The organism is Bacillus sp. JNUCC-21, assembly GCF_041222765.1.
Taxonomy (GTDB): Bacteria; Bacillota; Bacilli; order Bacillales; family Bacillaceae; genus Bacillus; species Bacillus velezensis.
On the sequence record NZ_CP166019.1, the window covers coordinates 3641819 to 3757161 of the forward strand.

Annotated in this window: 112 protein-coding genes and 3 pseudogenes (2 of these 115 running past the window's edge); 35 read left to right on the forward strand and 80 right to left on the reverse strand. The window is 45.5% G+C overall.

Annotated features, from left to right (window positions below; translation table 11 throughout):
* The 25 genes from ftsE to degS form a co-directional block, all read right to left on the reverse strand.
* A protein-coding gene (gene ftsE, locus JNUCC21_RS18485; protein ID WP_007407465.1) for a cell division ATP-binding protein FtsE crosses the window boundary here: on the reverse strand, nucleotides 1-120 show its beginning. 567 nt of this gene lie to the left of the window's left edge; the window shows 120 of its 687 coding nt (coding positions 1-120); the start codon lies at nucleotides 118-120; its stop codon lies beyond the left edge, outside the window.
* 218 nt (nucleotides 121-338) lie between these two features.
* On the reverse strand, nucleotides 339-680 hold the full coding sequence (gene cccB / locus JNUCC21_RS18490; protein WP_003151417.1) for a cytochrome c551: 342 nt from the start codon (nucleotides 678-680) through the stop codon (nucleotides 339-341).
* Between the two features lie 35 nt (nucleotides 681-715).
* Entirely contained in the window at nucleotides 716-1564 is an 849-nt protein-coding gene (locus tag JNUCC21_RS18495; RefSeq protein WP_150941461.1) for a YitT family protein, read from the reverse strand.
* Nucleotides 1565-1733: 169 nt separating this feature from the next.
* Nucleotides 1734-2835, reverse strand: a protein-coding gene (prfB, locus tag JNUCC21_RS18500) for a peptide chain release factor 2 (protein ID WP_098081803.1) whose coding sequence is annotated in 2 segments (ribosomal slippage) — nucleotides 1734-2762 and nucleotides 2764-2835 — 1101 coding nt in all. Because the reading frame shifts where the segments join, the coding sequence is not laid out codon by codon here.
* 74 nt (nucleotides 2836-2909) lie between these two features.
* Entirely contained in the window at nucleotides 2910-5435 is a 2526-nt protein-coding gene (gene secA, locus JNUCC21_RS18505; RefSeq protein ID WP_007407469.1) for a preprotein translocase subunit SecA, read from the reverse strand.
* 166 nt (nucleotides 5436-5601) lie between these two features.
* Entirely contained in the window at nucleotides 5602-6168 is a 567-nt protein-coding gene (gene hpf, locus JNUCC21_RS18510) for a ribosome hibernation-promoting factor, HPF/YfiA family (protein WP_003151413.1), read from the reverse strand.
* A 194-nt stretch (nucleotides 6169-6362) separates the two neighbouring features.
* Complete coding sequence (locus JNUCC21_RS18515) at nucleotides 6363-6740, reverse strand: hypothetical protein (protein ID WP_003151412.1); 378 nt, start codon at nucleotides 6738-6740, stop codon at nucleotides 6363-6365.
* A gap of 9 nt (nucleotides 6741-6749) precedes the next feature.
* Entirely contained in the window at nucleotides 6750-7094 is a 345-nt protein-coding gene (gene fliT / locus JNUCC21_RS18520; RefSeq protein ID WP_007407472.1) for a flagella biosynthesis regulatory protein FliT, read from the reverse strand.
* Nucleotides 7094-7495, reverse strand: coding sequence for a flagellar export chaperone FliS (gene fliS, locus JNUCC21_RS18525; RefSeq protein WP_003151407.1), 402 nt, complete (start codon nucleotides 7493-7495; stop codon nucleotides 7094-7096). The genes fliT and fliS overlap by 1 nt, the downstream gene beginning before the upstream one ends.
* A 19-nt stretch (nucleotides 7496-7514) precedes the next feature.
* Complete coding sequence (locus tag JNUCC21_RS18530) at nucleotides 7515-9062, reverse strand: flagellar hook-associated protein 2 (protein ID WP_150941462.1); 1548 nt, start codon at nucleotides 9060-9062, stop codon at nucleotides 7515-7517.
* Between the two features lie 250 nt (nucleotides 9063-9312).
* Nucleotides 9313-10143: a flagellin Hag gene (gene hag / locus JNUCC21_RS18535; RefSeq protein WP_007614094.1), complete on the reverse strand. Its 831-nt coding sequence runs from the start codon at nucleotides 10141-10143 to the stop codon at nucleotides 9313-9315.
* A gap of 143 nt (nucleotides 10144-10286) precedes the next feature.
* The gene (gene csrA, locus JNUCC21_RS18540; RefSeq protein WP_003151402.1) at nucleotides 10287-10511 is read right to left on the reverse strand and encodes a carbon storage regulator CsrA; all 225 of its coding nucleotides are present in this window, start codon (nucleotides 10509-10511) and stop codon (nucleotides 10287-10289) included.
* Entirely contained in the window at nucleotides 10505-10936 is a 432-nt protein-coding gene (gene fliW, locus JNUCC21_RS18545) for a flagellar assembly protein FliW (protein ID WP_007407475.1), read from the reverse strand. Before fliW ends, csrA begins: the two co-directional genes overlap by 7 nt.
* A 29-nt stretch (nucleotides 10937-10965) precedes the next feature.
* The gene (locus tag JNUCC21_RS18550; RefSeq protein WP_072589626.1) at nucleotides 10966-11535 is read right to left on the reverse strand and encodes a DUF6470 family protein; all 570 of its coding nucleotides are present in this window, start codon (nucleotides 11533-11535) and stop codon (nucleotides 10966-10968) included.
* A gap of 90 nt (nucleotides 11536-11625) precedes the next feature.
* Nucleotides 11626-12543 (reverse strand): flagellar hook-associated protein FlgL, encoded by a 918-nt coding sequence (gene flgL, locus JNUCC21_RS18555; protein ID WP_007407477.1) that lies wholly within the window; start codon nucleotides 12541-12543, stop codon nucleotides 11626-11628.
* Between the two features lie 11 nt (nucleotides 12544-12554).
* Nucleotides 12555-14072: a flagellar hook-associated protein FlgK gene (gene flgK, locus JNUCC21_RS18560; protein ID WP_025285351.1), complete on the reverse strand. Its 1518-nt coding sequence runs from the start codon at nucleotides 14070-14072 to the stop codon at nucleotides 12555-12557.
* A 15-nt stretch (nucleotides 14073-14087) separates the two neighbouring features.
* A complete protein-coding gene (locus JNUCC21_RS18565) occupies nucleotides 14088-14570 on the reverse strand; it encodes a flagellar protein FlgN (protein WP_003151394.1) in 483 nt (160 codons plus the stop codon).
* A 14-nt stretch (nucleotides 14571-14584) separates the two neighbouring features.
* Nucleotides 14585-14851, reverse strand: a complete 267-nt coding sequence (gene flgM / locus JNUCC21_RS18570) for a flagellar biosynthesis anti-sigma factor FlgM (protein WP_003151393.1) — start codon at nucleotides 14849-14851, stop codon at nucleotides 14585-14587.
* 69 nt (nucleotides 14852-14920) lie between these two features.
* Nucleotides 14921-15340 (reverse strand): TIGR03826 family flagellar region protein, encoded by a 420-nt coding sequence (locus tag JNUCC21_RS18575; protein WP_012118571.1) that lies wholly within the window; start codon nucleotides 15338-15340, stop codon nucleotides 14921-14923.
* A gap of 73 nt (nucleotides 15341-15413) precedes the next feature.
* Nucleotides 15414-16103: a phosphoribosyltransferase family protein gene (locus JNUCC21_RS18580; RefSeq protein ID WP_199022660.1), complete on the reverse strand. Its 690-nt coding sequence runs from the start codon at nucleotides 16101-16103 to the stop codon at nucleotides 15414-15416.
* A 5-nt stretch (nucleotides 16104-16108) separates the two neighbouring features.
* Nucleotides 16109-16393 (reverse strand): late competence development ComFB family protein, encoded by a 285-nt coding sequence (locus JNUCC21_RS18585; RefSeq protein WP_007407481.1) that lies wholly within the window; start codon nucleotides 16391-16393, stop codon nucleotides 16109-16111.
* A gap of 57 nt (nucleotides 16394-16450) precedes the next feature.
* Nucleotides 16451-17836: a DEAD/DEAH box helicase gene (locus JNUCC21_RS18590; RefSeq protein WP_150941463.1), complete on the reverse strand. Its 1386-nt coding sequence runs from the start codon at nucleotides 17834-17836 to the stop codon at nucleotides 16451-16453.
* Between the two features lie 108 nt (nucleotides 17837-17944).
* The gene (locus JNUCC21_RS18595; protein ID WP_003151387.1) at nucleotides 17945-18793 is read right to left on the reverse strand and encodes a DegV family protein; all 849 of its coding nucleotides are present in this window, start codon (nucleotides 18791-18793) and stop codon (nucleotides 17945-17947) included.
* Between the two features lie 97 nt (nucleotides 18794-18890).
* Nucleotides 18891-19580, reverse strand: a complete 690-nt coding sequence (degU, locus tag JNUCC21_RS18600) for a two-component system response regulator DegU (protein WP_369878394.1) — start codon at nucleotides 19578-19580, stop codon at nucleotides 18891-18893.
* A 76-nt stretch (nucleotides 19581-19656) separates the two neighbouring features.
* On the reverse strand, nucleotides 19657-20820 hold the full coding sequence (gene degS, locus JNUCC21_RS18605; RefSeq protein ID WP_007407484.1) for a two-component sensor histidine kinase DegS: 1164 nt from the start codon (nucleotides 20818-20820) through the stop codon (nucleotides 19657-19659).
* A 222-nt stretch (nucleotides 20821-21042) separates the two neighbouring features.
* On the opposite strand from degS, the gene JNUCC21_RS18610 reads away from it, so the two are divergent.
* Together JNUCC21_RS18610 and JNUCC21_RS18615 are read left to right on the forward strand one after the other, a co-directional pair.
* Nucleotides 21043-21690: a YigZ family protein gene (locus JNUCC21_RS18610; protein ID WP_007407485.1), complete on the forward strand. Its 648-nt coding sequence runs from the start codon at nucleotides 21043-21045 to the stop codon at nucleotides 21688-21690.
* Nucleotides 21691-21694: 4 nt separating this feature from the next.
* Nucleotides 21695-22915, forward strand: coding sequence for an LCP family protein (locus tag JNUCC21_RS18615; RefSeq protein WP_012118574.1), 1221 nt, complete (start codon nucleotides 21695-21697; stop codon nucleotides 22913-22915).
* A 98-nt stretch (nucleotides 22916-23013) separates the two neighbouring features.
* Here the strand turns inward: JNUCC21_RS18615 and JNUCC21_RS18620 are convergent, their stop codons facing one another.
* From JNUCC21_RS18620 to JNUCC21_RS18675, 12 genes are all read right to left on the reverse strand, one after another.
* A complete protein-coding gene (locus JNUCC21_RS18620; RefSeq protein WP_003151382.1) occupies nucleotides 23014-24090 on the reverse strand; it encodes a glycosyltransferase family 4 protein in 1077 nt (358 codons plus the stop codon).
* Nucleotides 24091-24222: 132 nt separating this feature from the next.
* The gene (locus JNUCC21_RS18625) at nucleotides 24223-25419 is read right to left on the reverse strand and encodes a glycosyltransferase (protein WP_072589628.1); all 1197 of its coding nucleotides are present in this window, start codon (nucleotides 25417-25419) and stop codon (nucleotides 24223-24225) included.
* Between the two features lie 19 nt (nucleotides 25420-25438).
* Nucleotides 25439-26197: a glycosyltransferase family 2 protein gene (locus JNUCC21_RS18630; protein WP_369878395.1), complete on the reverse strand. Its 759-nt coding sequence runs from the start codon at nucleotides 26195-26197 to the stop codon at nucleotides 25439-25441.
* Between the two features lie 23 nt (nucleotides 26198-26220).
* Nucleotides 26221-26901: a TuaF gene (locus JNUCC21_RS18635; protein ID WP_007407488.1), complete on the reverse strand. Its 681-nt coding sequence runs from the start codon at nucleotides 26899-26901 to the stop codon at nucleotides 26221-26223.
* On the reverse strand, nucleotides 26898-28385 hold the full coding sequence (locus JNUCC21_RS18640; protein WP_032869544.1) for an O-antigen ligase: 1488 nt from the start codon (nucleotides 28383-28385) through the stop codon (nucleotides 26898-26900). The genes JNUCC21_RS18635 and JNUCC21_RS18640 overlap by 4 nt, the downstream gene beginning before the upstream one ends.
* A 66-nt stretch (nucleotides 28386-28451) precedes the next feature.
* Nucleotides 28452-29792, reverse strand: coding sequence for a UDP-glucose/GDP-mannose dehydrogenase family protein (locus JNUCC21_RS18645; RefSeq protein WP_032867088.1), 1341 nt, complete (start codon nucleotides 29790-29792; stop codon nucleotides 28452-28454).
* A 4-nt stretch (nucleotides 29793-29796) separates the two neighbouring features.
* Entirely contained in the window at nucleotides 29797-30993 is a 1197-nt protein-coding gene (locus JNUCC21_RS18650) for a glycosyltransferase family 4 protein (RefSeq protein WP_369878396.1), read from the reverse strand.
* Nucleotides 30990-32438 (reverse strand): MOP flippase family protein, encoded by a 1449-nt coding sequence (locus JNUCC21_RS18655; RefSeq protein ID WP_060562488.1) that lies wholly within the window; start codon nucleotides 32436-32438, stop codon nucleotides 30990-30992. The genes JNUCC21_RS18650 and JNUCC21_RS18655 overlap by 4 nt, the downstream gene beginning before the upstream one ends.
* A 36-nt stretch (nucleotides 32439-32474) precedes the next feature.
* Entirely contained in the window at nucleotides 32475-33134 is a 660-nt protein-coding gene (locus JNUCC21_RS18660; RefSeq protein ID WP_003151373.1) for an exopolysaccharide biosynthesis polyprenyl glycosylphosphotransferase, read from the reverse strand.
* Nucleotides 33135-33373: 239 nt separating this feature from the next.
* Nucleotides 33374-34864 (reverse strand): N-acetylmuramoyl-L-alanine amidase, encoded by a 1491-nt coding sequence (locus JNUCC21_RS18665; protein ID WP_015240695.1) that lies wholly within the window; start codon nucleotides 34862-34864, stop codon nucleotides 33374-33376.
* Between the two features lie 25 nt (nucleotides 34865-34889).
* Nucleotides 34890-37007 (reverse strand): SpoIID/LytB domain-containing protein, encoded by a 2118-nt coding sequence (locus JNUCC21_RS18670; RefSeq protein ID WP_025285362.1) that lies wholly within the window; start codon nucleotides 37005-37007, stop codon nucleotides 34890-34892.
* A 22-nt stretch (nucleotides 37008-37029) separates the two neighbouring features.
* Nucleotides 37030-37332: a membrane protein gene (locus tag JNUCC21_RS18675; RefSeq protein ID WP_017418804.1), complete on the reverse strand. Its 303-nt coding sequence runs from the start codon at nucleotides 37330-37332 to the stop codon at nucleotides 37030-37032.
* 176 nt (nucleotides 37333-37508) lie between these two features.
* Here JNUCC21_RS18675 and JNUCC21_RS18680 point away from each other — a divergent pair, with 176 nt between their 5' ends.
* Nucleotides 37509-38429 carry a LytR family transcriptional regulator gene (locus JNUCC21_RS18680; RefSeq protein ID WP_025285363.1) on the forward strand — a complete coding sequence of 307 codons (921 nt, stop codon included), beginning with the start codon at nucleotides 37509-37511 and terminating at the stop codon, nucleotides 38427-38429.
* A gap of 51 nt (nucleotides 38430-38480) precedes the next feature.
* Here the strand turns inward: JNUCC21_RS18680 and wecB are convergent, their stop codons facing one another.
* A complete protein-coding gene (gene wecB, locus JNUCC21_RS18685) occupies nucleotides 38481-39620 on the reverse strand; it encodes a non-hydrolyzing UDP-N-acetylglucosamine 2-epimerase (RefSeq protein WP_015240699.1) in 1140 nt (379 codons plus the stop codon).
* A gap of 277 nt (nucleotides 39621-39897) precedes the next feature.
* Here wecB and galU point away from each other — a divergent pair, with 277 nt between their 5' ends.
* Nucleotides 39898-40776: a UTP--glucose-1-phosphate uridylyltransferase GalU gene (galU, locus tag JNUCC21_RS18690; RefSeq protein ID WP_015240700.1), complete on the forward strand. Its 879-nt coding sequence runs from the start codon at nucleotides 39898-39900 to the stop codon at nucleotides 40774-40776.
* A gap of 33 nt (nucleotides 40777-40809) precedes the next feature.
* On the opposite strand, the gene tagH is transcribed toward galU, so the two are convergent.
* From tagH to tagD, 5 genes are all read right to left on the reverse strand, one after another.
* The gene (gene tagH, locus JNUCC21_RS18695) at nucleotides 40810-42363 is read right to left on the reverse strand and encodes a teichoic acids export ABC transporter ATP-binding subunit TagH (protein WP_025285364.1); all 1554 of its coding nucleotides are present in this window, start codon (nucleotides 42361-42363) and stop codon (nucleotides 40810-40812) included.
* A 19-nt stretch (nucleotides 42364-42382) separates the two neighbouring features.
* A complete protein-coding gene (gene tagG / locus JNUCC21_RS18700; RefSeq protein WP_015240701.1) occupies nucleotides 42383-43210 on the reverse strand; it encodes a teichoic acids export ABC transporter permease subunit TagG in 828 nt (275 codons plus the stop codon).
* 154 nt (nucleotides 43211-43364) lie between these two features.
* Nucleotides 43365-45533: a CDP-glycerol glycerophosphotransferase family protein gene (locus tag JNUCC21_RS18705; protein ID WP_015240702.1), complete on the reverse strand. Its 2169-nt coding sequence runs from the start codon at nucleotides 45531-45533 to the stop codon at nucleotides 43365-43367.
* A 49-nt stretch (nucleotides 45534-45582) separates the two neighbouring features.
* Nucleotides 45583-47601 (reverse strand): alpha-glucosyltransferase N-terminal domain-containing protein, encoded by a 2019-nt coding sequence (locus JNUCC21_RS18710; protein ID WP_015240703.1) that lies wholly within the window; start codon nucleotides 47599-47601, stop codon nucleotides 45583-45585.
* Between the two features lie 162 nt (nucleotides 47602-47763).
* Nucleotides 47764-48153 carry a glycerol-3-phosphate cytidylyltransferase gene (gene tagD, locus JNUCC21_RS18715; RefSeq protein ID WP_003151361.1) on the reverse strand — a complete coding sequence of 130 codons (390 nt, stop codon included), beginning with the start codon at nucleotides 48151-48153 and terminating at the stop codon, nucleotides 47764-47766.
* 343 nt (nucleotides 48154-48496) lie between these two features.
* On the opposite strand from tagD, the gene JNUCC21_RS18720 reads away from it, so the two are divergent.
* Complete coding sequence (locus JNUCC21_RS18720; protein WP_072589636.1) at nucleotides 48497-49267, forward strand: WecB/TagA/CpsF family glycosyltransferase; 771 nt, start codon at nucleotides 48497-48499, stop codon at nucleotides 49265-49267.
* 32 nt (nucleotides 49268-49299) lie between these two features.
* Nucleotides 49300-50466, forward strand: coding sequence for a CDP-glycerol glycerophosphotransferase family protein (locus tag JNUCC21_RS18725; RefSeq protein ID WP_072589637.1), 1167 nt, complete (start codon nucleotides 49300-49302; stop codon nucleotides 50464-50466).
* A gap of 61 nt (nucleotides 50467-50527) precedes the next feature.
* Here the strand turns inward: JNUCC21_RS18725 and JNUCC21_RS18730 are convergent, their stop codons facing one another.
* Nucleotides 50528-53173, reverse strand: coding sequence for an N-acetylglucosaminidase (locus tag JNUCC21_RS18730; RefSeq protein ID WP_369878397.1), 2646 nt, complete (start codon nucleotides 53171-53173; stop codon nucleotides 50528-50530).
* 140 nt (nucleotides 53174-53313) lie between these two features.
* Entirely contained in the window at nucleotides 53314-54264 is a 951-nt protein-coding gene (gene manA / locus JNUCC21_RS18735) for a mannose-6-phosphate isomerase, class I (protein WP_369878398.1), read from the reverse strand.
* Nucleotides 54265-54483: 219 nt separating this feature from the next.
* Between manA and JNUCC21_RS18740 the strand changes: the two genes are divergently transcribed.
* The 3 genes from JNUCC21_RS18740 to JNUCC21_RS18750 are packed head-to-tail and all read left to right on the forward strand — an operon-like array spanning nucleotide 54484 to nucleotide 58174.
* Complete coding sequence (locus JNUCC21_RS18740) at nucleotides 54484-55935, forward strand: spore germination protein (RefSeq protein WP_060562481.1); 1452 nt, start codon at nucleotides 54484-54486, stop codon at nucleotides 55933-55935.
* Nucleotides 55936-55940: 5 nt separating this feature from the next.
* Entirely contained in the window at nucleotides 55941-57047 is a 1107-nt protein-coding gene (locus JNUCC21_RS18745; protein WP_098081820.1) for a GerAB/ArcD/ProY family transporter, read from the forward strand.
* The gene (locus tag JNUCC21_RS18750) at nucleotides 57044-58174 is read left to right on the forward strand and encodes a Ger(x)C family spore germination protein (RefSeq protein WP_020956435.1); all 1131 of its coding nucleotides are present in this window, start codon (nucleotides 57044-57046) and stop codon (nucleotides 58172-58174) included. Before JNUCC21_RS18745 ends, JNUCC21_RS18750 begins: the two co-directional genes overlap by 4 nt.
* Before the next feature lie 3 nt (nucleotides 58175-58177).
* Here JNUCC21_RS18750 and JNUCC21_RS18755 read toward each other — a convergent pair whose 3' ends face one another.
* Entirely contained in the window at nucleotides 58178-59590 is a 1413-nt protein-coding gene (locus tag JNUCC21_RS18755) for a bifunctional glycosyltransferase family 2 protein/class I SAM-dependent methyltransferase (protein ID WP_079891059.1), read from the reverse strand.
* 92 nt (nucleotides 59591-59682) lie between these two features.
* Nucleotides 59683-61059, reverse strand: a complete 1377-nt coding sequence (locus tag JNUCC21_RS18760) for a sugar porter family MFS transporter (RefSeq protein WP_025285372.1) — start codon at nucleotides 61057-61059, stop codon at nucleotides 59683-59685.
* Nucleotides 61060-61363: 304 nt separating this feature from the next.
* Between JNUCC21_RS18760 and JNUCC21_RS18765 the strand changes: the two genes are divergently transcribed.
* The 3 genes from JNUCC21_RS18765 to JNUCC21_RS18775 all read left to right on the forward strand — a co-directional run bounded on the left by JNUCC21_RS18765 (nucleotide 61364) and on the right by JNUCC21_RS18775 (nucleotide 64194).
* Nucleotides 61364-62350: an LCP family protein gene (locus JNUCC21_RS18765; protein ID WP_072589640.1), complete on the forward strand. Its 987-nt coding sequence runs from the start codon at nucleotides 61364-61366 to the stop codon at nucleotides 62348-62350.
* A gap of 155 nt (nucleotides 62351-62505) precedes the next feature.
* Nucleotides 62506-63363 carry a Cof-type HAD-IIB family hydrolase gene (locus JNUCC21_RS18770; protein WP_025285373.1) on the forward strand — a complete coding sequence of 286 codons (858 nt, stop codon included), beginning with the start codon at nucleotides 62506-62508 and terminating at the stop codon, nucleotides 63361-63363.
* A 105-nt stretch (nucleotides 63364-63468) separates the two neighbouring features.
* A complete protein-coding gene (locus tag JNUCC21_RS18775) occupies nucleotides 63469-64194 on the forward strand; it encodes a hypothetical protein (RefSeq protein ID WP_369878399.1) in 726 nt (241 codons plus the stop codon).
* A 38-nt stretch (nucleotides 64195-64232) separates the two neighbouring features.
* Here JNUCC21_RS18775 and JNUCC21_RS18780 read toward each other — a convergent pair whose 3' ends face one another.
* The 5 genes from JNUCC21_RS18780 to pgsB form a co-directional block, all read right to left on the reverse strand.
* On the reverse strand, nucleotides 64233-65468 hold the full coding sequence (locus JNUCC21_RS18780; RefSeq protein WP_015240713.1) for a C40 family peptidase: 1236 nt from the start codon (nucleotides 65466-65468) through the stop codon (nucleotides 64233-64235).
* Between the two features lie 150 nt (nucleotides 65469-65618).
* Nucleotides 65619-65780 (reverse strand): hypothetical protein, encoded by a 162-nt coding sequence (locus JNUCC21_RS18785; protein ID WP_003151344.1) that lies wholly within the window; start codon nucleotides 65778-65780, stop codon nucleotides 65619-65621.
* A 7-nt stretch (nucleotides 65781-65787) separates the two neighbouring features.
* The gene (locus JNUCC21_RS18790) at nucleotides 65788-66936 is read right to left on the reverse strand and encodes a CapA family protein (RefSeq protein WP_015240714.1); all 1149 of its coding nucleotides are present in this window, start codon (nucleotides 66934-66936) and stop codon (nucleotides 65788-65790) included.
* An 18-nt stretch (nucleotides 66937-66954) separates the two neighbouring features.
* The gene (gene pgsC / locus JNUCC21_RS18795; RefSeq protein WP_003151340.1) at nucleotides 66955-67404 is read right to left on the reverse strand and encodes a poly-gamma-glutamate biosynthesis protein PgsC; all 450 of its coding nucleotides are present in this window, start codon (nucleotides 67402-67404) and stop codon (nucleotides 66955-66957) included.
* A 14-nt stretch (nucleotides 67405-67418) separates the two neighbouring features.
* Nucleotides 67419-68600, reverse strand: coding sequence for a poly-gamma-glutamate synthase PgsB (gene pgsB / locus JNUCC21_RS18800; protein ID WP_003151337.1), 1182 nt, complete (start codon nucleotides 68598-68600; stop codon nucleotides 67419-67421).
* A 731-nt stretch (nucleotides 68601-69331) separates the two neighbouring features.
* On the opposite strand from pgsB, the gene JNUCC21_RS18805 reads away from it, so the two are divergent.
* The 10 genes from JNUCC21_RS18805 (at nucleotide 69332) to JNUCC21_RS18850 (ending at nucleotide 79350) form a co-directional block, all read left to right on the forward strand.
* Nucleotides 69332-70801, forward strand: coding sequence for a spore germination protein (locus JNUCC21_RS18805; protein WP_369878400.1), 1470 nt, complete (start codon nucleotides 69332-69334; stop codon nucleotides 70799-70801).
* Nucleotides 70791-71882 carry an endospore germination permease gene (locus JNUCC21_RS18810; protein ID WP_369878401.1) on the forward strand — a complete coding sequence of 364 codons (1092 nt, stop codon included), beginning with the start codon at nucleotides 70791-70793 and terminating at the stop codon, nucleotides 71880-71882. The genes JNUCC21_RS18805 and JNUCC21_RS18810 overlap by 11 nt, the downstream gene beginning before the upstream one ends.
* On the forward strand, nucleotides 71872-73005 hold the full coding sequence (locus JNUCC21_RS18815; protein WP_072589643.1) for a Ger(x)C family spore germination protein: 1134 nt from the start codon (nucleotides 71872-71874) through the stop codon (nucleotides 73003-73005). Before JNUCC21_RS18810 ends, JNUCC21_RS18815 begins: the two co-directional genes overlap by 11 nt.
* A 93-nt stretch (nucleotides 73006-73098) precedes the next feature.
* Entirely contained in the window at nucleotides 73099-74088 is a 990-nt protein-coding gene (locus tag JNUCC21_RS18820; protein WP_150941474.1) for a LacI family DNA-binding transcriptional regulator, read from the forward strand.
* Nucleotides 74081-74962, forward strand: coding sequence for a ribokinase (rbsK, locus tag JNUCC21_RS18825; RefSeq protein WP_369878402.1), 882 nt, complete (start codon nucleotides 74081-74083; stop codon nucleotides 74960-74962). The genes JNUCC21_RS18820 and rbsK overlap by 8 nt, the downstream gene beginning before the upstream one ends.
* A complete protein-coding gene (gene rbsD, locus JNUCC21_RS18830; RefSeq protein WP_007407521.1) occupies nucleotides 74959-75354 on the forward strand; it encodes a D-ribose pyranase in 396 nt (131 codons plus the stop codon). The genes rbsK and rbsD overlap by 4 nt, the downstream gene beginning before the upstream one ends.
* 16 nt (nucleotides 75355-75370) lie before the next feature.
* Nucleotides 75371-76864, forward strand: a complete 1494-nt coding sequence (locus tag JNUCC21_RS18835) for a sugar ABC transporter ATP-binding protein (protein WP_369878403.1) — start codon at nucleotides 75371-75373, stop codon at nucleotides 76862-76864.
* Entirely contained in the window at nucleotides 76854-77825 is a 972-nt protein-coding gene (rbsC, locus tag JNUCC21_RS18840) for a ribose ABC transporter permease RbsC (RefSeq protein ID WP_015240722.1), read from the forward strand. The genes JNUCC21_RS18835 and rbsC overlap by 11 nt, the downstream gene beginning before the upstream one ends.
* Nucleotides 77826-77838: 13 nt before the next feature.
* Nucleotides 77839-78756, forward strand: a complete 918-nt coding sequence (gene rbsB / locus JNUCC21_RS18845) for a ribose ABC transporter substrate-binding protein RbsB (RefSeq protein WP_064108210.1) — start codon at nucleotides 77839-77841, stop codon at nucleotides 78754-78756.
* Between the two features lie 60 nt (nucleotides 78757-78816).
* Nucleotides 78817-79350, forward strand: coding sequence for an SH3 domain-containing protein (locus tag JNUCC21_RS18850; protein ID WP_059367678.1), 534 nt, complete (start codon nucleotides 78817-78819; stop codon nucleotides 79348-79350).
* A gap of 124 nt (nucleotides 79351-79474) precedes the next feature.
* Here JNUCC21_RS18850 and JNUCC21_RS18855 read toward each other — a convergent pair whose 3' ends face one another.
* From JNUCC21_RS18855 to alsS, 3 genes are all read right to left on the reverse strand, one after another.
* Entirely contained in the window at nucleotides 79475-79999 is a 525-nt protein-coding gene (locus JNUCC21_RS18855; RefSeq protein ID WP_059367677.1) for an NAD(P)H-dependent oxidoreductase, read from the reverse strand.
* Between the two features lie 102 nt (nucleotides 80000-80101).
* Nucleotides 80102-80869 (reverse strand): acetolactate decarboxylase, encoded by a 768-nt coding sequence (budA, locus tag JNUCC21_RS18860; RefSeq protein ID WP_003151318.1) that lies wholly within the window; start codon nucleotides 80867-80869, stop codon nucleotides 80102-80104.
* Nucleotides 80870-80929: 60 nt separating this feature from the next.
* Nucleotides 80930-82645: an acetolactate synthase AlsS gene (alsS, locus tag JNUCC21_RS18865; RefSeq protein ID WP_150941476.1), complete on the reverse strand. Its 1716-nt coding sequence runs from the start codon at nucleotides 82643-82645 to the stop codon at nucleotides 80930-80932.
* Between the two features lie 156 nt (nucleotides 82646-82801).
* Here alsS and alsR point away from each other — a divergent pair, with 156 nt between their 5' ends.
* The gene (alsR, locus tag JNUCC21_RS18870) at nucleotides 82802-83710 is read left to right on the forward strand and encodes an acetoin biosynthesis transcriptional regulator AlsR (protein WP_007407528.1); all 909 of its coding nucleotides are present in this window, start codon (nucleotides 82802-82804) and stop codon (nucleotides 83708-83710) included.
* 194 nt (nucleotides 83711-83904) lie between these two features.
* A complete protein-coding gene (locus tag JNUCC21_RS18875) occupies nucleotides 83905-85236 on the forward strand; it encodes an arsenic transporter (RefSeq protein WP_025285383.1) in 1332 nt (443 codons plus the stop codon).
* A 48-nt stretch (nucleotides 85237-85284) separates the two neighbouring features.
* On the opposite strand, the gene JNUCC21_RS18880 is transcribed toward JNUCC21_RS18875, so the two are convergent.
* The 3 genes from JNUCC21_RS18880 to JNUCC21_RS18890 form a co-directional block, all read right to left on the reverse strand.
* Entirely contained in the window at nucleotides 85285-85959 is a 675-nt protein-coding gene (locus JNUCC21_RS18880; RefSeq protein WP_007407530.1) for a hypothetical protein, read from the reverse strand.
* Between the two features lie 41 nt (nucleotides 85960-86000).
* Nucleotides 86001-86894, reverse strand: a complete 894-nt coding sequence (locus tag JNUCC21_RS18885; RefSeq protein WP_015240724.1) for a hypothetical protein — start codon at nucleotides 86892-86894, stop codon at nucleotides 86001-86003.
* Between the two features lie 122 nt (nucleotides 86895-87016).
* On the reverse strand, nucleotides 87017-88111 hold the full coding sequence (locus JNUCC21_RS18890) for a CotH kinase family protein (protein WP_025285385.1): 1095 nt from the start codon (nucleotides 88109-88111) through the stop codon (nucleotides 87017-87019).
* Between the two features lie 140 nt (nucleotides 88112-88251).
* Here JNUCC21_RS18890 and cotG point away from each other — a divergent pair, with 140 nt between their 5' ends.
* From cotG to JNUCC21_RS18905, 3 genes and pseudogenes are all read left to right on the forward strand, one after another.
* The gene (gene cotG / locus JNUCC21_RS18895; protein WP_194266089.1) at nucleotides 88252-88782 is read left to right on the forward strand and encodes a spore coat protein CotG; all 531 of its coding nucleotides are present in this window, start codon (nucleotides 88252-88254) and stop codon (nucleotides 88780-88782) included.
* A 156-nt stretch (nucleotides 88783-88938) separates the two neighbouring features.
* On the forward strand, nucleotides 88939-89559 hold the full coding sequence (locus JNUCC21_RS18900; protein ID WP_012118614.1) for a flavin reductase family protein: 621 nt from the start codon (nucleotides 88939-88941) through the stop codon (nucleotides 89557-89559).
* 164 nt (nucleotides 89560-89723) lie between these two features.
* Nucleotides 89724-90017, forward strand: a pseudogene (locus tag JNUCC21_RS18905) (hypothetical protein); the annotation flags it as partial.
* Between the two features lie 10 nt (nucleotides 90018-90027).
* Here JNUCC21_RS18905 and ggt read toward each other — a convergent pair.
* The gene (gene ggt / locus JNUCC21_RS18910) at nucleotides 90028-91605 is read right to left on the reverse strand and encodes a gamma-glutamyltransferase (RefSeq protein ID WP_072589648.1); all 1578 of its coding nucleotides are present in this window, start codon (nucleotides 91603-91605) and stop codon (nucleotides 90028-90030) included.
* 206 nt (nucleotides 91606-91811) lie between these two features.
* Here ggt and JNUCC21_RS18915 point away from each other — a divergent pair, with 206 nt between their 5' ends.
* Genes JNUCC21_RS18915 through chrA form a run of 3 tightly spaced genes read left to right on the forward strand, consistent with a single transcriptional unit; the run spans nucleotide 91812 to nucleotide 93425 of the window.
* A complete protein-coding gene (locus JNUCC21_RS18915) occupies nucleotides 91812-92288 on the forward strand; it encodes an Lrp/AsnC family transcriptional regulator (protein ID WP_007407537.1) in 477 nt (158 codons plus the stop codon).
* Between the two features lie 13 nt (nucleotides 92289-92301).
* Nucleotides 92302-92892 carry a chromate efflux transporter subunit ChrB gene (gene chrB / locus JNUCC21_RS18920; protein ID WP_369878404.1) on the forward strand — a complete coding sequence of 197 codons (591 nt, stop codon included), beginning with the start codon at nucleotides 92302-92304 and terminating at the stop codon, nucleotides 92890-92892.
* Nucleotides 92889-93425, forward strand: a complete 537-nt coding sequence (gene chrA, locus JNUCC21_RS18925) for a chromate resistance efflux protein ChrA (RefSeq protein WP_015240730.1) — start codon at nucleotides 92889-92891, stop codon at nucleotides 93423-93425. Before chrB ends, chrA begins: the two co-directional genes overlap by 4 nt.
* Before the next feature lie 157 nt (nucleotides 93426-93582).
* On the opposite strand, the pseudogene JNUCC21_RS18930 reads toward chrA, so the two are convergent.
* The 5 genes and pseudogenes from JNUCC21_RS18930 to JNUCC21_RS18950 form a co-directional block, all read right to left on the reverse strand.
* Nucleotides 93583-94129, reverse strand: a pseudogene (locus JNUCC21_RS18930) (endonuclease V).
* 38 nt (nucleotides 94130-94167) lie between these two features.
* Nucleotides 94168-94668: a hypothetical protein gene (locus tag JNUCC21_RS18935; protein ID WP_060562463.1), complete on the reverse strand. Its 501-nt coding sequence runs from the start codon at nucleotides 94666-94668 to the stop codon at nucleotides 94168-94170.
* A gap of 191 nt (nucleotides 94669-94859) precedes the next feature.
* Nucleotides 94860-95297, reverse strand: coding sequence for an SMI1/KNR4 family protein (locus JNUCC21_RS18940; protein ID WP_065180286.1), 438 nt, complete (start codon nucleotides 95295-95297; stop codon nucleotides 94860-94862).
* A gap of 118 nt (nucleotides 95298-95415) precedes the next feature.
* Nucleotides 95416-95958: a T6SS immunity protein Tdi1 domain-containing protein gene (locus tag JNUCC21_RS18945; protein ID WP_047936265.1), complete on the reverse strand. Its 543-nt coding sequence runs from the start codon at nucleotides 95956-95958 to the stop codon at nucleotides 95416-95418.
* Nucleotides 95959-95976: 18 nt separating this feature from the next.
* Nucleotides 95977-96582 (reverse strand): polymorphic toxin type 15 domain-containing protein, encoded by a 606-nt coding sequence (locus JNUCC21_RS18950; protein ID WP_223255044.1) that lies wholly within the window; start codon nucleotides 96580-96582, stop codon nucleotides 95977-95979.
* Between JNUCC21_RS18950 and JNUCC21_RS18955 the strand changes: the two are divergent.
* Nucleotides 96574-97185, forward strand: a pseudogene (locus JNUCC21_RS18955) (IS3 family transposase); the annotation flags it as partial. The gene JNUCC21_RS18950 and the pseudogene JNUCC21_RS18955 sit on opposite strands and share 9 nt — an antisense overlap.
* Before the next feature lie 63 nt (nucleotides 97186-97248).
* Here JNUCC21_RS18955 and JNUCC21_RS18960 read toward each other — a convergent pair.
* The 10 genes from JNUCC21_RS18960 to JNUCC21_RS19005 all read right to left on the reverse strand — a co-directional run bounded on the left by JNUCC21_RS18960 (nucleotide 97249) and on the right by JNUCC21_RS19005 (nucleotide 105478).
* A complete protein-coding gene (locus JNUCC21_RS18960; RefSeq protein WP_043020921.1) occupies nucleotides 97249-97758 on the reverse strand; it encodes a hypothetical protein in 510 nt (169 codons plus the stop codon).
* A gap of 20 nt (nucleotides 97759-97778) precedes the next feature.
* A complete protein-coding gene (locus JNUCC21_RS18965; protein ID WP_150941477.1) occupies nucleotides 97779-99515 on the reverse strand; it encodes a ribonuclease YeeF family protein in 1737 nt (578 codons plus the stop codon).
* Nucleotides 99516-99534: 19 nt separating this feature from the next.
* A complete protein-coding gene (locus tag JNUCC21_RS18970) occupies nucleotides 99535-99795 on the reverse strand; it encodes a YwqI/YxiC family protein (RefSeq protein ID WP_007407543.1) in 261 nt (86 codons plus the stop codon).
* A complete protein-coding gene (locus tag JNUCC21_RS18975; protein ID WP_072589651.1) occupies nucleotides 99795-100229 on the reverse strand; it encodes a DUF5082 family protein in 435 nt (144 codons plus the stop codon). Before JNUCC21_RS18975 ends, JNUCC21_RS18970 begins: the two co-directional genes overlap by 1 nt.
* 280 nt (nucleotides 100230-100509) lie before the next feature.
* Nucleotides 100510-101298, reverse strand: coding sequence for a YwqG family protein (locus tag JNUCC21_RS18980; protein WP_069006832.1), 789 nt, complete (start codon nucleotides 101296-101298; stop codon nucleotides 100510-100512).
* Between the two features lie 63 nt (nucleotides 101299-101361).
* Nucleotides 101362-102687, reverse strand: coding sequence for a UDP-glucose/GDP-mannose dehydrogenase family protein (locus JNUCC21_RS18985; RefSeq protein ID WP_122504233.1), 1326 nt, complete (start codon nucleotides 102685-102687; stop codon nucleotides 101362-101364).
* Between the two features lie 199 nt (nucleotides 102688-102886).
* Entirely contained in the window at nucleotides 102887-103651 is a 765-nt protein-coding gene (locus tag JNUCC21_RS18990; protein ID WP_369878405.1) for a tyrosine-protein phosphatase, read from the reverse strand.
* A gap of 45 nt (nucleotides 103652-103696) precedes the next feature.
* Entirely contained in the window at nucleotides 103697-104386 is a 690-nt protein-coding gene (locus tag JNUCC21_RS18995) for a CpsD/CapB family tyrosine-protein kinase (RefSeq protein ID WP_007614272.1), read from the reverse strand.
* Nucleotides 104373-105119: a YveK family protein gene (locus JNUCC21_RS19000; RefSeq protein ID WP_007407552.1), complete on the reverse strand. Its 747-nt coding sequence runs from the start codon at nucleotides 105117-105119 to the stop codon at nucleotides 104373-104375. Before JNUCC21_RS19000 ends, JNUCC21_RS18995 begins: the two co-directional genes overlap by 14 nt.
* 215 nt (nucleotides 105120-105334) lie before the next feature.
* A complete protein-coding gene (locus JNUCC21_RS19005; RefSeq protein WP_003151259.1) occupies nucleotides 105335-105478 on the reverse strand; it encodes a hypothetical protein in 144 nt (47 codons plus the stop codon).
* A 203-nt stretch (nucleotides 105479-105681) separates the two neighbouring features.
* Here JNUCC21_RS19005 and JNUCC21_RS19010 point away from each other — a divergent pair, with 203 nt between their 5' ends.
* Together JNUCC21_RS19010 and JNUCC21_RS19015 are read left to right on the forward strand one after the other, a co-directional pair.
* Nucleotides 105682-107292 (forward strand): SWIM zinc finger family protein, encoded by a 1611-nt coding sequence (locus JNUCC21_RS19010; RefSeq protein ID WP_015240739.1) that lies wholly within the window; start codon nucleotides 105682-105684, stop codon nucleotides 107290-107292.
* Nucleotides 107279-110053 (forward strand): DEAD/DEAH box helicase, encoded by a 2775-nt coding sequence (locus JNUCC21_RS19015; protein ID WP_369878406.1) that lies wholly within the window; start codon nucleotides 107279-107281, stop codon nucleotides 110051-110053. Before JNUCC21_RS19010 ends, JNUCC21_RS19015 begins: the two co-directional genes overlap by 14 nt.
* Before the next feature lie 112 nt (nucleotides 110054-110165).
* Here JNUCC21_RS19015 and JNUCC21_RS19020 read toward each other — a convergent pair whose 3' ends face one another.
* The 4 genes from JNUCC21_RS19020 to JNUCC21_RS19035 form a co-directional block, all read right to left on the reverse strand.
* Nucleotides 110166-111023 carry a Cof-type HAD-IIB family hydrolase gene (locus JNUCC21_RS19020; RefSeq protein WP_094031350.1) on the reverse strand — a complete coding sequence of 286 codons (858 nt, stop codon included), beginning with the start codon at nucleotides 111021-111023 and terminating at the stop codon, nucleotides 110166-110168.
* Nucleotides 111020-111802 carry a DeoR/GlpR family DNA-binding transcription regulator gene (locus JNUCC21_RS19025; RefSeq protein ID WP_003151250.1) on the reverse strand — a complete coding sequence of 261 codons (783 nt, stop codon included), beginning with the start codon at nucleotides 111800-111802 and terminating at the stop codon, nucleotides 111020-111022. Before JNUCC21_RS19025 ends, JNUCC21_RS19020 begins: the two co-directional genes overlap by 4 nt.
* Before the next feature lie 208 nt (nucleotides 111803-112010).
* Nucleotides 112011-112352 carry a single-stranded DNA-binding protein gene (locus JNUCC21_RS19030; RefSeq protein WP_007407557.1) on the reverse strand — a complete coding sequence of 114 codons (342 nt, stop codon included), beginning with the start codon at nucleotides 112350-112352 and terminating at the stop codon, nucleotides 112011-112013.
* A gap of 97 nt (nucleotides 112353-112449) precedes the next feature.
* The gene (locus JNUCC21_RS19035) at nucleotides 112450-112803 is read right to left on the reverse strand and encodes a hypothetical protein (RefSeq protein WP_003151247.1); all 354 of its coding nucleotides are present in this window, start codon (nucleotides 112801-112803) and stop codon (nucleotides 112450-112452) included.
* Nucleotides 112804-112975: 172 nt separating this feature from the next.
* On the opposite strand from JNUCC21_RS19035, the gene JNUCC21_RS19040 reads away from it, so the two are divergent.
* Nucleotides 112976-113386: a YwpF-like family protein gene (locus JNUCC21_RS19040; RefSeq protein ID WP_012118638.1), complete on the forward strand. Its 411-nt coding sequence runs from the start codon at nucleotides 112976-112978 to the stop codon at nucleotides 113384-113386.
* A 47-nt stretch (nucleotides 113387-113433) separates the two neighbouring features.
* Here the strand turns inward: JNUCC21_RS19040 and mscL are convergent, their stop codons facing one another.
* Nucleotides 113434-113829 carry a large conductance mechanosensitive channel protein MscL gene (gene mscL, locus JNUCC21_RS19045; protein ID WP_003151243.1) on the reverse strand — a complete coding sequence of 132 codons (396 nt, stop codon included), beginning with the start codon at nucleotides 113827-113829 and terminating at the stop codon, nucleotides 113434-113436.
* 56 nt (nucleotides 113830-113885) lie between these two features.
* Nucleotides 113886-114311, reverse strand: a complete 426-nt coding sequence (fabZ, locus tag JNUCC21_RS19050; protein WP_003151242.1) for a 3-hydroxyacyl-ACP dehydratase FabZ — start codon at nucleotides 114309-114311, stop codon at nucleotides 113886-113888.
* A 195-nt stretch (nucleotides 114312-114506) separates the two neighbouring features.
* On the opposite strand from fabZ, the gene JNUCC21_RS19055 reads away from it, so the two are divergent.
* Nucleotides 114507-115343: the 5' portion of a tetratricopeptide repeat protein gene (locus JNUCC21_RS19055; RefSeq protein WP_369878408.1), read on the forward strand. 228 nt of this gene lie beyond the right edge of the window; only the first 837 of its 1065 coding nucleotides appear in the window; its start codon is at nucleotides 114507-114509; its stop codon lies off the right edge, out of view.

Genomic DNA, 115343 nt, shown 5'->3' on the forward strand with positions numbered 1-115343 from the left:
ACCGGCTCCGCTCGGTCCTACGACATATACAAATTCTCCGGGATGAATCATGACTGACAGCCCGTTAATCGCTTTTACACCGTTCGGATAGGATTTATATACTTCTTTCATCTCTATCATGAAATCACCTAATCTTTTAATTATGTCTTGCAGCCATAGAGTTCGCAAACGTACAGCGGTTTATGGCCGATTCGTCAGGAAACAGATAAAAAATCTGAAAGTTCCTTTTCCTCAGTACACTTCATTATACGTCAAATTTAGACATATTACTATTACAGTTTCTTTTCATTCCCAGACCGTGAAAAAACCTTGCCCCTATAACAGGCAAGGTTTTTCTGTTATTTTTTCTGTGACAGCCATTTTGCGATCTTCGCGGCTTCCTCATCATTTACAAGATGGCTTGGCATATTGCCGCGTCCGTTTTTAATGATGCTTTCAATTTTAGCTTCATCATACTTCCCGCCGACTTCCTGTAAATTCGGGCCTCCGCCGCCTTCTAAGTCTTTTCCGTGACAGCCGATACAGCTTTGCTGATAAAGCTCTTCTCCTGCTGACGCAGAAGCTTTTGATCCGCCTGAGCTGTCAGAGCTTTCTTTTTTCGATTCATTGGATCCGCCGCATGCCGCCAGCAGGACGGACATGGTCAGAACCAGCGCCAGCAGCGCCCATTTTGATTTCATATGTAAGATGCACCCCTTCGCTATTATAACCCCGTTTACGCGCGTTTGAAACCCTCGCCGAGCACCTCGCTTGCGTCTGCGACAATGACAAAGGCCGACTCATCAATTTGTTTGACGATTTGTTTCAGTTTTGTGAATTCGGTCTGGCCGACGACACACATTAAGATCGGCCGGTCATGTTCCGTATACCCGCCGACTGCGGAAATCTTCGTCACGCCCCTGTCGATTTCTTTCAACACAGCCGATCTGACGGCTTCTTCATGCTGCGTAATGATTAAAGCCATTTTGGAGCGGTTGAACCCGACCTGCACGACATCAATCGTTTTGCTTGAAATAAATACCCCGAGCATCGCATACAGTCCCTGCTCCACTCCGAAAACGAGCATCGCACTCAGCACAATTAATCCGTCCATGATGGCGAGGCACGTTCCCAGCGACAGCCCCGTGTATTTGTGAATGATCTGGCCCGCCAGAGCCGTTCCCCCCGTGGAGCCTTTGCCGAGATACACGATGCCGATTCCCGTTCCGATCCCGACGCCTCCGAAAATCGCCGCCAGCAGTTCATGGGTCGTCGCGGCAGGCAGATCTCTTGTTAAATAGACAGCGAGCGGCAGAACGATGGAACCGACCAGTGTCTTCATTCCGAACTTCCCGCCGAGAATGATCACTCCGGCGATAAACAAAGGGATGTTAATAATCCACTGCACGTAAGCCGGTTCAAAACCAAACGTTTCTAAAATGGTGCTGATCCCGCTTACTCCCCCCGCTGCTATACGGTTCGGCAGCAAAAATACGTTAAACACGATCCCCGTAATCGCCGCGCCGATCATGATGTATATATAATCTTTGATCAGACGGAGCGGCTTATTGTGATTCACATCCATGCAAAATCCTCCGTTCTCCGATTTTCTCTCGATAGCATTTTAAGTCTTCCCGGCTTAGAAGTAAATAACAGCCAAATACCGTATTAATTTGCTAAAGCGCTGTTGTGAAAAATGGAAAAAGAGAACGGATAAAAAAACACACCTTGCCAAAGGCAGGTGTGTTCCCGGATTACGACAGTTTAGAACGTAAATAGGCGTCAATGAAGATATCGATATCTCCGTCCATAACCGCCTGCACGTTCCCCATTTCCGTATTGGTGCGGTGATCTTTCACCATGGAGTACGGATGGAAGACGTACGAGCGGATTTGGCTGCCCCAGCCGATTTCTTTCTGTTCGCCGCGGATTTCGTCAAGCTCCGCCTGCTGTTCTTCAATTCTGCGCTGATACAGCTTCGCTTTGAGCATTTTCATCGCCCGGTCGCGGTTTTTGATTTGTGAACGTTCCGTCTGGCACGTTACGACTACATTTGTCGGCAAGTGGGTGATCCGAACGGCTGAATCAGTCGTATTGACGTGCTGTCCGCCGGCACCGCTCGCCCGGTACGTATCAACTTTAATATCTTCGGTACGAATTTCAATGTCGATTTCTTCATTGAATTCAGGCATGACTTCACAAGACACGAATGACGTGTGGCGGCGTCCTGATGAATCAAATGGAGAAATCCGCACGAGACGGTGTACGCCTTTTTCCGCTTTTAAGTAGCCGTATGCATTGTGGCCTTTAATAAGCAGTGTGACTGACTTAATTCCTGCTTCATCTCCCGGGAGATAATCAAGCGTTTCAACTTTGAAACCGCGTCTTTCCGCCCAGCGGGTATACATTCTGAGCAGCATGGAACCCCAGTCCTGGGATTCCGTACCGCCGGCCCCCGGATGAAGTTCTAAAATCGCGTTATTTTTGTCGTATGGTTCACTGAGCAGCAGCTGAAGCTCAAATTCATTCAATTCCTTCGTTAATGACTTCAGCTCTTTCTCAAGCTCTTGCTGAAGGTCCTGGTCAGGTTCTTCTTTTAAAAGATCATGTGTCATTTGCAGCTCTTCGTGAGACTCGCTCAGCTGATGATAGGAGTTCACGTATTCTTTCAGACCGTTCGCTTCATTGATGACGGTTTGGGCCTTCTGCTGGTCATTCCAGAATTCCGGTTCCGCCATCTTTTCATCTAATTCTGCAATGCGGGCTTCCTTTGATTCGAGGTCAAAGAGACCCCCTGAAGTCCGCTAAACGAGAAGCCATATTTTCGAGCTCTGCCCTGATTTCTGATAATTCCATTCCATTCACCTCATTAAAAGATCCGGGGCGCCATAAGACGCAGACCCGGTCATGTTCGCTTCATACAGTCGAGACTATTCTGTCCGGCCGCAGCAATTTTTATATTTTTTTCCGCTGCCGCAATGGCAAGGCGCGTTGCGTCCGATATCCACAACTTTTCGCACCGGCGCTTTTTTCGCTTGTTTGGCCTCATCGCCGTCCTGCGGCTGATGAGCCGTCGTTTGGCCCTGAACAACTTCTTCGCGTTCCAGATTGCTTTCAATCTCGGCCTTCATGACGAATTTCGCAACTTCGTCCTCAATGGACTCAATCATGTGCTCAAACATGGCGAAGCCTTCCATTTGATATTCACGCAGCGGATTTGTCTGCGCATAAGCGCGGAGGTGAATCCCTTGACGCAGCTGATCCATCGCATCAATATGATCCATCCATTTTGAATCAACGGCACGCAATACGATGACTTTTTCAAATTCACGCATCTGCTCTGTGCCGAAATTCTCTTCTTTTTCATTATATTTTGTCATGATGCGGTCCATGATCATCTCATGCATTTCATCCGGTTCTTTTCCGAAGATATCGCTCTTTTCAAGTGCGCCTTCATCAAGATACGTTGAATTCACCAGCTCCACGAGGCCGTCAAGATTCCATTCTTCCGGAAGCTCCTCTTTCGGCGTATAAGCGGCAATCGCACGCTCCAGAGAAGACTTGATCATGCCTTCCACAATGTCACGCAGGTTTTCAGAGTCAATGACTTCAAAACGCTGCTTGTAAATGACTTCGCGCTGCTGACGGAGCACGTCGTCATATTGAAGAAGCTGTTTACGTGAATCAAAGTTGTTTCCTTCGACACGTTTTTGAGATGATTCCACGGCGCGTGACACCATTTTGCTCTGAATCGGCGTGGAGTCATCCATACCGAACCGGTCAAGCATCGCCATCGTCCGTTCAGCTCCGAAACGGCGCATCAATTCATCTTCCATTGAAAGATAAAATTGTGTGATGCCCGGGTCTCCCTGACGTCCTGAACGTCCGCGGAGCTGATTGTCAATCCGGCGGGATTCGTGGCGTTCCGTACCGACGACTGCAAGGCCGCCAAGCTCTTTTACGCCTTCGCCGAGTTTAATGTCGGTTCCGCGTCCCGCCATGTTGGTCGCAATCGTGACAGCGCCTTTTTGTCCCGCTTCTTCAATAATCTGAGCTTCACGCTCATGGTTTTTGGCATTCAGCACCTGATGCGGAATCCCTTTGTTTTTCAGAAGTTTAGAAATCAATTCAGACGTTTCAACGGCAACCGTACCGACAAGAACCGGCTGTCCGGTCATGTAGCGCTGGGCGACATCCTCCGCCACCGCCTTGAATTTCCCTTCCATTGAGCGGTAGATCAAGTCCGGACGGTCGTCACGGATGACCGGCTGGTTGGTCGGGATGGATACAACCTGCATGTTATAAATATTGCGGAATTCTTCCTCTTCCGTTTTTGCGGTACCGGTCATACCGGCCAGCTTTTCGTACATACGGAAATAGTTTTGGAACGTAATCGTCGCCAATGTCATGCTTTCATTTTGAATCTCCAGGCCTTCTTTCGCCTCAATTGCCTGGTGAAGACCTTCGCTGTAGCGGCGTCCTTTCATCAGACGGCCGGTGAAGGAATCAACGATGACGACCTGGCCGTCCTCAACAACATAATCCACGTCTTTCTGCATCGCAGCATGGGCTTTTAAAGCCTGGTTGATATGGTGGTTCAAGGCCACGTTTTTGACATCAAACAGGTTGTCGATGCCGAACGTTTTTTCAGCCTTCGTCATTCCTTCTTCCGTCAGCTGAACGCCCTTCGTTTTGACGTCATACGTATAATCCTGATCTTTCTTGAGTGTGCGGACAAACGCATTTGCCTGCACGTACAGTTTTGTGGACTTCTGAGCTTGTCCGGAAATAATCAATGGCGTTCTCGCTTCATCGACTAAAATTGAATCGACTTCATCAATAACGGCAAAATGAAGCGGGCGCTGCACCATCTGTTCTTTATAGAGCACCATGTTGTCACGCAAATAATCAAAGCCGAGTTCATTGTTCGTTGAATACGTGATATCGGCTGCGTAAGCTTCGCGTTTTTCGTCTTTTGACATCGAATTCAGGTTCAGGCCGACTGTAAGCCCGAGAAACGCAAAAATCTCTCCCATTTGCTGGGCATCACGGCTCGCCAGATATTCGTTGACCGTTACGACGTGAACGCCTTTTCCCGTCAACGCATTTAAATACACGGGAAGCGTGGACGTCAGCGTTTTCCCTTCCCCTGTTTTCATTTCGGAGATGTTCCCTTCATGAAGGGCGATGCCCCCCATCAGCTGTACTTTAAACGGGAACATGCCGGTTACGCGGCGGGAAGCTTCACGAACGACGGCAAACGCTTCGACAAGAAGGTCATCCGTCGTTTCTCCTTTTTCAAGGCGCTCTTTAAATTCTGCCGTTTTATGTTTAAGCGCCTCGTCAGAGAGATTTTCATAATCTCCTCTTACGGCATCAATGTCATTTGCTATTTTTTCGTATTTGTTCAGCGCACGTTTGGTCGGATCAAACATTTTATTTAAAATCCCAAGCATCTATAACGCTCCTCTATGTTCACATGCAGAATTTGCATGGAATAAATGATAATTTTCTGTCCATGTATACCTCTCATTATCATAACATACCTTTTGCCATTTCCAAAGAATTTGCAGATAAAGATAGAGAAAAACCTTCCGCGCGTTCACGGAAGGCTGGATGGGTTTATTCAGTCGGTTCAATTAATCCGTATTTGCCGTCATTTCTGCGGTAAACGACGTTTGTGAGATTCGTCTCCGCGTTGGTGAATACGAAGAAATTATGTCCGAGCATATTCATTTGGAGAATCGCTTCTTCATTATCCATCGGTTTTAAATTAAAACGCTTTTGACGGACAATTTCCGGGCTGTCATCTTCAATTTCGTCCTGAACCGCTACGCCCGTATCAGCAGCGCTGCCGTTCTCGAAATAATGTTTCGGAAGACCCTGCTCGCGGAATTTTCGGTTGACTTTTGTTTTGTGCTTTCGGATTTGACGTTCCAGCTTGTTTGTTGCGAGATCAATTGCATTGTACATATCCTCGTTATGCACTTCAGAACGAAGCGCCAGATCAGTCATCGGAATGGTGACTTCAACTTTGGATTCCTTATCATTATAGAATTTTAAGTTGACGTTCACATCGGCATTGACGCTCTGCTCGAAATATCGCTCCAGCTTGCCGATTTTTCTCTCCACATGATCCTTTAACGCAGGTGTAACCTCAATGTTTTCTCCTCTGATATTGTAGTTCATCAAAGAACGCCTCCCTTTATCTAAGGATATGTAACTATTTCTCTTTTACCCCTTCTGATCCCTGCTGAAACGTTAAAATAATGTGTAAATTCGGTGAACGATGGCGAATGGTGTCGGTTTTATCCGGCAGCTTCCGCCAGGATTATAAGTATATGCGGAGGACGCAGGCAAAAGACCTGCCGCTTGCAGCAGGTCTAGTGAAGAACATACGGTTTGATGCAGTCGTGCGTCTGCTCCATCCATAGCTTATAATGCGGCAGAAAGATGGTTTTTAAAAACTCCTGAAAAGGGGCGGACGGGAAATCATAATCATTTAACATGCTGAAATCCTGAAAGATCTCGTCAAATGAGCGGATCGCCGTCTCCACGCATCGGCACTCAATGATAGACAGCAGAAGCGCATGAGAGGAATCGAGATGAAAAAAAGCCTGAATCAAATCATTGTAAATCCGCTCGCCCTCCGTCTTAAAAAAATCATCCTGCGTGTCCAACAGGTAGCAAAGCCCCTCATCAATCGTAAAAAGAAGCTGGTAATAGGCTGACACCAAATGGTAATCGTTCAAACTTCTCAAAACACTCACCTATTTGCGTTTGTCGTAATAACGGCCGTCACTTGTCGTTTGATGATACGGATTGAAATACGTATTATGGTAGATTCGTTTTTTCTTAAGCGTTTTTATTTCATTTCGGATACCATCCTGAATCCGTTTCACTTCGCCGGTAATCAGACGGTCCATCGCGGCCACCTGCTGAAGCAGCGTTTTTTCTTCTTCGGAAAAAGGCGGCTTTATGCCCGCAAGCATCTCCTCCCTTTTCTCCGTAAATGCCGTAACGCTGCTGATAAGACCGTCGCTTTCCGGGGCGTCCTTCAGTGCGGCGTACATGTTCTTCGTTTCGTTATACAAAGAAAAGACATTGCTGTTCATCAGGCAAGGCCGCCCGCGCCATGGCTGTTTTTCCGTTCACTCTGCATGGCCTGCTTCCACGTGTCGCGAAATTCAGTAACGAGTTTTTCCGCTTCATCTAAAAATTCTCCGTTATTCTGCACGTTCGCGTCGATCAGCCGGCGGCGGATGTAATCATAAATGGATGACATCTGTTCAGAAATCTCAATCTCCCGGTTTAACGTGATGCTGAGCTCTTGAATGATGTTTTGCGCCTTTACGATATTTTCATTTTTGGCTTCAAGGTTGTTTTGCTTCATCGCCTGCCTGGCCAGCTTAATGAATCGCAGGCAGCCGTTATAAAGCATAAGAGTCAGCTCTTCCGGAGCGGCTGTAAAGACGGATGTCTGCTGATAAGCAGCAAAAGGATTATTTATTGCCATTTTTATAAAACCTCCAAGGTTATGATGTTGAAGATCCTAACATTGACGTGAGATATGAAGATTGGCTGTTCAATTTCTCCAATGCCGTATCCAGTGCGCTGAACTTTTTATAATATCTCGATTCGATGTCATCCAGCTTCGTTTTCATATTGGAAATATTTGTTTCTATTTCATTCAAACTTTTTCCGATGGCAAAGCTGGATGATACCGAGCTTTCTGTACCCGCCTGTTTTGAAATTTGAGTCTGCATTTTGTTTAATGTGTCTTTTAATCTCCGGGCAATCCCCTGCTCCTCCGGGTTTTTGATAGTCTTACCGGTTGAGCTGTCTGTAATCGTACTTGTACTGTCTGCATTAAACAGCTTAGCCACGAGAGAGGGGTTCTCGGTAATTTTCTGTTTCAGTTTCGCTTCGTCTTTAATGACAAGCTTTCCAAACTTTCCTTGATCCTCATAACTAGACGTCTCTATACCGAAATCGGCAAGCTGATATTTTTTTCCGTCAATCGTAACCGTTGAGTACAGATCAAGCCGCATTTCAGCCAAACCGTTCTGCAGCGTGCTGTCGCTCCGTAATAACCCGCTTTTGGCCTTTGCCTCCCACTGCTCAATCTGCTTATCGGTCATCGCTTCTCTTTGTTCATCGGTTAGCGGCTTATAATCGCGGTATTTTGATTCTGTTACCTTCTCGTTTGCACTTTTAATTAACGTATTGTATTTATCAACGAAATCTTTAATGTTGTCAAAAATGCCGTCCGTATCAGTCGTGCTGTTAATCGTAACCGTTTTATTGCTGTCCGTCACGCTGTTCAGCGTGTATTTGATGCCGTTGATCGTAAAGTTATTTGACGTTTTTGTCATTTCAAGCCCGTTGAACGTAAACTTCGCGTTTTTCCCTTCGGCATTGGCCGTCAGTTCATTTGTTGCATCATCAACGGCAAAACCGAGCTGATCTTTCAGAAAGCTTTTGGTTGCGTCATCACCTGCGGCAAGGGTAAATCCTTCCCCCGTTTTATTGGAAGTGAACGCAATCGTGTCCACATAATCCGTGCCGTTGGAAATTTTCTCTTTTAAAGCCGTCACTCCGAGACCCGAGCTGTTCAGTTTGGAAATGACATCGTCAATCGTATCGGTTGCGGCGATCGTGACGTTTACCTCAGTCGGCTTCGTTTCACCCGGATTTGTGACATTGAATTTCAATGTTTGGCTCTGACCTGAAGTGAAATTGATGGTCCCTGATGATTTATATGTCGTCGAAGTGGCCAGCTGCTGTACAGACATACTCGTTGAAATATTCTGCTCAGCACTGACGGCCACCGCGCTGACACTGGAATCCGAACTTGTTACTGTTTTTTTATTCCAGTTTGTGGACATCAGCATATTATTAAATGTCGTAGAATACATGTCGGCAATCTGGGTATTCACTTCCCGATAAGCATCGCGCTTCCATTCAAGCGTCTGCTTTTGCTGGTTTAATTTATTAAGCGGCTGCTTTTCGGCATCCATCATTTTTTTCACCAGAGAATCTACATCAAGACCGGAATTAAGGCCTGTGATTCTTGTGACCATATGTACCCTCTCCTTTTCGGCGTTTAGTCGTAGACGGCTCTATGACAACAGTGAGTTTCCGACTGTTTATCATATCACAGCTCCATAAATGTATGATCTTATTCTTATATCGGTCATATTAAAAGGTTTTCAATAATTTAACTGCAAAATATAATGTTTCATTTTGTCAATAGGGTTCTTTGGCTTGCTGAAGGGGGAGATAGCTGAAGAAATAAAAAAAAGACCCTGGAGAACCAGGATCTTTCCGTCATTAACCTTTCAGCAATTGAAGAACTTGCTGAGGCTGTTGGTTAGCTTGCGCAAGCATAGCTTGAGAAGCCTGAGTAAGGATGTTGTTTTTCGTGTACTCCATCATCTCAGAAGCCATGTCTACGTCACGGATACGTGATTCAGCAGAAGTCAGGTTCTCAGAAGAAGTACCAAGGTTGTTGATTGTGTGCTCTAAACGGTTTTGAACCGCACCAAGTTTAGCGCGCTCGCTTGAAACTGTGTCGATAGCTGTTTTGATTGTTGTAAGAGCAGTAGATGCTGCATCTGCGGAAGTAGAGATATCAATTCCTGCAGTAGCAGTCCCAACAGCAAGACTTTCAGAATCCATTTTATTAATTGAAAGTTTCATAGTTTGACCTTCATTGGCACCGATTTGGAAAGTCAGGTCAGTTGCTGTACCATCAAGTAATTTCTTTGTGTTGAATTCTGTGTCTGTAGAAATTCTAGTTACTTCAGAAGAAAGCTGATCCATTTCTTTTTGTAACTCAGCACGGTCAGAAGTAGTGTTCGTGTCGTTAGCCGCTTGTGTAGCAAGCTCGCTCATACGCTGAAGAATGCTGTGAGTTTCGTTTAATGCACCCTCAGCCGTTTGGATAAGAGAGATTCCGTCTTGAGCGTTTTTAGAAGCCATGTCTAAACCGCGGATTTGGGAACGCATTTTTTCAGAGATCGCAAGACCCGCAGCGTCATCACCAGCGCGGTTGATGCGAAGACCTGAAGATAATTTTTCCATGTTTTTTGCAGCAGAGTTTGAACCTGCATTCAGCTGACGGCTAGTGTTAAGAGCCGCGATATTGTGGTTGATTCTCATTTTGTATTTCCTCCCTGAATTGTTTTTCGCACGTCCTTGTGCATTTGCGCAGCGTCATTCTGAAGAAAATTTTTCCTCTCATTGGCTACACTATATATATCGGATGGCCGTTTCTATTGTTTATATTGAAAATAAAAAAATCCTCACTTTTTTTGTGAGGATAAGTTAAGTAATAAATCAGTATTAAAAGATACAGCTCTGTTGTTCTCTTCCAGGATCGACAAGTAGATTTCTTTCCTGTGAATATCTACGTGCTGAGGCGCTTCAATTCCCAGCTTCACTTGTTCTCCTTCGATGGCGATCACCTTTATTTCAATATCCGGCCCGATCTGAATGGACTCATTCACTTTTCTTGAGAGAACTAGCATGATCCTCCTCCTATCAGATGTTTTGTTTCATAGGAAGCATCATGTAAAATGATTTGTTTCGCCTTCATTTCCTTTTTATTGACGATAATCGGCGCTTTTAAATTGGCGGTCGTGTTTTCAAAAGGCTCTTCCAGCGTTAAAATCGCCATCACTTCGACGTCCTCTATATCTTCAATATGCAAAAGTTCAAGCGTCGCATGGTCAATGTCAAATTCGTACCCTTTAAAGAAAATAAACGGACTGGCGACAATAAAGGCGATGTGCTCCTGTTTGACAGACTGCAGCGCCAAAAACGGTGAATCTTCCGACAAAGGAAGAACAACAAATTGAGTCTCGTCATTAAATCCCGGCAGGCCGTTTTCAAATGAGATAATCTGCCCTTCGTCTATTCTGATTTCTCCGTGATATTTTGTTTTAATTATCATGCTTCACAATCCTTTACCACTTTCATCTTTTATTCTGCGTTGCCATCGTCAACCGAAATCGTCACCTTAGGGTCTTGCATCATATCAATCTGAACTTTCCCCGGCGTATAATTCCATACAGGTTTATTGACGGCTGCTTCAATTGAAGGTTTGCGGGCTTCAATATCAATCGTAAGCTTTGAAGGAATGCAGTCAATGTCGACGAGAAACTGCGCAGGCAGAAAGTCGCTGAATTCGCCGAATGGATCGGGCGGTCTGACATCTGCTGCCTGCCGGGCCATCACATTGCCCGTTTTCTTTTCGATAGCCGCCATTTCCTTCCCTTCCCTGACTGTTTTTGCGATAAACTCGCTGCAGGCTTCCGCACCTTTCTGGGCGGCTTCAGCGTTCAGCTTTTCAAATGATTTGAGATTCAAGTTCTCCCACGCCCTCGTCTGGTCAATCGTCAGTTTGGCCGGCGTGCTTTCAATGTTCAGCTCTGCCGGCGGCTGCTCGATTTCCAGGTCAGCGGGCAGCTGTTCCATCTCGATTTCTTCCTTTTGAAAGGTTATACCGATTTTAGCAGGCACACTGTCAATAATCAATCTCGGCATCTGCACAGAGACCCCTCCTATTTATAATATTTTAGTAAAAAAAGCGATCTCCCTGGTGTGAGTCGCTTTTTTATATACTGAAGACGGTCAGTTATATTATTTCAGAAAGTCAATCAGTGACGGCTGAATGATATTCGCATTCACTGACAGCGCTGCTCTATGAACCGTCTGTTGAGATAAATAATCAACAATTACATCTTCCATTTCTACATCTTCATTATCGGACAATACTTTTTCAGCGGTTGCCGCTTGTGATTCCAATCTTGTCTGAATGAGTTCCAACCGGTTTGTGCGTGCGCCGATATTGGATTTTTCAGCATTCATTTTATCAGTAAAACCGTCAATATCTGACAGAATTTGATCTGAATCTGCTTCGGACAGCGTGCCTTTGCTTAAAGAGGCTTCTAAGGAGTTAAGAAATTCAAAAACATTATCTCCATTTTGTGCGACGCCTCCGAAAGCTGAGTTTGGATCAGAATTCACTTTCAACACTGCTCCGTTCGAGATGTTGATGTTAACATCCGAAGCACCTGTATAATTCTCATAGTTGTACGTATATGTGCCGTCGGCATTTTCAGTGATCGGCGGGACGTCTGAATTTGTTCCGTTAAACAGATAACGTCCGTTTACCTGAGTATTCGCGACAGAAACGAGCTGCTTTTTCAGCTGGCCGATTTCTGTACCGATTGCTTTCAATTCTGTTTCACCGTTCGAATCACTTTTCGCCTGAACCATCAAGTCCCGGATTTTCCCCATAATATCCGTTTCCGAGTTTACGCTTGATTCCGAGTTTTCCAGCCATGTAAAGCCTTGCGAAACATTCCGCTGATACTGGTTTACCTGCGCAAGCTGAGTACGGTACTGCATTCCCTTCATTGCAACGACCGGATCATCAGAAGCTTTCGTGATTTTTTTCCCCGTAGACACTTGCTGCTGAAGCCGATCGAGCTTGTCATAACTTGAGCCGATAAATCGAAGAGAATTTTTTGCGATCATCCCTTGAGTTACTCTCATTTACTTATCTCCTATCTTCCTCCGGTGCCCATACCGTTAATAATTTTATCGAATATTTCATCCTGCATCGTTATAATCCGCGCAGCCGCATTATAAGCGTGCTGAAACTGAATCATATTTGTCATTTCTTCATCTAAAGACACTGCACTGACTGATTGTCTCCGTTCATCGGCTGAAAGAGTGTTGCTTTCAGAGTTGTTCATAAGATTGGCCGCTTTTTGTGAATTAACGCCCAGCTTTCCGATAAGGGATTCATAAAAGTCATTAATTGTAGTGGTTTCACCGTTAATAGTCAGCTTGCTGTTCTGTACGGCTGCAAGATTTGTCGCGTTTGTGCCGTCACTTTTTTCTCCGTTTAACGACGCTGCGATATTATCAGTAGACGCAAGGATTTTGTCACTGACTTTTATTTTCGCTGCCGCACCTTTTGCCGGCACCGCTTCACCACCGCTGAAATCAAAAAATGCTGCACCCTGTTCGCCTGTATAGGTCTTCCCTTTTTCATGAACTGCATTAAACGCGTCAGCAAAGGACAGCGCCATATTGTCAAGAGCCGTCAGCATTTCAGGATAAAGACCTTTTTCTTCTCCGTTTGACATATAGCCGTATGATTCAATAAGACCTAAAAGTGAGCCTTTTCCGGTAAATGCATCCGCATTCACCGTACTGCTGCCCACTGACACACTCGACACGAGGCCGCTGTCCTTGTCGTAGTTGATTTTCATTTCTGAAACTGTTTTTGTTTTACCGTCGAGCAGCGTACCGAGAGAATTGTTGTTCCCGTTCAGCAATTCGACGTTAACCGTGCCCTCAGCAGTCGCCAAGGCATGTCCGCCCGACTTATTATATGAAACTTTTATATTTGCCATAGAAGATAATTGATCAATCAATCTGTCTCTTTGGTCATACAAATCATTAGGGAGCATACCGCTCGGCTCAACTGCCGCTATTTGATTGTTAAGGTCATTCAGCTGATTGAGAATGGAATTGACCTGATCCGCTGTGTTATCCAGGTTCTTTTTAATATCACCCTGAATGTTAGTCAAAGAGGTAGATATATAGTTAAAACTTTCGGCAAGAGATTTCCCCTGCTCCTGCAAAACTGAGCGCGCTCCCGTATTTTCCGGATTCGTCGCCAGATCCTGAAGGGCATTCCAAAACGAACTGAGCGATCCGTTTAATCCGTTATCGTCAAGCTCTTTCATGACGCCTTCCATTTGTGACAATGAATTGGAACGGGCTGTATAGTACCCTAATTTTGTATTTTCAGTTCTGTACTGATAGTCTAAAAAACTGTCTCTGACGCGCTCAACTGAACCGGCTTTTACTCCTGTTCCGATTTGGCCGGCCGTCAGATCACTGTTTTTTGATACTGCGGGATAAGGGCTTGTCGATTGTAATGTGACGCGCTGCCTCGTATATCCTTCTGTATTTGCATTTGCAACGTTATTTGAAACTGTGCTCAATGCAGTCTGCTGCGCACTCAATGCACGCCTTGCTGTTTCCAGCCCCATAAAAGTCGATGGCATTGAAAATCCTCCGTTCTAAGCTTTTGAATCGAATAATGTCAAACGGCTGACAGGCTTGCGCGCCGCTTGCGGCTCTTTATAATTCATATTCTCTTTTTCACCCGGCATGATCATATCGAATGCCCCGGAGATGAATTGTAAAGCCTGAATCGTGAGCTGTTTGTTCATCTCATTCACTTCTTTCAGACGGTCAAGAAGCGCAGACAAAGAGTGAAATAACCCTTCAAGCTCCTGTTTTTCACTGCCCGAAGTTCTGGAGATGCATGCAGCAATTGTATTGTCCTCACCGCGGCTGAGAAACTGAGAAGTTAACCTGATTCGTTCTTCCTCAGTCTGCCCGATTGCCTGAATATACTTTTGCTCTTTGGTCAATATGTTGGAGAGCTCTTTTGTTTTACCTGCTTTCAGCGCTTCCGTTTTCTCCTCAGACAGCGTGAGCAGATGTTCATGCAGTGCGCAAAGTCGCTTCAGTTGATCAATAATTGGCTTTGCTGACATTGGCTTTCTCCTTTTTATTGCTTTTTATAGAAATTTACTATGTTTTCAGCGATGCTGTTTGAATCTATTTTATATGTTCCGCTCTCTATATCCGCTTTAAGCTGAGCGATTTTTTCCTGACGTGTTTTAGTGACCGCATCTGACGCATTTTGAAGCTCTTTTGCATGAGAAGAAATTTCCACTTTGTCCTTCGGCTTTGCAGCCTCTTTTTGTACGGCTTGCTTTTCGTAATTTTTTTGGTATGGATTAACGGATTGTGTTCCGTACTGATTGATTTTCATAGGATTCCTCTCGCTTTCTGTTCGCAGTCTAATTCTTTTATCGACTGCGTTATCAGTTAGTTTAGGGAATCAGGTGTTTTTGGTATTATAGGCATAGTATGTGTCTTTTGTACTGTTTTTCTCTTCGAATTCAGCGGCTGTTTTTTGGTTCATATGGTCTAATTGCGACTCAATATCTGTCTGACAGGACTTGCAAAATTTCCCCGTCCTGATTGGATTTCCGCACCTTTCGCAAGGATATGCCAAATTCGGAAGCTGGCTGATCTGAATCCTTTTTTGTTTGATAAACTTGAGGATCAGCTCTTCATCCACACCTGTTTCCTCAGTGATCTGCTGCATCGTCGACTGTCTGTTGATCTGCTTTCTCAAAAATTTATAGACGGTTTCAAATGCTTTTTCTTCTTCTTTAATACATGCCTGGCACACGGTCTGCAGGTTCGTTTTAAAAAATAAAGCATTGCATTTTGGACAATTCGCCAATTCACCCATCGTATTAACTCCTATTCCTTCTTTAATCTGCCTTATATTTCTATCAATTATATCGGCAGAAAAAAAGAATGATTTAGCTCCTGATTAAAGTAAAAGAGGAGACCGATGACGCTTTGCCCGCTGTCAGCAGGACTTCGGCGGCTTGGTGAAGTGTGGCGCCCGTCGTATAAATATCATCTATTAAAATGACGTTCATACCTTCGGCGGAGTTTTCGGCTGCTGAAAACTTTTTTTCTGCAGACAGCCTGTCTGTTTTGCTCTTTTTGGATTGTTTTTCGTTGTTCAGTCGGATGAGGGGGGAAATGACGGGCATTCCGAGCAGAGAGGCCAGCAGCTCGGATTGATTGAATCCGCGTTCCGCCAGCCGTTCGCCGCTCAGCGGAATAGGGATGAGAGTATGTGTATTTGATGGATATGCCGCTTTAAAGCCGGCAGCAAAGTCACGTTCAAATGCTTGAATGATTTTCGCATCACCCCTGAATTTAAAACGGGCCAATGAGTCCTTCATCGCATCATTATACAAATATACCGAACGGTTTCGCCGCAGCAAAAAGCGCTTTTCCGTTTTTGATTCCCGGGCCGCACAATCAGCGCATTTTTCATTTGACTCCTGAGGCCTCCCGCATATACTGCATACGGGGCCTTCAATTTTTTCGAATTGGCTGCTGCATATGCTGCATACCTCTTGCTCGGGCGCCAGAGAAAACAGAGATCTCCAAGTCAATGAACTTGAAATTGGTGAGTCACACAATAAACAATTCAGAGATATTACGCTCCTTCCCGAGTTTCACAGAACTCGCTTGGATTAACCGAAACAATCGCCGCTGATTCAGCCAGAATGACAAGCAGCGCCGTATTTTTCTGTTTATCAACTATCTCTGCTTTTGCATAAGCAACTTTCTTTTTATCTGTAACATATGCCGGCTCAGCCCGGTTTAATGAAAGTGCCAGTACATCATTTTTGCATACCCGGCATGTGCATTTCATATGAAGCTGAGACATATGGCGGTCGAGAAGTTCCTTTAATACGATTTCTTTTGAATTGACAAGCATGCTGACAGCTCCTCATAGGAAAGTATGAGTATACTGTATCACGTTTTCTGAAATTAACTAGTCCAACAATTTACTTTTTTGTGCCAATTTGTTCATATGTTCTATATGTTTTTTTGCTTTTTTCATTCCGTTTGTAATTCCGAAATGAAACATGACGACATCACCGCTGAAATGTTTATAATGCCTTCCCGTTCTGCCCGCGATCTGTACGAGCGCGCTCTCAGTAAAGATAGGTGCTTCTGCGCCGAGGACACATGTCTGAACTTTGGGCACGGTAACCCCTCTTTCTAAAATCGTAGTCGTTACCAGCAGGTCAAGCCGGCCGTCTCTGAACCGTTTCACTTTATCCTTTCTGAATGTGTCTTCCGCATGAACGCCTTCTGCCCTTACATTTAATTTCTGAAAATAATCCGTTGTCTTTTTCAATACATGTACAGACGGAACGAATAAGAAAACCGGCAGCTGTGATTGAAGTTTTTGGCGGACCCAATCGGTTACAGAGCGCGGCAGTTTTCCTTTCTGAAGCTTCTTCTTCCAATTGCCGCACCACAAAAAACGCGGCTCCGGGAGGGGTTTCCGATGATATCTGGCCGGTATGCGGACGCTTTTCAGTAAACCGGCTTCAGCCTTCTTTTTTAATGTGTCTGAAGGAGTTGCCGTTACATAAACAAGGGCGCTGTTTTTCTTCCTCGCTTTATCAACAGCGAATCTTAATGTCTCATCGGCTGAAAAAGGAAACGCATCTACTTCATCTATTATCATGACATCAAAAATGTCTCGGTAGCGCATCAGCTGGTGAGCGGTTGAAATCATTAACGGAGTCAGACGGCCTTTGTCCTCGCTGCCGCCGTACAAAGCAGAAACTTCGACTTTCTCAAATGCTTTTTTCAGTCTCGGCAGCAGTTCAAGTACGACATCTGTACGCGGAGTCGCGACACAGACGCGCAAACCGTGATTCAGCGCAAACTCGATACCCGGAAACAGCATCTCTGTTTTCCCCGATCCGCAAACCGCCCATACTAACAGCTCTTGTCTCTCTTTTATCGCATCTGTAAGCGCGGCGGCCGCCCGCTTCTGTCCGTCTGTCAGTGTTCCTTCCCAAGAAAGCTTTACAGGCTCCCAGCTGTTTTCATGGGCTTGATTCCAAGAATATAATGATGTCAGTTCATCAGCCCTTCCCATCATGACACAGGCACGGCAATAGGTAATCTTCCTTTTGGCAGAGGGCGCCCAAAATGCCGCAAAGCTGGCTTGATCAGACTGACCGCATCGTTGGCAGACGTAACGGTTTTTCCGGCGGATGATTGACGGCTCGTCCGTTATATATTCTTTTTCTGTAAAACGCTTGATGCGCTGATCTGAAAACGGTATCTCAGATCTCAATAAATGCCGGCCGTAAAAGAAATCCCGCACCTCTGAAAATTCTGAAGCACCTTCGGACATCTCCCTGCCTCCTTTCTGCTCAAAGTATGCCTTGTCGGGAACCCACTTGTCGAATTGCGAAAATTAAAAAATAAAAAAATCTCCGCCCTTGAAAACGGAGATTTTCACTTAGTTTTTAAAGCACCAGCCGATTCCGATGGCGCCTTCGCCCAAATGGGTTCCGATCACGGCACCGAAATAGCTGTTATAGAATTCGACATGAGGATATTTACCGCTTAACTCCTGTATAATATCCGCCGCTTCTTCTTCCCTGTTTGCATGGATGACAGCGGCCCGCATCGGGATTCCTTTACTTGCATCCTCCCCAAACAGCTCAAAAATTCTCGAAATCGCTTTTTTGCGTGTCCGAATCTTCTCAAAAGGAACAATTACCTTATTGTCAAAATGAAGAATAGGCTTTACCTTTAACAGACCGCCGATAAAAGCCTGAGCACTGCTTAGACGCCCGCCCCGCTGAAGGTGTGATAAATCGTCCACCATAAAATACGCACGGACTGTTTTTTTCATTTCTTCCAGCTCTTTTATAATCTCTTCCGGTGAGTCAACACCGTCTTTAATGAGCTGTGCTGCCTTTAATGCATAAAAACCTTGTGCCAAACAGCTGATCTCTGAATCAAAGGGATAAACTTTAATATGATCAACCATAGTGTTTGCCGAGGCGGCGCTGTTATATGTTCCGCTGATTCCGCTGGACAAATGTATGCTTATGACTGCATCATATGTTTTGCCCAGTTCTTCGTACAATGCGATTAATTCACCGAAAGAAGGCTGAGACGTAGTCGGCAGCTCATCATGATTTTTTACTTCTTTATAAAAACTTCTCCAGTCGAGTTCTGTTTCTTCGCGGAATGTTTTTTCACCGAAAACCACTTGGAGAGGAATCATATGAATATGATGTTCTTCTCTCATCTCTTTCGGAATATATGCTGTACTGTCTGTTACAACTGCAATCTTCATCACTTTACCTGCCTTATTAAGTACTTAATAAGTATTTTAATAGATATGCAGCTGTAAAAAAAGACTTGCCATAACAGGCAAGTCTTCTCACACATGACTAACGCATCTCTACCCAGCCGTTTTTAATGGCCACGACAACGGCTTGTGTCCGGTCATTAACGTTCATTTTCTGCAAAATATTACTCACGTGGTTTTTCACTGTTTTCTCACTGATAAACAATGATTCACCGATTCCGCGGTTGCTTTCTCCGTCTGCAAGCATTTGCAGCACTTCACATTCCCGTCTCGTTAATATATGTAATGGTCTCCGGATTTCCGGGTAAACCTCATGCTGAGGATGAGCAGAAACTCCGCTTGTCGCAAGACGGCGGAATTCGTTGACAAGATTGTGGGTTACTTTCGGGTGAAGGTAAGAACCGCCCTCGGCTACCACTTTCACTGCTTCGATTAAAGTATCTGCGTCCATCTCTTTCAGGAGATAGCCTCTTGCACCTGTTTTTAAAGCATGAGTCACATAGTTTTCATCATCATGGATGGAGAGGATAATCACCTTAGATTCAGGGTACAGCTCAACAAGCTGTTTAGTAGCCTCTACTCCATTTACATTCGGCATATTGATGTCCATTATGACAACATCGGGATGATAATGCTCGACGATTCGAGCCGCCTCATCTCCATCGTCACCTTCTGCTACCACTTCAAAGGTAGGTTCAAAATCCAATATTCTTTTTACACCCTCACGGAATAGTTGATGGTCGTCGATAATAACAATATTTACTTTAGTCACACGCTACGCCTCCTTATCCTATTGTTCTATATACGCCGCTGTTCGGTCAATATGTCTTTTGGCTCTATTTAACAAATTATAGGCCGAGAGATAACGGAACCTTAATCATGATAAATGTCCCAAGACCTATTTTAGAGTCTATCGTTATCGTTCCTTCAAGCAGATCTACTCTTTCTTTCATTCCCAGCAAGCCGAATGACTTGTTTTTCTTTTGTTTAGCATCCTTAATATCAAAGCCTTTTCCGTTGTCCTTAATGATGAGAACGACAAAATCAGCGGTTACTTCCACTTTTACTGTAATTTCCTCTGATTCTGAATGCTTGAGTGCATTTGTGACGGCTTCCTGAGCGAGACGGAAAAGCGCCACTTCAAATTGCGGGGCAAGCCTTTGGTTCTCCGTGTCTCCGATACACTGAAAATGTATTTTCACCTTTCCGTTGTATTCTTCAGTTGTATAAAGATATTTTCTCAGTGTCGGAATCAGCCCGAGATCGTCCAATGCCATCGGTCTTAAATCATATATAATCCTCCTGACTTCGTAAAGGGCATTCCGCACATTCTGCCGCAGATTTCTGATTTCCTGAAATCCGTCCTCCGTGCCGCGGTCGCGGAAGATCCGTTCAATTAATTCCGATCTCATCATGACATTTGCCAGCATTTGCGCGGGACCGTCATGAATTTCTCTGGAAACTCTTTTTCTTTCTTCCTCTTGGGCTTCAATGATTCTTAAACCGAAATCTTGTTTAGCCTGCGCATCGGCAAGAAGAAGCCCTACTTGGCGAAGGTCTTGATTCAGGTAATTCAGAACGACGGTTATTTGGCTGACCAATGATTCTGACCGTTCAATGATTTCCTGAAGCCCCAAAAGCCGGCGTTCTAAATCATCTCTGCGCTCCCGCAGCTGCTTTTCACGCTGTTGGATCATCGTCAGTTCCACTTGAAGTTTGTGCGCCTTTTCATAGGCGTTGCGAATTTCTTCTTCGCTGAACTTATGGAAATTTCTGCTTACTTCAGACAAGCGGTTTCGTGCGTGCCGCGTATGAACTTCAAGTTTGTCGCCCAGCTCAATGACTTCGTAGACCTGCTGTTTGATCTGTTTGAGTTCTTCAACCAGCTGCTCATATTGCTGGCGCGACTGCTCTCCGATTTGAAAAACCTCGTCCTTACTCCCGTCCACGGTTTTCAGCATTTTCATAAGTATAGAATCCAAAACTTTGGAGTCCATCTTCGATTTATTCATCTGTCTCCCTCCGTAACGGTGTTGTTATGTATTTTTATTATAAATGTAATTGAACTGCAATTTATGTCGAATTATAATGAAAGAATGCGTATATTCTAGAAAAAAACATTTTTATATAGTATCTTACTCTTTCATGATACCAAAATATGCGCAAAAATTCTAAAGTCTGTTCGAATTTGTAGAAACAAGTCTTTTAATGCTTGTCAGGAGGGTCCAGCAATCATGCTGCACAGCTATTTAACAGTTAAAGAAACGGGTGAACATGAGATTGTGATTGAAAAATCGCGTTTTATCTGTCACCTGAGCCGTGCTGCTTCTGAAGAGGAAGCGCAGGAATTTATACAAAAGATAAAAAAACAGCACTGGAATGCGACTCATAACTGCTCAGCTTATCTGATCGGCGAAACCGACCATATACAAAAGGCGAATGATGACGGAGAACCAAGCGGCACAGCCGGCGTCCCCATGCTGGAAGTGCTGAAAAAACGCGGTCTGAAAGATACCTGCGCGGTGGTTACCCGGTATTTCGGCGGAATAAAGCTCGGTGCAGGCGGATTGATTCGTGCATATGGGAAGTCAGTGTCTGAAGGCTTAAATCATATAGGAGTTACGGAGCGGAAGCTGATGCGGATTATGCATACATCAGCGGATTATACGTGGCTCGGCAAGATAGAGAACGAACTGAGAGAATCAGTTTTTTTACTGAAAGATATCCATTATGCGGATCATGTCGAATTTGAAACGTACGTTGAAGAAAAAGACAAAGAAGCGTTTATCAAATGGATGACAGAGCTGACGAACGGCAAGAGTAAGAATACAGAGGGAGAACTGACGTATTTAGAAACAGACGTCAGCCCTAAAGGAGACTAATGTAATGGCTGAACGTGTAAGAGTGCGTGTTCGAAAGAAAAAGAAAAGCAAACGAAAGATCATATTCAAACGGATTTTGCTGCTGCTTACCCTCGTTTTGTTAGTCGCTGCCGGGTTTGGCGGATACAAAGTATACAAAACGATCAATGCGGCAGATAATGCATATGATGCCCTTTCCCGCGGAGACAAATCAAAACTTCGGGATAAAGTCATCGATATGAAGAAAAAACCGTTCTCCATTTTGTTTATGGGGATCGAAAATTATGCCACAAGCGGAAAAGGCGGACGATCAGACTCTCTTATTGTCGTTACCCTTGATCCGAGAAATAAAACAATGAAAATGCTGAGTATTCCGCGTGATACGCGGGTGACGCTTGCCGGCGATACAACCGGTAAAAAATCAAAAATCAATGCGGCTTTTGCTAAAGGCGGGGCGGATGAAACCGTCTCAACCGTCGAAGACTTATTAGGCATACCGATTGATAAGTATGTCACTGTCGATTTTAACGGCTTTAAGGATGTTATTGATGAAGTCGGCGGAGTCAATGTAAAAGTACCTTTTGACTTCGACGAGATGAGTGACGTCAGTAAAAAGAAACGGATCTACTTCAAGAAAGGAAACATGCATTTGAACGGTGAGCAGGCTCTGGCTTACGCACGCATGAGAAAGCAGGATAAACGCGGAGACTTCGGCCGTAATGACCGCCAAAAGCAAATCCTAAATGCACTGATCGACCAAATGTCTAAGGCTGGAAATATTGCTAAAATCGATAAAATCGCTGAAACAGCAAGCAATAATGTCCAAACGAATATTCGAATCACTGAAGGACTCGCCCTTCAGCAGATTTACAACGGCTTTACCAGCAAAAAGATTGATACACTGACCATAACAGGATCAGATTTATATTTAGGCGGCGGCGGAACCGCGTCTACGGGCGGAACGTATTATTTCCAGCCCGATCCGACCAATCTCGAAAAAGTACGGCAGGAATTGCAGAAACACCTGGATTACCCGTCCGGAAGCAGCACGGCGTCCGATCCTGCTTCTGACAGCACCGGAACGGACAGTACGACTGATTCGACTTCTGACAGCACAGGAACAGGCGGTACGGCTGATTCGACTTCCGGCAGCGCAGGAACAAGCGGTACCACTGATTCAACCAACGGTACTGCCGGTGCAAACGGTACGGACAGCACACAGTCCGGCGGCACAACAGGCTATTAAGAGTAAACCCGATCCTTTGAGCAGGATCGGGTTTTTTTATATAATAAGAGAATAGCAGAATCCACAAAAAAGCAGACCATTCGCATGATCTGCTCTTTTTAATTTTTCTTTACCAATCTCTTGTAAAACTTGGTAAATGGTTTAAATTGTTCATTTACTAACCCTGTGACCTCTGCTATGATTTGCATAAATACAATCAATACAAAAATAATAAACAGCGAAAGCCATATGGTCGCGCTTTTCAGCAGGATGGCACTGACGCTGAAAATAAAGCCGATTAAATAAATGATAATGACAGCCGTGCGGTGTGACAGCCCGAAGGCCATCAGCCGGTGGTGTATATGTGACTTATCAGGCGCTGAGATCGGCTGTTTGTTTAAAATCCGCCTGATGACGGCGAATGTCGTATCAAAAATCGGCACGCCCAAAATGATGATCGGAATGATGATACTGAATAAAGTAACACTTTTATAAAGACCTAATAATGAGAGTACTGAGATGACGTATCCGAGAAATAGCGATCCGGTATCTCCCATAAATATCTTTGCCGGGTGAAAATTATAAAATAAAAATCCGAGTGTGCTTCCTATCACGACAAGTGAAAGTGACAGAATAAGGATTTTCCCTCCGGACAACGCCATAACGGCGATAGTGGAGAGTCCGATGACCGACAGGCCGGCAGCGAGTCCGTCCAAACCGTCAATCAGGTTCATCGCGTTCGTAATACCGACGATCCATAACACAGTCAGCGGGTAAGCGACCCATCCCAATTCTAAACGTTCCGTTAAAAACGGTACGGAGAAAAAGTCCATTTTTAGTCCCGTGCTCACAATCATAATGGCCACGGCCAGCTGGACGAAAAACTTTACCTTTGCGCTTAATTGGTATTTATCATCGAGGATTCCTAAAATAACAATAATAAACGCACCCACTGTAATGGCGGTCATTTTTGTTTCATTATATATGCCGGCCGCGAGCACACCCGCCGCTACGCCGATAAAGATGGCCAGGCCGCCCATACGGGGCATTATTTTATCATGTACTTTTCGGTTGCTGGGCTGGTCAACTGCACCTATTTTGATCGCAATTTTTTTTACGATAGGAGTTAGGATTAAAACCGTTAGCAGAGAGACAAAAAACGCAACAACAATGCGAAACATGCGTTCGTCAAGCATAAAGAAGTCTCCTTTGGAATTATATGAAGTCTTTTCTGATATTGAACCGTTCCTTCCATTATAATTCTTACTAGTTATTATAACAAGCATCATCAAAAAGAAACACGCAAATGAAAAAATGCGCTTTCCCTTTTAATGGGATTGCGCATTTTTCAATATACCCGTGCATTCAAGCATTCGGCCGAATAAAACATTCCAATCCCGTCTCCGGGCCAATTCACGGCGCAAAGCCTCGTATGATCCGCTGCGTTCCGCTGCCAGAAGCGCGTCGCAGGCCGCAATGAAATCTGCGGGGTCACTGCCTTCAACGTATTCATAGACGAAAGGCCTTTTGATTTTTGACGTAGAAGAAAGGTTGCAGCCGACAACCGGTTTCCCGGCGGCTAAAAATTCAAAAAGCTTAAGCGGAAATACCGCGTCATTATAAGGTGAATTTTTATACGGCATGATGCCGATGTCGACAAGCTGCATATAGGACGGCACTTCATTCGGCGCGGCAGGCCCCGTCCAGATGACATTCGGACGCTCCAGAAGCGACTTGAAATCCGGATCGTCCTGAGCCGTGTTCGGGCCTACCAATAAAATCGTCCAGTCAGGCCTCACATCTGCCGTTTCCGCCATAAGCGCAAAATCGAGCTTCGGTTTGATTCCGCCGATAAAACCGAGAACCGTTCCGTTCCGTCCCCGTAAAATGTCTTCATCCGGCTGTTTATTTTCCCGTGAAAACAGGTCATATTCCACTCCGTTTTCAATGGTGAACACTTTCTGGTGCGGGTTCTCCAGCTTTTTTCCGACCTCCTGGTGCAGACAGTCAGATGTACACGTAATGGAATCGGCACGCTGAATGATTCTCATTTCCGCCTGTTTAATGATGTTTCTTCTAACATTTGACAGCACCCCGGATCGGCCGCTGATCGGAGCGGCCCACAGATCACTGCAATCGTAAATCACTTCATCCCAAGGAAACAGATCTGCCAGCAGCGGAAAACCGGGGAAGGTGTACCATAAGCAGCAGCGGGCCCCTTCTCCTTCTTCCTTCAGCATGTTCACCAATGGTGAAAGCTTATGCCTGTAGCACATGTCTGTATACCTGCCGAAGCGGAAAGCTTTTTGCCGCATGAGATCCTTTACAGTGAACTGCCGGATTCCCTCGGCGATCCCGGCCATCTGACCATCATTGGCTCGCGGAGACGGGCATACCCAAATGACGCTTTTCGTTTCTTTTTGCCGGGCGAGAAATTCAGCCAGCCGGTGCCGTCTGTATCTCAGCCGGTCATGCCCCCATTCCGCCGCTCCGACGATTACGTGAATAATCGGTTCCACCTTCATCACCCAGCTCCTCTGACGCCTACAGCCTTTTCAAGACTGCGTTTTTTGCATATTGCATAAAACACCACGAAGCCTTGATAAAATGCAGGCGCTCAATTTCTCTATAAACAAACCACGTTTTTTTTGCGGCTTTCCACTTGTTGCTTGAAATCGAATTCTGCACAAGCCTGTATTCTGAAAGGCACTCATTCAGGCCGTAAGCCGTAAATCCCCTTTTCAGCAGGGAAAGCCATGTCGCTAAATCCTGCCGCGTTCTGATATCAGGCATTTGAATCTGCCCCGTCTGCTCTCTGTCAATCATGACCGTTAAACATCCGATAATCGTGTTTTTTAAAGCTTCATCATATGACAGGCTTTCAGGGGCTTGAATCGTTTTGTCCGTCGGCGTTCCGTCCTGCTCCATGACGCTGTAGCCCGTAAATGAAAAAGCGCAGGACCGCTCTGCCATAAACGCAAGCTGTTTTTGAAGCTTTTCCTTTTTCCATCTGTCATCGCTGTCCAGAAATGCGACATAACGGCCCTTGGCATGTTTAAGGGCTGTATTTCTGGCAGCCGCGGATCCCCCGTTTTTCTCTAAATAAACGACGCGGATCCGCTCATCCTTTTGTTCATATTGCCGTAAAATATCTCTCGTTCCGTCCGTTGAACAATCATCCGCGATAATCATTTCCCAATGCGGGTGGCTTTGATGTAAAACGGACTGAATCGTGTCTTCGATATATTCACTTGCATTATAAGACGGTGTAATGACAGATACGAAAGGTTTCCAGTTTGTCATGGTCACATCTCCATCGCAGATTTTTACAAGGACTCTCTAAAAAACTCAGGAATGACAATGAACATAAATGCAACTGCAATGCCGATTAAAACGCCCAGAACCGCTTTCTTTTTCGGCGGCATGCCTTGTCCCGCCGTTTCATTCATCGGCTCTGAATTGATGATGCCGGCCGCTTTCAGGTTCAGCTGCGTATTTTTCAATTCGTATAAAAATCGTTCCTTATCCACTTTGGCGTCCGCGCTGACGGTTTCTCCTTCAAGCGCAGCAATACTCTGCCGCACTACTTTTGCCCGTTTTTCAAACAGGTCCTGATCATTCTTCAGAAAAGTTTTTATGACGGCTTGAAACACCGATTCGGTCTCCTGCTTGTTTTGGCCGCTGTAGCTGACCGTGATCAATGAATCTGATTGTGTTTCGACAGTCAGTTTACTTTTCACGGCCGCTCTTTCTTCGTCTGTTTTATCAGGCAAAGCCTGCTTTAAAAAGGCATCGCTCGTCAAAAGGAGCGGGATTTCTTTTGTATTGTTATAAAGCGGATGATCATAATTTCCCGCGGCGATCGCGGCTTCTGATGTAAAACTGCTGCCCCCGCTGATTTTTGACGGCAATACATATCCCGCTGCCCCTAACACAACGGGCAGCGCAATGATCCAAATGATATTCTTTTTGATACGCCGGGTTATTCTTGTCAACATATCCTTCATCTCGCATCTCCCTGTTTTTCATAGTACGCCGTGACGGCAGGCTCCTTTTGTAAACGCCTCAATATATTGACCGCCGCGATCACAAGCGAGAGAAATACCCAGTGGAAAAATAAATTTGATACGGAGCTTGGGCTGATGCTGCTTACCAAAAAACCGGCCATCGCCGTGATAAGTCCTTCTGTGATCAGTCTTGACTGATTTTCCGATTTTCTTTCATGACATTTATAAAGTGTCCAAAAAAGGAACAAATAGACTGTCAGGTAACCGAGCATCGTAAGAACGCCGAAGTTCGCCATAATCTCGACGAGCCAGTTGTGCACCTCAACTACGCCGCCCGTATCATAAACGGGCTCCGCTTTTAAATAGTAAGAGACGTTTCCGGCACCCACTCCGAACCCCCAGGAATCAATCACATAGTGAAAGGCGTTTTTTAAAAGATTCGCCCTCGCAAGGTTGGAAGGAAGCGGTTGCTGTCCCGGCATCGCCTGCGGAGCTGAAAACAGATTCAAGACGGCATTGGTGATACGGCCCGCAAATAAAACCGCAAACAGCGCCGCACCCGCTCCCGCTGCGTACAGCGCGAGTTTTTTCAACAGGGAAGGCAGCAGGATGAAGACGTATACAGCCGCCCCCGCGCATATGCCCAGCAGACTCGCGCGCGAACCGGTCAAAATGATTAAATACAAAGCGCAGATCGCAAAGAGCAGGCTGACGGCCTTCACATAGCCGTTTTTCATATTTTTCACCGCCGCCGCATACAGAAAGAAACTGATGCACAAAAACGTTGCGAAATCATTTTGATTAAAGAAAACGGACGTCGGATAATGCTGTTTGTACTGCGGGCCGTTATAAAGCGTGGAGCTCGGCAGATGGTGGTGTGTAAAATGGTTGTAAAAGCCGATCGCCATCACAAAAATGGTCATCACAAGCCATATGCCGTAAAAAACCATCAGCTGATCAAAGCGCTGAATGAACATGACAATAAGATAAATCAAAAACATGCCCATTCCCATTAAAGCTAAATATTTAATCCCGTACGTCACGGATTTTGCCCACAATAACGATAGGAGACCGTATGTAAACCATAAGGCGAAAAACATCAGAACCCCTTTTACATTCACCCGATTCCATCTGTCAATATGATGGCGGTTTGTCAGGATGCCGGCGACGTGAAGGGCGCCCGCTCCGATTAATAACAGCCGGTATATAAATAAGCTGAAAAATCCGAGATGGACCGCAAAGAAGGCCTGGTTTAAAAATGTACACGCGATCAGTATATAAATGAGCCCCATAAACATCTGACCGTTTGTTGTAAAGGCGGATAGCAAAGCAAGTCCGGCAAAGCCGATCATGGCGGCAAACAGCAGCACGGTGATTTTTCCGAAGCCGGCATCCGCCCTGACCGCCTCCAGCATGATGAATCCTCCTGTAATGAGAGCGGCAAGCAGCACAAGAACATGTGCCGCTGAACGTTTGATACTCACATGGCAAACCCCTTTCCAAAACCGGCAGCCGAGCCGGGCTGCCGAGAGCCTGAAGACAATCTTTTTCTATCTTGCCAGTTCTTTTATTTGCCGATCGGCATGAACCGCCGGACGTCCGACGGAATGATAAGTGAATCCTGAAACCCTCATATACTCCAACGGAAACATATTTCTGCCGTCAATGATGACCGGCTGTTTGAGCAGCTGCTTCACTCTCTGAAGATCCATCTCCTTGACTTCCGGCCAATCTGTTGTAATCAGGCATGCGTCCGCGTTTTTGATGGCACTGTACAGCTCTGTGTGATATTCAATGCCGCCGTCTCCTAATATCGCTGACGCTTCGGGAATCGCGATCGGATCATACGCTTTCACGTGAGCGCCCTGCTCTTTAAGACTTGTGATGATATCAAGAGCCGGGGCGGAGCGGACGTCATTTGTGTGCGGTTTAAAGGCCAGCCCCAGTACGGCCGCGGTTTTCCCTTTTAAGGGACCGATGGCGCGGTTCAATTTTTCCGTAATACGGACCCGCTGCTTCTGATTGGTTTCAATGACGGCTTCCATCATTTGAAACGGATAGCCGGCGGCGTTTGCGATATGCAATAAAGCCGTTGTATCCTTCGGAAAGCAGGATCCGCCGAATCCGATGCCCGCCTGGAGAAATTTATTCCCGATCCGGCTGTCAAGACCGACGCCTTCTGACACGTGGGAAATGTCCGCCCCGACACGTTCGCAAATATTGGCGATATCGTTAATAAAAGATATTTTCGCGGCTAAAAAAGCATTTGCGGCATACTTAATCATTTCCGCGCTTTCAAGATTGGTCTTTACGATCTTCGTACGGAACGGCTTATGAAGCTCTTCAATGACCGAAGCGGCATGTTCGCTTGTGGCGCCGATGACCGCCCGCTCCATCTGCATCGTATCCCGCACCGCCGAACCTTCGCGGAGGAATTCAGGATTTGACGCGACATCAAACGGATATTTTCCCTTTGACGCTTCGCTGACGATTTGGTAAACGAGCTTTCCCGTCCCGACCGGAACAGTGCTTTTGGTGACAATGATTTTGTATCCGTTCAGCTGTTCTCCGATTGTTTGCGCCGCTGCCTTAATGTAGGTCAGATCGGCTTCACCCGTCTTTGACATCGGCGTACCGACGGCGATATAGATGATATCAGCGGCTTTCACAGCCGGCTCAATGCCGGCCGTAAAGGATAAGCGCCCGGCACTGACATTTTTTTCGGCTAATTCCTCAAGCCCCGGTTCATATATCGGGATGACTCCGTTTTGCAAGCTTCTGATTTTCGCTTCATTGATGTCACAGCAAGTCACATGATGGCCGATTTCCGCAAAACAAGTTCCAGATACAAGACCTACATACCCTGTTCCTAATACAGCGATTTTTTTCACAGCTTCATCCCTCTTTCGAAAGGTTCTCCTCTTGCCCGGCCCGGTTCATTACGGATCGGTATTTCTCTTTCAGCGCTTTCGCGTTTTGGCTTGCGTCAAAATACGTGCGGACGGTTTGATAAAGTTCCTCGGCTGTTTGCGGCGTCCAAGCCTCTCCTTCGTCATATTGCAGAATCGATTTTGCCAGCGTCTCAGGTGAACCCGGCTTGATCAGCAACCCCCGGTGTTTCCCGAATAAAGAAGCCAATCCTCCGACATCGGTGCAGATCACCGGCACCTTCAGAGCGAGCGCCTCAATGACCACAGTCGGCATGCCTTCGCTGTAGGACGGCAGCGCCATTACATCCGAAGCCAGCAGATAGTCCTGTACCTTGTCGTTCGGCACTTGCCCCGTGACGATATGAGCGGCTTCACGCAATGAAGATGCGGCGGGACCGTCACCGACAAAGACGGCTTCATATCTTTCATCCAATGATTGAACGGCTTTTGATAAGTCGAAAACGCCTTTCTCCTTGACAAGCCTGCCGATGAACACAATCAGTTTTTTATCCGAAGGAAGGCCGAGCCGTTTTCTGACGGCTTCTTTCGTCTCGTTCCTTTTTCGGAAGGCGTCAAGCGTGATGCCGATCGGAAGCACGCTGCACTCCGCTTCGGTGAGCTTTTTCATTTGTTCCCGCAGACTGCCGCTCACAGCGTAAATATCGGCTGCTTCCCGCACCGCAAATGTAAATGCGCGATGAGCGCTTTTGCTGTAATGCGGATAGACATTGACATCACTGCCATGCAAGGTCAGCACATACGGAATGCCTAAAACCTTTGACACAATGGCGGCCGCTCCGCCTGACGGCATGGCGAAATGCGCGTGAATCAGGTCTGGCTTCAGGCCATGATTTTTAATTATGGAAAGAACCGATGCCGCCATTCTTTTATGCGGCTGCGCCCATTTCAGCTGCCCGGGAACCGCCTGATAAAACGGCCGGTGGACGGACACGCCTTTCCGCCATTCATGCGCCGGCCTGATATCCTTTTGCCGATACGTCTTTTTCAGCACCCGGAATGGCGCGGGGAGTTTCGGCCGCGGACAAATGACGGTCATCTCCGCGCCAAGCTTTCTCAGTTCTTGGGCCTGCGTCTCATGAAAAACGCCTTCTCCCGGCTTCTCACTGCTCGGATAGACACTTGTCATCCACAATACCTTCATAGCAAACGTCCTTTTCTTAATTTACTTTTCATATGCGGATAAGCTTTTCCTAACAGGAATAAATAACACAACGCGCCGCAGGCTACGGAGATCGCCAGCCGCAGCTTGACATCAAGGCTGATCCGCTCCGTGCCGAAGCTGGCTGTAAAAGCGATGACACCCATTGCCGCCGTAAGCAGAAACGGTTTGGCCACGGCTTTGAAGTAAGCCGACAGCCGCAGCTTAATGACATATGCCAACAGCCAGCGCCCGATCAGGAAATTCAGGATGCTGATGAAAGCGTACGTCCAGGCTACCGTCAAGAGATTTCCGGACAGCACGGCGGCGTACAAAGATGCACCATACAGCAGCATCACCCCGGCGTCCCAATAAAACGCCAGATCGGCCCGCCCTTTTGCGAGCAGCACAGATCCGTTCGGATTCATCAGAACCCTTAATATCCCGACGATGGCGAGAACGTTTAAAACCGGGACAGCCGCCAGCCATTTTTCTCCGAATACCGAAGCCACGAATGCATCCGACACTGAAACCAAACCGAGCAAAAGCGGAAAGGATATCAGCGCGAGTATTTTGGTCATATTGAGAAATCCTTCTCTGATAACGCTGTTTTCATGCTTGTTTTTCGCAAAGACGGGAAACGCGACTCTCGTAATGATCGGATTAATTTTTAATACCGGAAGCGTGACAATCTGGTAAGCCAGATTGTAAATGCCGAGCGCCTCAGCGCCGATAAAACTGCCGATCAGAATCATATCAATATTCGCTCCGAGCCGGTTCACAAGCCGGGAAGACAGCTGAAAGGCCCCGAAAGAAAAGAAGCCTTTCATTCCTTTCAGATCAAAAACCAACGCCGGTCTCCATGTTTTTCTGCAGGCCATCCAGTACAGAATACCTTTTGACGATTGCAGGAGCACCTGGGAAATCACATAGGCGAGAATCGGGTCCGTATAAAAAACCGCGGCCGCCAAATACACGAAGGACAGCACATTTGAAAAGATTTCAATCTTGCTTAACGTGTTAAATGCCAGCGCTTTTTGCAGCATATACTGGTATTGCTGACCGATCGGCGCGATTAAAAACATGACGGCCAGCACGCGGATTAAATAGAAAAGCTCCTCCCGCCGATAAAAATCGGCGATGAGCGGACTGCTGAAAAACAGCAGCGCAAACAGCGCAAGCCCCGTTATGATATTCAGCCAGTACAAGGAAGACATCTGTTTATCAGTCACATGATCTTTTTGAATGAGCGCGGCGCCAAAACCCATATCAAGCGCAATTTGGGCAAACACCACTACCGTTGTGATCATGCCGACAAGGCCGAATTCAGCCAGTGACATGACCCGCCCGAGCAGGGCGAATTGGACGATTTGAATGACCGTAATACACGCTGTCGAAATACTTGTCCATTTGGCGCCGCTCAAGATTTGATTTGTAATACTAGGCATCGTTTTCCCTACTTTTTTGTCTGCTGACCAGAATTTTTATCGCGCCCCGTCACCGGTCCAGATCACTTTGCACGTTTTGAGCATAATCTTCAGTTCCAATGAAAAGGTCAGGTTGCGGATATAATATAAGTCAAACATCAGTTTTTCCCTCGGTGTCATGTCATATCCCCCGTTGACCTGCGCCCAGCCGCTTAATCCCGGCTTAACGGCCAGCCGCTCCGTAAACCCCGGAATCTCAGCCTGAAACTGTTCCGTAAACACGGGACGCTCGGGACGCGGGCCGATCAGGCTCATTTCTCCCCGAAGCACATTTACCAGCTGCGGCAGCTCATCAATACGGGTCCTTCTGATAAAAGCGCCGACCTTTGTCACGCGGGGATCCTTTTTCAGCGCCCAGACCGCCCCCGATTTTTCAGCATCTATTTTCATAGAGCGGAGCTTATACAAATAAAACGGCTTCCCGTCTTTGCCTACCCGCTCCTGCTTATAAAAAGCCGGGCCGGGCGACTCCAAACGAATCAGTATGGAGAACAGGCCCATCACCGGGAGCGCCGCCAAAAGCCCCGCAAGCGCAAACACAATGTCCATGAATCGCTTAAAAGCCAAATAACGGGCCGTTCTTTCCGTAACGGCAGCGGAAGTCCCCTGCCGCACTGCATAGTTATTATTTACATTCATGCTTTTCTCTGCTCCCACTGACACACACCTCACGATTTGTTGGGATGTTTGATGACCTATGCCGTGAGTTTAGCAGATGGATGTTAATTGGAAGTAAAGGAAGCGTTAATGTTTATTAGAATGTTTCGATTATTGTTTTTTTATTGTAAATCTATTCATATCCATAAACGGCGGTTACTATAATTGAAAAGGATCACAATGAAAAAGCCTGCCGGTCAATTTTGACCAGCAGGCTCGTACACAAATATATAAAAGTTTTACTTATAATAAGACACGATTCCATCATTGATGGCTGCAGCTGCCTTTTCCTTATAGGATGCTTGCTTTAATTTACTTGCATCAGACGGATTCGTAATAAAAGCCGTCTCTACTAATACACTAGGCATTTTGGAATACTTAATGACATAGAACGGAGCTGTTTTAACCTCTCTGTCTCTTGTTTTTAATGCATTAACAACCCTAGGCTGAATTTGTCCTGCCAGGCGTTTGCTTGCAGCGGCTTGATATGTCTCATCATAGTAGGTCTCAGTTCCGTTTGCAGAAGTTGCATCATTTGCATTGCCGTGAACGCTGATGAATAAATCCGCTCCTGCGGTTGCACCTTTATTTACCCTTTCCTGCAAGGAATAAAATGTATCATTAGACCTCGTCATGACCGGCAGAGCACCTGAAGCATTTAATTTTGTATTCAGCCTTTTAGCGATATCAAGATTGACGTCTTTTTCTAAAATGCCGTTACCTATAGAACCGGAATCTTTTCCTCCATGACCCGGATCAATTAAAATTGTTTTTCCTGCTGCCGGATTTTTCAGCTGGTTTGCAACATTTGAGCTGACAGCCGGGGTATTCCCGATAATGGTAAAGCTGCTTAATTTTTTTCTCCCGATGATGACTCTTGTTTCTTTTGAAAGATTGCTGCCGTTTGTCAGAATGATAGATTGTTTTTTCTTTGCAGCAAGAGCAGCACCCGCTATGGAGTCTGCATACCCGAAACCATTGCTGACGAATACATTGCCTGTCGGAAGATTTAATTGCTGAACTAGATTGGCCGCAAGTTCGTATCGATTGCTTCCGCTGATTCTTTTTGGAGAAGGAAGTTTATTAAAGACAGAGGCATTTATGCTCCCGGTTCCCCCTGCTACAATAGAGCTTTTGATCCCCTTGCTTTTTATAGCTCCTGCTGTCGCACTGTTGATATCTGTTTGATTCGTAAACAAAATTGGATATCCGTTCATTGCGGCATATGGAATTGCAGCTATTGCGTCAGCATATAAAAATCCGTTTGCAATAACGGCTTTTGAAGCGGCAGGCATTTCCTTTGCTACTTTAGCTGCCGTATCATATCGGTTGCTTCCTGAAATTCTCTTAACACTGATGCCGAGCGCTTTGATTTGATTTGCTGTATTTGCTGACACAGCAGGCGTTCCGCCGACAATAATGACCGTTTTTGTTTTTAATTCTTTCAGACGGGTTTTCGTCTCTGATGACAAATTATCTTTGTTTGTGTAAAGCAGCGGCGCATTTTTCTGATATGCCATCGGGGCAGCAGATATAGCATCTGCATACGAACCTCCGCCGACGACAACAGCTGTACTCGCTGTTGAATACACCTGCTTGGAAAGCGCAGCAGCCGTACCGTACCTGTTGCTTCCCCCTACTCTTTTAACCGCGTTGTCAGCTAAGGCTGACGGGATAAATAAGATGAGTCCCAGCATAGAAATGATCAGGACTTTAAGATAAGAACGCAATTGCCTTCCTCCTGCTCTCGTTTATTTAATAGTCAGTCAATGTGGTGCCCGGATAATAAAATTTTAAAATTGAACTATATGAATCTCCTGAATCCGCTCTTGCCTTAGCGCCGTATTGGCTCATACCGATGCCGTGTCCATATCCCTTTCCGCTGATTGTAAAAGCAGAACTGTTTTGACTGACGGTCACATAAGTGCTTTTAAACACGGAGGCTCCGATCATCGTTCTCAGTTCAGTCACCGGCACAGTCATTGCAGATGTTTTATTTGCCTCGTAATTTCCATTGTTTTGTTTGACAGCGTAATTCACTTTCAAAGTTGCTGTTTTAGCCCGCTGTCCTTTAGTTGTTCCGCTGAATGTAAAATCTTCTATTTTTAAAATTTTAATGGCGGAAGCGCCTGTTTCCTTATTTTTCAAAATCCAATTTTTAATACCGCTCAGTTGAGATGCATTTGTCTCATTCTTTGAAGCAAACCAAGAGGCCGGCTTATTTACATCAATTGAATCCGGATTGATTTGCTGCTTAGAAAGCGTCAGACTCCAGGCAGTTTGAGGATCTTTTGTGTCTTTTTTCGCAGTTAAATAAGGAACGCTTGAACCCCATACTTCGCCGCTTGATTCTGTATAACCGCCATTACTTGATGAATAAGCCGCCGTAATTAAATTCCCTTTGTAAGTCAGCACCTTATTTTTTGTCTGCTGCACCGCTTTCGTTGTATTGGCATTCCAGCTGTACCCGCCATATACTTGAAAAGCAGTAGTATCAGCAACAGTGCTCCCGGTCTTCGTAATTGAGTATGTTCTTGCCGCAACCGTTTGCGCCTTCAGCGCTTCAAGAGACCAGCTTGCAGGCATTTCATTCGGTACGACACCTTTTAAATAATCTTCAAAAGGAATGTTTTCATTTACAGGTCTGATATATTTGCCTGACTCTATTGAAAAATTAACCGTCCCCAAGTATTCTTTTCCATTCAAACTGATCCGGTTGGATTCATTGTACGTTTCCGGTTTTATTCTCAATGAATTCCCATATGTTTTAATATGATTAAGATTTAACTTTCCATTATTGATTTGTAAGTTGTATGTGCTTCCGCCGGCTAAGTAAAAATGGTTTGAAAGCTCATTTTCAACCCCGGCGGAAATGGAGCTTGTACTTCCGATAAAGTCGTATGCATACGACGCCTTCTCTTTTGTCACTGATTTAGCTGCTGAAGGAACATCATCTTGTTTGATATATAATATTTGGCTGTTTTTTTTGGCGGCTAAAGAAGCGCCAACCAGGACATCAGCATATTTCGTTCCATTAGTCATGACGACTTTATCAGCCTTCAACTTTAGCTGATTAATAATATTAGCAGTCAATTCATACCGTGTTGATCCGGGTATTCGCTGCACAGTTGAAGTTTTTTTAATTTGATTTTCTACAGCATCACTCACGCTGAACGAACTCCCGATAATTATGACTTGCTTCGGAAGATCATAATCCGGCAATTTATCCTTTTCAGTCAGTAAAATGGGATAGCCGTTTGCAGCGGCATACGGAGCAATGGCTAAAGCGTCTTGAAAAACATTCCCTGTTACAACAATTGCTTTATCGTAATTCCCCATTTGTTTTGCAATGTTTTCAGACAGAACATAACGGTTTTTCCCGCTGATTCTTTTCACAGCTCCATAAGACTTAAGCTTATTTTCAACGTCCTTTGAAATGCTTTTAGCCCCGCCGATGACCAGAATATTATCGGGATTGAACTTGGCAATCTGTTTTTCTGTTGTTTTTGTCAAAGTGTCCGGCTGTGTAAATAACACCGGCGCATCCAATTTTTTCGCCAGAGGAATTACTGGTAATGCGTCGATAAAAACATCACGATTGACGAGAATAACGGTTTTAGGATTCGTCCATTGGGAGTCAGATGCAAGAGCCGCCGTCTCATATCGGGATGCCCCCGAAAAGCGGTTGGTTACAGACACATGATCACCGGTAACCTGATAAAAACCGGTTGGAGATAAAGAAATGCTTGATTGATTTCCTATGTAATTTGTCAGCTTAACAGATATATTTGAATCTGCCGCAAAGGAAACCGCCGGTATAAGCAATATAACAGCAGCTAGAGTCAGTCCTATTAAATGTTTGCAAGTTTTCAAGATTACAGCGTCCCCCTGTTCATTAATTTGCCGGTTCGATATCCTTCAGCATAAGCTGTCCCTTGCTATTTTTTTGATATTTTACTGTCACTTTGTCGCCATTATCCAAATTCTTAACATCGTCGGCTGATTCTTCAGTGATATCAAAACTTACTGGTTCATGATCCACAGTGACTTCTATTGTATGAGTATCCGCCAGTCCTACATAAGTGCCCTCTTTCGTGACCAGCTTTTCACCCGCATCCTCGCCCTGAGATTTTTCATTGTTAACTCCGCACCCGGCGAGAAGCAGTATAAAGAACAAACATCCGAAAATTTTTTTCATTTTTTTCACCTCATTATGGATTATCGACATTATATTATTATTTTAAAGAAAAATTAAGAAACATTGAAACTTTTTTCGATAACATTCGACTATATTAGGATTTATTGTATTCTATTATAAAAAAATGCATTTGCTGGGAGTCCGATTTCCAATTAAAACAGATGAGGTGTATTGAGATGAGAAGTAAACGAAGAAAAAAGAAAAAGACTTTGTTACTGGTCTTTCTGACAATCATCGGTATTTTTATTTTAGTTTCCGGCGGCTTTACATACTACCTATGGCATAAAGCGGCATCAACCGTCGCAAGCATTCACGAAGACATTAACAAATCGAATAAACGCAGGACTGAGGTGAAAATAAATAAACACGAACCGTTCTCTGTCTTGATCATGGGAGTAGACGAACGTAAAAATGATAAAGGAAGGGCAGACTCGCTCATTTACCTTACAGTCAATCCAAAGACAAAAACAACGGAAATGGTCAGTATTCCGCGTGACACTTATACAAAAATTATCGGCAAGGGCACGATGGATAAAATCAATCATTCATATGCATTTGGCGGTACGCAAATGGCAGTAGATACTGTGGAGAATTTCTTGAACCTGCCTGTAGATTATTTCATTAAAGTAAACATGGAAAGCTTTAAAGATGTCGTTGACACTTTAGGAGGCATCACTGTCAACAGTACATTCGCTTTCAACTATGACGGTTATTCCTTCAGCAAAGGCAATATTTCATTAAACGGTGATGAAGCCCTCGCTTACTCACGAATGAGAAAAGAAGATCCTAAAGGGGATTTCGGCCGCCAAGACAGACAGCGGCAGATTATAGAGGGTATTATCAATAAAGGGGCAAGTATCTCTTCTGTCACGAAATTCGGAGATATGTTTAAAGTAGTAGAGAACAATGTAAAAACGAATTTAACCTTTGATGATATGTGGGATATTCAATCCGGTTATAAAGATGCCCGCAAGAAAGTGATTCAGCATGAGCTGAAGGGTGACGGTACCAAAATTGACGGAATTTACTATTATAAAGCAGATGAAAACGGCCTTGCCTCCATTACTAAAGAATTGAGAAGCAGCCTCAACCTTTAAACTAATGCAGAAAAAGCAGCTTCGCATACTTTATGCGGAGCTGCTTTTTTGTTACACTTCAAAAGAATCAGGATGCTCTGAACGCAGTCCGAATTGATAGAGCAGTCCCTCAGCAATCCTTCTTGACGCCATGCCATCTCCATAGGGATTAGATGCCCGCGACATTTTTTCATATTCCTGCTTGTCTGTCAGCAGCTGTTTTGCCATCTGATAAATCGTTTCTTCATCAGTACCGGCTAATTTCAGAGTGCCCGCCTCCACTCCTTCGGGCCGTTCAGTAGTATCGCGCAATACGAGAACCGGCTTTCCTAAGGAAGGAGCTTCCTCCTGAACGCCTCCTGAATCAGTTAAAATAAAATACGACCTTGACGCAAAATTGTGGAAATCAATCACTTCAAGAGGTTCAATTAAATGGACGCGCTCCGAATCACCAAAGTGCTTATCAGCAGCTTCACGTACAGCAGGATTCAGGTGTACCGGATAAACGACTTGCACATCGCTGAATTCATCTGCGATCCGGCGGATGGCTTTAAACATATGTTCCATCGGCTGACCTAAATTTTCCCGGCGATGCGCCGTCAGTAAAATCATTCTGTCATTGCCGATTTTCTCAATAATGTTATGGGAATATTCAGAGTGAACCGTTGTATGCAAAGCATCAATCGCTGTATTTCCAGTAACAAAAATGGAGCTTTCTTTTTTATTCTCATTCAATAAATTTTGCTTCGCTTGCTGAGTCGGAGCAAAGTGGATATCAGCAAGCGCTCCGGTCATTTGGCGGTTCAATTCTTCCGGAAAAGGTGAGTATTTGTTGCCCGTCCGCAATCCGGCCTCCACGTGTCCGACTGCAATCTGGTGATAGAAAGCTGCAAGGCTTCCGGCAAAGGTTGTTGTCGTGTCACCATGAACAAGAACAATATCAGGTTTGATTTCCTTAAACAGGCCGTCCAGTTTTACCAGGGCGTTTGAAGTAATTTCAGCCAGCGTCTGCCGTTCTTTCATAATATTCAAATCAAAGTCAGGCTTAATTTGAAATGCGTGAAGAACTTGATCCAGCATTTGTCTATGCTGTGCAGTCACAGTGACATATGATTCTATTTCAGGGCGTTTTTTTAATTCGAGCACAAGGGGCGCCATTTTTATCGCTTCAGGCCTTGTACCGAATACCGTCATGACTTTAAGTTTTTTCATATCTCTTTCTCCTGTATCAAGTTTGTGATCATTTTTCATTATCAACCCATTTTACACGATATGATCCTCCGGTTAAATATCTTGTATTATTTTTCCCCTAAATGAAAAAGGATATATCATTAAGGCTTTACGGATAAAACTTGTTTAATAATGGTTTATCTTATATCATTAAAAGTGTTAAAAATGAAATATCGGGTATACAGAAAATATCAGCAAGCCTGAGTCTGTATAGATATCATAACTTATATTTAAGTGATGCTAAGGAAGGTGCTTTAAAGTGAAAAAAGTACGCAAAGCCATAATTCCCGCTGCAGGTTTAGGGACACGCTTTCTGCCGGCAACAAAAGCCATGCCGAAAGAGATGCTTCCGATTGTAGACAAACCAACGATTCAATACATAATTGAAGAAGCGGTTGAAGCGGGTATTGAAGACATTATTATTGTTACGGGAAAAAGCAAGAGAGCCATTGAAGACCATTTTGATTACTCACCAGAGCTGGAAAGAAACCTAGAAGAAAAAGGGAAGGTCGAACTCTTAGAAAAAGTCCGAAAAGCCTCTAATCTTGCTGACATTCATTATATCCGGCAAAAGGAGCCAAAAGGTCTTGGACATGCCGTTTGGTGCGCACGTAATTTTATCGGTGACGAGCCATTTGCCGTCCTTCTCGGAGATGATATCGTTCAAGCTGAAAAACCAGGGCTTCGCCAGCTGATGGATGAATATGAAAAAACACTTTCTTCCATTATAGGGGTTCAGCAAGTGCCTGAAGAAGAAACCCATCGTTACGGAATTATTGATCCGCTGACAAGTGAAGGCCGCAGATATCAGGTGAAGAACTTTGTTGAGAAGCCGGCTCAAGGGACTGCTCCGTCCAATCTGGCAATACTGGGACGTTATGTCTTCACTCCTGAAATCTTCATGTATCTTGAAGAACAGCAAATTGGTGCCGGAGGAGAAATTCAGCTTACAGACGCTATTCAAAAGCTGAATGAAATCCAGCGGGTTTTCGCTTACGATTTTGAGGGCAAAAGATATGATGTTGGTGAAAAACTAGGTTTTATTACCACTACATTAGAATTTGCGATGCAGGATCGTGAACTGCGTGATCACCTTATCCCTTTCATGGAAGACCTGTTAAGAAAAGATGAATTATAAGAAAAAAGCTGTTGGATTTATTCCAACAGCTTTTTATTTTAAAATGCAGGTTAACGTTTGATTATCGTTATTGATAATAAAAGCGTATTTATCATTTGCCGCAATAAATTGCCGATCACTGCTGCCCTTTATAACACCTTTATTATTCAGGGATAGATCTGCCGGAGTAATAGCTGATATTCCTCTGAAAACAAGCTGCTCGGCCTTGCCATTATTCACTGCATAACTGACCTCGCCATTTTTAAGATATAGCGTCTCCCGGCCGTTCACCACTTCTTTCTGCAGCTCTTTCATTTCTTGCTGGATATCATTAACGCGCTCACCAAGATGCGACACAAGTTGATCAGCATCACCCTGCTTTACATACGGAGAAAAAGCGGATGCTTTCACATTTGAAATTTTTTCGTTATAGACCGCTGCGTTTTCCGGGATATAGTACGTTTTATTGTTGACCTCGATCTTTGCTGATTGCCTGTCTTCAGATACCACTTTTACCTGAGCACCGAACGGAATAAGGAAGTCCGCCTTTTTTTTCAGCTCTGTATCTTTATAGGCCTGCGTCTGGTCTTTTAATACGAAACCTTTTTTGTTCACCAATATCTGGTCTTTCCCCTTGTTAACATCATCTTGATATCCGATCTTACCGAACGAAGCGATCGTACGAAGCGGGGCGCTGAAAAACATGGTTCCGGCCATAAACACAAGCAGTATTGATAAAATAGCAATTTGAACAGCATTGACTGCTGATCCGGATTTATTTTTTTTCTTTTGTTCCTTCACAATTGCCTGCTGCTCAGGCGATTCTTTTTTACGTTCAGCAACCTGATCTTTCTTATATTTCTCTTTGTCTTTTTTGGAGAGCTTATTAAACCAATCGATAAATGCTTTGTACTCTTTGACTACGGTTTTAGTATCGTCGAACATTCTTAATTCACCATAGTGCATCCAAGCCACACGGTCACACATTTTTTCAATCTGACCGATGGAATGACTCACAAAGAAAATGGTTTTTCCTCGTTCTTTAAATTCCTGGATTCGGTCGACACATTTCTGATAAAATGTCTGATCCCCGACAGAGAGGGCTTCATCAATGATTAAAATATCCGGATCTATATGCACGGATATCGCAAAGCCGAGGCGGGACTTCATACCGCTAGAATAGTTTTTCACCGGCTGATTAATAAAATCACCAATCTCAGCAAACTCAACTATGCTTTCATACATCTCATCGATTTCTTTATTGGTCAGCCCCATCATTAAACATTTGAGTCTAATGTTATCCCGGCCCGTCAAAGCATTATTTAAACCGGCTGCAATCGCGATCAGCGACGGCTGGCCGTTCATTTCAATTTCACCGCTTGTCGGCGGTATTACTTTTGCAAGCAGATTGGACATCGTCGATTTACCCGATCCGTTAATTCCTACAAAGCCGATTGTCTCCCCTTCATATACATCAAAGGAGACATTTCGCACAGCGAAAAAGCCGTTATCTTTAGCAGGGAAAAACAAACCTTTTATTTTGTCCGACTGTTTTTCATAAAGATGATACTGCTTTGAAACATTTCGAAACGAAACCTTTAGTTTCATTGTACAATCTCCTTACGTATTAAAGAAAGTCAATAAACTTATCTCTGAATTTCATGTGTAAAACAGAACCGACTGTTAATAAAAATAAGGTAAACAGCCAGAAATACAGTGTATACTTCACATCTTGAAAGAACCACTGGCCATCTAAGAAACTGTTCCTGAATCCGTCAATAATATAGAACAGCGGATTCAGCTTCAGGACCGGCACCAATTCCGGGTGATCTGCCCCCAGTTTCGAGTGAATGTCCCAAAAAATCGGCAGCAGGAAAAATAAAAGTCTTGTCACTGCCTGCAGAAGAAACTGATAGTCTCGGATCAGCACGCTGATTGTCGAATTAAACAAGCTGAACGAAAATAAGAAAGCCATCAGACAAACAAAATAATAAATATATTGAAGCCAATGAAGGCTCGGATAGATTCCGCTGGCGAGCAATGCAATGATATAGATCACCATCATAATTGCATAACTGAACAAATTAGAAGCGATGGCGACAGACGGCAAAGAACTGATTGGGAAATTCATTTTAGCAACCATTTTAATTCTTTTAAATACACTATTTGATCCGTCCAGTATTGTCGGGCTTATAAAAAACCACGGTATCAGACCTGCAAGCATCCACAGAATAAAAGGCACTTCTCCGGCACCTGTAGCCATCGGCCCCCCTTTTCTGATCCCCAATCCAAAAACAAACCAATAGGCGAGCATTTGAATAAGAGGATTTAAAAACTGCCATAAAACGCCTAAATAATTCATTTGATATTTAGACTTTGTTTCGTAGGCTGCTAATCGCATGATTAAAGGAAATGATGTTACTTGCTCTTTTAGTATTTTCACTACAGCATTCATTTTAATCTTCCTTAGGTTGATTTGATTTTATAAAGCATCGCTGATAATTGTACCAGAAATCAAATTTTTTTTCACTTTCAAGCCGCATGCAAATGCTGCTAAAAGGTTTGTAAAGCATAATAGAAAAACCCCTTGATACAAAGGGGTTTTTCTATTATTCAGATTCAAACACAATCTTTACGACTTTCTCAGAAGAATGTCCTGACTCAAGGTAACAGAATTTGTCATAAAAAGGTTTGAATGAAACCGGGTGCTGATAATCCGGTGATGAAATATGTTTAATTGCCTCGATCGTTTCCTCTGTCGTTTTCACTAACGGACCAGGAGCATCTTTCTCAAAATCGAAGTAAAACCCTCTGAGTTTATCCCGGTATGTTTCAATATCGGGAACAAAAAACAGCATCGGGCGTTTCAGATTTGCAAAATCGAAAAATACAGAAGAGTAATCGGTGATTAACAGATCTGAAATCATATACAATTCCCTAATATCTTCGTGTGCAGAAAAGTCGTAAGCAAACCCTTCAAACGGACCGAGGTCAAAATTTTCGGCCACAAGATAATGCATTCTCAGAATAACGAGATATTCATCCCCGAGCTCTTCCCTTAATTTATGCAGGTCTAAATCAAGGTCAAATTTATAACGCCCTTTAGCATAAAACTGGTCATCTCTCCATGTCGGCGCATAAAGAATAATTTTCTTATCCTCAGGCAGGTTTAACCTTCTTTTTATCGCTGTGATTGTCTCATTATTATTGTCATTATGAAGAAAATCATTTCTCGGATAACCTGATTCGATCATAGTTTTATCGAATTGGAAGGCGCGCGCAAATATCTCAGACGAGTAGGCATTAGGGGAAATTAAATAATCCCAATTGGATGCCTCTTTAATAAAATTCTTTTTATATTTTTTCGTATTAGTACCCGGCATATGAACTTCTTCCATATCCATTGCAAGTCTTTTTAAAGGCGTCCCGTGCCATGTTTGAAGATAGGTTGTATGTTCCGGCTTTGGAATCCATAAAGGCAGACGGCTGTTGACGACCCAATATTCTGCCCGCGCCATAGCAAACAGCCACTTGATAGAAAGCCTGTTAATGTATTGAATGCCCTTCTCTTTAAAAGGCGCTGCATACTGTTTATTTACGCTCCAATACATTTTATATTCCGGGTGATTGATTTGCATGTATTCATAAATTGCTCTCGGATTACAGCTGTATTGTTTGCCGTTAAAGCTTTCAAAAATAATGGTCTTGCTTTTAACTGGCATTTTGCTCGCCATTCTGAAAACAACTTTATAACCTTTCGTAATAAGGGAATTTCTGCGTTTTTTCAGTTTTTTCATTTTGGAAATGAAACGTTTTTTCTTCCCTTTTATGAAGTATCTCATCCTTGTTTTCAGGCTGTAGTCGTTCACACGGATACAGACAGTCTGCTTTTTCTTCTTTTTATATACTTCATATCTGACCGGCCCGCTGTCTTTATTCACAACGCTTATTAGGCCTTTCAGTTTATTTTTTCTGTCTCCGAGCACAAGCGGAGTGCTGCTGAGAACAATAGGTTCAGCTTCGTCGTTTTCACAATGAAACTCCATAAACATACGGTAGACAAACCGTTTTTCCAGAGAATAAGGAATATCTTTTAATGGAATTTTTATTTGGAAATCAAAAATTTCAGGGGTGAATGCATCTTCCCGAAGCTGTTCAATATTCTCCGTTTTTTTCGTCATTTCAATAGGGAAATGTTTTTCTACGGGGTCTTCTCCCCCTTTTTTAATGACAAATTGCAGGTTTTTAACTGAAAGCTGATTCTCCGAACTTAGATATCCTGCATACCCTGAAATCATAATCTCTTCTGCCTTCAGCTGAATCTCATCAAACTTCACAATCTTCGCTTCTCTTTTTACCTTTAAGGAAAAATTCCCCTTATCGGTTGTATAAGGCAAAATTAACAGCTCAGTCGTATGATCAAGGTGGTAGGCACGCTCAATCGCTTCAGCTTCCACAGATAAACGCACCTGCTGAGGCTGTGCTTCTTCTTCTTCCGCTTCCGGTTCACCAAGTACCACATAAAAATCATAAGTCTGTCCCATTTCTAAAGGTTCAGGAAACGAGTGAATATTAATTGATGCGCTGTATTGAGCCGGGCTCTCTTTCTCTAAAATAATAAAGTCCTCGGCTCCTGAACGCCGTTCTTTTAATTTTAAATAACATTTCACTTCCTCAGCTAACGGTTCTTCGCTTTCAAGTGAAATAGAGAGCGCCAGATCGCCCACATTATTTTTTAAGCTTTTCAAAATACATTTACTCACAGTATTTTCATCCATACTTATTTTCTGCTCCTCTGTATTAAAGCTCTTCACTTTGCCGATTTACTTAATCGATGTGATCCTTTTTGTTTAACTTAATAGAGAAATTCCCTTTCACAGTCGTATAAGGTTCGAAAGTATATCCGTTATTCATAAACCGTTCCTTTTCGCCGAAAATAACTTCACGGCTGGATACCCTTCTAAGAATACTGATATGGTCAGCTGTTACAAACTGAATGTAAAAGTCAAGAACCGAAGTATGATTAGCATCGATTTTTTCTTTTTTGATATCCTTTTCAAAATCAATAGTAAACGGCTGAGCCGGTTGATCAGCGGATACGGAGATGATTTCAGCTTTGTTTTTCCGATCAATCCCGACCAGTCTGACTTTTTCAAAGCCATCATTCTGATCGCACACTGAAACGCTGATCGTCAATCCGGTGCCGTTATTTTCAAAGGATGTAATCGGCTGTTCTTTAGAACCCGCTTTTTCAGCGAGCCGTTCCTTTTCTTTTCTCACTTCAATCATTTTGGAAAGAGCATATGACCAATTTTTAATATAATTTGGTTTTGAGTATTTCTCAGCCATTTTAAAGGCCTGACGTGAAAATTGTTGATGAGTGCTGTCATCTCTCATTAAAGAGACAATGGCCTCGGCTAATTTTTCTATATTATATTGCTCGATTACATAGCCGTTTACTCCATCTTCTACCAAGCTTCTGGCACCGTAATCATAATCGTAAGTTACCACAGGGCATCCGTTGCTCAATGCTTCCATGTTGGACAGACCGAAGCCTTCAAAGTGAGAAGTTGAAATTGTCAGCCACGCTTTTTGAAACTCGTAATCAGGGTTATTCGTGTAGCCTTTCAGCAATACATTTTTCTGGAGGTTTTGAGCTTCAATTTCCTTTTTGATTTTTTCTGTATCTTCTCCGGACCCGAATATTTCCAGTTTTGCATCCGGGATTTCATTTACGACAAGTTTGAACGCTTTAACGGCATGCGTCAGGTTTTTCATTGCGGCAAGCCTTGAGATAATAACCGCTTTATTTCGTTCACTCGGAACGTTCAGTACCTCTTCATCAAGCGGTTTATTAATGGTATGCGGCGTAAAAAAGAAAGTCTCTTTTTCCCCTGTAATCAAGGTGAAATCTGCAATCTGCTCCTCAGTAATAAAAAATACAGCATCCAGATTATTCATCTGGCCAAAAACTTCTTTATAACGCCCTTTGATCTGGAATTTATTATCACCATAATGTTTATTGTGAATAATCGCGGCATAATATGATGACGGCGCTTTTTTCACTCTGAAGACATGTTTGTCCTGAGGTCTGCTGTCTACCAGAAATAGTTTAGGCTGATCGTTTTCATTTTGAAGAACGTCTATCCAATACCGGCGCAGCTCAGATTCATCTTTAAATGTTAATGGACCTTCCTCCGTGTACCACGTAAAATGGGTAAATTTCACTTCTTCACTTTGGCTGTCCCACATGTAGTGTTTTTCCAGGTAAACGACACTTTCGCTGTTGATAAACTCCTGAAGGAAAATTTGATTAATCTTTGTGTCAAAATGAGAGACAATGACGGGTTTTCCTTCTTTATTGTATTCTTCTCTTTTGATTACTTGTTTCTCATCATTCAGATAGTCTACGTAACGCACCGCCGCACCGCCTGAATAATAGGAAAGAATATAATCATTTGATGATTTGCCGAAGATTTTTGAAATTGCCTTGCTTACTTTCCCCTTGCTGACATGTCTTTTTATTTGATCCAGCTCAATTTTCTCCGAATAAATCCGCTTGCCTTTTGTTTTTTTACTTAAAAAGTCATCATACATGTTTATAACTTGAGTGTATTCAGAGTCAGCTTTTCCCTTTTCAAACAGCTCGTTCTTTTTTCTAGCAAACTCTAAATCAAATCTAAAAGTAAGAAAGGCGGTTTTCTTTTGGCTTTCTTCTCCGAATAGTTTAGAACGCAATAATAGTGATTTGGTCAGACCGCCGTAATTATCCGGCAGTCCGCCTGAGATAAAATAATACATCATATCGGGAAGCTCATTATTATAGTTAATAGGCTGATTGGACAAATTTTTTCTCCCTTTCACCATATGAATTTAGTAAAACACTGCAAAATAATACTATTCCCGCAGATTAAATTAGCAAAACCAATTTAAGCATCAAAAAGTACTTCTTATCAATAAATAAGAAGTACTTTGATGGTTTTTCACTCAATCTATTATAATTCCGTATTACACCCCGGCAATTTCTTTTTTAATCTGTGTGGTGGAAATGCCTTCGGTTCTAGGGAGGTAGATGACTTCGCATTGATCTTTAAGGAAATCGAATTTGCCTTCCCAATCGTCTCCCATTACGAACACGTCGATGTTGTGATCCGCTACGTCACGTACTTTTTGATCCCAGCTGTTTTCCGGAATGACTTCGTCGACATAACGGATCGTTTCCAGAATCAGCTTTCTGTGTTCATAGCTGTGGTAGGCCTTTTTTTGTTTTTGCAGGTTGAACTCGTCTGTTGAGATGGCAACAACAAGGTAATCTCCAAGCTGCTTTGCGCGCTCAAGCAGTTTAATATGACCCCAATGCAGTAAATCAAACGTACCGTAAGTAATGACCTTCTTCATGAAACAAAAGCTCCTTTCTATCATCATACGTATAACAAGCAACTGCCCTGAAATGCTGCGCAGCTGTATCCTTAATCACTAAAGTGCCAATTTCGTACTCATGGAACCTCATTATATCACATAGCCCTGAAAAGGTTAAGCCAATGTAAAACGAAGTTACATTCCACTTATTAACAAATGTTATTAAAATAGGAGTTTAGCAGGTTTTTTGCGCGTATGATTAAAGAAATTGTTATCTTATTTATATTTTTGTAAAACTATTGTTAAGTTTATCTGAAGGTATTATGTTAAAATAAAGCTTAGCCTAAGTCACGAAAATCCCGTACAAAAAGGAGGACGGCAGATGCAGACTGAAATGGTGCACAACCTTTCTTATGTTAATGGAAATTTACAGGAGTTTATTTCATATTTAGACACTTATTATATCGCACAAAAGCAAGGAGCCGTCATTGCGACGGTCAATCCTGAGATCGGATACGCTGCGGCGAAAGACAAAGGTTATCATCAAGTCATTTCTTCCGCGGATTTCGTCCTGCCGGATGGTATCGGCGTCGTGTTAATGTCACGTTTGACGCAGCACCCGCTGAAATCAAGAATTGCGGGATTCGATGTGTTTCTTGCGCTGCTCGGCCTCGCAAACCGGCAGTCTAAAAAAATATTTTTATACGGAGCTAAGCAAGACGTGCTTGACGCCGTTTTGAACCGGATCAGCAAAGAGTATCCGAATATTGAGGTTGTCGGAGCCAGCAACGGTTATGAAGCGGATAAACGCTTCGTCGCCAAACAGATTTCCCGGGCGAAACCCGATCTCGTGTTTGTCGCCTTAGGATATCCCCATCAGGAACAATTTATTTATGAATACAAACATCTTTTCCCTCAGGCTGTATCGATCGGTTTGGGCGGAAGCTTTGATGTGTTCAGCGGAACGGTGAAACGCGCCCCTGAATGGATGATCAAAACGAATCTGGAATGGCTGTACAGACTGTTGACGAATCCGTGGAGATGGAAAAGGATGCTGAACATTCCGAAGTATGCTTTTACCGTTTTGAGAAATAATAAATCAAATAAAAGCCTGTATTCCAAGCAGGGAGAAGATCAAACGAAACAGCTTTAAACAAATAAAACAGCAAAAGAGATTGGTAATCTATGAACTTGCGATCTTTATTCGCCGCTTTTTATTCTATATATCTGTCTGTTCTCGGCGTTTTGTTCAAGCCTGTAAAGCCCAAGAACCATCTGACCCTGCTGGTATCTTTTGAAGAGAATGCGCAGGCTCTCATCCGTTCTTACAAAGCGCACGCTGAATCGCTTTCTTATGAAATGACGGTTTTGTATACGAGACATGCCGTCAGTCTGAAAAAAGAGCTGGAAGGTATCGGCTCTTTTTATCTGAACGAAAAACATCCGCTGCATCTTTTGAAGGCTGTTTTGATCCTTTTTAAGAGCAAAGTGGTGATAACGGATAACTATTTCCTCATGACAAGCGTCTTAAACCGCCGGCCGCAAACGACATGCATTCAGGTGTGGCATGCGAACGGCTCTTTGAAAAAGTTCGGCCTTGAGGATGTGACGAATCAAAACCGTCCGGCATCAGATATCAGCCGGTTTAAAAAAGTGTACCGCTCGTTTGACTTTGTCACCGTCGGTTCAGAGGCGATGGCTGACGTTTTTAAAAAGTCGTTCGGCATACGGAACGGCCAGCTGTTAAAAACGGGTGTCCCCCTGACTGACGTCTATTATGAAGAACACAAGCCCGAACTGAAGCACAAATGGCCGAAAAAAATCATCCTGTACGCACCGACATTCAGGGATTATGATATGCAATCCTTCCGGCTGCCATTCACCGAAGAACAGCTCACAAACGCGTTAAACGGAGAGTATATGCTGCTTGTAAAGCTTCACCCTGCCGTTTTGCATCAGATTTCGGCTTCGTTTGAAAGCGAACTGATCAAGAACGTGTCTGACATGCGTCTTCATGATCTCTTGAAAGCGGCTGATATTTTAATTACGGATTACTCTTCCGTGCCTTTTGAATTCGCGCTCTTAAATAAACCGATTTTCTTTTTCACGTATGATCTGGAGGAATATGATCGAAAACGCGGTTTAATCGACAATTATACTTCCGTCATTCCCGGAAAGGCTTGTCATGACAGCGAAGCTCTTCTGGAGGAAATGACGAAAAAGCCATTTCGTGCAGAAGAAATGAAGCGGTTCTCGGACAAATGGAATATGTATTCAGATGGGAATTCGAGTGAAGCGTTATTGAAATTTGCGGAAACAAAAATGAAAAATTGTGCTGAAGCACCTGCCTGAATCCGACGGCGGGTGTTTTTTGCATGAAGAAAGGGCTGAAGCATACACTTCAGCCCTTTTTTTATACTTTCATATACACGGGAACATCATAGTAAAGCGTATAGTCATCCAGCAGTGAGTATAAGCTGTACATGCGGTTTACCTGCTTATACGCCCAGCCGATATCTGTCGCATACTGATGGGCCGCGGCTGGAGACCATCTCATTTTATACAGCGTATCCTGCTCGTATGAAGGATTGTGAATATAAGACGCACCGATAAATTGGGCTCCGCCGATAATCGCGGCTTCCGGAGTAAACCAGCCTTGATTATACGCGTATTGTGCGCCGTAGTAATTCGGGTTGCTGTCATAAGCCCCGATGCCGTACATGTTGTAAACCTTTTTACCATTATACATAATGCCGTTCGCAAGCTCTGACGTGCCATTGCCAGTTTCAAGCAAAGCATGCGAAATCAAATACACTTCATTGATGCTGTATTTGCCGGCGGCTGTAATAAAGGCCTGGCCTTTCCCTGTCAGTATTCCTTTATTGACCAGCACTTTTTGATTCAGTTCCGATGCGTTCAGTCCGGCTGTCTGAGAGAGCTTCAGAAATTGAAAGTAATACTTGCTGTCTTGTGCGAAGTGAGCCGGATTGACATACTGCCCGACTTCGTCACTGCTGGCGTTTCTCCAGCCCATGCTGAGTTTGGCCCAGCCGTTTGTCTGGCCTGTGATGCTGACTTTATCGCCTTTTTTCAACTGCCCGATAATATTGCCGGAGCTGACTTCCGGGGTTGACCGGACGTTCAGGACGTCGGCTGTGACCGTTCCGGAGGCCGTATTGATGTACGTAAGCGATGCATAAGCCGCGGCATCAGTCTGCGGGCTGACTGTCATTTGTTTTTTGACCATATCTGCCAGCGAGATGTTGTAATTGGTATTCATGATTTGCGGTCCGTTTTTTATTTTCAAAATAGCCATCGTCCATCCGTACAGCTTTTTCAGCTTTTGGGAGGCGGCGTCCGCTGACTGCGCTCCCGTGAATGGATCGCGAATGCGGAGTTCATAAACCGGATGGCTTTCACTCGTATAGCCGGCCTGTAATTGTTTGGCGCTGAAAAAGCTCATGCTTTTATTTAAAACGGTTTTACTGCTGAATGTATCGGTTTTGATGACGTACTGTGCAGAGCCGGTTTTCCCCGTCTCCTTCACAGTGCCGGCCGCTTTGTTTTGCTTGAAAAAAGCAGTCACGCGGTCAATGTCTTCCCTTTTAAGCAGCGGTGCCGTTTCAATTCTGAATTGTGTATACGCTGCTTCACCTGTTTTCTGTGCGGAGGCGGATACTTTTTTCCCTTTGAAAAAGTCCAGCGAACGATTGATCTTTGCCGTATCAAGCAGTGATTCGGTTGTGACTTGGTACGTTGTGTCCGTCTGCTTGGATATCGTTTTTGAAATGGCAGTCAGTTTATATCCCGCCAGCAGATTCAATCCTTTTTTTATCCTCGACTGGTCTGCCGTCTGCTGAGAAAGCAGCTGATATTCGTTTTCTGCTGTTTTTCCCGCCGCGGTTCTTGCCGTCTTTACACGCTGCTGGCGGAAAAACGCCTCCGTTTGATCTGCCTTTGCAGCGGTAAGCTGCCCTGCCGTGATCCGATAAACGGACACTGATGCTGTCTTTTTGACAGGCGATGCGTCGCAATGCCATTTTTTCTTTTTAAAGAAAGCTTGAACACTTTGCAGCTGCTTAGCCGTCAGTCCGCTCATCCCGACCGTGTAATTATTTTTCTTGCCGGCTTTTTGATAGCTTCCGCTGACACCCGTATTCTTCTTGATTTGGGTGATAGCATTTTGTACGGCGCTTACTCCGTTAAAATATCCTGACTGCACGTTGTACACGGTTGCTGTTTTGCTTTGGGCATACTTTTGAACGTTCCCTTTGACGCCCGTTTTCTGCTGCAGCTGTTTCGCTAAACCTGCCGCATCATTTGCATTTGAGATGTCAGAGGCTGTCACGGTGATATTCGGACTGGCCTTAGCCGTGACTTTCAGCGACGAATGCAATCCTGTTTCCTTTTGAAAATCAGTTTGGATTTGAGCGGCTTTTTGATCGCCGGAGATTGTTCCTGATTGGATCTGAAACCGGGCTGTTTCCCGTTTGATCTGACGGTATGACGCTTTCACGCCCGTCTGCTTCGTCAACGCTTGCGAGAGCGCTTTTGCATCTGCTTCGGCCGCCATCTCAGAAGTCACGACCTGCATGTACGGCTGTTTTGTCCCCGCCGGCTTGACGGCGCCGGTCACGCCCGTTTTTTTCGTCAGTTCGGCAAGAAGATTTTTCGTCTGCCGCTCGTCTGATAGAACGCCTGATGTGACGGTCACGTACGGCTGTTTGCTTCCGCTTGCGCTGTAAGTGCCGGCCACGCCCGTCTGCTTCGTAAAATCTTTCAGCACGGTTTTCGCATCCGTTTCATCTTGTAATCCTGAAGCTGAGATTTGATAAGTGAGCGGCGTATTTCCGGCTTTCTTTGCGTCAGCCTGCCACCCCGTATCCTTTTTCAATTTCGCTGCCGCTTGAAGCGCCTCGTTCTCAGAAGCAAATTGCTGCTTCGTTTCCAGCTCGTAAACGGAGTAGTCGCTGTATGCGGCCTCAGCGGGCTGTGCAATGGTGCAAAAGACAAGGAAAACGGCGGACAATAACATAGGTGCAACGAATCTCTTTTTCATTCCTTCTCCTCTTTCTGATTCAATTGGTTTCTATCAAACTAGTTTATTTATCGGCCGGCCTTCTTCATTTTTACAGAGAGAAATCACCCAATTTTCCAAATAAAAAAAACTTAATCCCAGAGCCGGGATTAAGTTTGGTTTTATATATGAGAAACGATGAGCGTGCAATCTCCGTTTATCGTAAAGTCAGGCATCTGATCCGGCAGTATGAAATGCGCGCCTTTTTCAAGCTTGGCGGACTTGCCTTCACAGATGATGGAGCCGCTTCCTTCTGTGACGCTGCACAGCATAAACGGAGCGTCCTGGGTCATTTCCGCCGTCCCGCTGATATCCCATTTGTATACAGAAAAATATTCTCCCTGCACAAAGGTTTTGATGGTGACGCCTTTTCTCGTTTCAGTTGATTCATCTAAAAATCCGTCCACATGAGGAACGGTGGCTGCGTTGACGGCATCGCGGATATGCAGCTCACGCGCCTGGCCGTTTTGATCTGTACGCCCGTAATCATATATCCGGTAGGCGGCCTCTGAATTCTGCTGTGTTTCAAGCACGAGCGCCCCCGCGCAAATGGCATGGATGGTACCGCTCGGCACATAATAAAAATCGCCGGGTTTGATCTTCACACGGCGCAGCAGGCCTTCCCAGTCACCGCTGTTAATCATGGTGACAAGTTCCGCTTTCGAACGGGCCGTGTGACCGTATATGATTTCCGCATTTTCTTTACAGTCAATAATGTACCAGCACTCAGATTTCCCCGTTTCACCCTGTCCATGCTCCTCAGCGTCATAATCGTCAGGATGGACTTTAACGGACAGATGTTGTTTGACGTCCAGTATTTTCGTCAGCAGCGGAAACCGGTCCCCTTCCGTTCCGCCGAATAATTCTCTATGCTGATCCCACAGTTCCATCAAGGTTTTCCCTTGATACGGACCGCTTTTGACCGTGCTCATTCCGTGCGGATGGGCTGATATCGCCCAGCATTCGCCGGTTGTTTCTGAAGGTATGTCATATCCGAATCGTTCGCGTAATAACGTGCCGCCCCATAGTTTTTCTTTACATACAGGCTGTAAAAAAATCGGCTCTTGCGTCATGTTCGTTCCCCTCCCCTTAAAAAGCGGCTCATATCCCATTCCCCCTGTGTCTTTTTTAAAACACGGAGGGAGCCGCGGTTAAAAACAATATGTATAAAATGGCTGACCTGCTCATTATACCATTCGGATGGGGCGGAATGCTCAGCCATTTCCTATTCCAGAATAAAATGCCTTGTTTGTCGCAAATTAAAATAACTGATGGAAAAAGGGGGGAACATTGTGACGATACATGCGGAGCTCGGCAAAAACCTTGAAGTGCTGAAAAAACGGTTCGGCCAAAGCGATGACATGATGTTTTATTCGTTTACGTACGGAAACGGCAAATGTGACGCCTGTCTTATCTATATAGACGGACTGACCGACAATCAATTGCTTGCGGAATATATTATTTCGCCCGTGCAGGCGGCCGCCCGGCATCAAGAGGAACCGGCTGAAATACCGCCGTCATCCATCTCTTTCGGCTATCGTCATACCCGGCTTTCTTCACTTAAGGACGCGGAGGCAGACATTTTCTCCGGCAAATCGGTTTTGCTGGCGGAGGGATGGGAGGAAGCTCTTTCGTTTGAGACGGAAACATTTAAAATGCGTGATATTGAAGAACCGTCTTCTGAAGTGCTTGAACGGGGGCCGAGGATAGGTTTTGTCGAAAAGCTTCGGACGAACACGGCGCTTTTGCGCGAGCAGTCCGGTGATCCCAACCTCCAGATCAAAGAGGTCACACTCGGCGAACGGACAAAAAAGCGGATCGCCGTTGCCTACATTCGGGATATTGCCCCTGATGATGTCGTAAAAGAAGTGATGAAAAGACTGGAGTCCATCACCATTGACGACATTCCGGAATCAGGAGCGATCGAGCAGCTTATTGAAGATAACACGTATTCCATTTTCCCGACCGTCTTGACGACTGAACGGCCCGACCGGGTTATGGGCGCTCTTTTGGAGGGAAGGGTTTCCATTCTTGTAGACGGAACGCCTTTTACCCTTTTGGTGCCGGCCACCGTTGATGAATTTATCCATTCCCCTGACGATTATAATCAGCGGTGGGTTCCGGTTACCTTTCTCAGGCTGCTTCGGTATACATGCATTTTAATCACGATTTATTTACCCGGCCTTTACATATCGCTCGTTACGTTTCACACGGGGCTCTTACCGACGAGAATGGCGGTTACGATTGCCGGAAGCAGATTGAATGTCCCGTTCCCTCCTTTTGTTGAAGCGTTCATCATGATTTTTACGATCGAGATGATCAGAGAAGCCGGACTCAGGCTGCCGAAGCCGATCGGACAGACGATCGGCCTGATCGGGGGCGTGGTGATCGGACAGGCCGCCGTTCAGGCGAATATTGTCAGCGCGATGATGGTCATTGTCGTATCCGTTACGGCGTTGGCTTCTTTTACGGCGCCCTCCTATGCGTTCAATTTTCCGCTGAGGCTCATCCGTATTTTTTCGATGATTTTGTCGGCGATTTTAGGTTTATACGGACTGATCATGTGCTATCTGCTTGTCATCGGCCATCTGATGCGTCTGAAAAGCTTCGGTCAGGACTATCTTATTCCGATCATGGCGCAGCCTGGCCAGGACTTAAAGGATACGATCGTCAGACTGCCGACGCCTCTTTTGAAAAAACGGCCGACCAGAAAAGAGACGAAAGATAAAATCAAGCAAAGGTGATCCCCATGAAAAAACCGGAAGACAAGCTGTCGTTTATGCAGACACTTCTCATGGTAAGCGGAACAATGATCGGAGCGGGCGTGTTAACACTGCCGCGCTCCGCCGCAACAGCGGACAGTCCGAGCGGATGGATCATTATTCTTGTGCAGAGTGTCGTGTTTATCGGCATCGTCCTGCTCTTTATGCCGTTTTTGCAGAAAAACAGCGGGGAAACCATTTATGAGCTGAATCAAGGCATCATGGGCCGCGCCATCGGTTCTCTTCTGAATTTATTCATCAGCTGTTATTTTGTCGTCACCGTCTGTTTTCAAGCCCGTTTTCTCGGTGAAGTCATCAATTACTTTTTACTGAAAAATACGCCGATGGGTGTCGTCATATTCATCTTTCTGGCGGTCGGCATTTACCATGTGACCGGCGGGGTCTATCCCATTTCAAAGCTTTATGCCTATCTGTTTCCGATTGCGATCGTCATTCTGATTACGCTGCTCATATTCAGTTTGAGACTTTTTAAGCTGGATTTCGTCCGCCCGGTCATGGAAGGAGGCTACAAAAGCTTTTTTGAGCTGTTTCCGCGGACCCTTCTGTATTTTTCGGGACTTGAGGTGATTCTTTATCTGGTGCCGTTTATGAAAAACCCGAAGCAGGCGAAAAAGGCGGCTGTCTTCGGCATCGCAGGCGCGAGCATTTTTTACAGCTTTACGCTGCTTGTCGTCATCGGCTGTATGTCGGTCGCTGAAGCCAAAACGGTGACGTATCCGACCATTTCCCTGATTCATGCCTTGGAAATCCGGGGCATTTTCATAGAGCGGTTTGATATCTTTCTTTTAATTACGTGGACATGCCAGCAGTTCACCTGTATGCTCGGTTCTTTTAAAGGGGCGCATCTCGGATTAAACACCATTTTCAAACTGAAAAATAAAAACAATGCCTGGCTGCTGGGAGGCTTATTGGCAGTGACATTCGGCCTTTCAATGTACCCCGATGATATCAACAGTGTGTTTGCATTCGCGAATATTCTCGGATATGCGTTTTTTGCCGTCATTATGATTCCTTTTCTCATCTGGTTTGTCAGCTGGATGAAAAAAATAGCCGGGAGGAAACAGACGTCATGACACTTTTCATAAAATGGGCGGCGGCGCTTTTCATACTGATGACGCTTTCAGGATGCTGGGACGCGAAGGAAGTCGAAAAGCTGTCTTTCGCCCGGGGGCTGGCGATAGACGAGACGAGTGACCGCCGATATAAATTAACCTATCAAAACCTGCTGCCCCAAAGCGAAAACAGCCAGGCTTCCGGCCGGCCCGTGTTTGTCAATGTGACGACGCGGGGGGATACCATTCTTGAAGCCGTCAGTGAAGTCTCTTTAAAAGATCCGCCTGTTTACAGCGATCATTTAAAAGTGCTGATATTCAGCGACAAATTGCTGGCCGACCAAAATATACTGCAGATGATGAATCATTTTATCCGCGATGATGAATTAAGGCGGAGCAGCTACCTCTTCGCGGCAAGAGGAAAAGCGTCCGATATTCTGACGGAGCCGACGCCGAATCAGCAGCAGCCCATGGCCGCGGAAAAGCTGATCGACCTTACGAACAACGGCGGCTACAACGGGAAGATTTTAAAACCGCTCCGAATCGGGAGAGCTTCGATTTACTGCCATAATAAACTCAGTTTTCTCATTCAGGCCGTCAGCAATCAAAAAGGAAAAACGGTGTATGACGGAGCGGCCATTATCAAAAACGCAAAACAAAACAGATTGGCGGGCTTTCTGTCATCATACGAAATACAGAGCCTGAATTGGCTGATGGGGACGATACGGGGCGGCGTGCTGCCCGCTTTGGATAAAGGGGGGCACCCGATTACCTTCGAGATCAAAAAATCAACATCCGCCATCACTCCCAGGCTGAAAAACGGGAAGCTGTCATTTCATGTAGCGGTAAAAACAAAAGGACTTTTGTCAGAGGATCAATATGCCGGAGAAGATTCATTCGATCAGCACTATTTAAACGGGCTGGAAAAGATTTTCGAAAAAAAACTGAAAAGCGATGTGAAAGAAGTCATCGATAAGCTGCAGAATCAATATGAAACGGACCCTGTATTCTTTTCTGACAGAGTCCGCATTCAATATCCCGACTATTGGAAGAAAGTAAAGCATCATTGGGATGAGACCTTCTCCGAAGCGGCTTTTGACTATGATGTTTCCATTCAGATTACCAACTTCGGAACGATGGGACGGTAGCCTTCAGCCTGTTTTTTCGACACGGAGGAGAATCTGATAAATCCGGCTTTGTTCGGGCAGCTGTGTCACCGGAAATTGCATCGATTGCGCCATTCGTGTGATTTCCTGTAAAAACAGCTGCACCCGCTCATCCACGTGAACATACGTATAGGACTGCTTTTTCACAGCAAATGTCTCTTCCGGAAAGAGCGTGCGCACCGTCTGCGGCGTAAAAAACCGCAAGTGGGTGCGGTCGAGAATGCCGGCGTCTCTGTATGTCCAGTCACCGAGCAGAAGCGGAAACAGCGCTTCGGCGTGGGAAATATTCGGAATGCTGCAAACGATTGATCCGGCAGGCGACAAATAGGATGAGTACGTTTCAATGACGCGCCACGGGTCTTTTAAGTGCTCAAGGATGTCCGCGAAAATGATGCAATCAAAAAAGCCTTCCGGATAAGGCAGCTTCACTTCTTCGACATCTTCCTGCAGCACCGCTTCATAGTGTCCTTTTGCCGCTTGCGCCGCCAGCGGGTGCAGTTCTATTCCGTACAGTTCGCAAGGCTGTCTGTTTTGAAGTTCCAGCCCCGTAGCCCCCGCGCCGCAGCCGACATCAAGTATCCGTTTCGCCTCCCGGGGAACGAGCTCCGCAATTTCCGGTCTCGGATGAGTAAAGTACGTAAAATCAGTGCCCCATTTTTCCGTAAAACGCTGGCGGTTCTCCGAATATAACTGATTGATATTGATATCCTGATTAGCCGTAAACGTCGCGTGCCCGTGGTGATGCACAAAGGCATCGAGGGCGATGTGCAGGCTGTAGCCTTTTTGCAGGGCGCGCAGACATAAGTCATCATCTTCAAAAGAACCGTATCCGAATTGCTCATCGAACGGGCCGATGTCTTCAATGACGCTTCTTTTCACCAGAAGACAGAAGCCGACAAGGCGCAGCACCCGCTTTGTATGATGCTTTTCCCGTGCGCAATATGCCTCCGCGAATGACTCCAGCTCATCAAGCGATTGATATGCGTCGTGGATCATTTGCGCGCCGCTGACATAGTTGCTGACAGGCCCGACCATACCGGTTTTTTCAGATTGATACAGCACCCTCAGCATGGAGGTGAGCCAATTTTTCGTGACCATCGTATCGTTGTTCAGAAACAGCAGATTTTCTCCCCCTGCCGCTTCGATTCCCTGGTTGCACCCCTTGGCGAACCCGAGGTTTTTTTCATTTAGGATGACTTTGACGTCAGGCAGATTTGATATGTATTCTCTCGTTCCGTCTGAGGAACCGTTGTCAACTATAATCAGTTCAATCTTATCTTTGTCGGTGTATCGTTCAATGCTGGCCAGACATTTTTTCGTCAGCTCAAGTTCATTATATGTAAGGATAATAATACTCGTTTTCACCGGCATCCCCGCCTTTATCGTGACTTTATACAACGTATGACATATCCCCGTCATTTATGTGACCGGGCGCCCGCACGGCATCCGTTTTGAGGGGCCGGTGAATAACCGCCCCCTAAAACTGAATATTACGGATGAACTGTCCGCCGATTTGATTCTGATCCCGAGCCTCCGTTACGGCTTTTCAGATCCTGCTCAATTTCTTCAAGGCTTTTCCCCTTCGTCTCGGTCACTTTAAACCGGACGAACAGGAATGCCAGTATCCCGATCGCGGCATAAATGAGAAATAAATAGCTGATGCCGACTGCTTCCATTAACATCGGATAGGTTAATGAGACAATCAATGTTCCGGCATGCAGCATTAAAGTGGAGACACCCGTCCCGATACCCCGGACATGCAGCGGGAATAATTCAGGAAGCATGACCCACACGGCAGGCCCCCAGCTGACCGCAAATACAACGATAAACAGGCCTAAACAAATCACCGTTGTCCATGATGCGGCTGCTGAATGTTCAAAGAAAAGATTGACCGCGGCCAATACGAGCAGACTGATGACCATGCCCGCATTACCAGCCAGCAGCAGCGGCTTCCGGCCGATCTTATCAATGACTTTAATAGCCGCAAGCGTCATGATGACATTGACGGCGCCGATTCCGACCGTTCCCAATATAGACGCGGAATTGCCGAACCCCACACTGGTAAATGTTTTCGGGGCGTAATAAATAATTGTATTTGTCCCGATGAATTGCTGCAAAAAGGCAAGTCCGAGGCCGGCAATCAGCGCGGGTCTCACCCACGGCTCAAACAATTCTTTCAAGCCGCCTTCGTTTTCCTTTTCCGCTTCTTTCATCTGATCAATCTCATCATCAATATTCTTCGTTCCCCGCAATGATGAAAGGATTTCTCTTGCTTTCTCTTCTTTGCCGATCGTAAACAGCCAGCGCGGGCTTTCCGGCATAAATAGGATTCCGATCAGCAGAATGACTGACGGCACAACCGCAAGTCCAAGCATCCAGCGCCAAGCGCCTGCATCGGCAAATATATAGTTCACGATATAAGAAACGAGGATTCCGACCGTAATCATCAGCTGATTCAGCGAAGAAAGCGCCCCTCGTTTATGCTTCGGAGCCAGCTCCGATAAGTAGAGCGGAACGATCGTTGTAGATGTTCCGACAGCCAGTCCGAGAATGATCCGGAAAAGAACCATCACCTCTGTATTCGGGGCAAAAGCGACTCCTAAACCGCCTATACAAAACAGCAGCGCCGCTCCCATGATGGCCTTCCGCCTGCCGAACCGGTCGGTCAGTTTGCCGGCGAACCCCGACCCGAGAATCGCCCCCGCCAATAACGAACTGACGACGAGGCCTTCTGTAAAGGCGTTCAGCCCCAGTTCTTTTTTCATAAATAAAATAGCTCCGGAAATGACTCCGGTATCATATCCGTATAACGCGCCGCCGAGTGCGCCGAAAAAATAGAGCCATTTATTCGAGTGTATGCTTTTCATGTTATGTAGACTCCCTTCATCCAACGCTGTATCCGCGCGGAATTGTTCTACTGCTTCTTTTGCCTGTTTCCGTCCGTTTCAAACCTTCCGCACCGTTAATATCCATTATTTTACTAATTATTTTTTACAAAGCGACGAAACATTTCCCGCTTCCTGCCGTCCAATATAATGTGAACCTGATGCAAAAATAACAGTAGATGTTGTCGAAATAGAGAGAAAGATTTGGAATTTTCTCATTTGCAGAGTTGCTCCAAGTCAACAATTATGGTACGCTTCACAAAGAATAGAAACGAGAGGTAATGATATGGAAGAACGATCTCAACGCAGAAAAAAGAAAAGACGCCTCAGAAAATGGGTGAAATTTGTACTGGTATTCGCCGCTTTCTTATTGGTGATCGCCGGTTCCGTCGGCACCTACGCATTTGTGAAATTGAATAATGCGACCAAAGAAGCGCACGTCAGCCTTGACCGCGGCGACCAGTCCGTAAAACGGATCAAAGAATTTGACCCGAAGAAGGATTCTTTCACCGTATTGCTTTTAGGAATAGACGCCCGTGACAATAAGGGCGAATCAGTAGATGACGCAAGAAGTGACGCCAACGTGCTCGTCACCTTCAACCGGAAAAAGAAAACAGCGACGATGCTCAGCATTCCGCGGGATTCCTATGTCAACATCCCGGGACACGGCTATGACAAATTCGCGCACGCACATGCTTACGGCGGTTATAATTTAACTTATAAAACAGTAGAAAACATGCTTGATATTCCGGTAGATTATGTGGTTGAGAGCAACTTCGACGCGTTCCGCGATGTCGTCAATGAGTTGAACGGCGTTACGGTAAATGTGAAAAGCCAGACTATTGCCGATCGTATTAAAGTCGATACAAAAGGAAAAGTCGTGCTGAAGCCGGGCGTCCAGACGCTTGACGGTGAGCAGGCACTGGCTTATGTAAGAACACGCAAAGCGGACACCGATCTGATGCGCGGACAAAGACAGATGGAAGTGCTGAGCGCCATTATTAAAAAATCTAAATCGTTAAGCTCGATCCCATCTTATGACGATATCGTCGACAGCTTAGGGAAAAACTTAAAAATGAACTTATCTCTTAATGACGCCATAGGTCTGTTCCCGTTTATCACATCGCTGAAATCGGTGGATTCTTTGCAGCTGACAGGTTCAGACAGCTATATTTACACTCCTCAGTACGGCAAAAATATTTATTACTTCAAGCTGAATGAGGAAAACCTTCAAGAAGTAAAAACAAAATTAAAAAATGATTTAGACGCGTAAGACGTCACGGCGGGGTTTTAGAAACCCCGCCGTTTTTCTGTTGAAAAAAAGGACATGAAGGTATAGCCTTTTAACTGAAGGCTTTCTGCTGATTTCGCACAAAGCTGAACATACTACATGAAGCAGCTTTATTTTTAAGGAGGGCATCCATACATATGAAATTGATAGCCATTGACTTAGACGGCACATTACTGAACTCGGACAGTGTGATTTCTCCGGAAAACAGAGCGGCTTTACAAAGAGCGGATGAAGCGGGCATTCTCGTGGCCATCTGCACGGGCAGAGCTACGTTTGATGTAAAAGCGCTCTTAAAAGATTTGGATATTCCGATCATTGCGGCAAACGGCGGGACAGTCCATGACAAAGGATACCGCTCCGTCAGCCGGCTCTTAATGGATCAGCAGGCCGGGAAGGATATCGCCGCTTATTTAACGGACAAAGACATTTACTTTGAGGTCTATACAGATGATCATCTGCTGTCCCCATTTGACGGCGAGTCCAAACTGCAGGCAGAACTGGATATTCTGAAAAGCGCCAATCCCAAGGAAGATATTCAGACATTATGGGAGGGCGCAAAGACGCAGTTCAAACAATTCGGCATTAAACCCGTACAGGATATACAGGCGATTTTTAACGGAGACGAACATGTTTACAAGCTTCTTTGTTTCTCTTTTGATATGGAAAAACTGAGAAACGCCAAAGAAGAAATTACACATCATCCGAAATTATCCCAGACATCTTCCGGAAAACACATTATCGAAATCCTCCCTGCCGGTTCCGGAAAGGGACGTGCTCTGACGGAGCTTGCCTCACTGTACGGAATTGAAAAACAGGATATTTACGCCATCGGCGACAGCCCGAATGATTTCTCCATGTTTGAAGCGGCGGGAAACCGCATCGCCATGGGCAATGCGATTGATGAACTGAAGGAAAAAAGCACGTATATTACAAAAAGCAACGATGAAAACGGCGTCGCATATTTCATCAACCGGCTTCTCGACAACGATCAATAAAAGGAAAAAGCCAGGTCTTTCACGGCCTGGCTTTTCACGTTTTCCAAAAAAGAAATTCCCAAAAATGAAAATAAATTGTAAGATGAAGAAAAAAGGAGTTTCATGATGTCGAATGCAATCGCTATTATAGGATGTTTAGCTTTTCTCTGCGCAGTCGGATACGGAATATTCCACCTCATATGCAAAGCTGCCAAAAAAGAAAAACGTTTTTCAAAAAAGCTGTTTTGGCCCCTTCTCATCGGCGGATTTATCCTGCTTCTGACCGGCGCCTCCCTCGCAGAGCCGGACGCCTCGGCCGTGAAGGCAGAGGAGAAATACAGCACCCTTGATACCGCTTATCAAAAATTGACGAAGGAACACCAGGCGCTTGAGAAAAAATATGAAAGCATCAGTGCCGCGGCCGAAAAGGAGAAATCCGAAGCCGAAGCCGGCAATGAAGAAAAACTCAGCAAACTCAGCCAAGAGATAAGCGAGCTGAAAAAAACAAACAAATCACTCAAACAAGACAATGAGACATTTAAAAATTCACAAAAGAAGCTCGAAAAGACCGCTGAAACGCTTCAGTCAGAAAATAAAACTTTAAAGCGGCAGAAAGCAGAAACAAAAACATCCGAAAACGCGGAAACGGCGCAAAACAACGCCCCTTCCTCCGGCGGACATGCCGAAACGAAAGCAGCCGGCACCTCACAGGGATGCGACATTAAAGGCAGCCGGAACGGCATTTATCACACGCCGGGAAGTACATACTACGACCGGACGACAGATCCCGCGGAAATGTTCTGTTCCGTAGAGGATGCGGTAGCGGCCGGATACAGAGCGCCGAAATGGTAAAAGAAAAAGACGTCAGAGACACTCTCTGACGTCTTTTTTTACGGAAGCCGGATGCCGCCCGCATACTTGTCCTTCCAATAAGCGCTTGTGTTCATATTTGTTATGGTAACGCCTGCGGACACGGTGACATGAATCACTTGTCCGTTCCCGATATAAATGGCCGGATTCAGGCTTTCCGCTTTAAAGAAGACCAGATCGCCGGGCTTCAGATCTTGTTTATCGACCGGAACGCCCGCCTGCATCTGCTTGTCCGCATAACGCGGCAGGCTGATTCCTTTCGCTTTTTGATAGATGTATTGAACAAATCCCGCCGTATCAAAGCCGGTTTCCGGTGAAACGCCGCCTTTCAGATAAGAAATTCCGATATGATCGGCCGCTGTGGACACAACGGGATTTTCTTTAGAAATGGCTAAATTGCTGAATCGGCGCACACCTGTAAAATGTTTTTTCCAGTAATCTTCCGACAAGTAAGAAATGGTGACTTTTTCGGAGCGGCTTGCTTGGATGAACCTTCCCTCTCCCGCATAAATGCCCGCATGGGAAATTCCTTTTTTATACGTGTCGCTGAAATAAATCACGTCCCCGGGCTTTATGCCGCTCAGTTTAATTTTCTCACCGACCAGCCACTGCTGTTCCGCTGATCTCGGCAGGTAAATGTGAAGCTTGTTTTCAAAAACATATTGGACCAGCCCCGAACAGTCGAATCCCTCCTCGGGCGTGCTTCCGCCGAATACATACGGAATGTCGAGGTAACGGGCTGCCTCCTGAACGATCGGGTCATCAGCCAGTTCCGGATCTTTTGTAATCCGCTTTGCGCCAAGATATAAATTCATCCAATAACTGCTTTTTTGAAACCGTGTGACGGTTACGCCTTCTGACGGAGAACTGTGTATCATCTCTCCGTTTCCGATATAAAGACCGTCATGGACGGGCGCGTTTTGTGTTGAATCTGACTTTTTGAAAAACACAAGATCTCCCGGTAAAAGGTCATTTTCTTTGACGGCGGTTCCGACTTTCCATTGATCACTTACCGTTCTCGGCAGATGGATGTTCTGCCTGCTGAAAAGATAATGCATCAATCCGGACGGATCAAAACCGTCCTCAGGCTCTTCGCCTCCGTAAACATATTTATTTCCGACAAGTTTTTGCGCGTCTGAAACCATCAGGACAGAAACTTGAGAATCCGCTTCAGCAATTTCCGTTCTCGTTACTGCGGGTGCCACAAGACAAATCATAAGGCCGGCAAGGATGTACTTCCTCCAGCTTGTGAGCATGTTTTCTATTCACTCTCCTCATTTTTAGTAGTTTTTACATCGGTAACTTTTAACAAATGTTTAGGAGAGCACACAAAAAAAGAATGCCCGATATGGGCATTCTTTACTGGCTTCGGAACAAACAATATGCCGGCAAGCGGAATCATGCGCTTATTTTGCGCCCGCTGTGTCCTCTTGCTGAATCTTTTGCATTTCCGTGTCAATTTTTTGTTTTTCCTGATCTGTGAGCTGATCATTGTATTTAAACGCTGACATAAACATAAATACCATAATGATCGCGGCAAACGGCCATCCCGCTTTAATGATTTTCATTTGTTTTTCACTCCGCTTTCTTTTTTAAGATATCGCTGTGATCCACATCAAACGTTAATTTTCCATCCTTGACGCTCCAATCGAAATTCGATTCTTTCGTCAGTTCACGTACGATCGTTTTATGATTGATGCTGCCTTTTTTAACCGGTGCAGGTGTTGCTTCATGAATATTCATCGGCGTGACTTCAAAGCGTCCCGTGCCGTTTTTCTGCAGATGATATTGAACAAGCGCCGTGTCTCTCGTTCTTGTCCACCCCTGGTCGAATACGAAGTTGCCCAGGCTGTAGAAAATAACGGTGCCGTGGTACATTTCGATCGGTTCTAGCACGTGCGGATGGTGTCCGACGATAATATCCGCTCCGGCATCTGACATTGCTCTTGCCAATTGGCGCTGTCTGTCATTCGGATCATTATCGTATTCCTGTCCCCAGTGTGTTTGAACAATGACAAGATCGGCTTTCTTTTTGGCTTTAGAAATCATCGGAATAAACAGCTCTGGATCGGCCGGAAGCACACCCGGCGCATTTCGTTTAGCTGCAAAGCCTTTTCCGGAAACATCAGTGAAACCCAGTGTTGCGATTTTGATTCCGTTTACATCTTGATAAGAAATGTTCTGCTCGGCTTCCTTCAGCGTGAGGCCCGCGCCGACAAGTTCAAGATTTTGCTTTGAAAACTCTTCAACCGTATCCCGCATTCCCTGAGGGCCGTAATCCATCGCATGGTTGTTGGCTGCCGTGAGAACGGTGAAATTCATGTCCTTCAATACTTTTACGGCATCTTTGTTTGACTGAAGGTGGATATTTTTTTCTGCTTCTTTGTAGTTCTTTTTATATGTAACCGGGTTTTCAAAGTTCCCCGACACATAGTCGGATGCTTCGAAGAATGGCTGTGCGTAACGGAAGACACTTTCCGTGCCTTTATGCTTTGTCACTTTCTCGACATTCCGGCCCATCATAATATCTCCGACGAATGAGGCAGATACAAGGTCATCGGCATTTCTTTTCACACTCGGCGTTTCCGCCTTCCCTGTCAGGATGCAGACGAACATCAGGCAAAAGACGATCGGCAGCGCGATAAAAACGTGAAGATTGGTCTTCTTTTTCTGCTGTTTGGTCAGCTTCAGCAGTTTTTCTTGAAAGCTTAATTGTTTTTTCATCGTTTGACACACCTTACATTAGATTAAGTAGTAAGCAAACATAATGGCAAAAGTTGCGCCGCTTAAGAACAGCGTGCTGGCAAATGTAATCGTTAATCCCTGTTTCTGAATGGTATTGGCGATCAGACCCGGTACGATGATACCGATTCCGCGGAATTCTGATATCTCAAACGGTACGATCGGGTAAAGGAAATCAAGGGCGATTTTTAAGCAGATTCCCGTTATCAGCATAGCTGCGAATTTTCTGCGTCCGTACAAAATCATAAATCTGGATAAACCGTATTTGACGATCACGTATGTAAGAAGACTCACTAACAATACGAGTAAAATAAAGACCGGCTGGTTAAAAACGAGCCCTAAATAACCCGGCACGACTAAACCGGCTGGTACGATACCTGTTTTTTCCGCGAAAATTAAACTGATTAACACGCCTAAAATAAGTGAGATGTATAAATCTGATCCGAACATTTATCCTTTTCCTCCTAGCTAACGAGCTGTTTCACCTTATACTCTTGAATTTTTTCAATTAATGGTTCCGCTGAACCGTGGATATTGCCGACGCCATATATGACACGGTTTTGCATTCTTGTTTTCAGCACGTCCATGATTTCGTCTGTTGATTTATATTCCAGATCGTGCAGTGTATCGGCAGGAATCTTGCCTTCTTCATAAGCTCTGACGATCGGTTCTGTCGTCTCGCCGATGAGTATGAGTTCCTTCGTTTTAATGTACGGAAGCACGTCGTTTGCGAACTGAATCGTTCTGTCCACACGGTCGGCGCGGCAGTTCATGATAACGATCGGTTCATCTGTCGGGTAGCCGATTTCCTTTACACGTTTCCATATATTTAAAGTAGAAGATGCATCATTTGCGGCAAAGCCGTTTACGAAATGACCGGGCTCCTTCGTGCTGAGCAGCGGCAGGATTCTCATGGCGCCAGGATCAGGCGGCGCATTCAGCATTCCTTTAAACGCCGTTTCTTCATCTATCCCAAGAGCCTGGGCAACGCCGAGCGCAAGGGAAGCGTTATCAGGAAAGACCATATATTCAAATTTTCGAAGGTATTCATCTGTAATTTTAGAGTTATCCGCAATAATGACCTCGGTATTCCGCTCTGCGGCTTTTTCTTTAAAGAAGTCTGTGTATTCACTGTCTGTAATGACAAGGTGACCGTTATACGGTATCGTCGCGGTAAATGCTTCAGCGATTTCATCAAGCGTCGGCCCCATGACGTCCATATGGTCTTCAAGCACATTCACGATGACGCCGATGTTGGCTTGAAGGAGTTCTTCCTGAAAGATAATCTGATAATCCGGGTTTACCGCCATACATTCACTGACAATGGCATTGGCGCCCCGTTCTACGGTTTCCTTCATTACTTCTTTTTGCTCGCCGATATTCGGGCCCTGCGGTTTCCGTTTGATCGGTTTCTCCTCAGGTGTATCCCAATAGATCATCCTTGCATCTGTTCCCGTCGTTTTTCCGACTGTTTTGTAGCCCGCCTCCATCAGTATTCCGGTCGTCAGCCTCGTTACGGTTGACTTTCCGCGGATACCATTAATATTGACGCGTACTGGCAGAGCATCGATATTCTTCTGATGCCGCCTTTTTTCAATGATTCCGATGATTAGTACGGCAGCACAGGCTATAATGAGTAACCACATTGATTTTTGACATCTCCTTCTGTATTGATAAATTCATTCATCAGTATATAGCTTCACTATGAATTCTCAATCGGCATTATGTAACATAATCTTCCCGCTTTCACTGAGCCAAACTTCTCTATTAGTGACGCTATTCTTCCTATTATCGAATTGCTTTTTTTGGGAATAGGCAGGACTTCAACCTTACTTCAATTTTTCAAAAGAAAAATGAATGCGTTTACATTTTCGCGCAGAAATTCATTTGGACCAATGGAACTATTCGCGTTCCGGAAGAAAAAGATGTAATGATAATCCATCTTTTCCAGCCCGCTTGTATCAGCGTTTTTCGCACTGCGCATACGTTTCGGGACTCTCTGTCCGCTGTGTGCAGACTGCCTGTTTTGTTAAGGATAAGGTCTTAAAGTCATTCATTTTTCCCCCGCATCCTGCTTTCAGTCCCATTCCAAAATAACTAGCGGAATGACTGGTACATCACAGAATAAGACGGGTCCGGAGTGTTTACAAGAAATACACATTTTATATGCGGAAAGCCTTTCTCCTTTTAAACCATTTACAGGACATTTATCCCTCTTTTGAAATAATTTTAATAAATCTTTATATTCGTTCAAGAAATATTCATCCATAAATGTGAAGTTCTTGGTAAAACATCGAGGAGCTCCTCTATTTTATAAAATGCATAAAAAAGGAATACCCGCTGAAAACTACAGATAACCGGGAAAGGAGGCGGTCTGATGTCTGCGGATAAACAAAACAAACGGATTCCCGGCGATTTTGAATCGGCTGTACGGGAAATGCAGGAGCTGATGTGTGTTTGCGGTGATTTTAAAATACGAAGGATCAAACTGCAGGACCGTCATACCGCTTTCTTTTATATTGAACAAATGATAGAAGAACAGAAGCTGAATGAGTTTCTGTTAAGCGACACCATGCAGAACGGCCCGCTTGAGGAAACGATGAATGCCGTCAGCAGTGCGGAAACGGATGAAACCAGAAAACTCATTGACGGGATTTTGGCAGGCCAGGTTGTTTTTCTCAGCGATGCATCGAGGAAAGCGAAGCTGTTTTCCGTCGGGCAGAATCCGCTGCGTTCCATTATGGAACCCGAATCTGAAAGTATCGTCCGCGGCGCCCATGACGGGTTTGTGGAAAGTTTGGAAACGAACATTCATCAGCTGCGGTTTCACATACAGGACCGCCATCTCTCCGTTCATTATATGGATATCGGGGAAAGAGCCAAATCAAAGGTTGCGGTTATCTTTGTTGAGAATATCGCCAATCCGGAGATTGTGGAGGAAGTGAAGCGGCGCCTGTCATACTTGCGTATAGACAGCGTGCTTGCGCCCGGGATTATCGAGGAATCAATAGAAGATAATTCGTTTTCCATTTTTCCGCAGATCATTCATACGGAACGGCCGGATAAAGCAAAAGCATGCGTAATGGAAGGCTGTGTACTGATCATGATGGACGGGAGTCCGTCGGCTTTGATTGCGCCGATCACATTCTTTTCCTTTTTTCAATCTCCGGACGACTACAGCACGAGATGGATTTCCGCCAGTTTTTTAAGAGTGCTGAGATTTTTCGCCTTTATGATCGCGATTACGCTGCCCGCTTTTTATATCGCGCTGATTGCGTTTCATTTTGAAGTCATTCCCAACGATCTGATTATCACCATGAAAAATTCGATTGTTGATATTCCCTTTCCCCCGCTGATAGAAGCCATGATTATGGAAATTACGATTGAACTGATCCGCGAAGCCGGTATCAGACTGCCGAGACCGATCAGTCAGACGATCGGCATTGTCGGCGGTCTCGTGATCGGTGACGCAGTCGTTCAGGCGGGACTCATTTCTAATATGATGATTATCGTCGTAGCCGTTACAGCTGTTTCTTCTTTTGTGCTTCCTTCATATGAAATGAGCACGTCCATCCGAACGCTCAGATTTCCGCTTATGTTTCTGGCATCCTCGTTCGGTTTTATCGGCATCGCACTCGGCTTCGGGCTTATTCTGATGAACCTGTGCAAGCTTGAATCACTCGGCGTTCCTTATTTATCATCTCTGACGCCGTTTCATTTCAGTGACTTGAAGGATGCATTTATCCGGCTGCCGGCTTGGTTTATTAAAAGAAGGCCTTTTTATTTGAGACCGCAAGACTCAAAGCAGATGAAACATGTTCGGGGGTGGAGAAAAGATGAAGCCTAAAAAAATAAGCCCGCTTCAAGGCGTGTTTTTCATTAATCAGACGCAGATCAGCATCGGCATTTTGGCGCTTCCCCATTTACTGATGATGAGATCGGGAAGCAGCGGATGGATTTCCATTCTGCTTACCGGATTGCTCGTCCAGCTTACATTCAGCCTGTATATGATATTATTTCACCGGTTTCCGAAGCTGAACCTGTACGAAATGCTGGAGGAGGTGTTCGGAACACTTACCGGCAAAGGGGTGCAGGTGCTGTATATTTTATATTTCGCGTTTCTCTGCACGCTCATTCTTTCTGTATTTACACGGATATTGGATATCTGGGTGCTCCCGCAGACTCCGAATTGGGTGGTCAGCTTAATGCTGATCCTCGGTTCTGTCTATATCGCCCAGGCTCCGCTGAATGCGATCGCCAGGTTCAGCTTTATTTTAACGCCGTTTTTGCTGCTGATCTCTCTGCCGCTTTTATACACGCTGGGAAAAGCCGATATCACATACATTATGCCGATTTTTCACGGAACCGCAAAAGACATGCTTACCGGGGTGCAGCAAACACTTGTCAGCATTACCGGCTTTCAGGCGGCGCTCGTGATCGGGCCCCTAATCAACTGCACCGTCAGCCAGCGCTACAAAATACTGACGATTTCAAACATCTTGATTATCCTTTATTACCTGTATATCACCCTTACTTGCTTTGTCACAATCAGCCCCGAAGAAATAAAAATGATCCCGGAGCCTGTGCTGTACCTGTTAAAAACCGTTTCATTCAGAATTATCGAACGGACGGATCTGCTCTTTTTGACGTTTTGGTTCGTGACCGTCTTTTCAACGCTGGCCAACGTGTTTTACTTGGCAAGCACCGGCATTGCCAAGCTGTTCAATCAAAAAGACCACAGCCGGTTTGTTTATCCGCTGGCCCTGCTCGTCTTCCTTCTGTCTATTTGGGCCACAAGCACAGATAAAACGATACAGCAGCTGGATCAGTTTTTCCGCATTTCCGATATTGTGTTTGTGTATTTGTTTCCGTTGTTTATGGTATTGATTGTCCTTGTACGCAAAAAGGGTGTCCGCCATGCGCATTAAAAAAGCGGTTCTTATCAGTCTCATGTGCGCAAGCCTGACACTTGCGGGCTGCTGGGATCAAAATTTGCTGAAAGATATTTCTCTCGTGCTGACCGCAAGCCTTGATGTTGATCAGGACGGTAAAAATAAAATCGGCATCACCTATCGGAAGGTTCAGTCCTCCCAGGCGGAACAGGAAACGGGCGGCTCATTCATTACGACGGTGCTCAGCGCTTCCGGGCACACCATCCGTGAAGCGCGGTTTCAATTGGATAAGCTTGTCGATCAGCGCATTGACACGTCCAAGCAAAGAGTCTTATTAATCGGTGAGAAAATGGCGGAAAAACCGCTTTTTCCTTATCTCGATGTCTTCTACAGAGATCCGAAAAGCCCGCTTCTCGCTCATCCGGCGGTTGTAAAAGACGGCGAGGCGATTGAAGTGCTGAAGCTGATCGTCCGGCAGAAATTGATCGTCAGCAAGTATTTAACGAATTTATTAACAAGCGCTAATGCGGAATCAAATATCAGCATGGAAAATTTGCAATCCATCCGTTCAAGCATGCTGACGGCTGATAAGGATTTCGCCCTTCCTTATTTATCGATTAACGGACAGACGATAAAGGTAGAGGGTTCTGCCCTGTTCAGCGGCCAGCGGAAAGTGACTGAGGTGCTCGGTCAGGATTCGACCCTCCTGACCCTTTTAAGCGGGCAATTTAATAAATCGGCTAATATTAATCTGAAGCTGTGGGACAAATACAAAATGGATATTGAAAATTATCTTTCTCTCGGCATCACGGATGCCACGCGAAAGATTGTATTTATAGATACAGATCCGCAGCATATAAAAGTGAAAATCCGTTTAAAGCTGAATGCACGCGTCTTGGAATATCCAAAGGACAAGCTGAATTCTTATACGGCAATCGACCAAATAAACAAACAAGCCTCAGCAAATTTGAACAGCCAGGCCAGATCGGTGATCAGCCATATTCAGGAGCACAACTCGGATATCCTCGGCATCGGCCGGAAATATCAAACCCATTATTATGAGCGGGGCAAGCTGCTCAATTGGCGTGGGGTCTATCCTTCCATCGAGATAATCCCTGATATCAAAGTGAGTATCTCACAAATCGGCATCGTGAACTAAAAGAGACCGCGGTCTCTTTTTTTGTTGCCAACCGAAATGATTCGTGTTACTCTTTTTATGTAAACGGTTACATAGTTGAAGGAGGAGTGTTTGTTGGCAACGATTAAAGATGTCGCAGGCGCTGCCGGCGTCTCTGTTGCCACGGTCTCGCGTGTCCTCAATGACAACGGCTACGTGCATGAAGATACACGAACGAAGGTCATGCTTGCCATGGAGAAGCTGAATTATTATCCTAATGAAGTTGCCCGCTCTCTTTATAAAAGAGAATCCAGACTGGTCGGGCTTTTGCTTCCAGATATTACGAATCCCTTTTTCCCTCAGCTTGCCCGCGGCGCTGAAGACGAGTTGCAGAGGAAAGGATACCGGCTGATCATCGGCAACAGCGATGAAGAATTGGAAAAAGAACTCGACTACCTGCAAACATTTAAACAAAATCAAGTTGCCGGTATTTTGGCGGCCACCCATTACCCCGACCTTCCCGAATACAGCGGCAGCCTTTACCCGGTCGTATTTCTGGACCGGACAAAGGAAGGCGCCCCATCCGTATTCAGTGACGGACGGGCAGGCGGAAAACGGGCGGCTGAGGAAATGCTTCGCGGCAAAAGCACAAGCATCACGCTTGTCAAAGGCCCAGCCCACCTTCCGACCGCTCAGGAACGTTTTAACGGCGCACTTGATGTGCTGCAAAAAGCGAACGCGCAGTTCAATGTCATCTCCGCCGCTTCATTTTCCATCAAGGATGCCGCCATTTTAGCAGAAGAATTGTTTGCAGCATACCCTGAAACCGACGGAGTCATTGCCAGCAACGACATTGCGGCGGCTGCCGTCCTCCATGAGGCGCTGCGGCTCGGCAAAAAAGTTCCGGAGGAGATTCAGATCATCGGATACGACGATATTCCGCAGAGCAGGCTTTTGTTTCCGCCGCTTTCAACCATCCGCCAGCCTGCATATGAGATGGGAAAACAAGCAGCAAACCTGCTGCTGCAATTGATAAAGAAAGAGCCGCCGAAAGAGACGGCCATTCAAATGCCCGTGACTTACATAAGAAGACAAACGACGAGAAAGGATGATCACCATGAGTGAAATTTGTGTTATCGGAAGCTGTTCTATGGATCTTGTCGTCACATCTGAACGGCGTCCGAAAGCCGGTGAAACCGTACTGGGCACAGACTTTCAAACCGTGCCCGGAGGAAAAGGCGCAAATCAGGCCGTAGCCGCTTCCCGCCTGGGCGCAAACGTATATATGGTAGGAAAAGCAGGCAATGACAGCTACGGAAAAGCGATTATTGAAAACCTGAAGGCAAACGGTGTCAATACGGACCATATGGAAACGGTTACACATAAAAAAAGCGGAACGGCTCATATTGTGCTCGCAGAAGGAGACAACAGCATCGTCGTCGTAAAAGGCGCAAACGATGACATCTCCCCCGATTATGCCAAAAGTGCGCTAGCAAAACTTCCCGGCATTGATATCGTGCTGATCCAGCAGGAGATTCCTGAAGAAACCGTTGAAGCAGTGTGCAGCTACTGCCGCGCGCAGCAAATTCCGGTTATCCTGAATCCCGCGCCGGCCCGGCCGCTGAAACAATCGACGATTGAGGATGCCGCATATCTTACGCCGAACGAACATGAAGCGTCCATTTTATTTCCTGACCGGACGAAAGAAGAAGCGCTCGCCGGCTATCCCGGCAAACTGTTCATTACCGAAGGAAAACAAGGCGTGCGCTACTCAGACGGCACCGCGGAACGGCTTGTTCCCGCCTTCCCTGCAGAAGCGGTCGACACGACGGGAGCCGGTGATACCTTTAATGCAGCACTTGCCGTCGCACTCGCGGAAGGACGGGACATTGAGCAAGCGCTCCTGTTTGCCAACCGCGCCGCCTCCCTGTCCGTGCAGCACTTCGGGGCCCAAGGCGGCATGCCGGACAGAAAAGAAGTTGAGGAGCTGCTGTCATGAAAAAACACGGAATGTTAAACAGCCACATTGCCAAAGTATTAGCTGATCTCGGGCATACAGACCTCATCGCAATCGCCGATGCGGGTCTCCCCGTCCCTGACGGCGTCCCTAAAATTGATTTGTCCTTAACGGCGGGCGTTCCCGCCTTTCGGGACGTGACCAGCCTGGTAGCCGGGGAGATGGCAGTCGAAAAGGTGATCGCCGCTTCCGAGATCAAAGACGCAAATCCTGAGAATGCAAGTTTCATAGAAAGCCATTTCTCAGCGCAGACGATCGAGTACATGTCCCACGAGGAATTCAAACGGCTCACACAGAAAGCAAAAGCCGTCATCCGGACGGGTGAAATGACACCATACGCCAACTGCATCCTGCAGGCGGGTGTGATTTTCTAGAAAGAAGGGATCCAGCATGCACATCGGCATGACAGACATTCATAAAGCATTCGGCAAAAACCAAGTGCTCTCCGGCGTCTCATTTGAGCTTCTGCCGGGAGAAATCCACGCTTTAATGGGAGAAAACGGAGCGGGCAAATCGACGTTAATGAATCTGCTCACCGGGCTCTACCGGCTCGACAAGGGAAACATTACGATAAACGGAACAAATATGAGCTTCTCCACTCCAAAGGAAGCCGAAAAGCACGGAATTGCCTTTATCCATCAGGAACTGAATATATGGCCGGACATGACGGTGCTTGAAAACCTTTTTATCGGCAAAGAGCTGACGACGGCGTTCGGCGTTTTGGAAACGAAGAAAATGAAAGCGCTAGCAAAATCACAGCTTGAAAAACTGGGAGTCTCTCTTCCTCTTGACCGGGAAGCCGGACAATGTTCCGTCGGACAGCAGCAGATGATTGAGATTGCCAAAGCGCTGATGACAAACGCCGAAGTCATTATTATGGACGAACCGACCGCGGCGCTGACCGAACGGGAAATCAGCAAACTATTTGACGTGATGACGGCGTTAAAGCGGGACGGCGTATCCATCGTCTATATTTCGCACCGAATGGAAGAGATATTTTCGATTTGCGACCGGATCACCATTATGCGGGACGGCCTCACTGTCGATACGGCGCATATGAAAGACACTAATTTTGATGAAGTGGTCAAAAAAATGGTCGGGCGGGAGCTGACCGATCGGTATCCGACTCGCACGCCGTCACTCGGCGATAAGGTGCTCGAAGTGAAAAACGCCTCAAAAAAAGGAAGCTTTTCACAGATCAGTTTCCATGTGAGCGCCGGAGAAATCCTCGGCGTTTCCGGCTTAATGGGTGCCGGACGGACAGAAATCATGAGGGCGCTGTTCGGAATTGACAGGCTCGATTCCGGAGAGATCTGGATTTCCGGCCGAAAAACCGGCATTCGGGGTCCGTACGATGCCATCCGCAAGGGACTCGGCCTGATTACGGAGAACCGCAAAGATGAAGGGCTGCTGCTGGATACGTCCATTCGTGAAAATATCTCATTGCCGAACCTGACCAGCTTCTCTCCGAAAGGCATCATTGACCGAAAACGCGAGGCGGAGTTCGTTGAGCTGCTCATCAAGCGTCTGACCATTAAGACCGCATCTCCGGAAACCGCCGCCCGGCATTTATCAGGAGGAAATCAGCAAAAAGTCGTCATCGCCAAATGGATCGGAATCGGCCCGAAAGTTCTCATCCTTGATGAACCGACAAGAGGCGTCGACGTAGGCGCGAAAAGGGAAATCTATTCATTAATGAATGAACTGACCGATCGCGGAGTCGCCATCATCATGGTGTCTTCCGAGCTGCCGGAAATTCTCGGCATGAGTGACAGAATCATCGTCGTCCACGAAGGGCGCATCAGCGGAGAAATCAATGCGGCCGGAGCAACACAAGAACACATCATGACACTTGCCACGGGAGGGCAGCAGTATGAAAACTGAACCAATGACATCAACTGAACAAAAGCGATTTTCCATTCACACCTTTACGCAAAAACTCGGTCCGTTTCTCGGCTTACTGATTCTTGTGCTGATCGTTTCCGTTTTAAACCCGAGTTTTCTTGAACCCCTCAATATTCTCAACCTTCTTCGGCAGGTTGCGATTAACGCTCTGATTGCATTCGGAATGACGTTTGTCATTTTAACGGGAGGCATTGATCTCTCTGTCGGAGCCATCCTCGCCTTATCGAGCGCATTGGTCGCAGGTATGATGGTCTCAGGCATCGACCCGATCTTAGCCGTCATCATCGGCTGCGTAATCGGCGCCGTACTCGGCATGATAAACGGATTATTAATCACAAAAGGAAAAATGGCGCCGTTCATCGCCACTTTGGCGACAATGACCGTCTTTCGCGGACTGACCCTCGTCTATACGGACGGAAATCCGATTACGGGGCTCGGTTCAAGTTACGCATTTCAATTATTCGGGCGCGGTTATTTTCTCGGCATTCCCGTACCTGCCATTACGATGCTGATTGCATTTGCGGCCCTGTGGGTTCTTCTGCATAAAACACCGTTCGGCCGCCGGACATACGCCATCGGCGGCAATGAGAAAGCGGCGCTGATATCGGGAATCAAAGTGCCCCGCATCAAGATCATGATCTATTCTCTGACAGGTTTATTATCGGCGCTGGCGGGAGCGATTCTGACATCACGCTTAAATTCCGCACAGCCGACGGCCGGGGAATCATACGAGCTGGACGCCATCGCAGCGGTCGTTCTCGGCGGAACGAGCCTGTCCGGCGGTCGAGGGCGCATCATCGGTACACTGATCGGGGTTTTGATTATCGGTACGCTGAACAACGGCTTGAACCTTCTCGGCGTATCATCTTTTTATCAGCTCGTCGTCAAAGGAATCGTCATTTTAATCGCGGTGCTGCTGGACCGCAAAAAATCGGCATAGTAGGAGGACCATTATGAAGAAAGCCATCATCACGATCGCGGCATTATCACTGTTTTTGCTGTCCGCCTGTTCACTTGAACCGCCACAATGGGCAAAACCGTCAAACACAAAACATAAAAAAGAATTCACTATCGGGCTCTCCGTCTCCACATTGAACAATCCGTTCTTCGTTTCATTAAAAGAAGGCGTTGTAAAGGAAGCCAAAAAACGGGGCATGAAGGTCATTATTGTCGATGCTCAAAATGATTCATCTAAACAGTCAAATGACGTAGAAGATTTGATCCAGCAGGGAGTCGATGCGCTGCTGATCAATCCGACCGATTCATCAGCGATTTCAACAGCCGTCGAATCGGCAAATTCCCTCGGCATTCCCGTCATTGCGCTTGATCGTTCAGCCGAACACGGCAAAGTCGAAACGCTTGTCGCCTCTGACAATGTCAAAGGAGGAGAAATGGCGGCTGACTACCTCGCCGATCAGCTCGGAAAAGGCGCCAAAGTGGCGGAATTGCAAGGGGTGCCGGGCGCATCCGCGACACGGGAACGCGGAACGGGCTTTCATCATATTGCCGACAAAAAGCTGGATATCGTAACAAAGCAAGCGGCGGATTTTGACCGTACAAAAGGATTGACCGTCATGGAAAACCTGCTGCAGGGACATCCGGATATTAAAGCCGTGTTCGCCCATAATGATGAAATGGCACTCGGCGCGCTCGAAGCGATTAACAGCTCGGGCAAACACATTTTGGTCGTCGGTTTCGACGGAAATAAAGATGCGATTTCTTCCATTAAAAACGGAAAGCTGACAGCCACGGTCGCCCAGCAGCCGGAGCTGATCGGAAAACTGGCGGCCGAAGCGGCGGAGCAGGTGCTCAAAGGAGAAAAAGTCAAAAAAACCATTTCCGCTCCATTGAAACTTCAAACACAAAAATAACCGGCCGATGTTTAGACTTCCGGTAAAACGTGAAAGGATGAAGTAAAAGGAGAGATACAGATGAAGAAAACAGCCAAAGCGGCATCCATTCTGACCCTTGCAGCGGGAATAACAGCGGCTTCAGCTGCCGGAATAACGCCTCTTCCCGAGACACACGCGCAGGAAGCGGTCAAAATTGACGATCTGTACAGCTACCCGCTTGACTCTTATCTCGTTTCCGCGGAAGCATTGAACGTCAGAACAAAAGCATCAGCAGCCAGTCCGAGAGCTGATACCCTTCATTTGGGCGACAGCTTAAAGATCGTTTCATTCCAGAACGCTGACTGGGCAAAAGTACATTATAAAAACGGAAAAACAGGATTTGTATCTACTCATTATATTGTTAAAGAAGCAACAACCATAAAAACAACGGCAAAAACAAAAGTATATACAGACAAACAAGCGGTCAAAGCTTCCCTTGCTAAAAACACAAGCGTTTCTTTCCTCGGATGGAAAAAGACAGCCGACGGCGGCATTGACTTCGGCTGGGCGCTTGTCGATTACGGGGGCGCAACGGGATATATCAGCACAAAAGATCTGCAAAAACTGACATAATATCAAAACGGATTTCGCAAATTCAGCGCGAAATCCGTTTTTTCTTTCTTGAGCAGTCAGAAACGTCTAAGGTTCGAAATATTTCTCAGGAAATATTGTCGGATGAAGATGAATGCATACGACTCTAAAATGGCTTCTTTATGTAATCCGCCAGGCGTTTTGCATTGTCACGGATAGCCGCAGCATCGGCGCTGCTTACCCCGTACATCGCGAAAGCCGGCAAATAGGTCATACCCGTAAAATTAGCCATTGCCTGAAACGGCCTTAAGAGCTCGCTCAGTGAAAAATGGTTGGACCCGCCTGCCTGATATGCATCCTCTCCGGCACCTACGGAAACAGCCAGCAGCAATTCTTTGCCGTGCAGCGCCGTTCCTTTGGAGCCGTAAGCCCAGCCATACGCCAGCACATGATCCATCCATGTTTTTAAAAGCGGAGGCGCACTGTACCAATACAGCGGGAATTGAAATACGATCCGGTCATACTGTTCACACAGCTGCCGTTCCTTTTCCGCATCTATTTTCCCGTCCGGATATTCTTTATAAAGCTCACGGACCGTGATTTCATCATGATTTTTTAATTCTTCTGTCCACGCCTTATTGACCGCTGAGTTGTTCATGTCAGGATGAACCGCTAATACCAATACTTTCACAGCTACCACACCTTTCCCTTTTGACTGTATTTTACCTAATCTTTGCCGGTTCAGCCAAATAAAAAGAAAGCCCCCGAGAAAAATGGGGCTTTCTTTTTTAATTTATTCCGGGCTTCCTTCGGTTGTTTCGATATCCTTCGCAAAATTCGGATTATCTAAATTTGCGTTGAAAAAGTCCGCCGTATTCGGAAGCTTGAGGTTCATATTCATTTTTTGAGAAATGGTCACTTTACAATCTTTAATGACATAGTCAAACACGTGTCCGCCGGAATTGCGTCCTTCATCAATGAAGTGCAGGTGATATCCGGAAACAGCGATGCCGTTTGCGTAACCCGGCGTCCAGAAGCCGGCGATTGTACCCTGAATGTCGTCAAAGTTGAACACAGGCTGTGTTTTCACCGCTTCGATCATCGGAACGTACGGTTTCTCCTGGCGTTCTACCGTTCTTGTCTGCACCTTTTTAAATACGCCGTCTAAACGGATCGCATAAAATAAGTTTTTACTAGGCAGAAGGCTGGCGATTTCCTGCTCGAATTCTTCACGGGTCATTTCGCCGTCGATCGTATGCGTCATATCCGGCGTGAAAAATGTGAATGAGCAGAATGGTGACAGGTCTCCGCCTTTAACAGGCGTAGCCGTTCCGTCGCCGCGCAGACGGTAAAATTCTCCGTCAAATCCGATTAATTCGCCGTCCAGTTTGTTGAACGTGCCGATTCCGAAATCACCGAACTTCGGAATGTCAGCCATATCAAAATCTCCGTCATATACTCCGTCCAGCAGAGATGTCATTGTGGATACTTGATAGATCTGATCCTCAGGTGAGCCTTTTTCTCCGCGGCTCATCATATGGATGTCGCTTGCGTTTTTCATATTCCCTTCACTCCTTTTAAATTGGGCTGTTTTAAAAAACAGGTCATGGTGCGCAGAGTGCTAGAGAGCTTTTGCTTTCATTTTTTCTTTGAATTGCTTCGGAAGCATGTCACTTGATAAATGGACATTGTCACTGTAATCGACAGGAATGTCAATGATGACAGGGCCTTCTTCTGTGTTCAAGCCTTTTTGCAGCACGTCTGCCAGCTGTTCCGGTGACTCAACGCGCAAGCCGGTGGCGCCGAAGCTTTCTGCATATTTTACGATGTCAATGTTTCCGAAATCTACGCATGATGTACGGTTATATTTTTTCATTTGCTGGAATGCGACCATATCATATGTGCTGTCATTCCATACAAGGTGAACGATCGGCGCTTTTAAGCGGACTGCCGTTTCCAATTCCATTGCAGAGAACAGGAACCCTCCGTCTCCTGAAACGGATACGACTTTTTCACCCGGATTCACCAATGTGGCGGCAATCGCCCAAGGAAGCGCTACGCCCAATGTCTGCATGCCGTTGCTGATCAACAGTTTCAGCGGCTCATAAGCGCGGAAGTAGCGGGACATCCAGATCGCGTGAGAACCGATATCGCAAGTGACGGTTACGTCGTCGTCAATTGCATTGCGCAGTTCTTGGACGATTTGCAGAGGATGCACTCTGTCGGATTTATGGTCGCTTGGCGCCTTCTCGCTGTCTGTAAGCATCTGTTTTAATTCGCTCAGCACTTCTTGTTCACGGCTGCCCATATCAAATGTCACAGCGTCGTGTTCAATTTGTTTAACCGTAGCGGCGATATCGCCTAATAACTCTAATTCCGGCTGATAGGCATGATCGATATCGGCCTGAATTTCGTCAAGATGGATAATAGCACGGTCACCGTTTACGTTCCAGAACTTCGGATCGTATTCAATCGGATCATAACCGATCGTTAATACGACATCCGCCTGTTCAAGCAGAAGATCGCCCGGCTGGTTGCGGAACAGTCCGATCCGGCCGAAATATTGGTCTTCCAGCTCTCTGGACAATGTGCCGGCCCCTTGATACGTTTCTACGAAAGGCAGTTTTGTTTTGGCAAGCAGTTTGCGGATTTGTTTTACCGCTTCCGGTCTTCCGCCTTTCATGCCGACTAACAGAACGGGAAGTTTCGCCGTCTGGATTTTCGCGATAGCCGCGCTGACCGCTTCTTCCGGTGCAGGGCCTTGTTTCGGCGCCGGCACGCTGCGAACGTTTTTCACGTTTGTGATTTCATTCACAACATCCTGCGGAAAGCTCACAAAAGCCGCGCCTGCCTGACCTGCTGACGCTGCCCTGAAGGCGTTTGTTACCGCTTCTGGTATATTCCCTGTTTCCTGTACTTCTACACTGTATTTTGTAATCGGCTGAAATAGCGCCGCATTGTCCAATGATTGGTGTGTCCGTTTTAACCGGTCTGCGCGAATTACGTTACCCGCCAGCGCCACTACCGGATCACCTTCTGTATTAGCCGTTAACAAGCCGGTCGCCAAGTTGGATGCCCCCGGGCCTGAAGTAACGAGACAAACGCCTGGTTTTCCAGTCAGTCTTCCGACAGCCGCAGCCATAAATGCAGCGTTCTGTTCGTGACGGCATAAAACCAGTTCAGGTCCTTTATCTTTTAACGCATCAAATACTGCATCAATTTTTGCACCCGGAATGCCAAAAACATGTGTGACACCTTGCTCCACTAAGCAATCAACAACAAGCTCCGCCCCCCGATTTTTTCCAGAGGTTTTTAGTTCATTTGTTGCTTTTGCCAACACCCTCACTCCTTATTATGCATATTAAATATAAAATTTTAAGTAATTTGTGATATTATTCACTATACACTCTTTGGAAATTGACCTCCAATATCAATTCGCCGTATGATTAATATGTTTCACGAATAATTAACAAAGAGAAAGGAATGGATAAGGATGGAGCTTCGCCATCTTCAATACTTTATTGCCGTTGCCGAAGAACTTCATTTCGGCAAAGCTGCGCTTCGGTTAAATATGACACAGCCGCCTCTCAGCCAGCAGATCAAACAGCTTGAGAAGGAAGTCGGCGTGACCTTATTAAAGCGCACGAAACGGGTTGTAGAGCTTTCAGCTGCCGGAGAAAGTTTTTTAAAACACAGCAGAAACGCGATCGAAGAAATAGACAAAGCGATTGAAATGGCGCAGAGAACGGCGCGGGGAGAGCTCGGCCGCCTAGTCGTCGGTTTTGTCGGCTCGGCCACATATGAATTTCTGCCGCCGATCATTCGGGAATTCCGCGAAAAATTCCCCTCCGTCAAGCTTGATCTGCGTGAAATTTCTTCTTTCAGACAGCAGGAAGAACTTCTGAAGGGGAACATTGATATCGGCATCCTTCATCCGCCTTTACAGCATTCCGCGTTACATATGGAAAAGGTGCAGAGCAGTCCGTGCATTCTGGCTTTGCCGAAGCAGCACCCGCTTACCGCTAAACAGACAATCGACATTCAGGATTTAAAAAATGAACCGATTATCACACTGTCGAAAGAAACATGGCCGACTTTATACCTAGAGTTTGTAAACTACTGCGAGCAGGCGGGCTTCAAACCGAAAATCGTTCAGGAAGCGACGGAGTATCAAATGGTGATCGGATTGGTTAGTGCCGGCATCGGTGTAACCTTCGTGCCTTCTTCTGCTAAAAAGCTGTTTAATCTCGAAGTCGCCTACCGCGGCATTAATCAGGTGCAGCTCACGGCCGAATGGGTCATTGCCTACCGCAAGGATAATCAAAATCCGATCCTGAAACATTTTCTGGATATTATGAATAAACGCCAGGCTTTATTGCAGGCGGATAAGGAAAATGCATAAAAAAGAGGGCCGCCGAAAGCAGCCTCTTTTTTTGTGCTTTTATGGAATTTTACTAAATTGGTAGAAACGCTCAGTACACCTTACGACCTGTACCCGTATACATACAGTACAACTGATCAGGAGGGATAAAAATAACGGGGCGGCAATGACCCATCTAAAAGGAGGCAGAACACATTACACATATTACCGTCATTTTGACCCTGATTTCTTTCTTTGTGACCATTATTTTTATATTTTGGAGACCCGGGGGATTAAATGAAGCCGTTCCGGCGTCGCTGGGCGCCATTCTCGTTTTGTTATGCGGAACCGTTTCCTTTCATGATTTGGGGGATATAGGGTCAAAAGTCACCGGAGCCTCAATCACCATTATCTCCACAATGATTATGGCGATCGCGCTGGAAAGCTTCGGTTTTTTTAACTGGGCGGCGGCCAAACTGCTTCACCGCGCCAAGGGATCGGGCATCCGGCTTTTTTGGCTGACCAACCTGCTCTGTTTTTCAATGACGCTCTTTCTGAATAATGACGGCAGCGTCTTAATCACCACTCCTATTTTACTATTGGTCTTACAATATCTCGGACTTAAAAGACATCAGAAAACACCGTATTTAATAAGCGGCGTATTAATTGCGACGGCGGCAAGCACCCCGATCGGCGTCAGTAATATCGTCAATTTAATTTCTCTCAAAATGATAGGCATGGACCTTTATTTGTACACCAATATGATGTTTATCCCCGGCACGCTGGGACTGGTGTTTATGGCCTTTCTGCTGTTTGCCGTTTTTTACCGCCGTTTGCCGAAACAGCTCCCCGATATTCCGGTTCATTTTGACTCGCTGGAACACAAACGATATCATCCGCTTCAGCCTCCGCCAGACCCGACCCAAAACAGCCGTACGAACATCATGTTTTGTGTTTTGGCATTTGTATTGTTCGTCCGGATCAGTCTGTTTGCAGCTTCTTACAACGGCATATCCGTTTCGCTCGTGGCTGTCATCAGTTCATTCATCCTGCTTGGCTGGAGATGGTTTTATTTAAAAATCGGACCGGCAGACTTATTAAGGAAAGCGCCTTGGCATATCTTTATTTTTGCCTTCACGATGTACATTATCATCTACGGACTGCATAATATCGGACTGACGGCGCTGCTTGTTCAGTCTATTGAGCCTTATGTCTCACAAAGCATTGCCCACGCTGCATCTATTATGGGCATTGCTACATCCGTCCTCTCTAATTTGTTCAATAACCATCCCGCCTTAATGATCAGCACTTTGACATTAACTGAAATGTCCATCGACCCATTAACCGTAAAAATCATTTATCTGGCTAATATTATCGGCAGTGATATCGGATCATTGCTTCTGCCGATCGGGACATTAGCCACGCTGATCTGGATGCATATCATCAGACAGCACGGCGAAAAAGTTTCTTGGTCAGAATATATCAAAACGACCATTATCGTTGTCCCTCTCACCGTCGTATTTACCATTACCGTTTTATATGTCTGGATCAGTTGGATTTACCTTTAGCTCCCATGAAAAAAACTGCCTGCTGTATAAGAGAGGCAGTTTTATCATTTATGGCAGGTGCATGGTTTTTAAATGATTCAATTTCCAAAAAACAGTATCGCCGTCTGCATTGGTTAATTCAAGAATATTATCTGAGACATCCTGCAACAGCCCCACTTTATTCGGTATATCTCCTAAATCCAGAATAATCAGCTTCCCGATATATCTTTTTAATTGCTCCTCAAAATTCCGGACAAGGGGCACATTAGCGGGAACAACCGGCAGCTCTGAACTGTTTAATGTATACGGCGTCTGCTCATCGGAATAGGGTGTCAGCCATTTCAAATGATGCATCGAGATGAAAAGAGTCTTATAAACCGGAGAGAAGAAAACAAAATAATCATTTAAAACACTTGTCACATACCCATGAATGGAACGGTCTCCCGTAACAAATATTTCTGTGAATCTGCCTTTTATATGCTGGAGGGTATTCCGGTAAGAAAAGGAATGTTCCTGTTTTTCGGGATGCGGACTTTTTTTTCTTGCGTACGGTTCTTTATTCTCTTCGTCCGGGAGCGTCAATGTCATTCGCTGAAGGTGCAGCAGCGGAATATAAAGAAACGTCCGGCCGTCATGAATCACAATGATATCCTGACCGATATCCAAAAGAGTTCCTGAAAATGTCGTATTCCCCGATATCTCAATATCGACTTGTTTATCCAGAAATCTGCTTAATCCAGCCATTTCATTCCCCCCTCTCCCGCGTTTACGGACAATCTTTCCAATCATTTACGGCCGCGTTTCCACCGATAATCTATTGTCCTTAATACAGTGGCGTAGCTATAAGAGACCTCTTTCTCCCGTTTTGAGGATCGAACGGATCTTGATGATCTTTTCGACTTTTTAGAGGAAGTACGCTGCTCTTCGCGTGATTCTTCTTCATGCGGCTTTTCTTCTTCGGCGCTCTCTTTCTCACCTTTATTCTCGTCGTCTTTATTCTCCTCTTTTTTAGCTGCTCCTTTTGCCCCTTCGCTGATGCTCTTGATATGAAAAGGATAGATCCGCAGCACTTCTTTATCTTTCACAAGAGTGTAGTGGCCGTCGGAATTATCCACAAGTATACCTTCAACGGCTTCAGGACCTCCGCGGTTGATGGATACCCATTTGTGGATCAGGCGTTTAAATATGCCGTGAAAATCATCAGCCATTTCAAATTCCGGGCGCTCCTCCTCTTGGCCGTCCTCTTCTTGTTCCGCGCTGATGCTTTTGACATGGTCGGCGTTAAAATATACAATTCCGTCATCTTCTGTTTCCAGCACGAGAAAATCATCCCCTGTTTCGTGAAGCTTTCCTCTTTTCGATTCCGGACCTCCCTGATTCAATTGCACCGTGCGATTGGTCATCCGGCTGATCAGGTCTTGAAAATCATCAGCTTTTTCACATTCTGCCGCTTCGGCCGGCGATACGGTTTCACTCGTATTTTCCGTCACACTTTTCACGTGTTTCCATTGATAATAAACGATTTTATTATCAACCTGAAGAGCGATATAATCCGATTGAATGTCTGCTAATCTCCCTGTCTTGGACTCCGGGCCTCCCCGGTAGACAGTAATCACTTTTCCTTCCATTGCATGCAAAAAGTTGTCATCAGACCGCTGCCGCTTCGTATTGCGTTTCATCTATTGTCCTCCTAGTCATTTTTCTCATAATGTAAAAAGCATAATGCATATATACGTATCACGATTATTTTCGGGAACTGATTCACCAGCCTATTTGTAAAAAATCTTTCTTCATTTCCAAATCAGATATTCCACCGCTCTAACTCACTGCTGATGAAGGCTGACCGCTCCTTAATGTATTCGCAAATCACTTCAGGCTCCCGGTCAAAGCAATCCATCTCTTCTTTCTTATATGGATCCTTCGCGACATGCGGCCTGATCTGCTCATACAGTGACATGACCTTCGGCTTCATATGTTCAATGGTAAACCGGGTCTGAAGCGTCTCTTCCAAAAGCCGTTTGTACGCTTTGCGGAAATACGGTTCATCCAGAAGCCTTGCAGTCAAGGTATTAAACCCTTGTATTCTGACATAATCGGCCTCCATCCGATCACCATGAATGTCTCTTCCCCACGTCGCATCGTAATCCCACGGAATGACTTCAAAAAGTCCCGTTTCATGATTCCGGTACAAAGCGTAATTATGGACAAATCCATCGTAGTTTGAGGTAAACACGATGCCCGCAAGCCACCTCAAATACTTATCGGCGTCCAAGTGTTTGACGATCTCCCCCTTGAACTCTGACTTCGGAACGGTATTAATTTTATAGATCATGTCCTGCAAGTATAAATCGTCTTCTTTCGTTCCCGTTTTCTTTTCATAACCAAGTTCGAGCGATGTTTTCGTATCCCGCTCCAGATCACTGACAAGGGAGAAATTGGCGTCGTCATCAACCGCGTAAAAAACAGCCCCGTCCGCCAAATTCCGTTTCGCCAGAAAATATTCATCCACTGACTCCAGCTCAAGATACACCCCCTCATGTCTGCCATTGATTTGCAGGGTTACGAAATTCGCCTTTGGTGACAGCGTCCCAAGCTCCGCGAAGAAATCGAGAGACAGCTTATTCCGCATCATCGACGGATCTTTGTATTCAGCGTTTAAATGTATCTCTTTCGCCCTGCGAAATGTTTTCGGCGAATAAAAAGCGATGTGATACGATTTTTTCTTAAAATCTCTTATATGAGAGCCGCGGTACGCCAGATCAATGTCAAGCCGTTTTTGATTCACTCTCAGCACCGCGGGCACCGGATCATCATCCCAAATGTCTTTTTTCAGCTCCATTAAGTCTTTCGGGTGAATAAACAGCTGGTATAGAGGCAATGTTGATTGGTCTTTCATCAGTAAACCTCCCTGTATTAATTTAGGCTGTGCTTTTTATATAAAACTCAGCGAATCACACATACACTTTTTTCATTCATGCGTACTATGTGGTAGTAAGGATCGCATCCTTAAAACATATATCATGAGGAGGTTTCAAAATGGGCCACTATTCCCATTCTGATATCGAAGAAGCAGTAAAGTCCGCAAGCACCGAGGGATTGGAAGATTATTTGTACCAAGAACCAAAAAGCAGTAAGAAGAGAAAATCTCGCAAGCATAAAAAATCCCGTTCTCACAAAAAATCTCGCAGCCATAAAAAATCGTGCCGCTCTCACAAAAAATCTCGCAGCCATAAAAAATCCCGTTCTCACAAAAAATCTCGCAGCCATAAAAAGTCCCGTTCTCACAAAAAATCTCGCAGCCATAAAAAGTCCCGTTCTCACAAAAAATCTCGCAGCCATAAAAAATCGCGCCGCTCTCACAAAAAATCTCGCAGCCGTAAAAAATCATGCCGGTCTCACAAAAAATCTCGCAGCCACAAGAAATCATGCCGCCGCAAGAAAAAACGCACGCAGAAAAAACCTTATCGTCCTCAGAAAAAAGACCCTTGCAAAAAAGACGATTACTGCAGCAAAACAGAGTACTGGAAAGACGGGAACATCTGGGTTGTAAAGAAAAACTACAAGTAACACCATTCGTAAATAGGCTGCCGGCTAAACGGAAGCCTTTTTCCTCAATCAGATATATGCCACGTGATAAGATATGCAGCCGGTTTTCTTTTGTTGTGTTTCCGAATTTTCTTTCTGTATAATCAGGTCATACGATAAAGAAAGGCGGCCGAAATCATGCATATCTTACGAGCAGACGAACTGAACGCAAAAGACACTTACAAATTGCTTTCGGGCACAGTCGTTCCCCGGCCGATCGCATTTGTCACTACGCGGTCATCCATCAACGGCGCCGTAAACGCGGCGCCCTTCAGTTTCTATAACGTTGTCTCCGCAGAACCGCCGCTTCTGGCCATCTCAGTCAGCCGCGCGGACGGTCGGCAGAAAGACACCGCGAGAAACGCACTCGCTCATCGGGAATTCGTCGTACACGTCAGTGATGAGTCCATTATTGAAGACATTAACAAAACGGCGGCAAGGCTTGATCCTGATGTCAGTGAGCTTGGCATGACAGACCTTTCTGTGACAGACAGCGCTTGCATCAGCGTTCCCGGTATAAAAGAAGCAAAAGTGAGGTTTGAATGTATACTCGAACGCCATCTTCCGTTCCAAAATGACAGCGGAGAAACGACGACAGACCTCATCATCGGCAGAGTCGTTTGTTTTCATTTGAATGACCAAGTATATGACGCCGATAAAGGCTACATACGGACAGATGAGCTGAAGCCTGCGGCAAGGCTCGCGGGGAATGAATACGCCAGACTCGGGAAGACATATACGCTTGTCCGCCCGACCTGAAGCAGGAACCATTATAATAGAAGAAACTAGTCAAAAAGACCCCTTTCGAAAGGGGTCTTTTTGAGTCTTTTACCATGTAACTCAGCCTAATGTCTTATAGAATGCCGAAACTTACAAGGCCATCACCCGTATGAAACGAGTGACACATTTTTAGGAGGCAGATGATGGATTTCATTCAGTTACTGATTTTTTCAGCCGTATTTATTTTGCTCAGCCTTATGTTTCAAGTATTTGCCGTCAAAGTTCTCAATATCGATTAATCGAAATCACACTGCTTATTACGGGCATCGCAGCGGTGACTTTTTTCAATGAAATGTACGTATTTGCGGGAGTTGTTTCTATTTTGCTGCAGCGGCATAATGGAATGGCGGCACCGGCGGGAGGAAAAGCAATATGTGTACGATTCGTTTTACGCGGGTCTTTCTGCCGCGCTTGGCGTGCTTATTTTTTTCATCAGTCAGCGTAGCTCTATACTCCTGCGGCCGCTCCGTCGCCGCGCGGGTCGGCCCCGCCTTTGAGAAAGCCTACTTCATCAATGACGATCGCTGCCGCATGGCCCATAAGCCCGTCAAAATCACCAACGGTCTCGACGCGGTGGCCGCTCTGCCTTAGAGCTTCTCTCGTCTCAGGGCTGATTCTGCTTTCAACCCTCAGCCCTTCATACTCCTCTCCCCATGTCCGTCCCCAGACCCAGCGCGGCTCATTGATCGCCTGCTGGGGGTCCATTTTGTAATCAATGATGCGCGTAATCATCGCTGTCTGAGTTTGCGGCTGGCCTTCTCCTCCCTGAGTTCCGTACAGGATGTGAGGCTTTCCTTCTTTACAGGCCATCGCCGGCATGAGGGTGTGGAACGTCCGCTTGCAGGGTTCAAGTGTATTGACATGGGATTCGTCCAGCGAAAAAAATGACCCGCGGTTTTGCAGCAGAATGCCCGTCTCCCCCGCTGTAACGGCAGATCCGAACTCGAAATAGAGGCTCTGAATAAAGGAAACGGCATTTCCTTCCGCATCGGCGACGGCGGCATAAGCTGTGTCGCTTCCGACCGGCCGGCTTACCGCCGGCGCAGCCACGTTACCGATTTCTTCCGCAAGCTGCTTTGCATACCGTTTATCAAGCAGCCGATCCAGCGGAATATGAGAAAATGCCGGATCAGTCAGCACTTCATTCCGGTGCTGAAAACTCTTCTTCAGCGCCTCGATCAGCAGATGATAATAGTCAAAGGAACCGTGTTCGATCTGAGAAAAATCATAGTTTTCCAATATATTGAGCGTCATTAAGCCTGTAAAACCCTGTGAATTCGGCGGAGCCTGATAGATTTTGCACCCGCGGTAATCGGAGGATACCGGGTTCGTCCACTCGCCGCGGTGGGCTTTAAAGTCATCAAGTGTCAGACGGCTGCCGTTGTTTTGCAAAAAGGATGTGATGCGTTGAGCGAGGTCTCCTTCATAAAAAGCGCTTCTGCCTTTCTCGGCAAGCTGCTCCAAGCTGGCCGCCAGATCCTTTTGGACAAACCGTTCACCGGGCATGGGCGCTTTTTTGTTTCTCGTATAAATGGCCGAGGTGTAAGGCGTCGAGGCTAAAAGAGCGAGATTGCGTTCTGTGTGGGCGCATTGGTCGGCAGAGACCGGAAATCCGTTTGCCGCATAATCAAGAGCTGGCTTCAGCACCTCAGCGAGCGAAAGACGCCCGTACGCCGAAAGCACGGCATCCCAGCTGTCCGCCATTCCCGGAACGGTAATGGCGCTTTCTGTCCCGCGCAGAGGGATCGCTTCTCTGCCCCGATACAAGTCTCTCGTCACATGCTTCCCTGAACGGCCGCTCCCGTTATAAGCTTTGATTCGTCCCGTTTCTTTATGGTAAGTGAGCCAAAATGAATCCCCGCCAAGGCCCGTCATATGCGGATACACGACTGCCAGACAGGCGCTGACCGCCACTGCCGCGTCAAACGCGTTTCCGCCCTTTTCCAGAATGCCGGCCCCCGCCTGAGAAGCGAGATAATGCGGACTGACGACCATTTGTTTCGTTCCGATGGTTGAAGTATTCATGGCAAGCCCCTTTACAAATTTTCTCAATTATAAAAATCGGCTTCGCGGCCATCCACATTCCTGAAAGAAAATCTCACACACTATTTACTTTTCGATAAGAAATAATTCTAAGTCATTACGTATCGAAAACAATAAAAATTTCTGCCTTCATACCGTAATGTTTCATGATACAATAATGTCTACCAAATGAAGGAAGGTGAAGCGGGTTGGAACATGAATACAGCATTCCGAATCTTGTCCTTGATGAAACGGATAAACAGATTCTTTCGATTTTGCACGAGGAAGGGAGGATTTCCTATACAGACGTAGGAAAGCGGGTTAACCTGTCGCGAGTGGCGGTTCAGCACCGCATTCAGCATTTACTGGATGCCGGTGTGATTGAAAAATTCACCGCTGTCATCAACCCGGCGAAAATCGGCCGCCATGTGTCCGTGTTTTTTAATGTGGAGGTGGAGCCGCAGTATTTGGAGGAAACCGCATTAAAGCTTGAAAAGGAACCGGCAGTGACAAGCCTTTATCATATGACCGGACCGAGCAAGCTGCATATGCACGGTATTTTCGCAAATGATCAGGAGATGGAAGAGTTTTTGACAAAACGGCTCTATACGCAAAAAGGCGTCGTCAGCGTCGACTGCCAAATGCTGATTAAACGGTATAAAAGCAGAACGGGCATGAAGCTGTAAGGAGGACATAGCCATGAGACATCCCTATTGGGACATTACGGCGGCGATGGTCCGAACGGGCATTTTCGGATTCGGGGGCGGCCCGTCGGTGATCCCGCTCATCCGCCATGAAGCCGTCGATAAATACAAATGGATAGATGATGATGAATTCGGAGAAATATTAGCAATCGCTAATGCGCTTCCCGGACCGATTGCCACAAAAATGGCTGCGTATCTGGGCTTTAAGCTGAAAGGCACGTTAGGCGCAATCGTGGCAACCCTTGCCCACATTCTGCCTACATATCTTGCTATGGTAGGCTTGTTTGCGGCTGTCAATGTCTTAAGCCACTCAGCAATTGTTGCCGGCATGATTGGCGCCGTAACACCGGTAATCGCCGTCATGCTCGGCATTATGGCGTACGAGTTTGGCCAAAAAGCGCTTAAAGGTTTCGGCTGGGTCACGGGCATCCTATTTTTCATCATCGCTTTTATCGGCCTGCAAACGCTGCAGATCAATCCCGGCTTTGTCATTATCATTTTCTTAGCGTACGGCGCGTTTCATTTTAAATTGAAAGACAAAATCACAAATAAACGTTCAAAAGATAAAGGAATGTCGGCCTCATGATCATGATTTATGTATTTATGGCGTTTTTTGTCGCAAACGCACTCGGATATGGAGGCGGACCGGCGTCAATCCCGCTGATGTTTGAAGAAGTCGTCAACAGATACAGCTGGCTCTCAAACGATCAATTCTCAAATATGCTCGCACTTGCGAACGCATTGCCGGGCCCGATCGCCACCAAAATCGCGGCGTATGTCGGCTACAGCGCAGGCGGGTGGCCCGGGTTCCTGATTGCGCTGATCGCCACCGTCGTACCGTCGGCGCTCGCATTGATCGTCCTCTTGCGCATCATTCAGCGCTTCCGCCAATCTCCCGTCATCAAAGGTATGACGCTGTCCGTCCAGCCTGTCATCGCCGTCATGATGCTCATTCTTACCTGGCAAATCGGCGCAGACGGCATCAAAGCGATCGGCTGGGTTCAAGCGATAGTGATTGCGGGGATTTCCCTTCTTGCCTTGACAAAATTCAAGATGCATCCGGCCTTCCTGATTATCGCGGCGTTTTTGTATGGAGGGCTTGTGGTTCCTCATTTATAAAGAAAAGCACCTGGACAGGTGCTTTTTGTTTCAGTCCCGATATGTTGTTCGATATAGATAACTGTTTCTTCGTCTATGCTTCTTACATGTGGTTCCTGTCATCCCCCCAGATGGCCTGATCAATAAAAAACATTTGCAGCCTCCCGGACTGCAAGTGTTACACGTGATTTTTCCGATAAAACGTTCGCAAAACATGCGTTTCAAGGTCAGCCAGACGGACAGGGATCGGCAGCCTGCTGTCTCGATTGATCATTTTCATTGTGATCTGATAGCTGCTTTCTAAATCAATGTTATGTCCGCAAGACAAGAAGATAGGCTTCACGTCCCAACGTGTCCGAAGCGCCCGGCCATATACCTCGCCGTCAATGAGAATATCGGTGTAGGCGCCGATTTTCGGCCGCTTCAATGATCAGCGGCAGCTCGCGAAACGCAAGAAAACCGGAAACATACGGCACGCTGATTTTCCCCATGCTGTGCACTTTTTCAATCACTTCTTTTGTATCAGCGTCAATCACGATGATACTGCATACGCCGTACGGTTCCCCGTCCTGCTCCCAATAAGCGAGGTCGACGCCTGCGCATGTGTTGACGGAGTCTGGATGGATGACGGGGGATAGGTTGATTTTATGTATTAGGGATTGTTGTGTTCGAATAAAATCCGATTCATCATTTAGATCAAAATCGTGAATTTGATGTATTTTCATTTCACTTATTTTCCTCGTTTTCATTTAAAATCGTCTTTTCAACTCAAGTTCTTCATTTCGATATACAGCGCAATAAAACTTCCATAAGGATAATCTCCATCCCAGCCACATGGAAAATAGCCCGCTTTATAAATTTTGAAAAGTTTTTCAAAAAAATTGTCTGTTTTCCCGCTTACTGCTCTATTTATTGCACAATTATTCAGATCTGCTACGATCTCTTCAAGAAAAGTATTAAATTCAGTCGTAGCACTTCTGACATTTTCCGAAAAAATTTTCAGAAGCATGTCTAGGTTTTGTGGTTTTTGATCATCGTTTAATTTATAAAATTTTCCCCATACCTCACTCATCTCGTTTTCTTTTATATCTTTCCACGCATATTCATCTTCACCAATTACATCTTCGTAAGCATAGTACTTAGCTTTTTCTTCATCATTAATAATTTTAGTAAAATAAGAGATATCATGTGATGCAACTGCTTTAAAGGTTTTGGAAAAATCAATAACTTCTTTTACCTGATTATGATAATGTCCGTATTTCATTACTTTATACACCTTTCCTAAGTACAACCGTAGGGTTACCAACTCTCCGGTAACCGGAACGCAGCCTAAAGCCAAATAAATTATTCAGAATTTACAAAACAGAAAACAACAATTCACCTATGAAAAAACCTTGAAAGGCTTCAGCAGCCATCAAGTTTAATTAATTTTTCTAACCATTCCCTCTTATAAGTCTAATCCTCAATTAAATCAATATAATATTCGTTATCATTGAGGAACTTTTTAAAAAAATCCTCTAACGACTCAGCTATTTGAGTGTCAAAATAAAATATTGGATTGTTTTCTAATTGTAAATCTATAGAAATATAAACACCCTCGTTTACTTCAAAAAAAATAAGTTTATTTTCATCATCATAAAGTTCATCTAAATCTGGGTCAAACTCAAAAATTCCTTCTCTTAGTCTAATGTCGGCTACTGCCCCTGGCCCCAATATCCTATTAATTGCATTATCACTTTCACCTTTAATAAAACCATAACCGACTTCTAAATATAATTGTTTTAAATCATTTGGAATATCTACTTTCATTCTTTGTTCAGCTTTTAATATATCCTCTTCAGGTACCTTATATGTTTTATTTTCTAAATGATTTATAAATTCAAATTTAGCCATGAACTATTTTTACCTCCTTGGAAAGCAAACATTCATTTTTCGTTCAGCTATTCCTGTTACATACAAAGAAGCACTTGATGCCTTAAGTGCAAATCAAGTGCTTGTCTTAACACCAATCCTATTCAATTGGCCCCATAAATTCAGTAATAATAAGAATATGTTCTCTTAATTTTACCTTTTCTAGATTCTCTACTTTTTCAGATCCACCTAAACCTAGTAAAGGAGTGTATCCGAAACATTCGTCATAATCAGGTTTACCGTATATTCTACTAGCTTCAGGATAAGGTTCCCACATTAATTCATCATTCATAAAATCATTATCTTTTAAATCATCAAAAAAGAAATCAAATCCAGATGAAACAACATGAACATGCCCTTTTCTAAAATTTAATAAATTAACGTATTTATCTTTTTCCCATACTATAATATCACCCATTGAGGTGGTGAAAATAGGAATCGCTTGCTCGTACCTCATATAACATCTTTCTAAGATATCTAAATACTCGTCTGGGTTAATAACTTTTAAAAAACCGTTTAATAATGTTCCCAAACCATATTTATCCCATACTTCTATCAGTTCTGCAGGAAGTTTGTCTTTATATCTTAAAGTAATTCTTTCATCAACTGTATCGTATTTAATATAGTTCTCAAAGGTATCCAATTAAGATGCCCCCTTTTGTTATTGGGTCAACTTTACATTCAAATAAGTATTCTTTATTTCTGCAGGTGACATATTCTCTGCCGTTTTCCTAATTTGCTGATCAACAATATCAATTCTATATTTCCATTGTGATCCTAAGGAGGAATTAACTCTTTTATCCCCTAAACCACCAATACTGTCTGCCCTTCCTCCAGCTATTTGATCTGGATTGTGAAGCGCTGCTTGTGTGTCCATCCAATCTGAAGCTTGTTTAGTCGCATCAGCTCTTGAGAGTCCTTGCTTTCGTAGTTCAGCAATTTTATCTTTAAGCGCTTCTTGTCTAGCCATTTTTTGAGCAGAATTTCCTTCTATCGCTCTACCTTTAGCAATATATCTTTCTCTATTTTTCAAATATTCGTTAACTGTTAATTCGTTCATTCCTTTTTCTTGATTTTTTAGTTGTCTTGCAAATTCTTCAGGATCATGTTTTATATTTCTCTTAAAGTTCACTTCAATTTCACTTATTCTAGGTACATCATCTAAATGCCTTACATTACCCGTACCCTTGGTGCCTTTACCACTACCCGCCATCTTCACAATCCCAAGATCTTTCACAGCTTTGGTTTTCACATCAGCATGAATCATAAAACGGTTCAGCGCATTATGCAGAAGAATCAGTGGCAATGCCGGGTTAAGGTGAAAAAGCGCAAGAAGAATGGGCAGCCATATGCCGTGGCCGAGAATATATTAGATCGAAACTTTCAGTATGATCGCCCTCTGGAAAAGCTAGTAACGGATATCACATATTTGCCTTATGGGCAGAAACAATTGTACCTTTCCAGTATATTGGATTTATACAATGGAGAAGTGATTGCTTTTACGATTGGCGATAGACAGGACACAGACTTTGTCTTACACACACTTGATCAGCTGCCCGCACTGCCAGAGAACTGCCTGTTACATAGTGACCAAGGTTCTGTTTATACATCTTATGAGTATCAGAAAGCTGTTAAAACAAAAGGCATTACCATGAGCATGTCCCGCAAAGGGACGCCCGCTGATAATGCCTCCATCGAATCGTTTCATTCCTCACTAAAGTCTGAAACGTTCTATCTTAACATTGATCGAACTACGACGGCCATCGTAGAACGCACTGCCATAGAATACATTCATTATTATAACAATATTCGTATTCAAACGAAACTAAACAGCCAATCGCCGATACAATATCGGCAATTGGCTGTATGAAGGTGTTTTGATCCCTGTCTCAAAAACAGGGGTCAGTCCCAATATAACTACCTGCTTTTTTAGTTAAATTTTATTACTAAAGTTAATTTCTTTTACAAGGATAGCTTCGTTTCCGTACTCTTCAATGTCGGCCTTTAGCCAACCGCTTTCCTCTTCTCTATATTTATGAAATCTAAGTGTCGCAAAACCTTCATCAATACTTATAATCACAACAAATTTATGCTCAGGAAATTTTTCTTTTAAATGTTGTTCCCAACCGTCTACTACCTGAAACGCATAAAGTGAAATCTCTTCATCAGACAAATCACTGTTGTCTAAATAATCGTTTATGCGGAGCTCATTACACGATGCTTCATACCCCGTTTTATCCCCGTACATTTTCAAAATTCTATTCCAATTTATCGTTGTATTATCAGTTAACTCATACTCTAGATCTAGAATATAGCAATCGTCTACTTTAACTATATTAGGTGAAATAATATCCTTTAATTTAGATAGGTCAACTTTATTTGCATTACTCCGATCTTCAAGTCGTTCTTTTAGTCTTTTCATATTTTTATTTGTATATTCCATATATAATCTTCACTCCTATACTAAAATACAGGATCCTCACCTAAAAATTTCAATCCCTTATTTATAGCTTTCTGAACACTCTTGTCTTTAAGTACTTTTTGAATTTTGCTAGGTGCATCTTCACCTGTTTTTTGGTCATAAAACTTTTTTGTTTCTACATCGAAATACCATTTTTTATTATTTGGCTCGTGATAGTGAATTTGACCTTCTCTTTGCCCTGGATTTGGGTTTTCAATGTCTATTCTTTCTGTCTTCCCATTTTGCCATGTTGTCTTACTTGCAATTTGAGTTCCATTTTGACCGAAAAGTTTCTTACTATTCCCGCCACCACTACCCACCATCTTCACAACCCCAAGATCTTTCACAGCAGTCGTTTTCACATCAGCATGAATGATTGGGAAAGTTGCGCCATCCGGTGTGACAGTCTTGTGGACACGAATTTTTACATTCGTCGGGACTTTGAATTCTTTTACTTGGTCTAGAATCTTTTTCCCTTTTTCAACTTTTGATGCTTGTGGCGATTTTGCAAGCGGTATGCCTTTGTTTACATGCTTCGCCAATGCACCGGCTCCAACCAAACTCAGCGCAGCTTCCAGTGCCCCTTGCTTCCGCTTCTCCTCGGACACTTTGTTTCCGAACATATCCCGGCCTGTGACGGCTTCTGTGAATCCGTTTGAGGCGACAAGGCCGTATGCGCCCATTTCAGTCATTTTGAGAATGTCTAAGGATTTTCCGGTTTTATAGGCATCTAAAGCATGTTCTGCGGCAATGACGGTTTTTCCGGTTTTGTAAATGGCTTTTCCGCCTTTGAAAGCGCGGCCCGCCCAGCCGACGACCGGTATGAATCCGGCGGCGGCCATCGCTCCTGCTGTGACGCGTTCTGCGGTGGAGAGTTTTTCTCCGGTCACCGGATCAACGCCTTCGGCTGCTCTTTTATAATCATAATAGCCGGTGACTTCGCCGGTAAAGTTGCAGATGCCGTCCCATGTTTTTTCGTACCATGGTTTATTGGCTTCTTCTTCAGCCTTTTCCTGAAGCCGTCTTGCTTCAGCCTGCTGGGCTTTTGCGTCAATATAGTCCGTTCCCTGTTTTTCTGTCGCCGTGACGCTTTTGTAGATTTCATTGCTGTGGAAGGCTTTTTTGTCATAGTACATAGGGGATGCGCTTTTCCCGTTGCTGGTGGCCTGCATGAGAACAGAATATTTGCTGAGCACTGCGTTGTCCAGAGATTCTAAGTTTTGATATTCAGCAGTCAGGGATTCATCAAGCGTATCGACTGCCGTGATTGTGTCACGTCTGGTTTTCTGGGCATCGCCCATTTTATCAGCGTAATCATCCAGCGTATATGTGTCGAGATGAATAATATCGCTGATGCCTGACAAAATTGAATCGATTTCTGCTTTATGAGCGGAGACAATCTCTGAAGCTTTCAAATCCGCGTTGGGCAGCTCATGCTCCAAAAATGAAGTCTCCACATATGTATCGCTGAGTTCTTGATCTTTAATGTCACCTGAAATGCCATTTAAAAACGCAATTTGAGCAGAGACTAGCGTCAGCCAGCTGTCGGCGATTTCCGCTTGTCCCTGAAAAAAATCTTTTATATTGTCTGCGCCTTTCCCTTTCAAAGCATCACCCAGATCGGCCACGCCTTGAAAGGCTTGTTTGAGCGCACGCAGCTGCTCTTCAAGGGCTTCGTATTGTTTCTTTCTCTTATCTGCTTCGTCCGTTAACGATTGTGATTCAAACACTTTGCTCATCGGCAAGTCCTTTCTTTCGTTATTTTACGGCGATCGCCTCGTCCTGTTCTTTCAAAGAATCTACGTTGTCTTTAACGTCCGCGATATTCTTATGAACGGCCTGCTTGTATTCGCTGATCATCGATACAAGCTTTGCCTCGCGGGATTGGTACTTGGAGGTATAGTCGAGCTTGTTTTTTCCGTTTGAACCGGCGTTCCCGATCGAAACAGCCTCCAAAGCGCTGCTGACGGATTCAAGCTGCTTCATGACGGTTCCGTATTTGAGTTTTATTTCTGCCATTAAAACCAACTCCAGCTTCTTTTGATTGATTGTATTTTTTCTCCGACCGTGTCAAGGGCTTCTTCTCCCAGCGTCAGCAGGTGCTCTGCCTCTCTCGCAATGCTTCTGGCGGCAAGGAGCCCTCCTTTTTCAATTTCAAGCTGTGTCATCTTTAAGCCGATTCGGTAAATATAACCGTCGTATTTGTCTGTGACGATTCTGTATGCTTCTGTATGGGCCTGATCGCGCCGGTCATCAAATTCTTCAGCAAAAGTGCCGGTCCAATGATGGTCCAGGTGCGGCCTGAGGATGTCCCTGATTTCAGATACGCCCTCTTCCTGCAGAGATTCTATCTCTCTTTTCGCTTCTTTTAATTTATCAATTTGGTGTTCAACCTCGCCCAGTTTATGGCTGATCGTGCTGTTAATATAGCTTAATGTGCTTGAATGGCTCATCTGTTTTCACCTCGTCTTACGCAAAAAGTCGTACAAAAAGCACAGACTTTTCCATACTATATTTCCATATATTATATTTTAAAATAGACAGAAAGCAGCTTAAATAGGTTAAATGGCTTATTTTCAACAGCCGAGATGCTCATCATTAACGCCAAAAGACTCACATAAACGGCATATCCATTCATCGATCTCCTCTATGTATCCATGATAAATTCCCTAAAAAAAAGGAGACAGTGATTAACCGTCTCCTTTGCCTTGTATCATGATCATCATACTGTCGTTAACTGCAGTCCCAGTTGTACAAAACGTTTGAGAAATCTTTTTTCTTCAAATCTTCCGGTCTGATAAAGAAATTGGCGATTCCCACATCTCCCCACATCGAATCAATGTCATCATCTGAATCAATTTGCAAAAGCAGAATCGTATGGTTTTGATGAGAATAAGACCGCGGATCTTCCTGGGTGAAGGACGCATAGCCGCCGATTTTATGGCCGAATGCGTTCGCCGTATATTCGTCATACACCTCATCGTCAAACTGCTCGAAATAGTCAAAGGCATCCATCCCGGCATACTGCCTGAATTGAAAATCAGACGGGAGCACCCATTCAGCAGACAGCTCAGGGGTGATCAGCGCTTCGGATTGAATCGGAAAATCGTACTCCTCTTCAACCTGAACGAAAGAAAAATCATCCATGAGCTCCGCTTCTTCTGCTGTCACATGTTCAAAATATTTGACGCAGAAACCCGTTTGCGCGCACCCGTCGTCAAAATTCAGACCGTATACGTCATCACTGACCGATATGTAAAACTGAAGAATGCCGGTGTCCGGAAAATCAGGGAGTCCGGGCATATCCGCAAAATTGATTTGAGCGAGAAGCTTCATCGGCCTGCCGCTTTCATCTTTAGGATATGGTTCATGTTTCGGAAAATAGGGGTCTCCTGCAATTTTACTGTCATACCGCCCCGTTTCAGCTTTTTTGACGTGCAGTTTGATAAAAGGCCGTGCTGACGTTTCCAGCAGACCGCGGGATGATTCCATTTGCTTCGGCAATTTCCATGTTTTTTCCACGATAAATATCTCCTTCGTCTCTAAAGATTGTATGATAAAAGGCCGGCGCGGTCCGCCGGCCTTTCAAGTGACAGAATCAGTCTGAGGCACGACGGCTCTTCTTCCGATTGAGATATATTCCACGCCCGCCTGTTCCGCTTCCTCAAGCGAGTGGCAGTTTCTCCCGTCGAAAATAACCGGGGTTTCCATCAGCTCTTTGTACGCTTCAAGCGGGAAGTGTTTAATTTGTTCCCAATCTGTCAGAATCAGGACGGCATCCGCTCCCCTGACGGCTTCTTCTATGGACTCCCGATAGGAAACTTCAGCCGGAAGCAGCCCGGAAGCCCGGAATGAAGCGATCGGATCGTACGCTGTCATCCGGGCGTCAAGAGCCGCCAGACGATCCGCAATGACAATGGACGGCGCATCCCGCATATCATCTGTATTCGGCTTAAAAGACAGCCCTAATAACGCGATGGTCTTCCCCGTCACACCGCCGAGCCTGTTCAGCACTTTATCAACCAGCATGGACTGCTGGTTATTGTTGACTTTAATGACGGACTTCAGCAATTCAAAATCATGCTCCACATGTCCCGCGATCTGCACGAGGGCGTTTGTATCCTTCGGAAAACAGGAACCGCCGTAACCGATGCCGGCTCTTAAGAATTGATTGCCGATCCGTTTATCCAATCCCATTCCGTGTGCGACTGATTCCACATCCGCACCGACTTTTTCACATATATGAGAAATTTCATTAATAAAACTGATTTTCGCCGCTAAAAATGCGTTTGACGCATATTTGATCATCTCAGCGCTTCTGATGTCCGTATGATATACAGGAATCGCAAGCGGCGCGAAAACCCGGTCAAGCGTTTCCCGCGTCTGCCGGTCTTCAGCCCCGATCACGATGCGGTCGCCGTGAAAGGTATCGTGAATCGCCGAACCTTCACGGAGAAATTCCGGGTTCGAGGCGATTGAAATGTTCACGTCCGCTTTCAGCCGTGAATGAATAACTTCTCTGATCCTGTCATTCGTTCCCACGGGAACCGTGCTTTTTGTCACGACGATCGCATCTTTACAAATATGTTCGGCAATCCGTTCGGCGACATTTTCAATATAAGTAAGGTTTGCGTGCCCGTCTTCTTTTTGCGGCGTTCCGACCGCTATAAAAATAACGTCAGCTTCCGCAAGCCCTTTTTCGTAGCTCGTTTCAAATGCCAGCCGATGCCGGCCGATATTTCGTTTCATCATATCTTCAAGGCCCGGTTCAAAGATAGGGGACAAGCCCTTTCTCATCTGCTCAACCTTACGTTCGTCAATGTCTATGCATGTTACGTCATGGCCGATTTCTGAAAGAGACACTCCTGTCACAAGACCGACGTAGCCTGTTCCGATCACTGTTATTTTCATCGTGTTCCCCCAACCGTTTAGAAATTGCTGCTGGGCAGCTTACCGTTATTATCATATGATCCCGGCACCGGCTGAATGCCGGAAGCCTGAGGTCATGATAGGAAAAAACGGCGCCGGCCGCTGATAATAGCATAAGCATAAAAGAATCATCTTGCAAAACAGCCGCTTACGCTTCATTTAAACGGGATGGAGACGACGATTAAAAAAGACCCCAGCGCTTACGGCGGGCCACAGGCAGCGGAGGTTCCTTATAAACGGCTTTGTTTTCAGCGAGAAGCGCCGCATTTTCCGCGAGCATGTAAATCAGCTCAGCCCCTGCTTCTTTTTTCAGAACGCCGAGCGCCTCCTGATAATAAAAATTTCTCGGTCCGAGATTATGGGCGTCAGATGCGAGAAAGTGGATCAAATTCGCTTCCATCAGCTGCAGCGAAAAGGATTTCGCTTTCCGCCCGAATGCTCCGGCAATGCAGCCGGCCGTCACTTGGGCGGCCGCGCCTTTCTTCACAAGACTGTATAGGACGGAAGGGTTTTCGCGAATTTCTCTGTTCCGCTCCGGATGGGCGATGACGGGGACATATCCGTTCAGCTGCAGTTCATAAAACAGCCTTTCAGCGTAGGCCGGGACATGATCCGCCGGAAATTCCGCCAGCACATACTTTGTATTATGGAGCGGAACAAGCGAGCCGCTTTGAAGACCTGCCAGCAGATCTCCGTCTGTTCTGATTTCCTGGCCGGGCAGAACAGTCAGCGGAATGCCTTCCTTGTTCAAACGTTTGTTTAACAGGCTGACCGCTTCGTTGACCGTATGCCGGTCCGTGTCATAGCGGTATTTCACATGATGCGGCGTCGCGATGATCGTATCAATCCCCTGTCTGACCGCTTCTCTCGCCATCTTCAGGCTTTCTGTATCATCCGCCGCGCCGTCGTCTATGGAAGGAAGGATGTGACAATGGATATCTATCATATTTCAATCCCTCCTTAAAAAGAATGGACCGCGCCCATTATGACATTATTGTCCGTAATAGGCGTAGTCCGAGTGTTTCGTTTGTTTCTTCCCGTTCATCACGGCCCCAAGGAGCTTGCACGGGCAGTAATCGAGCGCTTCTTTCGCCTTGGCCGCTTTTTCCTTGTCCGTTTTCCCGCTTGAGATCACCATAATGGCCCCGTCAGTGTAGCTGCCTAATATTTTCGTATCTGCTACGGCCAAAACGGGAGGTGTATCCAAAATCACCTTATCATAAACTGCGGCGGCTTCTGACAGAAGATCTTTCATAGCACCCGTCGATAAAAGCTCCGCCGGATTGGGCGGGATCGGCCCGCTCGTTAAAATATCCAGGTTTGCTTCATCAGCTGGCAGGACGGCTTTCTGAAACGGCATCTGTTTTAACAGCAGCGACGTTAATCCGGTTCCGTTGTCCAATTTGAAAGTGAAATGAACCGTCGGTTTGCGCAGATCCGCATCAATTAAAAGCACTTTTTTCCCCTGCTGTGCAAATACGACGGCAAGGTTGGCCGCGGTTGTCGATTTTCCTTCTTCCGGACCGGCGGATGTGATCAAAAGGGACTTCACCTCCGTATCAACGGAAGAAAATTCAATGTTTGTGCGGATCGTGCGATATTGTTCTGAGTTGATGGATTTCGGCTCAGACATCGCAATCACGCTTCGTTTTCCGGGTTTGTCTTTTTTACGCGTCAACATGTCCGCCCCCCGCTTGTTTGGTTTCCGCCATCCTCAAGTTTTTGGCAACGCTGTCTTTAGTACTGATTGAAGTAACCGTTCCCAGGATCGGGATGCCGAGCAGCGATTCCAGCTGTTCTTCCGATTTGATCGTATTATCCAGATGTTCCAGCAAAAAGGCGAGACCGATTCCGCCCAAAAGTCCGGCGGCAAACGCAATCGCGATGTTCAGCTTACGGTTAGGCTCTGCCGGTGACTGGCTGTCCGCTGCTTCGGCCTTTGAAAGGATGCTGACATTATCCACGTTCATAATGGCGGTGATCTTGTCCTGAAAAACGGCTGCAACCGCATTTGCCATAACGGCCGCCCGCTTAGCATCCGTATCCCGCACGGCGATCGTCACGACTTGTGAATCCTGCTCGCTGGACACCGTGATTTTCGATTCAAGTTCTTTCGAAGTCATGGACAGATGCAGCTGTTTAATCACCTCATCGAGGATGACCGGACTTTTGATGATGACATTATACGTGTTGATTAATTGGAGGTTGGTTTGAACATCATTGAATTGGACTTCTTTTTGATTGTTTTTGGATTGGCTGACCAAAATTTGAGTTGAGTTTTCATAGACCGGCGTAAGAGCGAAGAAACTGATGAGTCCGCCTGCGGCAGATGCCGCCGCGGTAATAATAAGTATAAACAGCAGACGCTTTCTCAGTATTGCGAATATTTCCTTTATGCTTGTAGATTCTCCCATATAACCTCCATATCACTTTCCGCGTATTCCCATTCCCTCCAATGATCTTTTCCAATTACGATTATACAGTTTTAAACTGTCATTTCTAACCTTTTCAAATGACAAAATTCGACAAAAATAGACAATCACTTCAATCTGTTTTATTTTTGTAAGCGCTTTAAATACTGGTGTCACAGGAAGATTAAAAAATCCCGCGGCCAAGAGCCTGCGGGATTTTATGTTGCATATCCATTTTTAATATAAGAAATCAAATTCTCAAGCATTTCTTTTGTGGTCATCTCAGAGGACTGCTCACCAATGTCGTGCGCATGCATTAAAATCTTCAGAAACTCCTCTTGATCTAACTTCGTTTTCTTCATCATTCGTTTCCTTTCGGCTTCCATTAAATTGAAAACAAGATTATTATATGCTGTCGGGTGCTGTTTTGCAATCTCTAATACATCATTCGACACATTCGGGTTTTTATGTCCTTTTTTAGGAAAAACTTTTTCCGGGCCATGTGTTGCGATATAATAGAGGAATTGGAATCTTTTTATTTTGTGACTCGTTAGGAGCGATAATCATGCTTCAGGATATGATTGCTAAAGAAGATGTGCTCGCAGCGGCTGAACAGCTTAAAGAACTTCTTCCTTACAATGAAGACAATGTTCAGCTGATGAAGAAAGCACTCATTTTATATCGGCAGGATTCCGTCTATCGTATACAGGTTCAAACCCCGACAGAGATTTCCGCATATGTGCAGGATGTTGTGCCTGTAAGGGTCACGCTGAACTTATTTTTCATGGTGAAAAGCGGCTGCGCATGCCCGTCTGAGGCGATCTGCCGCCACGTGCTGGCCGTTTTTCTTTACGTATATGCCCAATTCGAGCGGGTCGGTACCTTTACCGAACATTGGCTGGAAAGAGAAAAGCTTGAGGAAAGCAGGGAGCTTGTCCGCCGGCAGTTTCAGGAAAAAGTGCTGCCGAATGAAGAGTCGCTGTCAAGCTGGCTCGCTTTTTTTGATTCGGAATTCTCGCTGTGGGAGGCGCGGACGCCGGCCGGAAGCCAGACGATGCAGGGCCTTTATTACGGCTATCTGTCAGCGCTCAAAAAACACGCCCCGAAAAAACCCGAGCTTAAAAGCTTATATCAGATTCATTCGGCGCTTGCCGTCTGGCTTCACATGTTCACTTTGATTGAGTCAGGCAGATTGGATGCCGAAAAAGATTATTACAGCATCAATCCATACGTGGAACAGCTGATGGATACGATTTATTCCTCCATTGACAGACTGAAAACGTACGCTTTGTCTTTTTCACTCGATCCCTTTTTAGACCGGACGCCCCCGGTGCTCCGCAGACTGCTTGTGAAAGAAGAGCTTTTTCAATACGAACGCCTCCGGGTATTCGGTGAAATGTGGAGCGCGCTTTTGAACCGGCCGAAATGGGTTGCGCGTGAACAGGAGATTCTCGAACAGGAAAGCGGGCGCCGTTTTTCGCCGGAAGTGCGGTTCGGACGGCTTCATCTGGCCTTTTTGCAAAAAGATGATGAATCTGTCTTTGAAGATATGTCCCGCTTCCCTCCTGAAGCGCTGCCGTATACCTTTCAATGGCTCGGTGAACTCACCGCGAAAAAAGACTGGAAACGGCTGAAAGCATGGTATGGCCGGATCGAACCGCTTGCCGTGAACTATACGAAGCTTGATAAGCCGTTTAAAGAAATGCGCGACATCATCGGAGAGCTGTTTGCGCTATTGGCGGATTATGCGCGGCACTCACGGGATGATCAGCTGTTTGAACGGTTTGCTTCCGGCTGCCTTCCCTATACCTTTACCGAATACAGCCAGTACCTGTACGAAAAACGACGGTACGCGGAGTGGGTGGAGATTCACAGCCTCGTCGGTTTTTCCGTCTGGGAAATCGAAAAGGACATCCTGAAGGAAATTGCCGCCAGTGATCCGGAAGCGCTCATCCCCTCCTATCACCGGGCGGCGGCCTTTTTTATCGACCAAAAAAACCGCAGCGCCTATAAAGAGGCTGCGCGCCATCTGAAAAAACTGCGGACGCTTTATAAAAAGGCAAAAAAACAGCAGGTATGGGAGCGGTATATCAGCCGGCTGAGCGCAAGCTACAAGAGGCTGCGCGCCCTTCAAGAAGAATTGCAGAAAGGAAAGTTGATTGATGGCGAGTCTTAAGGAAATTTTCATTCATGTAGAACAAATGGAAGATTGGACATTTACGCTGTCAAGCCATGATGAGAAGGAGCAGCCGCTTACTCTCAGTCAGATGAAGACTCATTTGTTCCAATGGCATGAGTCCACCTTTTACGGAACGTTTCTTGAAGACGTCAGCTTCATCGGCACTCCGGCCGTTCTGCTCAGCCCGTGGATGACCGTCGAGCTGCTCGGAAAAAACTCGTTCAATTCATTCAGCACCGTGCAGCTGACAAAGGAAACGGAACCGTTAATCGAAGCGGCTTCGACGATATTCGAATTTATTGCCGACGGCGATTTTCTTCCGGATTATGAGGCTTGGCAAAATGGCGTCCTGCGCTTCAAAGACCGCGAGCTTTTGCTGGAAGGCTTTACGGCAGACTGGTTCTCAGCCGCGGTCCAGGACTACATTCAGTACAATGATGACCTGCTGGAAAAATGGCGGCGGATCGAAACCCGCTCACCGGCCGTTCATACGTTTAAAGGCTCCTTTTTGGATGAAGATGATTTTCTGGAGGGAATCGGCTGGCATGACGATCTGACGCCGTTTACCGTCGGGCTCCGATTAAACGAGCCTGATTTCGACGGTGACGACTGGAAAATCGAAATGTTTTTACGTGAGAAAAAAACCGGCTCCATCACCTTTTTTGACGGACTGAAGGGACTGAAAAAAGCGTGGCAGGCATACAGCGGAAAAATCGCGCGCGAACAGGACCGCTTCCGCAGAACGGTTCCCTGGCTTTCGTTTGATTCAGGAACGACGCTGATTTCTGAAGAAGAGGCTTGGATCTTCTTATCGGAAGCGAGTGAGACGCTTGTCGATATGGGTGTGGAGATTCTTCTCCCATCATGGTGGCAGATTGTCCGGGACAGCAATATGATGCTCAAGGCGAAAGTGTCATCCTCACCGCGGGGCGAGTCCTTCGTCGGCATGAACGCTCTGCTTGATTTCAACTGGAGATTCGCCACAAACGGAATTGAGCTGACAGAGGATGAATTCAATGAGCTTGTCGCAAACAACAGACGTCTCGTCAACATCCGCGGCCAATGGGTGAAAATTGATCCTCAATTCATTAAACAAATGAAAAAACTGATGGAAAAAGCAGAATCTGAGGGCCTCCACATGTCCGACGTGCTGGCGCGCGAACTGATGGATCACGGGGAAAACGGAGCCGAGGACACGGACCTCATTGACTCATCGGCATTTGCCGGGATCAAGATCGAATTATCAAAGCAGCTCAGAAGCCTGATCCGCAAACTGACGGATGCCCGGGATCTGCCGGAGCATGAAGTCAGCGCGGCGTTTCAGGGCCAGCTCCGCCCTTATCAGATGTACGGCATGAACTGGCTTCTGTTTTTACGGGAAAACGGCTTCGGCGCCTGTCTCGCAGATGACATGGGACTGGGAAAGACGATTCAGATGATCGCTTATTTTCTCCATGTGAAGGAAAGCGGCCGGCAAAAAGCGCCTGCCTTAATCATTGCGCCGACATCGGTGCTCGGCAACTGGCAGCGTGAGCTCCAGACCTTCGCGCCGCAGCTGAAGGCCGTGCTTCATTACGGCCCCCGCCGGCCGAAGGGGGAAGCATTTGTCCCGGCCTATCAGGACGCGGATGTCGTTCTTACTTCTTATGGCCTGTCGCACGCCGATCAGGAAGAGCTTTCTTCCGTGACATGGAGCACCATCTGCCTTGATGAAGCGCAAAATATTAAAAACGCGCATACGAAGCAATCCCGCGCGATCAGAAAGCTGAAAGGCGTCCATCATATCGCGCTGAGCGGAACACCGATGGAAAACCGCCTGACAGAGCTTTGGTCGATCTTTGATTTTATGAACAAAGGCTATCTCGGCAGTCTGACCGGCTTTCATAAACGCTATGTGCTGCCGATTGAAAAAGACCGTGACGAAAAAAGAATCAACCAGCTTCAGCAGTTAATCCGGCCGTTTTTACTGCGCCGGACAAAACGGGATGAAGAAGTGGCGCTTAATCTTCCTGACAAGCTGGAACAAAAAGAGTTTATCCCGCTCTCAGCCGAACAGGCATCCCTTTATGAACAGCTTGTCAAAGATACATTTGAACATATGGCTTCTCTGACCGGGATGCAGCGGAAAGCGCTGATTCTGAGCATGCTCGGCCGCTTGAAGCAAATATGCGACCATCCTGCGCTCTATTTGAAGGAAGAACAGACAGAGCTGTTAAACGGGAGATCCGTCAAACTGGAAAAGCTGCTTGATTTAATGGCGGTGATCCGCGGACAAGGGGAAAGCTGCCTCATTTTCACCCAATACATTCAGATGGGCAATATGATGAAGCGCCTCCTGGAAAAAACATTCGGAGAACCGGTTCAGTTTTTAAACGGAAGCCTGTCCAAGCAGGAACGCGATTCTCTCGTCGAACGGTTCCAGAAGAAAGAATACCCGACGCTGATTTTGTCACTGAAAGCGGGCGGAACCGGCCTGAACCTGACGGCTGCCAATCATGTCATTCACTATGACAGATGGTGGAATCCGGCGGTGGAAAACCAGGCAACCGACCGAGCCTACCGAATCGGCCAGGAACGGTTCGTCCACGTTCACAAACTCATTACGACGGGAACGATTGAAGAAAAAATTGATGCCATGCTCGAAACGAAACAAACGCTGAACGATCAGATTATCCAAAGTGAAAATTGGATTACCGAGCTGTCATCCGCTGAGCTTGAAGAATTATTCACCCTCAGCGCATCGGCGCAATCACATTAAACGCAAAAAGGCCGGCTCTCTCAGAAGAGCCGGTCTTTTATGTCGTCCTTACTGTTACGCCGCATTTGCCATGAATGCGTCACGCCAGTCATGAACAGTATCGCCATACCTTTCACAGTAAATTCCTGATCATATGCGCAACGCCGTTTTGATCATTTGTCAATGTAACGGCATCAGCGATCTCTTTAATATCTTCTCTCGCATTCCCCATCGCTATGCCTTTTCCGGCCGCCTGAAGCATTGAATAGTCATTTAAGCTGTCACCGACCGCGGCGGTTTCAGCCATCGGAATGCCGAGCTTTTGCGCCAGCCGTTTGAGCGCCTGCCCTTTAGAGGCGTTTCGAGACGCCAGTTCGAAGTTGTGGTCGGCAGAGCTGACAAGGGTGAGATCTTTCTGACCGCTGAATCGGTCCCAGCCCGCTTTCAGCTTCCGCTCATCAAACGAAAATCCGAGAATATTATAAAAATCCAGATGCTCTTCTTTCTCAAAGAGCTCACGGTATGAATGAATGTAAGCAAAGCCGGATTGGCTGTATTGCACTGAAGCCGCCTGTTCCAAAACGGAAAGATCGGCTTCAGGATTGGCGCTTTTCACCCGGTCCATTTCGATATCGAGCAGCTGCCTGCCGGTTTCAGGCGTATAGATGGCTTTGTTTGTAAACACCTCATAGTAATATTGATTCTCTTCAAGCCATGACAAAATCCCGCGGGCTCTTGTTTCTTCAATCGCATCACAGTGGTACAGGCTGCCGTCAGGAGCATAAATGGCGGCTCCGTTTGCGCTGATAATCCATGTTTTTATGCCGAGCGGTTCGAATATGGAGTGCACGTCAAAATGCGCGCGTCCCGTGGAAACCACGATTTCAATTCCCGCTTGCCGGGCTTCCCTTAAAGCCCGCTCATTTTCATCGCTTACTTGATGACTGCTGTTCAGCAGTGTGCCGTCCAGATCTATGGCAATCAGTTTCACATGTCCTCATCCTCTTCTTCAGATTCAGTTACAAGCAATTCTACGCCGTGCCGGTCGAGCAGATCGCAAAAATCCTGATCAGGCAGCCGATCGGTAATCAGCAGGTCAACCTCGTGCAGGTCTGCATACTGATAAAAACTCGTACGGCCAAGCTTGGAGTGATCGCTCAGCGCAATCACCTGTTCAGCCTGTCGGATCATTTTACGCTTTACCATGCCGTCTTCTTCATGCGGAATCGTCAGGCCGTTTTCCGAGATGCCGACAACGCCGATCAGCACCTTATCGGCGTGATAATCCCCCAGTTTTTCTACAACGGAAGCCCCGTATAAAAACCGGTGTTCCTTCTGGAGCTTTCCGCCGAGCAGGTGAATATCAATTCCCTCTTTTGCGGAAAGGATATCGGCCTGATTGATCGAATTTGTAATAACAGTGCAGCCGGTGACATTTAAATGCTCCGCGCAGGCCTGCACGGTTGTCGAAGTGTCCAGGATGATCCGATCTCCTTTATGGATCAGGGATGCGGCCAGCTTGCCGATTTTGTTTTTCTCTTCAGAAACGGTTTTCAGCCGGCCCGAATAGCCCGGAACTTCCTGATTCACCGACGGCAGAATCGCGCCGCCCCGTGTTCTGATAATGGCCCCGCGCTCTTTCAGCTTTACAAGGTCCCTTCTTGCGGTATCTCTTGAAATATGAAGCAGCGAACATATCTGTTCAGCGGTGATCCGCCGATGCTGTTTCAAATATTCCATTATCGCAATCAGTCTTTCTTCTTGATACACGTCCTCATTCCCTTTTTCGTCACTTATCTGTAAGTAATTATAAGTTTTTATCCCAATATATTCAATGTTTTTAAGTATTCATAAGCGAAATCACTTCTTTTTAACCATTTTTTAGCTCCCGCACAAAAAAACCAGTCTTTCGACTGGCGAGTGGGAAGGAGGTATTGCGGGGCCCGCTGAAAGGCGGGAAATCGAGGAAAAAAGCATGCTATTCAGCCAGCGGCTCTTTCCGTTTTTGATCCATAAACCGAACGGTATCAGCCATGACCTCGGTCACATAAACTTTTACGCCGTCTGTCTTTTCATAGCTTCTCGTCTGGATTCTGCCGCTTACACCGACCATTGACCCTTTTTGGCAGTACAATGCCGTGTTTTCAGCGTTTTTTCTCCAGATGGTACAGTTGACGAAGTCGGTTCCGGTTTCACCCGACGCGCTTTTAAAATTGCGGTTTACCGCCAACGTAATATGTGCGACGGGAATGCCCGCTGCTGTAAAACGGAGCTCCGGGTCTTTCGTCAGCCGGCCGACAAGCATAACGTGGTTAAACAAGCCGTATCCTCCTCTCTTTTTCGAGGCTGGCTTCATTGTAGTACAAGGGCTCGTGAAAGCAAAAAGCGGATAAAGCCGTTATTCGTTCAGGCTGCTCTTATGTTTTCGTTTTTCTTTCTGATAAAAAAAACTTTTGTTTTTGACCGCTTATGTAATATGTATTTTTGAGCAGCCGCGAGAAAAGTTTCGTTTTGAGCCAGTCTTTCTCAAACATGCGGACAAACTTTCCGCCGTCCCATGCGAACCAGTAAAAACTCAGCTTTTTATCAGTCAGTGAAAGCTGAATTTTATACTGTTCCATGCGGTCTTTTGTTTCATATAAAAAGACGACATTTCCCCTTCTGTTAAGATGCACCTCACAATCTTCCTTTTTGCATACCAAGTAGGAATGATCGTCTTTTCGCCTTGAACCGTCTTCTATATAGATTTCCTTCAGGCGCAATTGATTCATAAGCATCTCTCCATGACCATATTCTTTTACATTATAATGAAAAAATAGAAATGATTAAATGTTGACCGCCTACAAAAATGATGAAGCATGTCTTACAGCATTTTCCCGGGAAAAATGATATGTGTTATAATAAATGAACGAAAAACATGGACAACAGGGGTGAAAATAAGAGATGAAAACCTTTAAACTGGTTGATCTGAATGTGGAACGTTTAGATAAAGACGATCAGCCGATTGAGCAGTTTCCCCTTTTAGACGGATTGATTATCAATAAAGAGGACGGAGAAAATCATTGGTTAATTGAAGCACTGGTCCCGGCCGAACACTTGTCTTTTTTTGACATGCTGATGAAAAGCCAGAAAGAAGCGAAGGTGTTTGTAACGATTACGAAAAAAAGCAACCGCCCCGCCCAGCTGACGGGAAGCATCAAAAATATCGTCGAGCTGGAAAGAAGTATACAAGTTTTAATTTACGGTCAAATGGTGTCTAGAAACCACCCCGGATCAGAAAGCATTCTGGAGTCGCTCGTGAAAGAAGGCTACTCGGGCAGCCGGCTGATTGAAGCGTTTAAACAAAAATTATAATCATATGAAAAAGGCCGGACGTTAATCATCCAGCCTTTTTTTGTGCCCTAGTCATTGTGAGGAGCCCGCTGTTTCAGCAGATCTCTGATTTCAGTCAGCAGTTCTGTCTGCTGATCTGTTTCCTCGGCTTCTTCAGCCTCTTCTTCTGCTTCTTTTTTACGTCTCAGCTTGCCTATTGTGCGGATCACGATAAAAATAGAAAATGAAATAATAAAGAAGTTCACAATCGTTTGAATGAAGCTTCCGTACTTGATATGAGCATCGCCGAATGTCACGGCCAGTCCTGAAAAGTCAAGACCGCCAAGAAGCAGGCCGACCAGCGGCATGATGATGTCTTCAACGAGCGACGTCACGATTTTGCCGAAAGCGCCGCCGATGACGACACCGATAGCCAGATCCATGATATTGCCCCGCATCGCAAAGCTTTTAAATTCTGACCACATCACATTCACCCCTTTCTATACAAAATGGGCTTTTTTATAAGCCCATTTGTTTGCTTTTATTCTCCGAGCGCAAAGGTTAATTCAGCTTCACACACGAGCTCGCCGTCAACTTTGGCAACGCCTTTGCCGCGTCCGATCGTACCGCGCGCGCGGGTAATATCAACCTCAAGCTCCAGCTTGTCACCCGGTTTTACCTGCTTTTTGAAACGGCAGTTATCAATCCCCGCAAAAAATGCGAGTCTGCCCCGGTTTTCTTCTTTAATCAGCATCGCAACCGCTCCGACCTGCGCCAAAGCCTCTACGATTAATACGCCCGGCATAACAGGGTATTCAGGAAAATGGCCGTTGAAAAAATCTTCATTCGCCGTCACATTTTTATATCCCGCCGCCCGTTTTCCTTCTTCGACTTCCGTAATTCTGTCTACCAGAAGAAACGGATAGCGATGGGGAATAATTTCTTTAATTTGCTGAGTATCAAGCATTCTCTTGACATCTCCTTCATCGACAATAGTATGTATAGAAGGCATATGTGGCAACCAATCTGTACATTTGGAAGTATATTATGAATCAATTTCTTTTTCAACCGCGCTGTAAACTGTAACCAGCTGGCAATGAGCCTCGTCCATTAATGTGTTATGATAAATAAAGATTTTTACCCTATGCAAAGAGGTTGGAAGATGATTGCTAAGTTTACTGAAAAACGTACGCTGGTGATGCTGAATGAGTGGTATGACGCCATGGGAAAACGCCAATTCGATCTAGCCCGTTCCCTTCACGAACAAATCAATCAGCATCTCCCCAAATTACAAAAGAATGCAAAGCTCAAACTCAGATATCAGCTGTTTTTCGCACGGTTTCAGCTGCTGTTTGAGAAAAAAGACGGTCTGAATAAGCTGTTCTGCGAGCTGAAGCGGCGCAAAGATGAGATGGATCATGAATTAACTTATTATTTCTATTTTTTCAAAGGGTTACTCCATATGGTGAATGGCGCTCCGAACCGTGCTGTCTGCCGCTTTAAAGAAGCTGAACAGTACCTGCCGGCCATTCAGGACCGTTTCGAAGCCGCTGAATTTTATTATAAAACAGCGGGTGCATATTACATGATGAAGTCGCCTGCGCTCTCCATTCAATATGTCAATAAAGCGCTGGAAATCTATCAAGATGAAGCCGGCTACATCAAAAAAACGCTCAGCTGCCGGCTGCTTCTCGCCGTGAATTATATAGACGAGGCACGCTATGACGACGCAGAACAGCTCTTCAATGAATCCATAAAGATAACGGACCGGATCAATGACAATAACCTGCTGTGCCACGCCTATTATAATTTTGGTTTTTTAAAGACCGCCCAAAAAAAAGATAAAGAGGCCCTCCCTTTTTACAAAAAGGTATTGGGCAATCAGCGTTTCGAGAAAGAGTCTCCCGTTTCCTACCTTCATTGTGTGTACGAAGCGGTCAGAGCACTTTTTAAAACCGGCTCTGCCGCCGAAGGACAAACCGTGCTGCAGAAAGGTTTA

Bases quoted from the DNA above. Each gene is read 5' to 3' on its own strand.
- JNUCC21_RS18725 (WP_072589637.1), top strand. From the start codon at position 49,300: ATGAACTTGCGATCTTTATTCGCCGCTTTTTATTCTATATATCTGTCT.
- JNUCC21_RS18995 (WP_007614272.1), bottom strand. From the start codon at position 104,386: ATGTTGACGCGTAAAAAAGACAAACCCGGAAAACGAAGCGTGATTGCG.
- flgL (WP_007407477.1), bottom strand. From the start codon at position 12,543: ATGAGAGTAACTCAAGGGATGATCGCAAAAAATTCTCTTCGATTTATC.
- JNUCC21_RS18940 (WP_065180286.1), bottom strand. From the start codon at position 95,297: ATGGCTAAATTTGAATTTATAAATCATTTAGAAAATAAAACATATAAG.
- JNUCC21_RS18630 (WP_369878395.1), bottom strand. From the start codon at position 26,197: ATGACAAACTGGAAACCTTTCGTATCTGTCATTACACCGTCTTATAAT.
- JNUCC21_RS18750 (WP_020956435.1), top strand. From the start codon at position 57,044: ATGACACTTTTCATAAAATGGGCGGCGGCGCTTTTCATACTGATGACG.
- JNUCC21_RS18635 (WP_007407488.1), bottom strand. From the start codon at position 26,901: ATGAAGGATATGTTGACAAGAATAACCCGGCGTATCAAAAAGAATATC.
- rbsC (WP_015240722.1), top strand. From the start codon at position 76,854: ATGAAAACTGAACCAATGACATCAACTGAACAAAAGCGATTTTCCATT.
- flgK (WP_025285351.1), bottom strand. From the start codon at position 14,072: ATGCCATCGACTTTTATGGGGCTGGAAACAGCAAGGCGTGCATTGAGT.
- JNUCC21_RS18785 (WP_003151344.1), bottom strand. From the start codon at position 65,780: ATGAAAATCATTAAAGCGGGATGGCCGTTTGCCGCGATCATTATGGTA.
- JNUCC21_RS18810 (WP_369878401.1), top strand. From the start codon at position 70,791: ATGAAGCCTAAAAAAATAAGCCCGCTTCAAGGCGTGTTTTTCATTAAT.
- JNUCC21_RS18760 (WP_025285372.1), bottom strand. From the start codon at position 61,059: ATGAAAAGCATACACTCGAATAAATGGCTCTATTTTTTCGGCGCACTC.
- JNUCC21_RS18575 (WP_012118571.1), bottom strand. From the start codon at position 15,340: ATGGGTGAATTGGCGAATTGTCCAAAATGCAATGCTTTATTTTTTAAA.
- JNUCC21_RS18835 (WP_369878403.1), top strand. From the start codon at position 75,371: ATGCACATCGGCATGACAGACATTCATAAAGCATTCGGCAAAAACCAA.
- JNUCC21_RS19040 (WP_012118638.1), top strand. From the start codon at position 112,976: ATGAAAACCTTTAAACTGGTTGATCTGAATGTGGAACGTTTAGATAAA.
- JNUCC21_RS18790 (WP_015240714.1), bottom strand. From the start codon at position 66,936: ATGAAAAAACAATTAAGCTTTCAAGAAAAACTGCTGAAGCTGACCAAA.
- JNUCC21_RS18960 (WP_043020921.1), bottom strand. From the start codon at position 97,758: ATGGAATATACAAATAAAAATATGAAAAGACTAAAAGAACGACTTGAA.
- chrB (WP_369878404.1), top strand. From the start codon at position 92,302: ATGAGACATCCCTATTGGGACATTACGGCGGCGATGGTCCGAACGGGC.
- fliS (WP_003151407.1), bottom strand. From the start codon at position 7,495: ATGGCAATAAATAATCCTTTTGCTGCTTATCAGCAGACATCCGTCTTT.
- JNUCC21_RS18610 (WP_007407485.1), top strand. From the start codon at position 21,043: ATGCTGCACAGCTATTTAACAGTTAAAGAAACGGGTGAACATGAGATT.
- JNUCC21_RS18650 (WP_369878396.1), bottom strand. From the start codon at position 30,993: ATGAAGGTATTGTGGATGACAAGTGTCTATCCGAGCAGTGAGAAGCCG.
- JNUCC21_RS18625 (WP_072589628.1), bottom strand. From the start codon at position 25,419: ATGAAGGTGGAACCGATTATTCACGTAATCGTCGGAGCGGCGGAATGG.
- JNUCC21_RS19000 (WP_007407552.1), bottom strand. From the start codon at position 105,119: ATGGGAGAATCTACAAGCATAAAGGAAATATTCGCAATACTGAGAAAG.
- JNUCC21_RS18590 (WP_150941463.1), bottom strand. From the start codon at position 17,836: ATGTCCGAAGGTGCTTCAGAATTTTCAGAGGTGCGGGATTTCTTTTAC.
- tagG (WP_015240701.1), bottom strand. From the start codon at position 43,210: ATGAATGCTGTAGTGAAAATACTAAAAGAGCAAGTAACATCATTTCCT.
- degS (WP_007407484.1), bottom strand. From the start codon at position 20,820: ATGAATAAATCGAAGATGGACTCCAAAGTTTTGGATTCTATACTTATG.
- rbsB (WP_064108210.1), top strand. From the start codon at position 77,839: ATGAAGAAAGCCATCATCACGATCGCGGCATTATCACTGTTTTTGCTG.
- JNUCC21_RS18985 (WP_122504233.1), bottom strand. From the start codon at position 102,687: ATGAAAATAACAGTGATCGGAACAGGCTACGTCGGTCTTGTGACAGGA.
- cotG (WP_194266089.1), top strand. From the start codon at position 88,252: ATGGGCCACTATTCCCATTCTGATATCGAAGAAGCAGTAAAGTCCGCA.
- JNUCC21_RS19010 (WP_015240739.1), top strand. From the start codon at position 105,682: ATGCTTCAGGATATGATTGCTAAAGAAGATGTGCTCGCAGCGGCTGAA.
- JNUCC21_RS18850 (WP_059367678.1), top strand. From the start codon at position 78,817: ATGAAGAAAACAGCCAAAGCGGCATCCATTCTGACCCTTGCAGCGGGA.
- budA (WP_003151318.1), bottom strand. From the start codon at position 80,869: ATGAAAAACGCAAGCGACATCCATATGATGAGCCGCGGAGAAAAAGGC.
- JNUCC21_RS18705 (WP_015240702.1), bottom strand. From the start codon at position 45,533: ATGGATGAAAATACTGTGAGTAAATGTATTTTGAAAAGCTTAAAAAAT.
- flgM (WP_003151393.1), bottom strand. From the start codon at position 14,851: ATGAAAATCAATCAGTACGGAACACAATCCGTTAATCCATACCAAAAA.
- JNUCC21_RS18770 (WP_025285373.1), top strand. From the start codon at position 62,506: ATGAAATTGATAGCCATTGACTTAGACGGCACATTACTGAACTCGGAC.
- JNUCC21_RS18970 (WP_007407543.1), bottom strand. From the start codon at position 99,795: ATGGCAGAAATAAAACTCAAATACGGAACCGTCATGAAGCAGCTTGAA.
- wecB (WP_015240699.1), bottom strand. From the start codon at position 39,620: ATGAAAAAACTTAAAGTCATGACGGTATTCGGTACAAGGCCTGAAGCG.
- JNUCC21_RS18990 (WP_369878405.1), bottom strand. From the start codon at position 103,651: ATGATAGATATCCATTGTCACATCCTTCCTTCCATAGACGACGGCGCG.
- JNUCC21_RS18885 (WP_015240724.1), bottom strand. From the start codon at position 86,894: ATGAAACGCAATACGAAGCGGCAGCGGTCTGATGACAACTTTTTGCAT.
- JNUCC21_RS18655 (WP_060562488.1), bottom strand. From the start codon at position 32,438: ATGCCTAGTATTACAAATCAAATCTTGAGCGGCGCCAAATGGACAAGT.
- JNUCC21_RS19035 (WP_003151247.1), bottom strand. From the start codon at position 112,803: ATGAATCAATTGCGCCTGAAGGAAATCTATATAGAAGACGGTTCAAGG.
- JNUCC21_RS18880 (WP_007407530.1), bottom strand. From the start codon at position 85,959: ATGGCTGGATTAAGCAGATTTCTGGATAAACAAGTCGATATTGAGATA.
- JNUCC21_RS18530 (WP_150941462.1), bottom strand. From the start codon at position 9,062: ATGGTCACAAGAATCACAGGCCTTAATTCCGGTCTTGATGTAGATTCT.
- JNUCC21_RS18680 (WP_025285363.1), top strand. From the start codon at position 37,509: ATGAGAAGTAAACGAAGAAAAAAGAAAAAGACTTTGTTACTGGTCTTT.
- manA (WP_369878398.1), bottom strand. From the start codon at position 54,264: ATGACGCAAGAGCCGATTTTTTTACAGCCTGTATGTAAAGAAAAACTA.
- fliT (WP_007407472.1), bottom strand. From the start codon at position 7,094: ATGAACAGCAATGTCTTTTCTTTGTATAACGAAACGAAGAACATGTAC.
- fabZ (WP_003151242.1), bottom strand. From the start codon at position 114,311: ATGCTTGATACTCAGCAAATTAAAGAAATTATTCCCCATCGCTATCCG.
- JNUCC21_RS18720 (WP_072589636.1), top strand. From the start codon at position 48,497: ATGCAGACTGAAATGGTGCACAACCTTTCTTATGTTAATGGAAATTTA.
- chrA (WP_015240730.1), top strand. From the start codon at position 92,889: ATGATCATGATTTATGTATTTATGGCGTTTTTTGTCGCAAACGCACTC.
- JNUCC21_RS18730 (WP_369878397.1), bottom strand. From the start codon at position 53,173: ATGAAAAAGAGATTCGTTGCACCTATGTTATTGTCCGCCGTTTTCCTT.
- JNUCC21_RS18620 (WP_003151382.1), bottom strand. From the start codon at position 24,090: ATGCTTGACGAACGCATGTTTCGCATTGTTGTTGCGTTTTTTGTCTCT.
- JNUCC21_RS18965 (WP_150941477.1), bottom strand. From the start codon at position 99,515: ATGAGCAAAGTGTTTGAATCACAATCGTTAACGGACGAAGCAGATAAG.
- JNUCC21_RS19005 (WP_003151259.1), bottom strand. From the start codon at position 105,478: ATGAAGAAAACGAAGTTAGATCAAGAGGAGTTTCTGAAGATTTTAATG.
- JNUCC21_RS18775 (WP_369878399.1), top strand. From the start codon at position 63,469: ATGTCGAATGCAATCGCTATTATAGGATGTTTAGCTTTTCTCTGCGCA.
- JNUCC21_RS18815 (WP_072589643.1), top strand. From the start codon at position 71,872: ATGCGCATTAAAAAAGCGGTTCTTATCAGTCTCATGTGCGCAAGCCTG.
- cccB (WP_003151417.1), bottom strand. From the start codon at position 680: ATGAAATCAAAATGGGCGCTGCTGGCGCTGGTTCTGACCATGTCCGTC.
- secA (WP_007407469.1), bottom strand. From the start codon at position 5,435: ATGCTTGGGATTTTAAATAAAATGTTTGATCCGACCAAACGTGCGCTG.
- alsR (WP_007407528.1), top strand. From the start codon at position 82,802: ATGGAGCTTCGCCATCTTCAATACTTTATTGCCGTTGCCGAAGAACTT.
- JNUCC21_RS18950 (WP_223255044.1), bottom strand. From the start codon at position 96,582: ATGATTCATGCTGATGTGAAAACCAAAGCTGTGAAAGATCTTGGGATT.
- hag (WP_007614094.1), bottom strand. From the start codon at position 10,143: ATGAGAATCAACCACAATATCGCGGCTCTTAACACTAGCCGTCAGCTG.
- JNUCC21_RS18495 (WP_150941461.1), bottom strand. From the start codon at position 1,564: ATGGATGTGAATCACAATAAGCCGCTCCGTCTGATCAAAGATTATATA.
- JNUCC21_RS18595 (WP_003151387.1), bottom strand. From the start codon at position 18,793: ATGAAGATTGCAGTTGTAACAGACAGTACAGCATATATTCCGAAAGAG.
- ggt (WP_072589648.1), bottom strand. From the start codon at position 91,605: ATGAATACTTCAACCATCGGAACGAAACAAATGGTCGTCAGTCCGCAT.
- JNUCC21_RS18805 (WP_369878400.1), top strand. From the start codon at position 69,332: ATGTCTGCGGATAAACAAAACAAACGGATTCCCGGCGATTTTGAATCG.
- JNUCC21_RS18890 (WP_025285385.1), bottom strand. From the start codon at position 88,111: ATGAAAGACCAATCAACATTGCCTCTATACCAGCTGTTTATTCACCCG.
- csrA (WP_003151402.1), bottom strand. From the start codon at position 10,511: ATGCTAGTTCTCTCAAGAAAAGTGAATGAGTCCATTCAGATCGGGCCG.
- tagD (WP_003151361.1), bottom strand. From the start codon at position 48,153: ATGAAGAAGGTCATTACTTACGGTACGTTTGATTTACTGCATTGGGGT.
- JNUCC21_RS18675 (WP_017418804.1), bottom strand. From the start codon at position 37,332: ATGAAAAAAATTTTCGGATGTTTGTTCTTTATACTGCTTCTCGCCGGG.
- JNUCC21_RS18780 (WP_015240713.1), bottom strand. From the start codon at position 65,468: ATGCTCACAAGCTGGAGGAAGTACATCCTTGCCGGCCTTATGATTTGT.
- rbsD (WP_007407521.1), top strand. From the start codon at position 74,959: ATGAAAAAACACGGAATGTTAAACAGCCACATTGCCAAAGTATTAGCT.
- JNUCC21_RS18975 (WP_072589651.1), bottom strand. From the start codon at position 100,229: ATGAGCCATTCAAGCACATTAAGCTATATTAACAGCACGATCAGCCAT.
- JNUCC21_RS18745 (WP_098081820.1), top strand. From the start codon at position 55,941: ATGAAAAAACCGGAAGACAAGCTGTCGTTTATGCAGACACTTCTCATG.
- JNUCC21_RS19015 (WP_369878406.1), top strand. From the start codon at position 107,279: ATGGCGAGTCTTAAGGAAATTTTCATTCATGTAGAACAAATGGAAGAT.
- pgsC (WP_003151340.1), bottom strand. From the start codon at position 67,404: ATGTTCGGATCAGATTTATACATCTCACTTATTTTAGGCGTGTTAATC.
- mscL (WP_003151243.1), bottom strand. From the start codon at position 113,829: ATGTGGTCAGAATTTAAAAGCTTTGCGATGCGGGGCAATATCATGGAT.
- JNUCC21_RS18615 (WP_012118574.1), top strand. From the start codon at position 21,695: ATGGCTGAACGTGTAAGAGTGCGTGTTCGAAAGAAAAAGAAAAGCAAA.
- JNUCC21_RS18900 (WP_012118614.1), top strand. From the start codon at position 88,939: ATGCATATCTTACGAGCAGACGAACTGAACGCAAAAGACACTTACAAA.
- fliW (WP_007407475.1), bottom strand. From the start codon at position 10,936: ATGATAATTAAAACAAAATATCACGGAGAAATCAGAATAGACGAAGGG.
- JNUCC21_RS18765 (WP_072589640.1), top strand. From the start codon at position 61,364: ATGGAAGAACGATCTCAACGCAGAAAAAAGAAAAGACGCCTCAGAAAA.
- JNUCC21_RS18585 (WP_007407481.1), bottom strand. From the start codon at position 16,393: ATGCTTGTCAATTCAAAAGAAATCGTATTAAAGGAACTTCTCGACCGC.
- rbsK (WP_369878402.1), top strand. From the start codon at position 74,081: ATGAGTGAAATTTGTGTTATCGGAAGCTGTTCTATGGATCTTGTCGTC.
- pgsB (WP_003151337.1), bottom strand. From the start codon at position 68,600: ATGTGGTTACTCATTATAGCCTGTGCTGCCGTACTAATCATCGGAATC.
- tagH (WP_025285364.1), bottom strand. From the start codon at position 42,363: ATGAAACTAAAGGTTTCGTTTCGAAATGTTTCAAAGCAGTATCATCTT.
- JNUCC21_RS18565 (WP_003151394.1), bottom strand. From the start codon at position 14,570: ATGTCAGCAAAGCCAATTATTGATCAACTGAAGCGACTTTGCGCACTG.
- JNUCC21_RS18935 (WP_060562463.1), bottom strand. From the start codon at position 94,668: ATGAAATACGGACATTATCATAATCAGGTAAAAGAAGTTATTGATTTT.
- hpf (WP_003151413.1), bottom strand. From the start codon at position 6,168: ATGAACTACAATATCAGAGGAGAAAACATTGAGGTTACACCTGCGTTA.